The sequence below is a fragment of the Psychrobacter sp. ASPA161_9 genome (assembly GCF_051970275.1).
GTDB lineage: Bacteria > Pseudomonadota > Gammaproteobacteria > Pseudomonadales > Moraxellaceae > Psychrobacter.
The window spans coordinates 57,672-173,014 of record NZ_JBEFNI010000003.1; the positions used below are offsets into that span (position 1 = coordinate 57,672).

Annotated in this window: 94 protein-coding genes, 2 tRNA genes and 1 pseudogene (2 of these 97 cut by a window edge); 44 read left to right on the top strand and 53 right to left on the bottom strand. The window is 42.0% G+C overall.

The features are described 5' to 3' along the window. The 3 genes in view from ACTQ9S_RS04840 to ACTQ9S_RS04850 are tightly spaced (at most 50 nt apart) and all read left to right on the top strand, a layout consistent with a single transcriptional unit that may run on beyond the window. Positions 1 to 86 carry the 3' end of an ATP-binding cassette domain-containing protein gene (locus ACTQ9S_RS04840; RefSeq protein WP_440454100.1) on the top strand. It extends 559 nt beyond the left edge of the window, so only the last 86 of its 645 coding nucleotides appear in the window; its start codon lies off the left edge, out of view; its stop codon occupies positions 84 to 86. 50 nt (positions 87 to 136) lie between these two features. Continuing rightward, complete coding sequence (locus ACTQ9S_RS04845) at positions 137 to 778, top strand: CDP-alcohol phosphatidyltransferase family protein (RefSeq protein ID WP_440454102.1); 642 nt, start codon at positions 137 to 139, stop codon at positions 776 to 778. 50 nt (positions 779 to 828) lie between these two features. Continuing rightward, positions 829 to 1,620: a sterol desaturase family protein gene (locus ACTQ9S_RS04850; RefSeq protein WP_440454104.1), complete on the top strand. Its 792-nt coding sequence runs from the start codon at positions 829 to 831 to the stop codon at positions 1,618 to 1,620. 7 nt (positions 1,621 to 1,627) lie between these two features. Here the strand turns inward: ACTQ9S_RS04850 and ACTQ9S_RS04855 are convergent, their stop codons facing one another. The 3 genes from ACTQ9S_RS04855 to cobT are packed head-to-tail and all read right to left on the bottom strand — an operon-like array spanning position 1,628 to position 4,185. Then, the gene (locus ACTQ9S_RS04855; RefSeq protein WP_440454106.1) at positions 1,628 to 2,188 is read right to left on the bottom strand and encodes a histidine phosphatase family protein; all 561 of its coding nucleotides are present in this window, start codon (positions 2,186 to 2,188) and stop codon (positions 1,628 to 1,630) included. 45 nt (positions 2,189 to 2,233) lie between these two features. Continuing rightward, positions 2,234 to 3,133 carry an adenosylcobinamide-GDP ribazoletransferase gene (cobS, locus tag ACTQ9S_RS04860; RefSeq protein WP_440454108.1) on the bottom strand — a complete coding sequence of 300 codons (900 nt, stop codon included), beginning with the start codon at positions 3,131 to 3,133 and terminating at the stop codon, positions 2,234 to 2,236. After that, a complete protein-coding gene (gene cobT / locus ACTQ9S_RS04865) occupies positions 3,133 to 4,185 on the bottom strand; it encodes a nicotinate-nucleotide--dimethylbenzimidazole phosphoribosyltransferase (protein WP_440454110.1) in 1,053 nt (350 codons plus the stop codon). Before cobT ends, cobS begins: the two co-directional genes overlap by 1 nt. 110 nt (positions 4,186 to 4,295) lie before the next feature. On the opposite strand from cobT, the gene ACTQ9S_RS04870 reads away from it, so the two are divergent. After that, entirely contained in the window at positions 4,296 to 5,432 is a 1,137-nt protein-coding gene (locus tag ACTQ9S_RS04870; protein WP_440454112.1) for a glycerate kinase, read from the top strand. A 13-nt stretch (positions 5,433 to 5,445) separates the two neighbouring features. On the opposite strand, the gene ACTQ9S_RS04875 is transcribed toward ACTQ9S_RS04870, so the two are convergent. Continuing rightward, entirely contained in the window at positions 5,446 to 6,363 is a 918-nt protein-coding gene (locus tag ACTQ9S_RS04875; RefSeq protein ID WP_440454113.1) for a LysR family transcriptional regulator, read from the bottom strand. A 241-nt stretch (positions 6,364 to 6,604) separates the two neighbouring features. Between ACTQ9S_RS04875 and ACTQ9S_RS04880 the strand changes: the two genes are divergently transcribed. The 14 genes from ACTQ9S_RS04880 to ACTQ9S_RS04945 all read left to right on the top strand — a co-directional run bounded on the left by ACTQ9S_RS04880 (position 6,605) and on the right by ACTQ9S_RS04945 (position 21,901). Continuing rightward, the gene (locus ACTQ9S_RS04880) at positions 6,605 to 7,765 is read left to right on the top strand and encodes a muconate/chloromuconate family cycloisomerase (RefSeq protein ID WP_350655767.1); all 1,161 of its coding nucleotides are present in this window, start codon (positions 6,605 to 6,607) and stop codon (positions 7,763 to 7,765) included. A gap of 33 nt (positions 7,766 to 7,798) precedes the next feature. Then, positions 7,799 to 8,089 (top strand): muconolactone Delta-isomerase, encoded by a 291-nt coding sequence (gene catC, locus ACTQ9S_RS04885; RefSeq protein WP_068035072.1) that lies wholly within the window; start codon positions 7,799 to 7,801, stop codon positions 8,087 to 8,089. Between the two features lie 125 nt (positions 8,090 to 8,214). Continuing rightward, complete coding sequence (gene catA / locus ACTQ9S_RS04890) at positions 8,215 to 9,138, top strand: catechol 1,2-dioxygenase (protein WP_068326855.1); 924 nt, start codon at positions 8,215 to 8,217, stop codon at positions 9,136 to 9,138. A gap of 131 nt (positions 9,139 to 9,269) precedes the next feature. Further along, positions 9,270 to 10,649, top strand: a complete 1,380-nt coding sequence (benA, locus tag ACTQ9S_RS04895; RefSeq protein ID WP_068035069.1) for a benzoate 1,2-dioxygenase large subunit — start codon at positions 9,270 to 9,272, stop codon at positions 10,647 to 10,649. Between the two features lie 110 nt (positions 10,650 to 10,759). Further along, positions 10,760 to 11,257: a benzoate 1,2-dioxygenase small subunit gene (benB, locus tag ACTQ9S_RS04900; protein WP_440454115.1), complete on the top strand. Its 498-nt coding sequence runs from the start codon at positions 10,760 to 10,762 to the stop codon at positions 11,255 to 11,257. 177 nt (positions 11,258 to 11,434) lie between these two features. Beyond that, positions 11,435 to 12,451 (top strand): benzoate 1,2-dioxygenase electron transfer component BenC, encoded by a 1,017-nt coding sequence (gene benC, locus ACTQ9S_RS04905; protein ID WP_440454117.1) that lies wholly within the window; start codon positions 11,435 to 11,437, stop codon positions 12,449 to 12,451. A 218-nt stretch (positions 12,452 to 12,669) separates the two neighbouring features. Beyond that, positions 12,670 to 13,449, top strand: a complete 780-nt coding sequence (locus ACTQ9S_RS04910; RefSeq protein WP_068326848.1) for a 1,6-dihydroxycyclohexa-2,4-diene-1-carboxylate dehydrogenase — start codon at positions 12,670 to 12,672, stop codon at positions 13,447 to 13,449. A 217-nt stretch (positions 13,450 to 13,666) separates the two neighbouring features. Next, positions 13,667 to 14,860 (top strand): benzoate/H(+) symporter BenE, encoded by a 1,194-nt coding sequence (benE, locus tag ACTQ9S_RS04915; protein WP_440454119.1) that lies wholly within the window; start codon positions 13,667 to 13,669, stop codon positions 14,858 to 14,860. 149 nt (positions 14,861 to 15,009) lie between these two features. Then, positions 15,010 to 15,732 (top strand): 3-oxoacid CoA-transferase subunit A, encoded by a 723-nt coding sequence (locus ACTQ9S_RS04920; RefSeq protein ID WP_068326843.1) that lies wholly within the window; start codon positions 15,010 to 15,012, stop codon positions 15,730 to 15,732. 26 nt (positions 15,733 to 15,758) lie between these two features. Next, positions 15,759 to 16,418 (top strand): 3-oxoacid CoA-transferase subunit B, encoded by a 660-nt coding sequence (locus tag ACTQ9S_RS04925; RefSeq protein WP_068035062.1) that lies wholly within the window; start codon positions 15,759 to 15,761, stop codon positions 16,416 to 16,418. A 50-nt stretch (positions 16,419 to 16,468) separates the two neighbouring features. Further along, entirely contained in the window at positions 16,469 to 17,701 is a 1,233-nt protein-coding gene (pcaF, locus tag ACTQ9S_RS04930; protein WP_440454121.1) for a 3-oxoadipyl-CoA thiolase, read from the top strand. A 186-nt stretch (positions 17,702 to 17,887) separates the two neighbouring features. Next, the gene (pcaD, locus tag ACTQ9S_RS04935) at positions 17,888 to 18,670 is read left to right on the top strand and encodes a 3-oxoadipate enol-lactonase (protein ID WP_440454123.1); all 783 of its coding nucleotides are present in this window, start codon (positions 17,888 to 17,890) and stop codon (positions 18,668 to 18,670) included. 91 nt (positions 18,671 to 18,761) lie between these two features. Then, entirely contained in the window at positions 18,762 to 20,057 is a 1,296-nt protein-coding gene (locus tag ACTQ9S_RS04940; protein ID WP_068326831.1) for a M20 family metallopeptidase, read from the top strand. A 479-nt stretch (positions 20,058 to 20,536) separates the two neighbouring features. Next, the gene (locus ACTQ9S_RS04945; RefSeq protein ID WP_440454124.1) at positions 20,537 to 21,901 is read left to right on the top strand and encodes an aromatic acid/H+ symport family MFS transporter; all 1,365 of its coding nucleotides are present in this window, start codon (positions 20,537 to 20,539) and stop codon (positions 21,899 to 21,901) included. A 294-nt stretch (positions 21,902 to 22,195) separates the two neighbouring features. On the opposite strand, the gene ACTQ9S_RS04950 is transcribed toward ACTQ9S_RS04945, so the two are convergent. Then, entirely contained in the window at positions 22,196 to 23,065 is an 870-nt protein-coding gene (locus ACTQ9S_RS04950) for a LysR family transcriptional regulator (RefSeq protein WP_440454126.1), read from the bottom strand. Positions 23,066 to 23,158: 93 nt separating this feature from the next. Between ACTQ9S_RS04950 and ACTQ9S_RS04955 the strand changes: the two genes are divergently transcribed. Further along, entirely contained in the window at positions 23,159 to 23,659 is a 501-nt protein-coding gene (locus ACTQ9S_RS04955; protein ID WP_440454128.1) for a lactoylglutathione lyase family protein, read from the top strand. Positions 23,660 to 23,913: 254 nt separating this feature from the next. After that, positions 23,914 to 24,738 carry an enoyl-CoA hydratase gene (locus ACTQ9S_RS04960; RefSeq protein WP_440454130.1) on the top strand — a complete coding sequence of 275 codons (825 nt, stop codon included), beginning with the start codon at positions 23,914 to 23,916 and terminating at the stop codon, positions 24,736 to 24,738. Between the two features lie 59 nt (positions 24,739 to 24,797). Here the strand turns inward: ACTQ9S_RS04960 and ACTQ9S_RS04965 are convergent, their stop codons facing one another. From ACTQ9S_RS04965 to ACTQ9S_RS04980, 4 genes are all read right to left on the bottom strand, one after another. Next, entirely contained in the window at positions 24,798 to 25,958 is a 1,161-nt protein-coding gene (locus ACTQ9S_RS04965; protein WP_440454132.1) for a flavin monoamine oxidase family protein, read from the bottom strand. 76 nt (positions 25,959 to 26,034) lie between these two features. After that, entirely contained in the window at positions 26,035 to 26,739 is a 705-nt protein-coding gene (locus tag ACTQ9S_RS04970; protein ID WP_440454134.1) for a cupin domain-containing protein, read from the bottom strand. Positions 26,740 to 26,775: 36 nt separating this feature from the next. After that, positions 26,776 to 27,189, bottom strand: a complete 414-nt coding sequence (arfB, locus tag ACTQ9S_RS04975; protein WP_440454136.1) for an alternative ribosome rescue aminoacyl-tRNA hydrolase ArfB — start codon at positions 27,187 to 27,189, stop codon at positions 26,776 to 26,778. Positions 27,190 to 27,388: 199 nt separating this feature from the next. Further along, the gene (locus ACTQ9S_RS04980; protein ID WP_068035044.1) at positions 27,389 to 27,631 is read right to left on the bottom strand and encodes a hypothetical protein; all 243 of its coding nucleotides are present in this window, start codon (positions 27,629 to 27,631) and stop codon (positions 27,389 to 27,391) included. 241 nt (positions 27,632 to 27,872) lie between these two features. Here ACTQ9S_RS04980 and ACTQ9S_RS04985 point away from each other — a divergent pair, with 241 nt between their 5' ends. Beyond that, positions 27,873 to 28,814 carry an acyltransferase gene (locus tag ACTQ9S_RS04985; RefSeq protein ID WP_068035042.1) on the top strand — a complete coding sequence of 314 codons (942 nt, stop codon included), beginning with the start codon at positions 27,873 to 27,875 and terminating at the stop codon, positions 28,812 to 28,814. Between the two features lie 379 nt (positions 28,815 to 29,193). On the opposite strand, the gene ACTQ9S_RS04990 is transcribed toward ACTQ9S_RS04985, so the two are convergent. The 8 genes from ACTQ9S_RS04990 to ACTQ9S_RS05025 all read right to left on the bottom strand — a co-directional run bounded on the left by ACTQ9S_RS04990 (position 29,194) and on the right by ACTQ9S_RS05025 (position 40,877). Continuing rightward, on the bottom strand, positions 29,194 to 30,738 hold the full coding sequence (locus tag ACTQ9S_RS04990) for an acetyl-CoA hydrolase/transferase family protein (RefSeq protein ID WP_068035040.1): 1,545 nt from the start codon (positions 30,736 to 30,738) through the stop codon (positions 29,194 to 29,196). 215 nt (positions 30,739 to 30,953) lie between these two features. Then, positions 30,954 to 31,376: a Replicative DNA helicase gene (locus tag ACTQ9S_RS04995; RefSeq protein WP_068035038.1), complete on the bottom strand. Its 423-nt coding sequence runs from the start codon at positions 31,374 to 31,376 to the stop codon at positions 30,954 to 30,956. A 230-nt stretch (positions 31,377 to 31,606) separates the two neighbouring features. Beyond that, positions 31,607 to 32,644, bottom strand: a complete 1,038-nt coding sequence (locus ACTQ9S_RS05000; protein ID WP_068035036.1) for a histone deacetylase family protein — start codon at positions 32,642 to 32,644, stop codon at positions 31,607 to 31,609. 244 nt (positions 32,645 to 32,888) lie between these two features. After that, complete coding sequence (locus ACTQ9S_RS05005; protein ID WP_440454138.1) at positions 32,889 to 34,313, bottom strand: aldehyde dehydrogenase family protein; 1,425 nt, start codon at positions 34,311 to 34,313, stop codon at positions 32,889 to 32,891. Between the two features lie 163 nt (positions 34,314 to 34,476). Then, positions 34,477 to 36,816 (bottom strand): primary-amine oxidase, encoded by a 2,340-nt coding sequence (tynA, locus tag ACTQ9S_RS05010; protein WP_082787171.1) that lies wholly within the window; start codon positions 36,814 to 36,816, stop codon positions 34,477 to 34,479. 449 nt (positions 36,817 to 37,265) lie between these two features. Beyond that, the gene (locus ACTQ9S_RS05015; protein ID WP_228138917.1) at positions 37,266 to 38,030 is read right to left on the bottom strand and encodes an SDR family oxidoreductase; all 765 of its coding nucleotides are present in this window, start codon (positions 38,028 to 38,030) and stop codon (positions 37,266 to 37,268) included. 168 nt (positions 38,031 to 38,198) lie between these two features. Further along, positions 38,199 to 38,981 (bottom strand): SDR family NAD(P)-dependent oxidoreductase, encoded by a 783-nt coding sequence (locus ACTQ9S_RS05020; protein WP_440454140.1) that lies wholly within the window; start codon positions 38,979 to 38,981, stop codon positions 38,199 to 38,201. Between the two features lie 75 nt (positions 38,982 to 39,056). Beyond that, positions 39,057 to 40,877 (bottom strand): acyl-CoA dehydrogenase, encoded by a 1,821-nt coding sequence (locus ACTQ9S_RS05025; RefSeq protein WP_440454142.1) that lies wholly within the window; start codon positions 40,875 to 40,877, stop codon positions 39,057 to 39,059. Positions 40,878 to 41,166: 289 nt separating this feature from the next. Here ACTQ9S_RS05025 and ACTQ9S_RS05030 point away from each other — a divergent pair, with 289 nt between their 5' ends. Then, positions 41,167 to 42,189 (top strand): GlxA family transcriptional regulator, encoded by a 1,023-nt coding sequence (locus ACTQ9S_RS05030; RefSeq protein WP_440454144.1) that lies wholly within the window; start codon positions 41,167 to 41,169, stop codon positions 42,187 to 42,189. A 252-nt stretch (positions 42,190 to 42,441) separates the two neighbouring features. Here the strand turns inward: ACTQ9S_RS05030 and ACTQ9S_RS05035 are convergent, their stop codons facing one another. The 4 genes from ACTQ9S_RS05035 to speB all read right to left on the bottom strand — a co-directional run bounded on the left by ACTQ9S_RS05035 (position 42,442) and on the right by speB (position 48,474). Continuing rightward, positions 42,442 to 43,848: a YjiH family protein gene (locus ACTQ9S_RS05035; RefSeq protein ID WP_068035027.1), complete on the bottom strand. Its 1,407-nt coding sequence runs from the start codon at positions 43,846 to 43,848 to the stop codon at positions 42,442 to 42,444. Then, on the bottom strand, positions 43,838 to 45,607 hold the full coding sequence (gene dld / locus ACTQ9S_RS05040) for a D-lactate dehydrogenase (protein ID WP_440454145.1): 1,770 nt from the start codon (positions 45,605 to 45,607) through the stop codon (positions 43,838 to 43,840). Before dld ends, ACTQ9S_RS05035 begins: the two co-directional genes overlap by 11 nt. Positions 45,608 to 45,657: 50 nt before the next feature. Next, complete coding sequence (locus ACTQ9S_RS05045) at positions 45,658 to 47,391, bottom strand: 5-guanidino-2-oxopentanoate decarboxylase (RefSeq protein ID WP_440454147.1); 1,734 nt, start codon at positions 47,389 to 47,391, stop codon at positions 45,658 to 45,660. A 114-nt stretch (positions 47,392 to 47,505) separates the two neighbouring features. Next, positions 47,506 to 48,474, bottom strand: a complete 969-nt coding sequence (speB, locus tag ACTQ9S_RS05050) for an agmatinase (protein ID WP_068035022.1) — start codon at positions 48,472 to 48,474, stop codon at positions 47,506 to 47,508. A gap of 329 nt (positions 48,475 to 48,803) precedes the next feature. Between speB and ACTQ9S_RS05055 the strand changes: the two genes are divergently transcribed. Then, the gene (locus ACTQ9S_RS05055) at positions 48,804 to 49,718 is read left to right on the top strand and encodes a LysR family transcriptional regulator (RefSeq protein ID WP_440454149.1); all 915 of its coding nucleotides are present in this window, start codon (positions 48,804 to 48,806) and stop codon (positions 49,716 to 49,718) included. Positions 49,719 to 49,857: 139 nt separating this feature from the next. On the opposite strand, the gene ACTQ9S_RS05060 is transcribed toward ACTQ9S_RS05055, so the two are convergent. From ACTQ9S_RS05060 to ACTQ9S_RS05085, 6 genes are all read right to left on the bottom strand, one after another. After that, the gene (locus ACTQ9S_RS05060) at positions 49,858 to 50,196 is read right to left on the bottom strand and encodes a RidA family protein (protein WP_440454151.1); all 339 of its coding nucleotides are present in this window, start codon (positions 50,194 to 50,196) and stop codon (positions 49,858 to 49,860) included. A gap of 64 nt (positions 50,197 to 50,260) precedes the next feature. Next, a complete protein-coding gene (locus ACTQ9S_RS05065) occupies positions 50,261 to 51,508 on the bottom strand; it encodes an NAD(P)/FAD-dependent oxidoreductase (protein WP_440454153.1) in 1,248 nt (415 codons plus the stop codon). Positions 51,509 to 51,847: 339 nt separating this feature from the next. Next, positions 51,848 to 52,006 (bottom strand): hypothetical protein, encoded by a 159-nt coding sequence (locus ACTQ9S_RS05070; protein ID WP_440454155.1) that lies wholly within the window; start codon positions 52,004 to 52,006, stop codon positions 51,848 to 51,850. A gap of 203 nt (positions 52,007 to 52,209) precedes the next feature. Then, entirely contained in the window at positions 52,210 to 53,649 is a 1,440-nt protein-coding gene (locus ACTQ9S_RS05075) for a GW dipeptide domain-containing protein (RefSeq protein WP_068035014.1), read from the bottom strand. Positions 53,650 to 53,682: 33 nt separating this feature from the next. Next, the gene (locus ACTQ9S_RS05080; RefSeq protein ID WP_440454157.1) at positions 53,683 to 55,893 is read right to left on the bottom strand and encodes a LysM peptidoglycan-binding domain-containing protein; all 2,211 of its coding nucleotides are present in this window, start codon (positions 55,891 to 55,893) and stop codon (positions 53,683 to 53,685) included. 190 nt (positions 55,894 to 56,083) lie between these two features. Continuing rightward, entirely contained in the window at positions 56,084 to 58,909 is a 2,826-nt protein-coding gene (locus ACTQ9S_RS05085; RefSeq protein ID WP_440454390.1) for a contractile injection system protein, VgrG/Pvc8 family, read from the bottom strand. Between the two features lie 389 nt (positions 58,910 to 59,298). Between ACTQ9S_RS05085 and ACTQ9S_RS05090 the strand changes: the two genes are divergently transcribed. After that, a complete protein-coding gene (locus ACTQ9S_RS05090) occupies positions 59,299 to 63,963 on the top strand; it encodes an AAA domain-containing protein (RefSeq protein ID WP_440454159.1) in 4,665 nt (1,554 codons plus the stop codon). A gap of 53 nt (positions 63,964 to 64,016) precedes the next feature. Here ACTQ9S_RS05090 and ACTQ9S_RS05095 read toward each other — a convergent pair whose 3' ends face one another. From ACTQ9S_RS05095 to surE, 3 genes are all read right to left on the bottom strand, one after another. Next, positions 64,017 to 66,203, bottom strand: a complete 2,187-nt coding sequence (locus ACTQ9S_RS05095) for an ATP-dependent helicase (protein ID WP_440454161.1) — start codon at positions 66,201 to 66,203, stop codon at positions 64,017 to 64,019. 240 nt (positions 66,204 to 66,443) lie between these two features. Next, complete coding sequence (locus tag ACTQ9S_RS05100; protein ID WP_440454163.1) at positions 66,444 to 67,241, bottom strand: LysM peptidoglycan-binding domain-containing M23 family metallopeptidase; 798 nt, start codon at positions 67,239 to 67,241, stop codon at positions 66,444 to 66,446. 166 nt (positions 67,242 to 67,407) lie between these two features. Then, the gene (gene surE / locus ACTQ9S_RS05105; protein WP_440454165.1) at positions 67,408 to 68,313 is read right to left on the bottom strand and encodes a 5'/3'-nucleotidase SurE; all 906 of its coding nucleotides are present in this window, start codon (positions 68,311 to 68,313) and stop codon (positions 67,408 to 67,410) included. An 856-nt stretch (positions 68,314 to 69,169) separates the two neighbouring features. On the opposite strand from surE, the gene ACTQ9S_RS05110 reads away from it, so the two are divergent. Next, positions 69,170 to 69,514, top strand: a complete 345-nt coding sequence (locus ACTQ9S_RS05110) for an MCR_0457 family protein (RefSeq protein WP_227514120.1) — start codon at positions 69,170 to 69,172, stop codon at positions 69,512 to 69,514. 514 nt (positions 69,515 to 70,028) lie between these two features. Beyond that, the gene (locus ACTQ9S_RS05115) at positions 70,029 to 71,195 is read left to right on the top strand and encodes a D-alanyl-D-alanine carboxypeptidase family protein (RefSeq protein ID WP_068035003.1); all 1,167 of its coding nucleotides are present in this window, start codon (positions 70,029 to 70,031) and stop codon (positions 71,193 to 71,195) included. 135 nt (positions 71,196 to 71,330) lie between these two features. Here ACTQ9S_RS05115 and ACTQ9S_RS05120 read toward each other — a convergent pair whose 3' ends face one another. The 12 genes from ACTQ9S_RS05120 to ACTQ9S_RS05175 form a co-directional block, all read right to left on the bottom strand. Then, positions 71,331 to 73,277, bottom strand: coding sequence for a sensor histidine kinase (locus ACTQ9S_RS05120; protein WP_440454167.1), 1,947 nt, complete (start codon positions 73,275 to 73,277; stop codon positions 71,331 to 71,333). Positions 73,278 to 73,441: 164 nt separating this feature from the next. Beyond that, entirely contained in the window at positions 73,442 to 74,872 is a 1,431-nt protein-coding gene (der, locus tag ACTQ9S_RS05125; protein WP_068326750.1) for a ribosome biogenesis GTPase Der, read from the bottom strand. A gap of 345 nt (positions 74,873 to 75,217) precedes the next feature. Beyond that, positions 75,218 to 76,366: an outer membrane protein assembly factor BamB gene (gene bamB, locus ACTQ9S_RS05130; RefSeq protein ID WP_440454169.1), complete on the bottom strand. Its 1,149-nt coding sequence runs from the start codon at positions 76,364 to 76,366 to the stop codon at positions 75,218 to 75,220. 178 nt (positions 76,367 to 76,544) lie between these two features. Further along, on the bottom strand, positions 76,545 to 77,363 hold the full coding sequence (locus ACTQ9S_RS05135; protein WP_082787168.1) for a YfgM family protein: 819 nt from the start codon (positions 77,361 to 77,363) through the stop codon (positions 76,545 to 76,547). A 93-nt stretch (positions 77,364 to 77,456) separates the two neighbouring features. Beyond that, on the bottom strand, positions 77,457 to 78,758 hold the full coding sequence (gene hisS / locus ACTQ9S_RS05140) for a histidine--tRNA ligase (RefSeq protein WP_068034999.1): 1,302 nt from the start codon (positions 78,756 to 78,758) through the stop codon (positions 77,457 to 77,459). Positions 78,759 to 78,859: 101 nt separating this feature from the next. Beyond that, positions 78,860 to 79,975 (bottom strand): flavodoxin-dependent (E)-4-hydroxy-3-methylbut-2-enyl-diphosphate synthase, encoded by a 1,116-nt coding sequence (gene ispG, locus ACTQ9S_RS05145; protein WP_068034998.1) that lies wholly within the window; start codon positions 79,973 to 79,975, stop codon positions 78,860 to 78,862. Between the two features lie 112 nt (positions 79,976 to 80,087). After that, entirely contained in the window at positions 80,088 to 80,924 is an 837-nt protein-coding gene (locus ACTQ9S_RS05150) for a RodZ domain-containing protein (protein WP_440454171.1), read from the bottom strand. After that, entirely contained in the window at positions 80,915 to 81,871 is a 957-nt protein-coding gene (pilW, locus tag ACTQ9S_RS05155) for a type IV pilus biogenesis/stability protein PilW (protein ID WP_440454173.1), read from the bottom strand. The genes ACTQ9S_RS05150 and pilW overlap by 10 nt, the downstream gene beginning before the upstream one ends. Positions 81,872 to 82,087: 216 nt before the next feature. Then, on the bottom strand, positions 82,088 to 83,332 hold the full coding sequence (gene rlmN, locus ACTQ9S_RS05160) for a 23S rRNA (adenine(2503)-C(2))-methyltransferase RlmN (protein ID WP_440454175.1): 1,245 nt from the start codon (positions 83,330 to 83,332) through the stop codon (positions 82,088 to 82,090). A gap of 484 nt (positions 83,333 to 83,816) precedes the next feature. Beyond that, positions 83,817 to 84,248, bottom strand: a complete 432-nt coding sequence (ndk, locus tag ACTQ9S_RS05165) for a nucleoside-diphosphate kinase (protein WP_440454176.1) — start codon at positions 84,246 to 84,248, stop codon at positions 83,817 to 83,819. A 339-nt stretch (positions 84,249 to 84,587) separates the two neighbouring features. Then, positions 84,588 to 85,877 carry an adenylosuccinate synthase gene (locus tag ACTQ9S_RS05170; protein WP_440454178.1) on the bottom strand — a complete coding sequence of 430 codons (1,290 nt, stop codon included), beginning with the start codon at positions 85,875 to 85,877 and terminating at the stop codon, positions 84,588 to 84,590. A 147-nt stretch (positions 85,878 to 86,024) separates the two neighbouring features. Beyond that, a complete protein-coding gene (locus ACTQ9S_RS05175; RefSeq protein WP_440454180.1) occupies positions 86,025 to 87,332 on the bottom strand; it encodes an ATP phosphoribosyltransferase regulatory subunit in 1,308 nt (435 codons plus the stop codon). Positions 87,333 to 88,044: 712 nt separating this feature from the next. Between ACTQ9S_RS05175 and ACTQ9S_RS05180 the strand changes: the two genes are divergently transcribed. After that, positions 88,045 to 88,434: a DUF2237 family protein gene (locus ACTQ9S_RS05180; RefSeq protein ID WP_068034991.1), complete on the top strand. Its 390-nt coding sequence runs from the start codon at positions 88,045 to 88,047 to the stop codon at positions 88,432 to 88,434. A gap of 182 nt (positions 88,435 to 88,616) precedes the next feature. Beyond that, positions 88,617 to 89,831 (top strand): magnesium/cobalt transporter CorA, encoded by a 1,215-nt coding sequence (gene corA, locus ACTQ9S_RS05185; protein ID WP_440454182.1) that lies wholly within the window; start codon positions 88,617 to 88,619, stop codon positions 89,829 to 89,831. Positions 89,832 to 89,960: 129 nt separating this feature from the next. Here the strand turns inward: corA and ACTQ9S_RS05190 are convergent, their stop codons facing one another. Next, a complete protein-coding gene (locus tag ACTQ9S_RS05190; RefSeq protein WP_440454184.1) occupies positions 89,961 to 90,515 on the bottom strand; it encodes a phosphate-starvation-inducible protein PsiE in 555 nt (184 codons plus the stop codon). Then, entirely contained in the window at positions 90,508 to 91,422 is a 915-nt protein-coding gene (folD, locus tag ACTQ9S_RS05195) for a bifunctional methylenetetrahydrofolate dehydrogenase/methenyltetrahydrofolate cyclohydrolase FolD (protein ID WP_440454185.1), read from the bottom strand. Before folD ends, ACTQ9S_RS05190 begins: the two co-directional genes overlap by 8 nt. A gap of 845 nt (positions 91,423 to 92,267) precedes the next feature. On the opposite strand from folD, the gene ACTQ9S_RS05200 reads away from it, so the two are divergent. The 4 genes from ACTQ9S_RS05200 to ACTQ9S_RS05215 all read left to right on the top strand — a co-directional run bounded on the left by ACTQ9S_RS05200 (position 92,268) and on the right by ACTQ9S_RS05215 (position 94,654). Beyond that, a complete protein-coding gene (locus tag ACTQ9S_RS05200) occupies positions 92,268 to 93,917 on the top strand; it encodes a sodium:solute symporter family transporter (protein ID WP_203226594.1) in 1,650 nt (549 codons plus the stop codon). Between the two features lie 34 nt (positions 93,918 to 93,951). Next, entirely contained in the window at positions 93,952 to 94,086 is a 135-nt protein-coding gene (locus tag ACTQ9S_RS05205; protein WP_227514116.1) for a putative transporter small subunit, read from the top strand. Between the two features lie 296 nt (positions 94,087 to 94,382). Beyond that, a tRNA-Cys gene (locus ACTQ9S_RS05210) sits at positions 94,383 to 94,456 on the top strand. Between the two features lie 111 nt (positions 94,457 to 94,567). Beyond that, positions 94,568 to 94,654, top strand: a tRNA-Leu gene (locus ACTQ9S_RS05215). On the opposite strand, the gene ACTQ9S_RS05220 is transcribed toward ACTQ9S_RS05215, so the two are convergent. Then, positions 94,633 to 94,839 (bottom strand): SDR family NAD(P)-dependent oxidoreductase, encoded by a 207-nt coding sequence (locus ACTQ9S_RS05220; RefSeq protein WP_440454187.1) that lies wholly within the window; start codon positions 94,837 to 94,839, stop codon positions 94,633 to 94,635. The two genes, ACTQ9S_RS05215 and ACTQ9S_RS05220, sit on opposite strands and share 22 nt — an antisense overlap. Positions 94,840 to 94,904: 65 nt before the next feature. Next, complete coding sequence (locus ACTQ9S_RS05225) at positions 94,905 to 96,533, bottom strand: long-chain-fatty-acid--CoA ligase (RefSeq protein WP_440454189.1); 1,629 nt, start codon at positions 96,531 to 96,533, stop codon at positions 94,905 to 94,907. 312 nt (positions 96,534 to 96,845) lie between these two features. Here ACTQ9S_RS05225 and ACTQ9S_RS05230 point away from each other — a divergent pair, with 312 nt between their 5' ends. After that, on the top strand, positions 96,846 to 96,989 hold the full coding sequence (locus ACTQ9S_RS05230; protein ID WP_440454191.1) for an SDR family NAD(P)-dependent oxidoreductase: 144 nt from the start codon (positions 96,846 to 96,848) through the stop codon (positions 96,987 to 96,989). A 314-nt stretch (positions 96,990 to 97,303) separates the two neighbouring features. On the opposite strand, the gene ACTQ9S_RS05235 is transcribed toward ACTQ9S_RS05230, so the two are convergent. From ACTQ9S_RS05235 to ACTQ9S_RS05250, 4 genes are all read right to left on the bottom strand, one after another. Then, complete coding sequence (locus ACTQ9S_RS05235) at positions 97,304 to 98,032, bottom strand: glycoside hydrolase family 19 protein (protein ID WP_440454193.1); 729 nt, start codon at positions 98,030 to 98,032, stop codon at positions 97,304 to 97,306. A gap of 134 nt (positions 98,033 to 98,166) precedes the next feature. Continuing rightward, positions 98,167 to 99,336, bottom strand: a complete 1,170-nt coding sequence (locus ACTQ9S_RS05240) for a patatin-like phospholipase family protein (protein ID WP_440454195.1) — start codon at positions 99,334 to 99,336, stop codon at positions 98,167 to 98,169. Positions 99,337 to 99,605: 269 nt separating this feature from the next. Continuing rightward, a complete protein-coding gene (locus tag ACTQ9S_RS05245; RefSeq protein WP_440454197.1) occupies positions 99,606 to 100,715 on the bottom strand; it encodes a hypothetical protein in 1,110 nt (369 codons plus the stop codon). A gap of 911 nt (positions 100,716 to 101,626) precedes the next feature. After that, on the bottom strand, positions 101,627 to 102,886 hold the full coding sequence (locus ACTQ9S_RS05250) for an LD-carboxypeptidase (protein WP_440454198.1): 1,260 nt from the start codon (positions 102,884 to 102,886) through the stop codon (positions 101,627 to 101,629). Positions 102,887 to 103,146: 260 nt separating this feature from the next. Between ACTQ9S_RS05250 and ACTQ9S_RS05255 the strand changes: the two genes are divergently transcribed. Beyond that, a complete protein-coding gene (locus tag ACTQ9S_RS05255; RefSeq protein WP_440454200.1) occupies positions 103,147 to 103,599 on the top strand; it encodes a YkvA family protein in 453 nt (150 codons plus the stop codon). 118 nt (positions 103,600 to 103,717) lie between these two features. Here the strand turns inward: ACTQ9S_RS05255 and ACTQ9S_RS05260 are convergent, their stop codons facing one another. Together ACTQ9S_RS05260 and ACTQ9S_RS05265 are read right to left on the bottom strand one after the other, a co-directional pair. Further along, positions 103,718 to 104,023, bottom strand: a complete 306-nt coding sequence (locus ACTQ9S_RS05260; protein WP_068034966.1) for a hypothetical protein — start codon at positions 104,021 to 104,023, stop codon at positions 103,718 to 103,720. Positions 104,024 to 104,099: 76 nt separating this feature from the next. Continuing rightward, positions 104,100 to 104,699, bottom strand: a complete 600-nt coding sequence (locus tag ACTQ9S_RS05265) for a hypothetical protein (RefSeq protein WP_440454202.1) — start codon at positions 104,697 to 104,699, stop codon at positions 104,100 to 104,102. 299 nt (positions 104,700 to 104,998) lie between these two features. Here ACTQ9S_RS05265 and dnaQ point away from each other — a divergent pair, with 299 nt between their 5' ends. The 10 genes and pseudogenes from dnaQ (at position 104,999) to ACTQ9S_RS05315 (ending at position 114,348) form a co-directional block, all read left to right on the top strand. Beyond that, positions 104,999 to 106,660 carry a DNA polymerase III subunit epsilon gene (dnaQ, locus tag ACTQ9S_RS05270; protein WP_440454204.1) on the top strand — a complete coding sequence of 554 codons (1,662 nt, stop codon included), beginning with the start codon at positions 104,999 to 105,001 and terminating at the stop codon, positions 106,658 to 106,660. A gap of 145 nt (positions 106,661 to 106,805) precedes the next feature. Beyond that, positions 106,806 to 108,488, top strand: coding sequence for a hypothetical protein (locus ACTQ9S_RS05275; protein ID WP_440454205.1), 1,683 nt, complete (start codon positions 106,806 to 106,808; stop codon positions 108,486 to 108,488). A gap of 57 nt (positions 108,489 to 108,545) precedes the next feature. Further along, entirely contained in the window at positions 108,546 to 109,013 is a 468-nt protein-coding gene (locus ACTQ9S_RS05280; protein ID WP_440454207.1) for a hypothetical protein, read from the top strand. Between the two features lie 18 nt (positions 109,014 to 109,031). Then, positions 109,032 to 109,544 (top strand): annotated as a pseudogene (gene nudC / locus ACTQ9S_RS05285) (NAD(+) diphosphatase); the annotation flags it as partial. 111 nt (positions 109,545 to 109,655) lie between these two features. Next, positions 109,656 to 110,546: an RnfABCDGE type electron transport complex subunit B gene (locus ACTQ9S_RS05290; protein ID WP_440454208.1), complete on the top strand. Its 891-nt coding sequence runs from the start codon at positions 109,656 to 109,658 to the stop codon at positions 110,544 to 110,546. Positions 110,547 to 110,633: 87 nt separating this feature from the next. Then, positions 110,634 to 111,329, top strand: a complete 696-nt coding sequence (nth, locus tag ACTQ9S_RS05295; protein WP_351119175.1) for an endonuclease III — start codon at positions 110,634 to 110,636, stop codon at positions 111,327 to 111,329. A gap of 81 nt (positions 111,330 to 111,410) precedes the next feature. Further along, positions 111,411 to 112,007 carry a DJ-1/PfpI family protein gene (locus ACTQ9S_RS05300; protein WP_351119173.1) on the top strand — a complete coding sequence of 199 codons (597 nt, stop codon included), beginning with the start codon at positions 111,411 to 111,413 and terminating at the stop codon, positions 112,005 to 112,007. Positions 112,008 to 112,151: 144 nt separating this feature from the next. Further along, a complete protein-coding gene (gene metK, locus ACTQ9S_RS05305) occupies positions 112,152 to 113,318 on the top strand; it encodes a methionine adenosyltransferase (RefSeq protein WP_068034959.1) in 1,167 nt (388 codons plus the stop codon). 34 nt (positions 113,319 to 113,352) lie between these two features. Next, entirely contained in the window at positions 113,353 to 113,730 is a 378-nt protein-coding gene (locus ACTQ9S_RS05310; protein ID WP_068326646.1) for a DUF3144 domain-containing protein, read from the top strand. Between the two features lie 276 nt (positions 113,731 to 114,006). Continuing rightward, positions 114,007 to 114,348 (top strand): hypothetical protein, encoded by a 342-nt coding sequence (locus ACTQ9S_RS05315; protein ID WP_440454210.1) that lies wholly within the window; start codon positions 114,007 to 114,009, stop codon positions 114,346 to 114,348. A gap of 125 nt (positions 114,349 to 114,473) precedes the next feature. Here the strand turns inward: ACTQ9S_RS05315 and ACTQ9S_RS05320 are convergent, their stop codons facing one another. Continuing rightward, positions 114,474 to 115,343, bottom strand: the 3' portion of a protein-coding gene (locus ACTQ9S_RS05320) for a BCCT family transporter (protein WP_068034956.1). It continues 789 nt past the right edge of the window; the window shows 870 of its 1,659 coding nt (coding positions 790-1,659); its start codon lies beyond the right edge, outside the window; it ends in the stop codon at positions 114,474 to 114,476.

The following is a 115,343-nucleotide window of genomic DNA, read 5'->3' on the forward strand; positions in this document are numbered from 1 at the left end:
CTCATAAACTCCCCGCTATCATGGTCACGCATGATCATAGCGATGCTGAGGCCGCAAAGGGTAAAGTCATTCATTTAGACTTGTAGTTCTAGACCTCTAATCTTAAACACCAAAGCGAAATATAAAAAGCAAGCGCATGCTAGACAAGTTTCTTACGCCCATGATTAAGCCGATACTAGCCCCTGTGGTCGTTGTATTACATAAACGCGGCATCACGGCTGATCAACTCACGGTAGCGGGGTTTGTAATCGGCATGTTAGCCTTACCATTACTGGCGTTTGAGCTTTGGTATGGCGCACTTGCAGCGATTGTGTTGAATCGCATTTTTGATGGTCTTGATGGCGCGCTAGCTCGTTATGCACAGCAAAGCTCAAGCGCAGGCGGCTACTTAGACATTACTCTCGACTTTTTATTTTATGCAGCAGTGCCGCTGGGATTTATCTTGGCTAATCCTGCACAAAACGCCATTGCAGGCGCTTTATTGCTCGCCACCTTTATCGGCACAGGCTCAAGCTTTTTAGCGTTTGCCATCGCGGCGGAAAAGTTTAAACTGGATAAACCACAGTTTAAGTATAAGAGCTTCTATTATTTAAACGGTTTGACGGAAGGCACCGAAACCATCGCGCTATTTGTTGCCTTTTGCATTTGGCCACAGCACTTTGTATTACTTGCTAGCATTTTTGCAACGGCCTGCGCGATTACGATTTTTACCCGTATCCATGGCGGCTATCATACCCTCAAGCAGCTAGAGGCTGATGCCATAGTCGGTTCAAAATAAAAGAAAATGGTCACAATATCCTGCCGTTTTAAACCCTCAAGAGGTAAGCAATGACTAACGAAGTATGGTGGCGGCTTGGGTTCTTTTTGAGCATTTTAGTGATTATGATGCTGATTGAATGGCGCATGCCTGCACATAAAGCGCCCATCAAAAGCAGCAAACGCTGGTTCGCTAACTTTGGCTTAGTGTTCGCGTCATCCGTTATTGCTCGCCTAGCGGTGCCTATCGGTCTAACGGCTGTAGCACTTTATAATCAGCAGCATGGAATTGGTCTATTTAATATTATCAGTTTGCCAAGCATCGTCGTCATCATATTAAGCTTAATATTGCTCGACATTATTATCTACTGGCAGCACCGATTATTCCATCGCGTGCCTATCCTATGGCGTTTGCATAAAGTCCATCATGCTGATGCGCATGTTGATGCCAGCACAGGACTTAGGTTTCATCCTATTGAAATTGTCTTAAGCATTTTAGTGAAGCTCGTTGCCGTCAGCTTATTGGGCGTCCCTGCCATTGCAGTACTGATTTTTGAGATTGCTCTAAATGGCTTAGCGATGTTTAACCATGCCAATATTCGTCTGCCACCCGCAGTTGAAAAACCTGCGCGCTTAATACTGATGACGCAGATTTTGCACCGTATTCACCACAGCCAACGCGTTAGTGAGACCAACTCAAACTATGGTTTTAGCGTCATTTGGTGGGATTGGATTTTTGGTAGTTATAAAGGCGCTGCGCAGAAGCCTGATAATGAGCTAGATATTGGCTTAAAAGAATATCCATCACCCAAACAGAACGCCTCATTATGGGGATTATTGGTGATGCCGTTTAGAAATAAATGAGCGATAGCTAGATTCCTGAAAGCTCCAAACAACTACACTCCCTATAAGCAACTGAAGATGGCCAATCAGCCGCTATCTGCGGTACATTTTGCCCAGCATCAATCATCTTGGCAGCATTAATCCAGCCAGCATGACCAATTGCTAGTATTGGTATACTTTCTTGTTCAGCCAAAACCTTATTCAACCAACCCTCAACACGGTCAAATAGCTGCTGTAAACTTTCCCCATTATTGGGTGCAAAGTGCGCAAAGTTATCACACCAGTCATCAATCTCTTGCTTAGCGATTTGCTCCCAAGGGCGACTATCCCATTCGCCAAAATCAATCTCAGCAAGCTCAGGTGCGACTCGACATTGAAAGCCACGGTGCGCCAGTATCTGTCCGACTTTCAATGAGCGTTGTAATGGACTTACACAAATGACTTTAGGCAATTGGTACAGACGCACAAAGCGCTCGATCTGATTGGCAAGACGTTTTAACTTACGTCTATCTACTCCTATGTCCGTCTGACCGATACAGATACCCTCAGCAGCAATGGGTTTAGGATGACGCCAGACATAAAGAGTCATTAATAATAGTTTCCCATGTTTGTCTTCCTATTTTATTTCCACGCCTTAGATAAAAGGTATAGCCGCTGCCAAACCTGCATAAATGGCAACTTCACTCAGCTGTTGTGTCGCCCCTAAACCATCGCCAGTATAGCCATCCAGACGCCTACGTAATAAGCGTCGCATATATTCAGTAGCAACTAAAGCCAATACCAAGGCTAATAACCACTGACCGATGCTAATCTGCTGTATGGCATTAGGAAATATGACCATTACTAAAACTCCTGCCACTAGCAACCAACCACTACTGAACAAACCTTGTAACGATGTCAGCTGTTGCGCCATGGGTTTGGCCTTGGCATGTTCTATCTCACCGCCATAAGGCAGCAGAGCAAGTAGGCTAATACATAGCAAACGCGAAGCAGTATGGCCAATAATCAGCGCGACGATAGCCACCGATAACGGCATGGCGGCTAATAAGGAAATCTTGAGCAATAGCGCAGAGACCAACCCTAACACGCCGTATGTTCCTAAGCGTGAATCTTTCATGATAGTGAGCGTGCGCTCACGTGTCAGACCACCGCCCAAACCATCGCAGCTATCCGCAAGACCATCTTCGTGAAAAGCACCCGTGAGCTTTATCCCAAAAGCCGTACTCAGCACTGCAGCAACTAAGGGCGTAAATAAGACACTGCCTAACCAAAACACGCCAGCGCAAAGTAACCCAACGAGCAAACCGACTGCGGGGAAATGACGGCTGCTCTGGTGTAGCCACTGCGGATTATAATTTTTGAATGGCGGTACTGGCAATCGGGTCAAAAACTGAACAGCGACCAGTAACAATATCCATTCATGCTTTATAAATTGCCCAACACTTAGTTTAGGCGATGACTGCTGTGACGGCTCTGGCTGATTTAATGACTGTTTTGATAATTGCTTTGATGGCTTTTTTGATAACTGTGACATTAGCTGTTTTGCTCACTAATACCCGCGTCACTAAAGCTTGCCATCTCATTGATAATGGCACAAGCTGACTGCAATAGCGGGTAAGCAAGCGCCGCGCCGCTACCCTCGCCCAAGCGCATACCCATATTGAGTAATGGCTCAGCATTTAATAGTTTTAATAAATGCGCGTGCCCCGGCTCAACTGAATGATGGGCGAATATAGCGTATTGAGCGACACCTGGCGTTAATCGCTCCGCAACCAGTAAAGCACTGCTGGCAATAAAGCCATCGATTAATAAAATACGGCGTTCACTAGCGGCCTGAATCAGCGCACCTGCCATCATGGCTATCTCAAGCCCGCCTAATGCAGCAAGCACGTCCAGTGGAGACTGTGCCTCACTATGACGCTGCAATACTTGCGTTAAAATATCCGTCTTATGCTGTAGCCCTGCATCATCAAGCCCCGTACCACGACCAATACAATCAGCAATCGGCACATCACCTAATCTCGCTAGCAAAAGACTCGCCGCTGAAGTGTTGCCGATGCCCATCTCACCGACGATAAGCAAATTACCCGTTAAGTTCTCAACCACTTTCATACCGTTCTTTAGCGCTGCCAAGCATTCCGCTTCGGTCATGGAAGGTTCTGTTAGCGCGTCTCGGCTACCATGACGAACTTTATAATTGAGCAATTGCGGGTGAGGTTCGAAATCTGTATCTACCCCAGCGTCGACTACTTTTAGCTCGATATTGTGCTGACGCGCCAAGACATTGATAGCAGCGCCGCCCTGCAAGAAGTTATAAACCATTTGCGCGGTGACGGCACTCGGATAGGCTGAGGTTCCATGCTGAGTTAAACCATGGTCAGCAGCAAACACTCGAATCTGTGGCTGATGAATATGCGGTGTGAGCGTCCCTTGAATCATGCCCAATTGCAGCGCCAGCGTTTCTAAGCGCCCAAGTGCGCCAAGTGGTTTGGTCTTTAGATCTATAATCTGTTGCAGCTGCTGACGTAGATCATTATTTTCTATATTGGCAATGGTTGGCGGTGTAAATGTGGTCAAGGGAAGCATCCTAAAGGTTATAAATGAAACAGGAGACTATGGTAGCAGATTATCCAATTTATAATGATATGATTAGCCTAATTGCACGACCCAAACCTGCATAATTATAAGAGAGCTTCATGAAAATATTAATCGCCCCTGACTCGTTTAAAGAAAGCTTAGAAGCGCTAGAGGTTTGTCGCGCAATCCAATCTGGGCTTAGTCAGGTTTTTCCTGATGCAGACTATACATTATTGCCCATGGCAGATGGCGGCGAAGGCACATCAGCCGTATTATCTTATGTGCTAGGCGGACGCTGGAAAAACGCGATTGTAAATGATCCATTGATGCGACCAATTAATGCCAAGTATCTGCTACTAGAAAATGAGACGGCCGTGATTGAAATCGCTCAAGCCTGCGGTCTGCATTTATTGACGAGTGAAGAAAGAAACCCGTTAATTACGAGTAGCTACGGTGTCGGAGAGCTTATTGCAGATGCTTTGGACGAAGGCGTTAAACGTATCATTATCGGTCTGGGCGGTAGTGCCACTAACGATGCTGGTCTTGGTATGTTGACGGCCTTAGGAATGATTTTTTATGACGATGAAGGCAAGCCTTTAGCTCAAGGCGGAAGTGAGCTTGCCAACTTAAAACAGATAGAAGGCGCAAAGCTTCATCCAAAGCTGCGAGACACAGTCTTTGAAGTGGCGTGTGATGTGACCAATCCATTATGCGGATCATCAGGAGCTAGTGCTATCTATGGACCACAAAAAGGTGCCAGTCCCGAGCAAGTGGCGCTGTTAAATAAAGCCTTGAATCACTTTGCGATGGTATCTGGGCAGCACGGCTATCAGGATTACCAAAATATTGCAGGCGCAGGGGCAGCAGGCGGTCTTGGCTTTGCATTGACGACCTTTTGTGCTGCTAATCTTAAATCAGGCTTTGATACCGTCGCTGAGGCTGTCAGTCTAGAAGAGCACATTGCTAGCGCTGACTTGGTGATTACTGGTGAAGGCAAGCTTGATGCACAAACCTTAATGGGTAAAGTCGCTGGCGGTATCAGTCAACTTGCCAAAGCCAGTCACAAGCCCGTGATCGCTATTTGCGGTAGCGTTGACGGCTTAAATCCTGCTCAGACCACTCAATTTGACGTCGTCATGCCTAGTATCCAAAAGCTGGACACCCTTGATAACGTATTAAGCAATGCTTATAAAAATATTGAGACTACCGCGGTCAATATTGCTGCTGCCATTCGGCTAGGGCAAAGCATGAAATAACTATTCTTAACTCTTATATCTCTTCACGTTTATAATTGAAGCCTTCAGCATCATAGATTTGGTAAGTCACTGCTAATAAGGTTTTTAATAGCTCTGATTTATCAAAGTGCCTCACACTCATCACAATCGGTGAGGTTAACAGCCCATCTTCAAATGGGATATAAGTTACCTCCTGACTACGCAGATGCTCAAGCGTCTTTGGTACGATCGTCAGCCCTTCTCCTGCCGCTACTAGACCTAAAGCGATATGTAACTCACGGACTTCGGTGAAATAATTCGCCTTTAAATTACGCGCTTCAAACAACTCCAGCACATAATCAATAAAACTAGGACGCGGCGCGGTTGGATATAGTAATAAATTTTCGTTTGTTAAATCCATTAGGCGAACGCTAGCTTGTCGTTCTTGTGCCAAACGATGGCCAGAAGGAACGGCGACGACCAAGCTTTCTTCTCTTAGTAACAACCGCCTAATAGAGGCATCTTCAAATAAAAGCCGACCAAAACCCACATCTATTTTGCCATCTGTCAGCGCTTGTGTTTGCTGCCAAGAGTTCAGCTCATATAACTTAATATTTATATTTGGGTAAATCTCGCGAAAGCGTGCAATCACTCTTGGCAATATGCCGTACAGTATTGACGATACAAAACCTATAGATAACGAGCTATCAAAATTGCCTTTACGCATTGTCATAGCACGCAGATTGTCTGATTTTGTCAATATCTGAATGGCATGATCATAAAAAAACTCCCCCGCTTCAGTAAGCTTTAAAGGGCGATTTTCTCTATCAATGAGCGTCACTCCTATCTCTTCTTCCAATTGCTTTATCTGCCGGCTAAGTGGAGGTTGTGAAATAAATAAACGTTCGGCAGCCTTATTGAAACTTTTTTCTTCTGCTACTGCCACAAAGTAGCGTAAATGCCTAAGTTCCATTTTTTCTCTTCCTTGATTGGGCGACAAATATGTTTCAAATAAACATTTTAGAAGTTAATGATAGAGGATGAGCTTTATATCTAATCTTTATACCTATGGGAACATAACATGATAAAGGTTAAACAACAAAATACCTAAAAGGTATTAAAAATGAACTTAATAGGTCTTAGACATGTCTTTATTTAGCATCTATAGTTCTTATTAAGCATAAGGAAGTACGACTGATAAATTAAGGATAGCTATGATTCGCTCAATTAACACCTTGCTAGTACCGATACCGACTATTCGAGAGCATAAGCTCGCTTGTACGGTCATGAGAGAGCAAGTATTAGTCTTAGTGCATATTCAAACAGAAGATGGCTATGAAGGCTGGGGCGAAGCAACCACTATCGGTGGTCTAAGCTACGCTGAAGAAAGCCCTCACAGTATCAAGACTAATATCGACACCTACTTTACTCCCCTCCTATTAAAAGAGCAGCCAGCGAGCACGGCAAAAGCCATGCAACTGCTCAGCCTGCACATCAGTGGCAACCGCTTTGCAAAATGTGCCATTGAAACCGCCCTACTCGACATTGAAGGCAAGCGCCTAAACCTACCAGTTAGCGAGCTCATCGGTGGACGTGTACGTGATCGCATTGAAGTGGCTTGGACATTGGCCAGTGGTAATACCGCAACTGATATCAGCGAGGCCAAGCAAATGGTCGAGCAAAAGAAACACCGCATCTTTAAATTAAAAATCGGTAGCAATGCTATCCTTGATGATGTTGCGCATGTATTGGCTATTAAGAAAGCCCTACCTAATTGCCGTATTACCGTCGATGTCAATCAGGCATGGACGGAGCTTGACGCGATGCAAGGTATTAGCCTACTGCAAGCAGGCGGTGTTGATTTGATAGAACAACCTATCTCTATGCGCAATCAAGCGGGTTTAAAACGTTTAAAAGAGCGCTTTGATGTGGCTATTATGGCAGATGAAATTGTCCATGATCCACAGAACGCTTTTCATTTAGCAGCCAATCATTGTGCTGATGTCTTTGCCGTAAAGATCAATCAAGCAGGCGGACTCAAAGCAGCTTGTCTTATCGGTCAAATGGCACATCTAGCCGGTATTGAGCTGTATGGTGGTACGATGTTAGAAGGTCCTATCGGTACCGCTGCATCGGCGCATGTGTTTTCGACTTATCCTAGCTTAAATTTTGATACAGAACTCTTTGGCCCACTCTTACTGACGGATGATGTGCTAGCGCAGCCACTGGATTATCAAAACTTTGGCTTAACTGTTCCGACAGGCCCTGGACTTGGTATCGAAGTAGATAAAGACAAGGTTTATCACTATGCTGAACAGGGTGGCATCGCCTTACCCAAGCTTTCAGAGTCAAAGAAATATACTGCTGAATCTTAAATACAGCCCCTAACAATTAATAAGGAAATAGCAATGTTATATCACGTGAGAATGGATGTTTTAATACCCACAGATATGGATGCTGATAAGGTTAACGAACTAAAAGCCACTGAAAAAGCCCTCTCGCAAAAGCTACAAGAGCAAGGCAAATGGCGTCATATTTGGCGTTTGGCTGGAGAGTATTCCAACTTTAGTATCTTTGATGTGGACAGCAACGAAGAGCTACACGATATCATGATGTCGCTACCCCTTTATCCGTATATGAAGGTTGAGGTCACGCCATTGTTGCGTCATCCCTCTTCTGTGCGTAGTGATGATAGTTAAGAAGTAATAATATCTAAACCCGTAAGACTACTTTTTAAATGTACCAACATATTGAGCAAGGTTGCTTGATACCATCTTAATTATCTACATAGTTATCTAAATAATTCCTCAACTAGGAGAGAGACATGGAACGTACTCAAATTGAAGCGCTAGCCAACCAGTTCATCAAAGGCAAGATTGACTTTCCAGATCAAGTCAATCCACGCGTACAAGAAATTGTCCTACGCATCGTGACCGACCTGATGCAAACCATTAATGATTTAAAAATCAGCGCAGATGAATATTGGGCGGGGGTTGAATATATCGGCGATCTAGGCAAAGAAGCCGGTCTACTATCACCGGGTCTAGGTTTTGATCACTTTATGGATTTAATGATTGAAGAAGACTTAAAAGCAGCTGGTCTTGACGGTGGCACTGTACGTACCATCGAAGGTCCACTCTATGTCGCTGGTGCGCCAGAAGAAAAAGGCTTTGCGCGTCTAGATGATGGCACTGATCTTGACAATGGCACCGTGCTATTCATGCAAGGGACCGTTTATGGCGAAGATGACAAGCCATTGCCAAATGCCAAGGTTGAAGTATGGCATGCCAATAGCTTAGGCAATTACTCTTTCTTTGATGAGTCGCAGTCGCACTTTAACTTGCGTCGTAGCATTATCACTGATGAAAACGGCCATTATGCTTTTCGCAGTATCGTCCCATTAGGTTACTCAGTGCCGCCAGAAGGTATGACCCAAAAAATATTGGGCGCGCTAGGACGTCATGGTCATCGCCCAGCTCACATTCACTTCTTCGCGAGTGCTGACGGTCATCGCAAATTGACCACGCAGATTAACATCGATGGTGATGAGTATCTGTGGGATGACTTTGCCTTTGCTAGCCGTGAAGGCTTGGTACCAGAAGTGACGATGGTTGAAGATGCTGACAAGCTACAAGAAAAAGGGCTGGACGCGCCGTATGCCAGTATCGATTTTGACTTTCATTTAGTGAAAGACATTGATAAGCCAGTACAAGGCAGTGAAGTTGAACGTCGCCGTGCTCAAGCTTAATTATTGAGTATCGCTAGCTACTGTTAGCAACCACTAAATATTATAGATTTTCGCTTGATATGCACTCAGTTGTCGTATCAAGCGTCATACCCTAACATCGTTTAACACCGTTATTTACAAGGAAGACAGCCATGAGCGAGCGCATTAATCTAGTACCTGAAGGATCAGATATCGCCATTGACGATTTTTTAGAAGAGAATGCAGAAAAAGGGATTTATCGCCTACATCGCAGTGCCTTTACCAACGAAGAGCTGTTTGAGCTTGAGATGAAGCATATCTTTGAAGGCAACTGGGTTTATCTGGCTCATGAGACTCAAATCCCTGATAACAACGACTACTATACAACATACATCGGCCGTCAGCCGGTCATCGTTGCCCGTAATAAAGAAGGTGAGCTGCATTGTATGATTAATGCCTGTTCTCATCGCGGCGCCCAGTTGTGCCGTCATAAAAAAGGCAACAAAGCCACTTATACTTGCCCCTTCCATGGTTGGACTTATAACAACTCAGGCAAGCTGCTCAAAGTTAAAGACCCACGCGGGGCTGGTTACCCTGACGCCTTTAATAAAGATGGCTCGCATGACTTAAAGCAAGTCAAACTTGCCAATTATAAAGGCTTCTTATTTGCTAGCCTTAATGATGATGTCGAACCAATTGAAGACTGGCTTGGTGGCTCAACCAAAATCCTTGACATGATTGTCAACCAATCACCAGAAGGCCTAGAAGTATTACGCGGCACCTCAACCTATACCTTTGATGGTAACTGGAAGCTGCAAGCTGAAAATGGCGCTGATGGCTACCATGTCTCAGCCGTACATTGGAACTATGCTGCTACGACGGCACGCCGTAAAGAGCAAGAAGCCGTGAAAGAAGACAATATTAAAGCCATGAACGCTGGTAAATGGGGTCGTCAAGGTGGCGGATTCTATTCCTTTGAAAATGGTCACCTACTGCTGTGGACCCAATGGGAAAATCCGCAAGATCGTCCTAACTTTGCCTATCGCGATGATTATGTTGCCCAATATGGTGAAGCAATGGCCGACTGGATGATTGGACGCTCGCGCAACTTATGCCTCTATCCAAACGTCTATATCATGGATCAATTCAGCTCACAGATTCGCATGTTACGTCCCCTAGCCGTTGATAAAACCGAAGTCACCATCTGGTGTATCGCTCCGAAGGGCGAAAGCGATGAAGCACGTACTCGCCGTATCCGCCAGTACGAAGACTTCTTTAACGTGACCGGCATGGCAACGCCAGATGACTTAGAAGAATTTCGCTCGTGCCAGCAAGGTTATAACGGTATCAAGCTTGAATGGAACGATATGTGCCGCGGTTCTGAGCATTGGATAGAAGGCGCTGACGAAGGTGCAAAAGCCATTGACCTTAAACCGTTATTAAGTGGGGTCAAGACCGAAGATGAAGGCTTGTACACCGTACAGCATCGCTACTGGCATGAAGAGATGAAAAAAGCCCTAGAGCAAGAGCAGCAACTACATGGCGCAGGCTAATATTAGCTAAGTATTTAGGGCAATTATTCAATTTAAATATTGCCCCTAAATACTGAAGCCCTTCACTTGCTGGTTATTGCAGGACTAACAAATATAAAAGGATATCGCTAATGAAAAATGCAACGGTTAACATCGAAGATGTGCGGCAGTTTCTGTACCGTGAAGCACGACTGCTTGATGAAAAAAGATGGGAAGAATGGTTGGCTTGTTATGACGAAGACTGTCCGTTTTGGATGCCCAGCTGGGATGATGATGGCGAGCTGATCAGCGACCCGCAACGAGAAATCTCACTTATCTATTACCCTGATCGTCGTGGCCTTGAAGACCGCATTTTCCGTGTCGAGACTGAACGTTCTTCTGCGACCATTCCTGATACCCGTACCACGCACAATTTATCTAATATTGAGTTGCTTGAAGATAACAACGGCATCGTCAGCGTCCGCTTTAACTGGATTAATAAATCCTATCGTTATCAGGAGACCAATACTTATTGGGGATTCTCCAAGTACAAAATAGACATGACTCAAGACAGCCCAAAGATTTTGGATAAATATGTCGTGTTAAAAGATGATTATGTGCATCAAATTATGGATGTATATCACGTCTAGATTTTGCATGTGCTTAGTAATACTTACCAGCCAATATGCACAGTTAAATTTCTACAACGGACCCATTGATAGCCCAGCCTTTATCAAACAGCTTTTATGAATCAGCCGTTATCAATGAGTTGATTAAAAATACAGCTAGATTAGTTGGTAACCATATGTTGAAAAGGGATATTTCTCATGGAATATAACATTGCTCTACAGTTCGAAGACGGTGTCACAGGATTCATCAAATGTGAAGCAGACGAAACCGTCGCCGAAGCAGCCTATCGCCAAAAATATAACATTCCTGTTGACTGTCTCGATGGTGCTTGCGGTACTTGCCGCTGTCATTGTGAATCAGGCAGCTACGATATGCACCCTGACATGTATATCGAAGAAGCGCTGACTGAAGCTGAGGCCAAAGAAGGCTACGTTTTGACCTGTCAGATGATTCCTGAAAGCGACTGCGTTATCAAAGTACCAACCTCCTCTGAAGCCTGCAAAGTTAGCAAGTCTGTGTTCAAAGGCAAGCTACAACAGTTAAATGTGCTTTCGGAGTCTACCATTCACTTTGGCGTCGAAGTCGACAATCCAGATGCATTGGTATTTTTGCCAGGACAGTATGTCAATATCAGCATTCCTGACTCTGACGAGACACGCTCCTACTCGTTTAGCTCTATACCTAGTGCTAAGCAGGCCGAATTCGTCGTCCGCAATATTCCTAATGGCAAAATGAGCACCTTTTTATCCGATATTGCGCAGATAGGTCAAGATATTGATTTTGAAGGGCCATTTGGTAGTTTTTATTTACGCCCTGTTGTACGCCCCACATTGTTTTTGGCTGGTGGTACAGGTATCGCACCTTTCTTATCGATGCTAAAAAGTTTAGAAGTATCGGGTGCTCATCATCCTGTCAAGATGGTCTACGGTGTTACTAATGACGCTGATTTGATAGAGATTGAAAAGCTGGAAGAGGTGAAGAAAAACCACGCATGGTTTGACTATTATACCTGTGTAGCAAGCGAGGAAAGTGGCCACGAGCGCAAAGGCTATGTGACCAGCCATGTCGAAGCTGATTGGTTAAATAATGGTGATGTTGATGTTTATCTGTGTGGCCCTTTAGCAATGGTCGATGCCGTTAGTAACTGGTTAGATACAAGCAGCCTAAAACCTAGCAATTTTTATTATGAAAAATTCACCCCTAGTGAGCAGTAATAGATTATTAGCCAATACTAGTAGAAATTGATAGTACTGCCAATTCGTATTGAAACCGACAAAGCGTTACTGGCAACAAATTTTTGCAGCCTCTGTCTGCGTAGGCACAGCAAGCAAGAAAATTTTTACCAGTAACACCTGCTAATTAGTATATTTAATTTGAATTAAATACATACAGATATGCTCTAGAAATACAGTTTCGTTTTTAAGGAATAGCAATGAGTAAGCGCTTTGATAATAAAGTATGTATCGTAACTGGTGCCGCACAAGGTATCGGTCGCGGGGTCGCATTACGCTTAGCAAGTGAAGGCGGCAAGATAGTGATGGCAGATTTCTCACCTTTGGTAGAAGATGTGTTAGCAGAAATCATTGCAAATGGCGGGCACGCGACGACTATCCAAGCTGATCTTGAGACCTATCAAGGTGCACAAGAGGCTATTAATAAAGCGCTTGATACTTATGAGCGTATTGATGTGCTGGTCAATAATGTTGGCGGCGCGATATGGATGAAGCCTTTTGTCAATTTCTCAGAAGAAGAGATTAATAAAGAAGTCAGTCGCTCATTATTTCCGACATTGTGGTGTTGCCATGCGGTATTACCAACGATGATTGAGCAGCAGTCTGGTACTATCGTCAATGTATCTTCTATCGCCACACGCGGTATCAACCGCATACCCTACTCGACAGCGAAAGGCGGCGTCAATGCCATGACCGCATCGCTCGCTTTTGAGTACGCAAACGATGGTATCCGAGTAAATGCAGTAGCGACTGGTGGCACTGAAGCTCCGCCTAGAAAGATTCCACGTAATGCAAAGCCTTTAACTGATGATGAAAAATCATGGATGAATGCAGTCGTTGACCAGACCATTGACCGCACCTTTATGAAACGCTACGGTACGATAGATGAGCAAGTCAATGCCATTGCATTTTTAGCATCAGATGAATCGTCATATATCACTGGGAGTACCATTCCTGTGGGCGGCGGTGACGAAGGCTAACCATATCAATTGAGCTTTTAAGTTAGGCAACACAGCGTTTAAGCTACTATAGTTAATTAAATTTAAGAAGAGCAAAAAGCTGCTGGGATGAATTTTACGAAGCCTCTGTCTGGCAAAGCGCACAGCAAGCGAGGAAAATTTATACCAGCAGTAAACGTATCTCTTTTTTTTGAACAGACTATGTTATCTGACTAGTGCTGATTTGCAAGGAAGCAATATGGCAACTGTAATTCAAACCTTGAAAGAAGACTGGTCGCTCTCCGCGTCCGTTGCAGGGTTTCTAGCCGTCCTTATCTCTTATGCTGGGCCTTTGATTATCTTTTTTCAGGCAGCACAAGCGGCGCAAGTTTCAGATGCGATGATGGCCTCTTGGATTTGGGGCGTCTCAATTGGCGCGGCCGTATCTGGCATCTTCCTATCTATTAAATACAAAACCCCTATTATTACCGCTTGGTCAGCACCCGGCACGGCTCTACTGGTGACCGTGTTTCCAGAGATGAGTATCAATGAGGCGATATCCGCTTATATTATCTCAGCGGTTGTGATATTTTTGGTCGGTGCAACCGGCTCATTTGACAAGATTTTAAAATGGATTCCGAACGGCATTGCTGCTGGCATGATGGCTGGCATTTTGTTTCAATTTGGCTTAGAGTTATTCGTCGCCACTGATACCATGCCATTTATCGTCTTTAGTATGCTTGGTTGCTACTTATTAGCCAAACGCTTTTCGCCGCGTTATACCATGATTTGGGTACTGTTCTGCGGGGTCATTTTAAGTGTTATCTTCGGCAAGATGAACCCCGTCGACATGAATTTGGCCATCACCATACCTACGCTTATTTGGCCTGAATGGTCATGGAACGCCACCTTTAACCTTGCTATCCCTCTTATCCTTGTCAGCTTAACCGGACAATTTTTACCCGGTATGGCTATCTTAAATCTCAGCGGTTATGACACGCCAGCCAAGCCTATTGTGAGTGTCGCAAGCCTCGCCTCATTAGCAGTCGCATGTGTTGGTGGTATTACCATTGTGCTAGCAGCCATCACCGCTGCCCTATGTACGGGCAAAGATGCGCACGAGCTGAAGGAAAAGCGCTATATCGCCGGAGTAGCCAATGGTATTTTTTATCTATTAGGTGGCTTGTTTGCTGGTAGTATTGTGATGGTGTTCAGCTTACTACCAAAGGAATTGGTCGCCGCCTTAGCTGGACTCGCACTTATCGGGGCTATTTCTGCCAATATCACCATTGCTATGAAAAACGATGAGCAAAGAGACGCCGCATTAATTACCTTTTTGGCGACGGCATCCGGCATGAGCTTTTTGGGTCTTAGCTCTGTATTCTGGGGTATTCTTATCGGCATGATTGCTCATTATGTTTTAAATAAAAAACGTTTATTGTCATTTGCCTAATAAGCCTGATTGTAAAGTCTTTATGGTTTAAAATAATTACCCACAAGCAATCTAAACTATTTCAATTTCTAAAGCATTTCAACCATTAAAGCACTAATAAATATCACAGCAGAAACGATCTCTAATATTACTTTTCATAGGATATGAATATGATTAATAAAGCGGATAAAAGTATAACTGACGTACTCAGCCAAATTAAAGACGGAGCCACCATCATGATTGGTGGCTTCGGTACCGCAGGGCAACCAGCTGAACTCATTGATGGGCTGATTAATTTGGGCGTAAAGGATTTGGTCATCATTAATAATAATGCTGGTAACGGCGACCATGGCCTTGCCAAGCTCTTAAAAACGGGTGCTGTGCGTAAGATAATTTGCTCTTTCCCGCGTCAATCGGACTCTTGGGTATTTGATGAGCTTTATCATGCTGGCAAGATTGAGCTGGAGCTAGTACCACAAGGTAATTTGGCTTGCCGTATTCAAGCAGCAGGTATGGGACTCGGTGCAGTATATACGCCAACAGGATTCGGCACTTTACTTGCAGAAGGCAAAGAGACTCGTAATATCGATGGCAAAGACTATGTCTTAGAATATCCGCTCAAGGCTGATTTTGCCTTAATTAAAGCTTCTAAAGGCGATCGCTGGGGCAACCTAGTCTATCGCAAGTCTGCACGTAACTTTGGTCCAATCATGGCAATGGCAGCTGACGTGACTATCGCTCAAGTCTCTGAAACGGTGGATCTTGGCGAGCTTGATCCTGAGCACGTTATTACACCGGGTATTTTTGTGCAGCATGTGGTGCAAATCCAGCCTCCTAATAATGAATCTGCTAGCGCTGAACTTTCTAGTACAGCAACTAAAGCCACCGCTTAATACTGCCAATTATAAGGAGCGTCATCATGAGCCATACTTCCTACACTGTTTTGACCCGCGATCAAATCGCCGAGCGCGCTGCACAAGATATTCCAGATGGTGCCTATGTCAATTTAGGCATCGGACTACCGACCAAAATTGCCCAATACTTACCGGATGATAAAGATGTATTTTTGCATTCAGAAAACGGCTTACTAGCTTTTGGACCACCACCTGTTAAAGGCGAGGAGGATCCCGAGCTGATTAATGCTGGAAAAGAGTACGTCACCATGCTCGATGGCGGTAGCTTTTTTCATCATGGCGACTCTTTTGCGATGATGCGCGGTGGTCATATCGATATTTGCGTATTGGGCGCATTTCAAGTGGCTGCCAATGGCGACTTAGCCAACTGGAGTACCGGTGCAGAGGATGCAATACCTGCTGTTGGCGGCGCTATGGACTTAGCCGTCGGTGCCAAAAAAGTCTTTGTGATGACCAATCACACGACTAAGACTGGCGACCCTAAAATCGTCAGCGAGCTTACCTACCCTGTGACTGGCAAAAACTGCGTTGATCGAATTTATACTGATCTATGTGTCATCGATGTCACTGATAAAGGCTTAGCCGTCACTGAAATGGTCGATGGCATGAGCTTTGCGGACTTGCAAGCATTGACTGGCGCAACGTTAATTGACGCTACTAAATAAAAAACCCTCTTAATCAGAATTTAAGATAATCAAAACTCAGGATAATCGCCATGACTGATTCAATCACTCGTTTAAATAACGCTTATATTATTGATGCCATTCGCACTCCTTTTGGTCGCTACGGCGGCAGTCTAGCACCAGTACGTGCAGACGACTTAGGTGCTATCCCTATCAAGGCGTTAATGGAACGTAATGCTAATGTCGATTGGGTAAAAGTAGATGACGTCATCTACGGCTGTGCCAACCAAAGCGGTGAAGATAATCGCAACGTCGGTCGCATGTCATCATTGCTAGCTGGCCTACCTTATCAAGTGCCTGCAACCACTGTTAACCGCTTGTGCGGCTCGTCAATGGATGCGTTAGCGATAGCGGCGCGTGCGATTAAAGCTGGTGAAGCCAATTTAATTATCGCAGGTGGTGTTGAGAGCATGAGCCGTGCGCCATTGGTAATGGGTAAGTCAAATCAGGCGTTTGGTCGTAGTCAAAAGCTGGAAGATACCACTATGGGTTGGCGCTTTATCAATCCAAAGCTTGATGAGCTATATGGCACAGAGACCATGCCGCAAACCGCTGAAAATGTCGCAGAGCAATTCAATGTTAATCGAGCTGACCAAGATGCATTTGCGCTACGTAGCCAACAACGTACCGCAGCGGCGCAAGCGTCAGGATTTTTCAAAGATGAGATTACTCCTGTCATTATCCCACAACGTAAAAGCGAGCCTGTCACCGTCGATACTGATGAGCATCCTCGTGCTGACACCACCCTCGAGAAGTTGACTAAACTGCGTCCTATCGTCACCGCAGATGGTACGGTGACTGCTGGTAATGCCTCTGGAATTAATGATGGTGCAGCAGCCTTCCTAGTAGCGTCAGAGCAAGCGGTTAGAGAATTTAATCTAAAGCCGCGTGCGCGTATTGTGGCCTCAACTACGGTAGGCGTTGAGCCACGTATTATGGGTTTCGCCCCAGCACCAGCGATGAAAAAGCTGCTTAAGCATACGGGACTAACGCTTGATGAGATAGATGTCATTGAATTAAACGAAGCCTTTGCCGCACAAGCTCTAGCTTGTACGCGTGACTTAGGATTATCCGATGATAGCGAACGCGTCAATCCTAACGGCGGTGCGATTGCCCTTGGTCATCCACTCGGCGCATCAGGCGCACGTTTGATCTTAACTGCCCTCAATCAACTTGAAAAAACAGGTAAGCGTTATGCTATATGCTCGATGTGTATTGGCGTTGGACAAGGTATCGCGATGATTATTGAACGTGTTGAGAGTTGATTGATAATTCAAAATAAAATAGATGCACTTATTCTCATGTGAGGCTGCAAAAATTTCTACCAAACTTACTGGTTCGACTTAAAACGAACCAGCTATAGTTAATACTAGCCTTCAGTAATAGTTAATAATTAATAAGCAAAAACCAATACCTTACTCACATGATAATCACAAACAAGGACGTTCATCATGCCTGTATTTGAAAATAAAGACGTAACGCTAAACTATGCCACTTTTGGCGATAGCAGCAACCTTGCTCTACTATTCTCCAACTCTTTGGGTACCAGCTATCATATGTGGCAGCCGCAAATCGATGTCTTGCAAACTGATTACTTTATTATCTGCTCAGATACCCGTGGTCATGGTAAATCCTCCGCACCAACAGGTCTTTATCGTTTGGATCAGCTTGGGCAAGATGTGATTGATTTGCTCAATCATCTAAGTATCGATAAAGCGTTTTTTTGTGGCATCTCTATGGGCGGCATGACGGGTCAATGGTTAGCTATCCATCACCCTGACCGTTTTCATCACTTGATGCTATGCAATACCGCCGCGAAGATTGGTAATGAGGCGGCATGGAGAGATCGCGCGCAATTGGTACGTGAGCAAGGTCTAGCTCCTATCGCGGCCACCGCTGCTCCGCGTTGGTTCACAGCGGGTTTTATCAATGATTATCCTGATGTAGTCGCGGCATTATCCAGTGCTCTCGCGGCTGGCAGTAGCGAGGGTTATGCCAGCTGCTGCGAGGCATTGGCTACTGCTGACACTCGCGAGCAATTAAAAGATATTCGCGTACCCGTCACAGTGGTGGCAGGTATCGAGGATCCAGTGACGACGGTTGCCGATGGTCAATATATGGTCGATCATATACCTAACGCTAAGCTCGCTACTATCGATGCCTCACATATCTCGAATATTGAACAGCCTGAAGCATTCAATAAACTCGTGCGACAATATTTAAATATTCAATAGCTCTATTGGTCACTAAAACTCTCATATGAAACGTGAGATGTGAGAATAGGAAAGTAATAACAAGGAAGAAACATCAAACAAGGACGAAAGTATGAAACGATCATTATTATCATTAGTTGTCGGTATTGTTGCCTGTAGCACCTTTAGTGCTCATGCCAACATCAACATCGATAAAGAAGTGAAAAGTGTTGAAAAGAAGGTGATTGAATGGCGTCGGGATATTCACAAACATCCGGAATTAAGCAATAGAGAAACTCGTACTGCCGCTATTGTTGCCAAGCATCTAAAATCACTAGGTATGCAGGTCGAAACTGATATAGCGCATACAGGTGTTGTTGGTTTTTTGAAGGGTGCTAAACCCGGGCCTACGGTGATGCTACGCGCAGACATGGATGCATTACCCGTTACCGAAAAAGCAGATGTACCTTTTAAATCAACCATTGTCACTAAGTACATGGGTGAAGACGTTGGTGTCATGCATGCCTGCGGACACGATACTCATGTTGCTATGCTAATGGGCACGGCAGAAGTATTAGCCGCTGTTAAAAATGAATTGCACGGTAATATTATGTTCGTATTTCAGCCTGCCGAAGAAGGTGCCCCTGAAGGTGAAGAAGGCGGTGCAGAGCTCATGCTTAAGCAAGGCATCTTTAAAAAGTATAAGCCCGAGGTTGCGTTTGGGCTACATGTTATGTCGAGCTTAAATAGTGGTCAAATTGGCTACCGAAGTGGCCCTATTATGGCTAGTGCTGATACCTTTGACATAACAGTAAACGGTAAGCAAACTCATGGCTCAGCACCTTGGAATGGGGTCGATCCTATCTCAGCTGCGGCGCAAATCGTTACCGGAGTTAATCATATAGTGAGCCGTCAAATTGATATCACTAAAGAGCCTGCCATTGTCTCCTTTGGTAAAATAGACGGCGGTGTACGCGATAACATTATTCCAGATAGTGTCAATATGATTGGCACTATCCGTAACTTTGATATGAATAATCGCGACCAAATTTTTAGTAATATAAAGACGACAGCGACTCATATAGCAATGGCATCAGGTGCGAAAGCTGACGTCAAAATTAATAAAGGTTATCCAGTTACGATTAACAACCCAGCGCTCACCGCGCAAATGTTACCGACGCTTAAGAACGTAGCAGGTAAAGACAATGTACTTGAGGTGCCTAAGCTAACGGCATCTGAAGATTTCTCGTTTTATGCCCAAGAAGTACCTAGTTTATTTTTCTTTTTAGGCGGTACACCCGTAGGGCAAGACGCAAGTAAGGCACCCTATAACCACTCTCCCTACTTCTCTGTAGACGAAGCATCATTTAAGGTGGGTACTAAAGCGCTTAGCCAGCTAGCAATAGATTATTTAGCTATGAAAAAATAACTCTCTAAGCGAACGGTACCTGTTGGTATAAGTAATGGCTTAAATTCGTACTTAAAGATAAGTGTTTAGAAATAAATACTTAAAGATAAATGCTCCACAATTTTCGCCGTTAATTAATATTTTATAGCCGACATATTTTGATAAAAATCAAAACAGCTCATATATTTAAAAGATATATGAGCTATTTTTTTATCCGTCTTTTAAGAAATAATATCTATTATTAATAAGCACATAACTTTCTTCAAAAAAATAAATATCATGGATATTCATAGTCTTACGAGTTGTTTAGATATCATTTTAGAAAACCTCCACTGGTTTTACTTAAGTTATCTACACGCACTTATACTTTTTCATACTCTATAAAATCAAAACCCATACTTTATAGGTATATCTTTATACTTAGATAGTTTTTGACTTGATCATCAGAAAACAATAACTTGTTAGATACTTATAAGGATATTACCCATGGAGAAACACGAATGGAATCACCAACCTTAAACATCAATAAAGTTATTGATGAAGCCAAGTTTGCGCCCTTTCATTGGAAGGTGCTGTTTTGGTGTTTACTGATCATTATTTTTGATGGTTATGATCTCATCATTTATGGCGTGGCGCTACCGTTACTCATGGAAGAGTGGTCATTGACCGCGGTACAAGCAGGCTTTCTTGCCAGCGCAGCACTTTTTGGCATGATGTTTGGTGCCATGATCTTTGGTACTTTGTCTGACAAGATCGGCCGAAAAAAGACCATCATGATCTGTGTCGGCTTATTCAGTAGCTTTACCTTTTTTGGCGCTTTTGCTAATGGTCCGATGCAGTTTGCTGCTTTACGCTTTATTGCTGGTCTTGGTATCGGTGGCGTAATGCCCATCTGTGTGGCGCTGACCTCTGAATACGCCCCAAAACGTATGCGTAGTACTCTAGTCGCCATTATGTTTAGTGGTTACGCGATAGGCGGAATGGCATCTGCATTGCTGGGATCATTTTTGGTGGTAGATTATGGTTGGGAGATTATGTTTTATATCGCAGGCATTCCTACCTTGCTATTACCCATCATTTGGAAAATGCTGCCTGAGTCTTTGATGTATTTGGTCAAAGAAAAAAGACATGACGAAGCCAAAAAAATCGTTCGCAAACTTGCACCACAAGAGACTATCACAGCCTCTACTGACTTAATCTTAGATGAACCAACCAAAGGCGATGACGCCCCTATCAAAGCGTTATTCCTAAAAAATCGTGGCTTTACTACTATTATGTTTTGGGTAGCCTTCTTTATGTGCTTGTTGATGGTATATGCTCTCGCCAGCTGGTTGCCGAAGCTTATGATTCAAGCAGGCTACTCGCTAGGCGCTAGTATGCTGTTTTTATTTGCTCTTAATATTGGCGGGATGATTGGTGCTATTGGTGGCGGTGTGCTGGCTGATAGATTCCATCTAAAACCAGTATTAACCATAATGTTTGTCGCTGGTGCTGCTGCATTGATATTACTTGGCTACAACAGCCCTCAAGTAGTGCTCTATACCCTTATCGCAATTGCAGGTGCGACTACTATTGGCTCACAGATACTGCTCTACACCTTTGTCGCTCAGTATTATCCGACTGCTGTACGTACGACCGCTATGGGCTGGGCATCGGGTATCGGTCGCATTGGTGCTATCGTAGGTCCTATCTTGACTGGGGCGCTACTCACGCTTGAGCTAAGCCACCAAACGAACTTCTTGTTTATCGCCATACCTGGTATTATCGCCGCCGTCGCTATCTTCTTAGTGAACCTAAGCGCCGCAGTTGATGGTAAAAAAAGTAATGTAGCACCAGTGACTTTAGATGCACCAGTATCAACTTAATAGCCGTTATAGCGGTTAAATAGTGATTTGGCTGGTATTGATTAACAGGCTGGCATTGTTTAATAGATTGATATTGATTAACAGGTTGATAAATAAAAATAGCGCTCTCATATTATGAATGCGCTATTTTTGTATGTGCAATTTTTAAGTGTGTAACTTCAAATCCTTTTCGAAACTGGTTACTTTATATATTCGATCCACTATAAAATAAATATAGCGCTACTGAGATAAATTTTGCGCAGCCTCTGTCTGCGTAGGCACAGCAAGCAAGTAAAAATTATCTCAGTAGCGCGCTTACAACCAATTTTTTACCTCGTTAATGACAGTGTGCACTCTATTAGGTAGGGCTTGCTGCCGCCTTACGGCAAGATATAGCGTTTCACTCACTGGCGTTGGCAAACGATGACTGCTAATAAGCTCAGGGTTTGCGTACGCTGCAACCGCGTGTGCTGGTAATACGGTAAAGCCTAGCCCCCTACTGACAGGCTCTAAAATCAAGCCAATTTGATTAGAAAAGCCCTTTTTCTTAAAGTCATTGATATGTTGGAACTCGCTATAATTGGCGCTCAGCAGCATACTGGCATGATGGGCACCGTCAGGATGATCGATAAACCCAAGCGCTATGAGTGTCTCCCAGCTTGGTTCATTAGTAGTCGCAGGCGTCACCAGTATTAACGCTTCTTGAGCTATTGACTGGCAACTTATTCCCTCATCATCTGAGATATCAGTCATAAATCCAATATCAATCTCATGCTTTACAAGCGCCCGCTCTATATCAGAATTTGGCGCAAAGCGATAATCAATCACTAGTTGCGGGTACTGTTTTTGTAAGGTCAAAAGCTGCGGATACAATTTTAAGCCCACGCTGCCAGGAGACATGAGTCGCACTAGTCCTGCATAAGCGGGATCCTCACCGATACGCTGTTCTAGATTTGATAAGCGCTGCAAGATATCATCCGCTTCTCTATACAGCTCCTCGCCTGCATCCGTCAATGAAAACTGTTTACCTGGGCGGATGAGCAAGTCGACATCTAACTGACTTTCAAGCTTACGTATGTGTTGACTTACGCCTGACTGGGTCATATGTAGGCGCTCGGCAGTGCGAGTAAAATGCCCCACTTCAACAAGGGTACAGAATGTACGTAGCCACGTGATATTTATCATTACAATACATACTTAACTTTATAATAGATGATAATTTTACGTAATAGACTTAACTTTGTAAACTACTCCCATATCAAAACAGGAGTACGAATTATGAATAACGTTTATCCAAGAAGCTTTTCGCACATTGGTCTTTCCGTTCCTGACTTAGAAGCAGCAGTAAAATTCTATACTGAAGTGATGGGTTGGTACACCATCATGGAGCCGACCGAAATCGTTGAAGATGACAGCCCTATCGGTGAGATGTGTACTGAAGTCTTTGGCTCAGGCTGGGGCAGTTTCCGTATCGCTCATCTCTCTACTGGTGACCGTATCGGGGTTGAAATCTTTGAATTCAAAAATCAAGAAAATCCTGAAAACAACTTTGAATACTGGAAAACAGGTATTTTTCACTTCTGTGTTCAAGATCCAAATGTTGAAGAACTCGCTGAGCGCATCGTCGCAGCTGGCGGCAAAAAGCGTATGGAAAAACCGCGTTATTACTATCCTGGCGAAAAACCTTACCGTATGATTTATATGGAAGACCCGTTCGGCAATATCGTTGAAATATACAGCCATAGCTATGAGCTGATTTATAGCGAAGGCGCATATTAGATTGTAGCGCTTGTGAATAGAACAACGATTTATGATAAAAGTTAAAAAAATAGAACTTATCTCTACATTTCCACTTATTCTTACTGAAGAAACCAATAGCGCACTCATATTACGAGTGCGCTATTTTTATGTGTACAATTTCAATAACAGCACTCTATTGTATAACTTATAAGTCATGCTACTATTTAGAGTATTATTCAAATGCTTTTTTAGATCTTTCCTTACGTTTATATACTAATTATCAAGGATGATAAATGAATACTATAAATACAGACGCCCCTACTACAGACACTAACGAGCCATTAGTTATCAGAGAAGACAGCAAAGATTCAAGCGGCGTCGTTACCCTCACACTAAATCGTCCCAAACAATTCAACGCGCTATCAGTAGATATGTTATCCGCCATGCAAACAGAGCTGGACAGCATCGCTCAAGATAACAATATCCGCTTGGTCGTCATTGCCGCGAATGGCAAGGCATTTTGTGCAGGTCACAACCTAAAAGAGATGCGCGCAAACTCAGACGAGGCATTCCACAGCGCATTATTCAAACAATGTAGTCAAATGATGCTAACCATCAATCAAATGCCGCAAGTAGTGATCGCTAAGGTACAAGGCATTGCTACCGCCGCAGGCTGTCAGCTGGTCTCGGCCTGCGACTTAGCAGTGGCCTCTGATGACGCTAAGTTTGCGACTTCTGGGATAAATGTCGGGCTGTTTTGTTCTACGCCTGCCGTTGCAGTCAGCCGCAACTTATCTCGCAAGCAAGCATTTGAGATGCTTATCACGGGTGAGTTTATCGATGCAAATATGGCCCTACAACAAGGACTGATTAATCGTGTCGCGCCAGCGGATCAGTTAGATGCAACGTTGCAGTCTTTAATCGATGTCATTACCGCTAAATCTTCTGTCGCGGTTAAAACGGGCAAAGATATGTTCTATAAACAGTTGGACATGGACTTAGCGGATGCTTATGAATATGCTGGTAAAGTGATGACCTGCAATATGATGGCAGACGATGTCAGCGAGGGCATTGACGCCTTTATCGAAAAGCGCCATGCAGTATGGACGGGGCGTTAATAGCTCCACTATTTAGAAGAACACTACTTAAAAACAATACTATTAATTAAATTAAAAAACTACATATTTTCAGGCAAGCTTTTTACCGCAAGGCTTGCCGCTTCAATAGCACCAGCAATATAACCAGAAAACTGTGGCGACCACTCACTGCCTATCCCCATTAGGCAATCACTCCATACGCCTGATGTTGCCTTAGAGACAGGTGCCACCGCGTGCTGACCATCACTACTTGCGTCGGCAGTCGTTGCGGTGAACTTATCTTGTGACCAGTCTTTCAGGTACTCAGCTTTGGGCGTGTCTGCCTGCTCACCAAATAGACGTACCAATTGTGCACGGCAATGTGCTTTTAACACTCCGTCAGAGACGCTTTGGCGTACTGAGGCAGGTACTCCTATAAAGCCAAACAACGCACCCCTGGCACCCATGCTAGAGGCATCATGAATCTCAACCATTGGCCCTTGCGAGCTACGCGCGGCTCCTGAGAGACCTTGCTCGCGCCAAAAAGGCGTATCGTAAACTGCAAAATACTTGGCATGAGGCGCCATCCAAGTCGCTGTGTTGCGCCATTGGGTTATCATATCGGACGGCAAAGTCGGCTCAAACGTTATACTGTCTTCCACCAACCGAGGCGGTAGCGCCAGCAATACATGCTGCGCTCGCCAAGTGGTGAATTGCCCAGACGTGTCTTCGCTGGTTATCTCTATGTGCTCATCTACTTTATGCAAGCGATGAACAATTTGACTGTTAAAAACACGTGAGGAATCAAGACGACGATATAAAGCATCAATTAATGCAGCCATACCACCGACTAGACGCATCGAAGGTGGCGAGCTTTTATAGCCTTGCATACGCACAGCAGGCTCGTTAGGAACGCGCTCAACCATCATATCGCCCTCTTCAAACTGTGCAAAAGTCTCTAGCTGCAATTCATTGACCAGATCGCCCAACTGCGGCTGATAATCAGGCCAAAACCAAGAAGGTCCTAAATCAAAGCTATCTACCTCTTGTACACTATCAGAGCCAAGATGTTGTGAAATCGGTTGCTCTAATGCTGAATCTTTTGAAAAATTACTAGCGAGAATGCGACCGCCCAAACTATCACGCGCTTCTAGCAATATATAATCAATGCCTTTTTGCTCTAATAAATAAGCCGCATACAGACCGCTTAAACCACCACCGATAATTGCTACGGGTACACTTGTTATATCTACTTTTTGCATAGGATTTTTCTTTTTATGGTGCGTTGAAAGCGCTTAACATCTTAATCTTAAATTATGGATAACTGCGCCTAGCTAATTAAACGTCTAGAGCTTCAACATCCGCGCCAATGATTTGAGCAAGATGTCCGGTCTTAAGGTAGACGGTAGCGCCTTCCTCGCCTGATTTTAACTGTGGCTGCGCACCTACGGGCAAGCGTAGCCAGCTACCTTGTTTATAGGTTTGATCGCCTTCTATCAGAGTGCCTTCTACTACTAACAGCTCTGCGCCACCTGCCACTGTTTGAGTCATAAGATCTTCTGTGAATAATGCATCACCTGCGCTCAGACGCTGTAAGCTTACCTGTTCGCTATCGTCCGAAAACAAAGCACAAACCTCACGGTTGCCGACTAGTTGCCAGTTTGCGCTATCGTGCGTATCGATAGCGACATGACGCTCTTCGGACGGTGACATCTGTCGCAGCTTAACAAAGATAACCACACCTTCATCGCTATAAGGCGTATGGCCTGATGCTGGCGGGTTGCGTAAATACCAGCCAGCTGGATAATGCTTATCATCAGCAGAAAAAATACCCGACAATACCAAAATCTCCTCGCCACCCGGATGCTGATGATGCGGAAAATGCGAGTTAGGCGCATAGCGCACAAGGCTAGTCGCCCGCGCCTTCTCTGCGCCCACGCGATCAAGCATGACGCGCTCGACACCATTCTGCGGTGATTTAATCCATTGATGTTGCTCAGCCGTTAGCTCAGCACGACGTGAAAAATCTGCATTAATTAGCATGGGATATTGTCCAAATTCGGTTTGAGAGTAGCCAGCTTAATAATCAACCTTACCACGCAATGCCTTTGTTTTGCCACGCTGCGTCTTTTGATCGACACGTTTACGCTTAGCATTTCTGCTAGGATTAGTGGGTCTTCGAGCTTTAGCCACTTGTGTAGATTGCAAGATAAATGCTTTAAGACGTTCGAAAGCGTCAATCTTGTTGCGCTCTTGGGTGCGAAATTGCTGAGCTTTGAGGATGAATATCCCCTCTTTAGTGATACGGCTGTCTTTGCTGTCTAATAAACGCCGCTTTTGTACATCACTCAGACTTGAGGCATTTATATCAAAGCGTAGATGGATAGCAGAGGAGACTTTATTGACGTTTTGCCCGCCTGCCCCTTGCGCACGGATGGCGCTAATCTCTACCTCACTATCGCTTAGGCTAATATTATTACTTATAAAAATCATAGTTGTCTTTTATTTCTTTTAAATAATTGGCTTTTAAATGGTTCTCTTCTATATGGGGCGTGGTTAAGCATTTATAAATAGAGAGTTATAGGCTTAGGGTGAATTCTACGCATCCTATTATCTACAAAACTACTTTCTACAAAACTACTTCGTATTTTAAACTATGCAGTGTTTTAGAAGCAAACTATCACCTAACAACTTATTGCATTGAACCAAGCATAGCGCCTATCAATAAAAACGGAATTGACATCAGTATTTTAAAAACGGAATCTCTGCATTTTTCCCAGCGCGTAATAATAAAATATAAGTTGGCAAATGGAAGAAACAAATATAACAGACCCCAAAGTATGGATTCTTGAAAGGCAATAATAATCAGCTTAATCCCATAGATAAAAGAGATGATGACACCGATAATAAATAAAATAATTCCTATAATTTCCAAGTAACGCTCCTAAAATAGTATTTCACTCAAAATAGTTTTTTACTTCATACAGTAATTCTAACACTTGATTATGATAACAGTTGAAATGCATCTATAACGCGTCCCAATTCACCTTCTACTGATATATTCGTTATATGTAATGACCAGTCACACCACTATTGGTGCACAAATATTTATATCTGCTAAAATTATGCCATAACGCTAATAACAATTAATAATAGACAAACGGAAGGGATTTAACATGCGCTTGGCATCAGTTTTTCAAAAAATGCACGACCGTAAGCCCAAACTTGCCAAAGCAGTATCACTAGCAACGGCTACGGGCGTCATTGTAGGAAATAGCTTTGCTGGTAGCATCCCTGTGTGGCTTATGGGTGCGACCAAAATGATTACTGGCGCAGCTATCGCTGACAAGGCTGTGATTAAAATCGCCAATCATTGGATTAATAGTAATAACGCTGTGATTGACATGGTCTTACCGCAAAAGGACTGGCGAATTAGCCTACCTGATGACGTGTATACAGACGGCAAATATCTACTGATTAGCAATCATCAATCATGGGTTGACACCAGTATTGTCCAGTATATTAGCCAAGATCGCTTGCCTTTGACGCGCTTTTTTACCAAGTTTGAATTGATATACATTCCTATCGTGGGTCAAACCTTTTACTTTTTAGACTTTCCTATGATGCGTCGGCATTCTAGAGCTGATATTGCCAAAAACCCTGCCTTAAAGGGTCAAGATCTTAAAGAAGCACAACGGGCCTGCGCACTGCTCAAAGACAAGCCTTTCACCTTGCTCAATTATCTAGAAGGAACGCGTTTTACACCTGTCAAACGCGACAAGCAGCAGTCGCCCTACACGCATCTGCTCAAGCCACGAGCAGGCGGTTTGGCGCTGGCTATCAACGCCTTGGGTGCAGAGGTAGACGGCATATTGGATATGACGATTGTCTATCCTGATGGCGTACCGAGCTATAGTGACTTGTGGAAAGGCAATATCAAGCGCTTAGGCGTCGATGTCCGCTATATTGACATACCGGATGGTTTGTCTGTGGCTGTTCAAAATGGCGGTTATGAAGATGATGCTGCCGTCAAAGCGAGAATGTTCGACTGGGTTGAGCAGATATGGCGACAAAAAGATGAGCGCATCACCAAGATGTTAGCTGATTTTGAAGAATAGGAGCCTGAAAGCTAATTTTGAACATAAGAAAAAGCCTCTTATCTGATGACAGCTTTTCAAGCACCACTGACATAAATACCAGTGCGTAGAACGTATCATATAGTAGGTTCAATTCAAAAATAGCATAGGGCTGCTGGGATAAATTTTTCGAAGCCTCTGGGGTGCAAAGCGTACAGCAAGCGAGGAAAGTTTATACCAGCAGAACGCTGTTTTGAACGTATCTCTTTTATTGTGAACTGACTATAGCAGTTTGAAGACTAGCAGTTTAGAAGCTATTTTTAGATATAAAAAAACGCCTCTTACCTGATGACAGATAAGAGGCGTTAATACTGTTTTATGACTAATGTATTACTGGTTTTGTGTTACTGCTACGAGTCGCCTATACAGCTATACGCATCTTATTTATGCGCATATCTCCCGTCTCAACAAAACGCTGATGCCATGACAATGCTTCATTTAAGAGATGCGGCGTTTGTAGGCCACTGGCCTTAGCAGCACGGTCATAGTAATCTTGCAGCATTGGGCGATAGTCTGGGTGCGCACAGTTATCGATGATAAGCTTGGCGCGTTGACGCGGCGACTTACCACGCAAATCTGCAAATCCTTGCTCAGTCACCAAGAACATCACATCATGCTCAGAGTGGTCGTGATGCGATACCATCGGCACGATAGTAGAGATAGCCCCACCTTTCGCTGTTGATGGGCTGACAAAGAACGAGAAATGTGAGTTACGAGTGAAGTCGCCTGAACCACCAATACCGTTCATCATTTTGGTACCCATAATATGGGTTGAGTTGACGTTACCGTAAATATCGGCTTCGATCATCGCATTCATAGCGATAATACCAAGACGACGGATAACCTCTGGATGGTTGGTGAATTCTTGCGGGCGTAGGACGAGTTTGTCACTCAAAAACTCGATATTATCATTGAAACGCTGTAGCGCATCTGGGCTAAACGATAATGCCGTTGCCGACGCTGACTTCATTTTGCCGCTAAGCACAAGATCAAGCATACCGTCTTGGAGTACTTCGGTGTACCCCATCAAATCATCAAACGGGCTGTCTTGTAGACCCATCAATACTGCGTTTGCAACGTTACCCACACCAGACTGTAGTGGTAATAGGTTTTTTGGCAAACGGCCTTTTTTGACCTCATGATCTAAGAATTCAATAATCTGTGAAGCAATCGTTTTAGAGTTATCATCTGGATCAGCAAATTTGCTATTACGATCTGGCGCATCGGTCATTACGATACCGATAATCTTATCGAGATCACACTCTAGGTATGGTGTACCGATGCGATCATCTGGTTTGACAATAGGAATAGGCTGACGGAACGGCGGCTCACCGAGGTCTGCTGGAATATCATGCATGCCCTCTAACATCATACTTTGACGCGAGTTGACTTCGATGATGACTTTTTTGGCAGTTTTGAGCCACTGGTTATTGGTACCAATACCCATTGAAGGAATGATTTTACCTTCTGGCGTGATGCCAGTCGCTTCAATCAATGCAATATCCATATCGCCATAGAAGCCAAAACGAACTTGCTGCTCAAAGTGTGATAAGTGCATATCAACGTAGTGAGTGTTACCAGCATTGATGTGGTTACGCATGGCAGGATCAGATTGGAATGGCGCACGGAAATTAATACAGTTGGCTTCTGCCAACACACCATCACAATCATGAGCGGTTGACGCACCCGTTAACATACCGATGCCGAATTTTTCGCCACGAGCGTGAGCATCTTTAGCACGATTAGCGATAGCCGTTGGTACGAATTTTGGGTAGCCTGCACCCGTAAACCCTGCAACACCAAGCGTCATTCCGTTTTGTACAAATGAAGCTGCTTGTTCAGCAGACATGATTTTTTCACGCAAGCCTTCATGTTGAACGCGCTCTTCGTGGTTAATTGAACCCATAACATTCTTCCTATTAACTTCCCTATTAAAATCAGACCTCAATACAATGAATACTAAAACGAACACTACAATGAGGTAAACTTGCAACGAATCCGTTAATACGATTTCGTTGCAGCATTTTGGACAATTTTTCTACAAAAGGCAAGTAGATGAGCCTAAGTATATTCAATTTGATAGAACCAATGCAGCTTATAATGAATCAATGCTTGTTAAATTTATTCTGCCAATAATGTGGCAAGTAGTTCGTCTATCTCGACTTTAAACTCTTTATCTTCAATTTTATTAGCGCTGATTTTGGCATTCTGTAGATTGTTGATAGCAGCGTCTTTTTGACCCAATTCAATTTGCAATACTGCCATAGAAAAGGCAATCGATGACATGTGATCTTTTGAATTAATTGCCGTGGCTTTTTTGAGCGCTTTCTCATAAATGACTAGCGCTGCATCCAAATCCTCAGTGAAGTCAGCAAGTGTCTCCCACTGTTCTGGGTGGTCTTTATCACTCTTTTCATTTTCAATGCAAAGATCTTTTAGCTGCCCATAAAGCAAATCAAATGTTTTTTGATCGTTTTTACTATCAGCTTCTAATAGCTTTTCAGCTAAAACATAAATGGATTTATATATTTTGGTATTAATCATTACTCGTGGCCTTTTTATGCGACTGAATTGGAAAATTGCTGATGATTATAGCTTAAATTGGCGTACTGGATAAGAGTTATGACGGGTGCTTAGCATTTGTATCGTAGAAAGTATAACTAGTGTGTAGGTTACAGCTTAAATAGTACATTAAAGGACACGATAACTGATATCGTGTCCTTTTCATTTTTAAGTCAATTTTTCGATTAAATAACTATCTATCAAATACCTATTTAACTATCTTCTTCTATCAATCCCGATAAAAACGCCTGCAAGTTATCATTGAGTTTTTGGATGTAATAGCCACCCTCTACTAGCACAATCAAAGGTTTATTTAACGCCTTCATCTTTTGCGCTAATACCTTAAAGCCTTCTGTGCTGACTTTACATCTTGCTTCTGGATCATCTTGATAGACATCGAAACCTAAGACATGGACGATGACATCAGCATCAAATGTCTTCATGGTCTCGATTGATTGGTCGACGTAATCAAAAAACCCTTCTTCATCAGTCCCATGCGGCATTGGGAAGTTGACGTTATAGCCATAACCTTCGCCCTCACCTTTCTCAAATTTATGACCGGTAACAGCAGGATAAAAATTAACAGGGTCACCGTGTACCGAGGTATAAAGGACATCTTTACGGTCGTAGAATATCTCTTGAATACCTTGACCATGATGCATATCCGTATCTATGATCGCTATTTTTGCGTATTTTTTCCTTAAATGTTCAGCGATGATGGCAGCATTGTTTAGATAACAAAAACCACCTGCGGCGCTCTTGCGTGCATGATGACCAGGAGGTCGTGAAAAGCAGAGTTGTACATTGCTGTCGCCACTGTCATCGTTGAGTAGGGCTTCAGCAGCATTAAGCGCCGTTTGCGCTGACCAATAGATTGATGTCCACGAATGCTCACTGATTGGCGCGCTATCATCCGCCTGATATTTTGCCGCTTTTGCCATGATGCCCAGTCCAGGATTGTCATACGGCACAAAAATCCCCGTCTGTACTTGCGCTCCTAGGTCCTCATCTACCGCCATCCATTCGTCATAGCCATGCTTTAAAAACTCAACATAACCAAAGTCGTGTACCGCTAAGATAGGCCCGATTCCGATTTCTTTAGCATTCGTAACCTTTAGCCCTAATGCCGCTGGTGCTTTTAGCATCTCAACCATACGCTCCGGTATCTCTAACGGCTCATGCATCTTTCCATAAGAAAAGTAAGGCAGTGGTCTATGCAGACTTAGGTTTTCATGACTATATATTTTCACTCTGTACACTCCATTGGTTGTGGCGCATTCCATTTTCTATAATGCAACTATTGCAGCTTTGAATACGGCTCAAAACCATAGTCAAACGTACAATACTTGCTGATAGCAACCATTGAATATATGCCAGTGCCTAGTCAGAGTCAAATGATATAACCAGTTATCAGATGTGAATAAAGAGTCTGCGTTGCAGTCTTTCTTGCATCACAGACTCTTTAATAAATCTTTCTATAAATAACAGCAGGTATTAAGACTTAAAAATTTGTACGGTTTGAATAAAGGTGAATTCTTTTAGGCCCGCTTCTCCAAACTCCACCCCAAACCCTGAATCTTTCACACCGCCAAATGGGGCATCAGGCTGAACCATAGCATGGTTATTTATCCAGACCGTACCGCACTCTAAACGAGAAGCAATACTTTGCGCCTCTTTAATATCTTGCGACCAGACCGAACCACCTAGTCCAACTTGCAAACGATTTGCGCTAGCAATTGCTTCTTCCACATCGCTAAATTTAATAATAGGTAAAATAGGCCCAAACTGCTCTTCATCGACTAACCTTGCGCCATCGTTAATGTTGCTCACAAGCGTAATAGGGTAAAAATAACCACTCTCATCAGTGACTTCGCCACCGCATAAGAAATTCGCACCCCGATCTTTCGCATCTTCGGCAAGTGCTTTGACGATATCTAGCTGTTTTTGATTCTGTAGTGGTCCAAAGTCTGTATCTTCATCGAAGCCATTGCCGGTTTTCATGCTTTTGGCCATGTTAGTTAGTGCTTCACAAAGCTCGTCATGCACCGACTCATGGACATAAAGCCGTTTTAACGCAGCACAAGTTTGTCCATTATTAATAAAAGAGGTTGCAAATATCTTTGGCGCACAAGCTGCAATATCGGCATCCGCTAAGACAATACCAGCATCATTACCACCAAGCTCTAACGTTAAGCGGGTTAGATTGTCAGCTGCACTTTTCATAATGGCTTTGCCAGTGGGCGTTGAGCCTGTAAATACGATTTTTTGAATATCTTTGTGTGAGGTCATCGCCGCACCAATATCACCTTCACCAGTTACTACATTCAAGACACCATCTGGCAAAATAGCTTTGGCGATTTCACCAAAACGCAATACGGTCAATGGAGTCATCTCGGAGGGTTTCATGACGACCGTATTACCTGTCAATAGAGCAGGAATAATGTGCCAAATACCTATCAATAAGGGGTAATTCCACGGAGTAATCGAACCTACGACCCCAAGCGGCTTGCGATGCAGTTCTATACGCGCTATATCATTATCCTGAATAGTTTCTGGTTCTAAATCCATGCTGGCTGTAGCACGTATCCAAGCCAATGTACCGCCAAACTCAAACCCTGCGCCTAGATCAGCAAAACCTTTAGTAGGCTTACCTTGCTCTTTGGTCAGTAGCGTCATCAGCTCCTCACCATGGTCTTCGACGGCATCAGCAAGCTGCATCAAATGATCTCGGCGCTGCTCATAAGTCAGCGCTGACCAAGCAGGGAATGCTGTTTTAGCAGCAGCTACCGCGTCATTCAACTGCTCGACACTCGCTTTTGGACAGCGAGCAATGATAGATTTGTCAGCTGGATTGATAACGTCAAAATAGTCAGCAGTGCCAACGCTATTGCCGTTGATAATTAAATTAAATTCTCTCATTTTCTTAACTCTTATTATTAGGATTATTACCTATAGGATTAAATGAAAATACTGAAACCGAGCCATAAAATCAAATCAGCTAGAGCGTCAGTCTGATTAGCAATAATTGATATTAATGCGACAATACAATTGCCACATTAATAATCTCATATTTTACAGATGCTTATTTGCTCTCGCTTTCACTCTGATTCATGTTTAACGAAGGTGTCTCGTCAAAGAAATTCCATGGCTTCAATAGGACATTTACCCATTCTGTCGGCATGATAGGCCATTCCTCAGCTCGTGCAATATGGGTTGTGCCTGTCGTTAGCCACACTACCAAATCTTTATTGTGGATGTTTTCATTGTTTTTCGTAAACTGCCCTAAGCCTGTATCTTTGTCAGAGCGATTAGGGTATTTGCCTTCTGGATATAACTCATTTGCATCATAATTGGTCACCCAAATCTGCTTATCCATAAAATTAAGACGATTGTATATCCACTCATCATCTGCAAAGTTGGCTCCTTTTGCAATAGGATGAGTGCCGCCTGCAAACGGAATCATTTGATAAGATACTGGATTTCCCATACGGTTCTCTTTGCTAGCATTACTGATTAGACGCACAGATGCGGGATCAAAGTTTTCTTTGGCGGCCATCTCTGTCACTACTGTAGTTTCGCGAGTCTCCATGGTACTGGTACGCGGGCCGCCTCGTGTATTGTCAGCTACAACTGGATCTATGCGTTTAATATGATTAGTTTCGCCATCGACATCCATATCCAAGCGGAAATTATAGATATGCTGATGAGTTGTGCCGACGATATTATGATCAATCAACGTACCAAAGCGAGTGTCTTCTTTAGCCGTCGGATCATGCATGGTTTTTGCAAGGACACCTTTGACGGCCTCGATACCAGTGGCTCCAGCGTCAATACCAATCGTTCCGTTTGGCTGAAATACCCAGTCAAAAATATAATCATAGTTGCCTATTGTACTTATCCAGCGTACTACCAGCTCACGGCGCTCAGTACTGACGTTCTTTTGTCCCATTTCTTGATGCTTAAACTCAGGGCCTGCATAACGCTCAAATACTGCGATAGCATTCGGAATGGTATAAGGTTTGCCTTGATAATCTGGAAGAACAGCGTCAAGGAGTACAGCATTTTCTGGTGCGTCGATATTTTTTTCTAGCGGAGAAGTTAAAGTTCCCATGCCGTATTCACCAGCATCTAGATAAGATTTAAAGTACCAACCCATATCAGGATCACCATAAGGAACAACCATACCGCCTAAATTGCCTTGATACATGATTTTGCGATCAACACCTTTATCGTTAAAGGTAACGGTACTGAGTTGCAAGCCAGTACGACTATCTAAACCAATATGGAACTTCCAATTGTTCCACTCAACGTCTCGGCCAGTGATGGTATAATTCTTTCCTTCTGGTTCAATAATATTCAACGGCTTGCTATTGACGACTTTTTTATCACGACCATCAATCGGGCGCGGAGTCATCGGTACCGGAATAACACTGCCCTCTTCAATTTTAATAATTTTTTGCTTATCTAGATCAACAACTGCTACCAAATTTTCGATGGGATGTGCCCAATAATTGCCATCGCCTACGTCTAGATAAGAGACGATTTTGAGGACTCGCAGCTGCTGATCTAAATTGTCCTGATCACCAAAATAGCCAACCGTTAATGGTGTGCCTACGACTTTAGTCACATCATCGATACCATGCTTTTTTAACGCTACTTTATATTCTGGGCTGTTTTGAATGATGTCCTGTATGGCAAAAAAATCATCTACCAGCACCATACCAAAGGTATTTTCTATCGCATCCCAACTGGTCAAGGAATTTTTATTTAAATTTGCCTCGCCTTCAATGACCGTATTGCCTTTCAAAATACTAAAAGTTGCTACACGATCACCTTTATAAGGCTTGTTTTCAGTGACATTACGCCATACTGCATCTTTATCAGGTTGTTTTAAGCGTATATCAGAAAACCGTAAATTAGTCTCGGTAGGTTTGGCTTTCTTAATAATAGCCAACGTTTGCTCAATCTCCTTACTACTTAAAACATTGAGTGGATGCGGGCTTTGCTCTATCTTAAAAGTCTGATCTAAACCTGATTGCAAAATCTCATTTGCTAACGAATCAGGCACTAAAGCTTGACCATCTTTCATGACTAGGGGACTCGTAATTGCAAGAGACTTCCCGTTAACCATGGCTGTTTTGCTATTGGGTTTGATTTGTACCCGTGTGGAATTCTTGGTAATGGTATACATATTAGCGTAGCTATCGTATTTGACATCTGCCCCTGCTGTGGTCATCGCTTCTTCTATCGGAACCATATTTACTTTGCCGCCATGAGCAAATGTCTGCGCGCTATATACAAGCGTTAGACTAGCCACTAAGGCGGTAAGAGTTGACTTCAGTATCCTACTAGTAGTGGACTTTTGGTTAATTTTATTATTGGATTTTTGCTTATTATAAATAGTGATATGAGAATGTATCATAGACGATTTCCTTATCGTATTGAGGCGTAGAGATAGCGTATGCTAACTATGTGATGAATTCCATTTCGTGCTTGGTTGTGACAGATAGATAGTAAAAAACGTAGTACATACTCTATAGACGATTCAATTTAAAAGAGGATCAAGGAAACCGAGTGCAGATGTATATGTAATACTTCAAGCAAGGTTAACGCTGTAGTTCTTTTATAAAAGATTGACTATATATCACTTTTGATACAACCATCATTTACTATCACAATAGTTATATTACACGACAACGACCCTTCTATTTTTTTATTTTTATTAAATATACTTCAAAGTGAATTTATTTTTTAGTGTAGATAATATGAGCTTATAGCAGAAAGCAAATACAAAAAAACCGCATGATATTAGCATCACACGGTTTCTCTACTTTAATTACTGCCTGTATTTTTAAAAACAATCATTCATTACTAAGCAAGCATACCGCCATCGACAACGACCGTCGCGCCTGTCGTATAGCTTGACGCATCAGACACTAGGTACAATACCGTACCTGCCATCTCGTCAGGGTCAGCTACGCGCCCTAGTGGAATCGCATGTAGTGCCATCTTTAAAACTTTATCATTGGTGGTCAATGCTGAGGCAAACTTAGTATCGGTCAGACCCGGCAATAATGCATTGACACGAATGTTTAATGGGCCACATTCTTTGGCAAAGGCTTTGGTCATGCTAATAACTGCAGCTTTGGTGATTGAATAGATGCCTTGCTTGTCACCCGCGACCAAGCCATTAACCGACGCAGTATTTAAAATCACCCCGCCGCCCTGCTCGCGCATCATTTTTCCCGCCGCTGTCGACATAAAGAAATAACCGCGAATATTGACCTCTACGGTTTTATCAAAAGCTGCCAAATCTGTATCTAAGATATGCCCATAGTAAGGGTTTGCTGCGGCGTTATTCACTAAGATATCAATTTGACCAAATTCGCTTTTGATATGCTCAAAGATCGCATCAATCTGCTCCATCTCGCCCACATGACAGGCAAAGGCACTGGCTTTGTGACCATCAGCGACGATGCTATCGGCTACCGCTTGACAAGCATCAATCTTACGGCTAGAGACAATCACATGTGCGCCTCTAGATGCCAATAGACGAGCGATAGACTCACCAATACCGCGGCTGGCACCAGTAACTAAAGCAATCTTACCGGTTAAATCAAATAAATCTTTCATCATTATTCCTTATATTTTAAATATATTATTTTTAAATTTTTATCATCTCTGCGAAACTCAATACCATCTCCAAAAATTTGAGCAGCAAGGAAGACGAGTGCAAATACTACAATTAGTAGACTAAGCGAGTTTGACACCGCTAATCATATTTTTGGGATTGGTATAAAACCATTAAGCTAACATGCCACCATCAAGGGTAAAAGCATGGCCATTCATAAAGCTGCTTTCATCACTAGCCAGCCATGCAATCGCACCAGACACTTCATCGACGTCACCTAAACGGCGCATTGGGCTGGCTTTGATGGTTGCTTGTTGGGCACGCTCGTCCATGTTTGCCATGGTATTACGCACCATCGGCGTATCGATAAAGCTCGGACATACCGCGTTAAAACGAATATTAACGCGCGCATACTCGTGAGCAGCAGATTTAGTCAATCCCATTACCCCATGCTTAGCAGCGCTATAAGCTGATAATAGCGGCGCAGAACGCAGGCCTGCGATAGACGCGACATTAATCACATGACCGCCACCATCGGGTGCCATACAAGTAACAGCGGCCCTCATACAATGCCAAACGCCTTTTAGGTTGACGGCGATATTACGATCGAAATCTTCATCGCTCAGCTCATGCATGGGTGCTGGATTGTGATCGATGCCGGCATTATTTATTACCACATCAAGACCACCAAGCGTCTCCATGGCAAAAGCAAATAGCGCACGTACATCATCACCGCTGGTGACATCGACCTTTTTAAAGACGATACTATTGCCAGCGTCTTGTGCTTGCTTAGCAACGGCTGCGCCCATCTCTTCTGCCAAATCGCCAATCACTACTTTGGCCCCGCGACTGGCTAGCAATAACGCACTTGCGGCTCCAATACCAGACGCCCCGCCAGTGATTAAAATGCGTTTACCAGTTACGTCTGATGCAACTCCATTTGTGTTTAACGTCATACTTTATTCCTTTAAAAGAGTTTTATTTTATATGGTGCAAGTTTTTTCAACACGATGCGACTAACTTCTCATTGGTTAGAACCATTCTGCTTGCATATCGGTACATACAGCATTGTCGTTATTTAACAGCTCGATATCACGATTGATTAAGGGCAATTCCCAATCGATAAAATATTTTGCTGCTTGCAGTTTACCGTGATAGAAGTTTTGTTTTTCCGTATCTTGTGAATTACTGTCCATGGTCTCACTTAATAATTGCTCAGCTTTGCTGGCTTGGCGAATCCAAATCCAACTGACCACGATAGAGGCAAAGATATTCATCAATGCTTGTGCATTACCAGTCAACGTGATGGCTTTTTCCGTTTGCAGGATTTTGCTTAAATGCACCAACACTTCATGCAAATGACCCATATAAGGCATCAATTTACCCGCAAGTTTGGCGGTTTCTGGTGTATTGATATTCTCTAAATCTTTGGTGATTTCACGTTTTAGAATTTGAATACCAAGCCCTTTATTTTGCCATAACTTTCGGAATGACAAATCTAACGCTTGCACGCCATTTGTGCCTTCATGAATGGGATTGAGACGGTTGTCACGCCAAAACTGCTCGGCTTGATATTCACGCGTATATCCTGCTCCGCCCAATACTTGAATACCCAAGTCATTGGCTTTCGGCCCATATTCAGACGGCCATGCTTTTAACACTGGCGTGAGTAAATCTAGCAACTCTGTCAGCTCATTTTTTAGCGTATCATCTTCACAAGTATTGATATGGTCGATTAGGTTTGAGCCATACAAGCACAGTGAAATACCGCCCTCGCTATAAGCTTTTTGCGCAAGGAGCATACGCTTGACATCACCATGCTGAATAATCGCCGTTGCCGCATCTTCAGGTTTATTCTTCGGTGCAATTCTGCCCTGAGTTCTATCTTTAGCATAATCGAGCGAATACTGATAACCGCGATAGCCAATCATTGCCGCGCCAAAGCCAACAGCGATGCGCGCCTCATTCATCATTTTAAACATATAACGCAGACCAAAATGCTCTTCACCGATAATGTAGCCATAGCACTCGCCTGCATCACCGAAACTTAACGCCGTAGAAGTCGCGCCTCTATAACCGAGTTTATGAATGAGTCCAGTTAAATGCACATCATTACGCTCGCCAACCGATAAATCGTCATTGAGTCGATACTTGGGCACGGCAAATAACGAGATGCCTTTGACGCCGCTAGGTCCGCCAGGGACTTTTGCCAATACCAAATGTACGATATTGTCGGACAACTCATGATCGCCCGCTGAGATATAAATCTTGCTACCTTTGACACGATAGCTGCCGTCGTCCTGCTTTACTGCCGTGGTTTTGATATCAGCAAGCGACGAACCTGCATGTGGCTCAGTTAATGCCATCGTTCCTGTAAACTCACCCGTTAGCATGCGCGGCATAAAGGCATTTTTAATCTCATCACTAGCGAAATGTGAGATAACATTAATCGCCGCCGTCGTCAGAAATGGATAAGCCGTGGTTGAGGGATTGGCTGCCATAAAATAGCCTGCCACCGCCGTCATAACCGTTTCAGGTAATTGCATCCCGCCATCGTCAAAGCTATAACGACCCGCTATAAAGCCTGATTCACGAAACGCATCAAAGGCGACTTTGACATCGTCTATCATGCTGACTTTTTTGCCGTCAAACTGCGGCTCTTTTTTATCTGCTAAATGGTTGTGCGGTAAGAATAACTGAGTCGCGATTTTATTGGCGGTGTCTAATACTGCGTCAAAGGTTTCGCGGCTGTGCTCTGCAAATTTTGGATGTTTGGTTAAATTTTCAGTTCCCAATACATCATATAATTGGAATGGTAATTCAAAGTCGTTGATAAGCGTATCTGCTGCCATAGTATTCTCGTTAACTCATTAAATTTGGTAATCAATTGATATTAATCTAATTTAACGTCTTGCCGTATTGTCATTTATGACATAATTATGGTCAAACAAGACATTTCCTCTAACCTATGCTGAGTGAACTTCAAATTACGCATAGTGCAGCTGGTGTAGATTTTTGCAGCCTCTGTCTGGCGAAGCGCACAGCACGCAAGAAAATCTTTACCAGCTGCACGCAAATATTAGCGAATGCTTTTATTTATTATCAGCTATAAATTCGCATACACTTAAAGGGAGCTAAATTTTGCCCTACTCTAAACCCTTTAAAGTGATTATCCTTGGTTTCGATGGTGTGCTCGGTAGCGTGCTCGCTGGGGCGCTAGATTTGTTTTCGTTTACTGGTGTTAGTTGGCAACGCTTTTTGGATGAGACGGTAGAGCCAAGGTTTAATGTACAGATTGCGAGCTTAGGCGGTGCGGATATCAGATGTAGCAATCGCTTAATCATGCAAGCGCATTGCGATATTCAAGATGTGATTGAGTGCGACCTGTTATTGATTCCAACGATTGGCGATTCAATCGATAAAGTATTGAGTCAAAACAGTGAGTTAATTCCGCATTTGCAGCGACTGGCAAATACCAAAGCGGATATTGCCAGTAACTGTAGCGGGGCTTTCTTTTTAGCAAAGGCTGGCTTGCTCGATGGCAAAGTAGCGACAACCCATTGGGGCTATGCCAGTAAGTTTAAGGCGGATTTCCCTTTGGTTGATTTGCAAGAGAATCAATTTGTTACTCACTCAAAAAGCCAGTCAAAAGACCAATCAGGCAATATATTTTGTGCGGCAGGTGGTAGCGCCTTTTATGACTTAGGGTTGTTATTAATTGAGCGTTATTGTGGACGTGAGATTTCTACCCAAGTGGCAAAAACCCAAATTATTGATAGTAAACGTGGCAATCAGAACAGCTATACCAACGTGACTTTGCATAAGCCGCATTCAGACCAGCTAGTTAAGCAAGTACAAGAATTTATCGAGGAGAATTTTAAGCAGCCTATTCATATCAGCCGTTTGGCAGCCATGGTCAATGTTACCCCGCGCACCTTAAACAGACGTTTTCAGTCATGCGTCTCGATGCGCCCAATTGAGTATATTCAGGCAGTCAGAATTGAACAAGCAAAGCGTTTGTTGGAATCAGGAGATGTGACGATAAAATCGCTGGCTGAGCAAGTCGGCTATGAGGATATCTCCTCATTCACACGCTTGTTTAAGCGTGCCACTGAGCTGACACCGAAAGAATATCAAGATAAGTTTTCGCGGTTGGCGATTTAATGCTGTTTCTTAATCGTACTTTTGTATAGTCGATCTACTAGAAAATAAATACAGCACTACTGGGATAAATTTTGCGCAGCCTCTGTCTGCGCAGGCACAGCAAGCAAGAAAAAACTTATCCCAGTAGCGCGTTATAGTGTTTGCACTTCTTTTGTTTATGAACGGCTCTATGAGGCCTTAACAAAGAGCAGAAAACAAAAAGCCGATCTGATTTTAAATCAAATCGGCTTTATTGATGCTATAAGTAGACTGCTAATACAGCAAATGTGCTACTGAAGTGATAACCACTAAGCTAATAAGTGTACGAATAATGAAGATCATAAATAGCTCTAAAACGTTGAGCTTAATATTTGACTTCAAAATTAGCGCACCAACTTCGGACATATAAATAATCTGGGTAATAGATGCAGCACCGACAATAAAGCGTGTCATCTCACTTTCAATACTCTTACCGACCAACGCTGGTAGATACATATCAGCAAAGCCCATAATCATAGCAGGAGCAGCCTTTGCGGCTTCTGGAATCTGTAATAACTCAAGCACTGGCACCAGTGGGGTTGCAAGCCAATCAAATACTGGCGTGTACTCTGCTAAGCCAAGACCAATGGTGCCGATAGCAAAAATAACCGGAATGAGTCCAAGATAGATATCAAATAAATTCTTGACGCTATGCTTAAACACGCTACCCAAGCTCGGCATAGAATGCGCACGAGTCACAGCACGGTTCAGTGCCCACTGCGGCATACTATATTGAGCAGGAATTTCTTCATCTAACATACATTTGCCAGAATGGTAAGTATCAGGCTTCAATGACAACGGTGGTATACGCGGCATAATAATAGCAGCTATAAAACCCGTCAGAGCGATGGTCAGATAAAAGAAAACAAAATTGTTGTCTACGCCAATAGTCTTGGCGACGACGTAAGTAAAAGCGATTGAAGTTACCGAAAAGGTTGTGGCAATAATCGCTGCTTCACGCTGACTATAATAACTTTTATCGTACTCTTGCATAGTGACTAGCAGGCCAATGGAAGCCGCACCAAACCAAGAGGACATGGCATCTACTGCCGAGCGTCCTGGGAGTTTGAATAGTTTGATAAATACTTTACTGGCTAACGTTCCCAAAAATTCCATCAAGCCAAAATCAGTCAAAAATGGTAAGGACAAGATGGCAAAGAAAAACAAAGGAATCAGAATTGGGATAAGATCTTCAAAAATAACGCCGCCAGTATTACGGTTGATAATAAACTCAGGGCCTATCTGTAAAAAAATCATCCAAATGAACAAGGCGCCTAAAAAACGTGCAGCGAGCCAAAACCAATCGACATCGAATAGTTTTCTTAATAAAGAGTCTGCATGCAAGTCAGGTCGCAACACTTTTACTGCCAGTGCCCCGATAAAAGAGGTCGTAACTATCGCCAGTGTAATATAAGCGACGTAACCACCTAAAATAGCTTGCAAAGCATCGGTTAATACGCCAAGTAAAATGGTAACTTTACCATCCCATTGAAATGGAATGATGAATAGCGCAATACCAAGCGCTGAAAATAATAAAAATTTCCACAATGACGCGCGCCATTGCTCTCCTTGCGGCGTTTTTGGATCGACAGCATTGTTGCCTAGAACAGGCTGCTGCGACTTATTTATATTAACCGTCATTTAATTCCTCCATGATGGGCGACAATCGCCAATTTTTCCATTTCGCTGTCTGACCAATTCCCGGATTTAGCGAATTAGTCGGGTCTAGTTTTTTATAAAACGAATGTAATTCAGACTTAGCGGTATAAACATGACCCACATTGTGTTCAGCGGGATATTCAATATGACGCTGATCATAAAATGCCAACAATTCATCCTTGAACGTTTTTGAGTCAATAGTAGGATTTAGTAAGTAGTCTTGATGCATGACATAACAAAAAAAATGTCCCAAATAAAAGGTTTTGCTTACTTGTCTTTGCAAGTTAAGAGGTAGCGATTCATCCCAATCTACAGCGTTCCTTGGCAAGGCGATATCTGTAGATACTAGCTCGCCAAATTCACTATGATTTAGATTGTGATAACGAAACATAGCAGCCGTTGCCGCACTGCGAAATACTAATAATGCCTGTGCTTCTTCTTCTGTGCATGTATGTAGTACACCTTGATGCTGCTGCATATGAGACTGCAAAAATTCTTGAGCAGATGCGATATGACTGTCACTTGCACAAACATTCGCTACTTTTATAACTAAATGATAACGGTATGATACTGCTTGCTCGGCTAAAACTTTCGGTAATGATGCTGGCATAAAGGTAGATGCTATCTGTAGCACGCGATCTGGCAAAGTTTTTGGTAATCTCCATTTATCCAGATAATAACCAATCTTTGCTTGTAGTCGATACAACGCTCCTATCTTACTAGCAGGCAGCTTGCGCATACTCAAACAAGTATCACGGCCATAGCGTAGCGTGATGTCATTATAATCTTTATGCATATACTCTGCCAAAATAGGCAGATGTAATTCACTTTTAAGCCAATGCTGTCTCAGCATGGTCAAGGTATCAGCATCATCGGTCGAGATATAAAACGCTTGCTCTTGCTTAGGTTTAGGATAAGTCGCTACTCTTACAGCAAATACAATTACTTTACCTGCTGAACCTGACGCTTCATATAATCCGTTAGGATCATTGTTGAATCTAGCTGGCGTCTTAGCCTCGCAATCGCGTACTTTGGTTTGATACTGATGGTTTGCGCACGCTTTATTAGGGCTAGCCAAATCTTTATCGAACGTGCCAGCTTGTAAATTATTAAGCATCTCTTCTGGATGCGTGCCTAAATCAACTCCTAAGTGATTGATTAACTCAAACTCACCTAAGGCATTGCGTCTGGCAAACAGTGCCATCTCAGTATAAGCAGGGCCACGCTGCACCAACATCCCACCAGAACTATTACAAATACCGCCGATGACCGAAGCACCAACACAGCTAGAGCCTAATACTGAATGTGGTTCACGCCCTAACGGTGCAAGATTAGACTCCAGTTGTTGAAGGGTCGCAGCTGGTAAGGCAATAACCTCCGTCGCATCATTGAGTAGATAAATACCACTGAGCGACTGCATCGAAATCACTACCACAGGCCGATCATACTCACCGTATGGCGTTGATCCTCCGGTCAGTCCGGTATTGGCAGCTTGAGCAATAATAATGACATCTGCCGCCGCGCAAAGGTTAATGACACGCCATAGTGCGATTAAAGAATCCGGTGTCACTACTGCTACTGTAGTAGAAGCAACAGACTTAATCGCTCCGTGCACGTAGGCTTGCTGCTGGCTGGGCTTGGTCAGTACATTAGTCGCCCCAACAACAGCTGTCAAATCAGCTAATAAGCCATCTAACAGCTCAGACAACTTACTAGACGAGCGATTAGAATTTAACACCATAGACGTTCTTCCTTGAGCGACCAGACTTTTGCATAACTAGCATCAGCTCATTAACTAAAGCAGGTGAAGGTCTTACCCATTTCAAAAAGAAAATCATCAGCCTCATCAATCTCATAAATGACAGGTTGTTTACCTTTGATGTCTTCTTGAAATGCGTCTAGCAGTTGCTGTTTGTCTGTAATTCTACGATAACCAGCACCAAACCCTGCTGCTAGCGGCTCAAAGTTAGGTGTCTTAATATTAACCCCAATCAATGGTAATCCACCTTCTTCCATATATCGGCGAATCTCCCCATAACCTTGGTTGTTCCATAATAAGACAATCAACGGTAGCTCAAGCTCAGCCGCGCAGATGAGTTCTGCAATGGTAAATTGAATACCACCATCGCCGATTAGGCTAATGACAGGAAGCTTCGATCCAATCATTGCGCCAATCGCGGCAGGCAAGCCATAACCTAACGTGCCAAACCCAGTCGATGAGTTAAACCACTTACGGGTCGCCAGCGCCTCAAAGCCAAGATTGCCACTATAGACCGGTTGGGTCGAATCACCAACGAAGATGACGTCTTTTACTTCATCTCTAATTAGTTGAAGCAGTGCATTTTGTCCAGCAAAGTCTGGCGTCATAGCTTCTATTAACGCCTGCTTTGCCTCGATTACTCGTGACGCTGCTTGATGATTAAGCTGATGACTTTCTAAACGTGTACAGAGGCCGCTAATAGCCATCTGTGCATCAGATAGTACAGCGATATCCGCTCTAAAAGGACGTTGCAGCTGCTGAGCATCGCAGTCAATACGAATGAGTGTGCCGTTGATTTGGAACTCGCCATTAAAGAAGACGTCGTAATCGGTCTCACCAAGCTCAGTACCAATCGCCAATACCAAGTCCGCCTCGCTAATAACGGCGCGACCGGCGTCTAATGACTGATTGCTACCCAAACTCAAAGGATGACCAGGTGGCAATAAACCTTTGGCATTAATGGTCAAAAATGTCGGTGCATCGATAAGCTCTGCCAATTTTTGCGCCTCATGATCAACATCAACGCAGCCGCCACCGTACAATACAACTGGATTTTTTGCACTTTTTAACTGCTCAACAATCAAATCCAATTGTGCAGGATTAGGCAGCGGTCTCATGACTTGTGGTCGTGTTAAACCTTGAGAATCAGCTTGGCTTTTTGCAGAGCCATTTAAATAAGGTGTTAAATCAGATGGCTTAGCGACATGACTAGCATCTGCGGTAATCACATCGATAGGCAGCTGGATATGGACCGGTCCTGGACGCGCCCCATTAAATAACGCAAAAGCTTCAGCGATGACCTTAGGTAATGACTCAGGTTGCCAGATAGTTTTACTCATGAGCGCAACCTTGCTAACCATGCCTTGTTGGTCGTGCAATTCATGCAAGTGCCCTTCACCGCTACCCGTATCTTTAACTTTATTGACACTAGATATCACTAGCATCGGTATAGAATCTGCTAACGCTTGCGCCATAGCAGTCATGATGTTGGTCATACCAGGGCCGGTAATAATAAAGCACACCCCGACTTTACCAGAGGCACGGTAATAGCCGTCGGCCATAAAACCTGCACCTTGCTCGTGACGCGGTGTCACGTGGCGAATATTAGTATTAGGCAGACCACGATATAACTCTACCGTGTGTACACCTGGAATACCAAATACGGTCTCAACTCCATAATACTCTAGCCATTGCACCAGTAGCTCACCGCAGGTCAGAGGCGAAGTGATTGGCAATGAAGAAGGCGCTTGCGTTGATTGCGTCATGAGTAGATCATCCTAAAAAAGTTCAATAGCAGTTAAATAATTCGTTCAGCGGCATAGCAAAAATCCCCTTTATTCTCATAAAGGGTGATTTATTATCTATATCTTGAGTTGCGATTAGTAGACTGCTTTGACTTTGTCGTCATAACGTACGCCTGGCAAGATACATAACATTTCGAATAACAAGTTCGCTGCTAGCACAGAGGTGTTACCAAACGGGTCATATGGCGGTGACACTTCTACTAAATCCCCACCAACCACGTCAAGGCCACGCATACCACGAATAATCTCGATACCTTGAGTTGACGTCAAGCCCCCAATTTCAGCAGTGCCCGTACCAGGCGCAAATGCTGGATCAATACCATCAATATCGAAACTCAAATAAACAGGACCGTCACCTAACTTTTCACGCACCTCTGCCATCAATGGCGTCAGCGACTTATACCAGCATTCTTCAGCAGGCACAACACGAAAGCCTTGTTGGGTTGACCAGTCGAACTCTTCGGCACTATAGCCAGTACCGCGCAAGCCAATCTGTACCACACGGTTGCCATCGATTAAGTTTTCCTCAACAGCACGGCGGAACGGTGTACCATGAGCAATTTTTTCGCCAAACATATCATCATTGATATCAGCATGAGCATCGATATGCACCATACCGACAGGGCCATGTTTTTTGGCAAGCGCACGTAAAATAGGCAGTGCAATCGTATGATCGCCGCCCAAGGTTAATGGAATAGCGCCATGATTCACCACTTTTTCTGTATAGAACTTTTCGATAATATCGACGCTTTTTAGCAGGTTAAAGGTGTTGATAGGCACATCGCCAATGTCAGCGACTTGCAAAGATTCAAAAGGAGCAGCGCGAGTGGCAACATTATAAGGGCGAATCATGCGTGATTCATCACGAATTTGTCTAGGACCTAATCTTGCACCGCTGCGGTTTGATGCGCCAATGTCTAAAGGCACCCCAACAAAAGCCACATCCAGCCCTTCAGCATCAGCTTGAGTCGGCAGGCGCATCATAGAAGCAAAGCCGCCAAATCTTGGCATATCATTGCCACTTAGTGGTTGATTGAATTTCATAAATCACATCCTTGTTTCAGTTTGTTTAGAATAGGCAATTTTTTATATGCTTCGACAATACCTAAATATATCAGCGTAGACCATGGTAAAATTCAGAAGTAAACTTCTAAAATTTCGTAGTAAAGAAGATTTAACCGTTATTATTAGAAGTTTGGTGAATATAAAATTACTTTTAAAAACGATGATAAAATCTAAACATTTGATAAGAATACCATTTATTCGTTAATGTGCAGTGAGCAACAGTAATATGTAATAGGTGTTCTAAAACTACCTGACCTTTAAAATACTCCCATTCCTATACACTTAATTTTTATATAGCGTGAATATAAATGCTCGATGAACTTATAAAAATAGACATAAAAACCCTACGTAGCTTTATGGCTATCGTAGAGTGTCAGGGTGTGACGGCCGCTCAATCACGGTTAAACGTTACCCCCTCTGTTATTAGCGGTCACTTGGCACATCTAGAAGACAGACTGGAGATGAAACTCTGTCATCGTGGCCGTGCTGGATTTAAGCTTACAGAAGATGGTATTGCCGTCTACGAGGCGTGCTTGAGCTTTACTGAGGCAGTTGCCAGCTTCCAACATCAATTGCATTATATTCGTCAATTAGATTCTGTTCGTGGTGGCCATATTCGCTTATGTTTGATAGATCAGATGCCAACGATTTTTTATGACGCCTTACGCCAGTGTCTCGCTGCTAGCTATCGTGATAATCCATTGATACATTTCTCTATCGATGTGCAGAGCCCTGAGAGTATGCTCGACAAGCTTTTGAGTAATGAAAGTGATATTGGCGTGGGCTATTTTGGCAGTTTTCCGCCTTTATTAACTTTTAAACATGCCTTTATTGAAGAGCAAGTAGTCTGCTGTGGACGCGAGCATATATTATTTCATGAATCAGAGGGCCTGACTTTCAAGTCTTTAGAACAAAACTACCCATGGATTAAAAGAGGATATATTACCGATGTCAGTATCAATCATATTCGCCCAAAAATATTAAGCGCTACTACCTATCAAATGGAAGCGACTGCGCAGCTTATCCTTGCAGGTCATCATGTTGGCTACTTGCCTCGTGATCTAGCAATGCGCTATGAAGAGATGGGACTGATGAGAATATTACTGCCCGATGAAGCAAGTTACGAAGTTAAGCATCACTGGGCCTATCGAGAAAACCTGCATAAACACGTGGCTGATTTTCTGGAACGAATGCTTAGGCTATTAACTGAGCAAACATATTAGTTTAGTGAGCTCGCTTTCGTTAAAACTCCTTCGATAAACCTATCGTTTTATAAAAACTTGACGCATAAAAGCCCATAAAAAAGGAGACGATTTTAGTATCATCTCCTTTTTATTTTATGCAAATATCATGTAAAGTTAATTACTCAGCAGCGATAGCTATCATCTCAACCAATAGCTCTGGACGTGCCAATGCTGACTCACCACAAGCACGAGCTGGTGGCTGTATGCCTTCAAACCATTTATCCCATACTTCATTCATCGCAGCAAAGTCTGACATTTCTTTTATCCAGACCGTCACTGATAGTAGCTTTGACTTATCACTGCCCACCTCTTCTAACAGTGTTTGTATTTTCTCTAAACAAGTCAGTGTTTGCGCTTTGATATCATCTTCCGCATTGCCCACTTGACCACATAAATAAACGGTCTGGTTATGGACAACAATTTTACTCATACGTTGATTGCTATGTAGCTTTTTCATCGTATTTCATCCTTAATTTATTAAAATATTTGAATCAGTGATGACTCAGTTAAAAAACAATAGCTTAGTTAGAAAAACGCTGGGCGCTAAACGGCTCAACATCAACCACGACAGGTTTGTTATGTATCAGCTCTTCAACGATACGCCCCGTCATAGGCCCTAGGGTGAAGCCTTGATGACTGTGACCAAATGCAAACCATAGTTTTTCATGTTTATGTGCAGGCCCAATGACCGGCTTCATATCAGGCATACAAGGACGTGATCCTGCCCACGCTTCACTCTCTACCGCATCTTCTAATGGTAGAATTTTTCTAGCAAATTTTAGTACTGTTTTTAATTGTCCAAAATTCTTTGGCGCATCCATCGTCGTCATCTCAGCACCAGTGGTAATACGGATACCTTGCTGCATTGGCCCCATGACAAAGCCTTTATCCATATCAAACATACTGTGATTGATATTATTTTTATCAGTCACTTTAAAGTGCTGATGATAGCCACGCATCGGGAACAACGGCAAATTATAGCCAAGTGGTCTGATCAAATCATTAGACCAAGGTCCGGCAGCGATGACTAACTTATCACTATAATAAGTATCGTTATCCGTGATGACTTTCCAGCCTTCTCCATCTTGCACGATTTCTTTTACATCGCTCTCTTTGATCGTACCCTGCATATCTTGGAAGTTTTTTGCATATGCTTTTACCAAGGCGCTTGGGTTTGATACTTGCCATGAATTCAACCAATGAATCGCACCGACAAAACCATCAAAATTAGCGCTAGGCTCCATCACTTTTAATTCTTCAACGTTCAATACGTTATGCTCAACCCCTTTCTCACGCGCAGCGATGGCTGAAGCAATGGCCTCTTTAAAGGTGTCTTCAGAACGATGCAGCTGTAACCAACCATCACGGGTGATAAGTTCATCAGCGCCAGACGCCGTAATCATGGTCTGATGCTCGCTGGTACAATGCGCAATCAGCGTCTGCCACTCTGCTTCGATCTGCTTAACAGTCGCAGGCGCAGAGTACTTCCAATACTGCAATAACGCTTGATGATAACGCAAAATTGCTGGTATACGATAGCGAATATCAGTACCTTGATTAGGCAATACTCTAATCATTTCAGTAATTTGGCGCGGGAAAGGATGCGTATGAATTGCTTCGCGCTGGATCAAGCCAGCATTACCATATGAGGTCTCTGACCCTGGTAGTTTTTTATCTAACAACAACACCTGCGAACCGTTATTTTGTAGATGCCACGCAATCGATGTGCCAACCATACCAGCACCAATAACAATAACCTCATAGCGCATAGAATATCCTTTCCTGATAGGTAGTAGAGTCTTGCTTAATAGGGGGTGATAATAACGCGAACCTGACAATTAATAAACCCATATCTGACGGATTTTTTCGTTATCAGATACTTTTGGTTATAGGCATCTAATAAGAGGTAAATTGGTAGGAATAATAGGGTCGTTAAATGAACATTTAATGCGGAATTAGACTTTCAAACTATGAAATTAGTTAACTAATTGCGCCTTTCTTATTACTTCCTCGGTATCAGAGGTCATTCCATATTGAGTGACACCAGAGATCCAGCCACTGTGAATGTCATTTGCGTTGATTTGAGAGTGTCCCAGACCGCCGCCATGTCATCTTGACGATGATCCCCCTTGTAGGTTATGTCTGTTGGATAGTCCTGCGTCACGGGCAGTGATGTCGTTATCATCAGTGTCGCCCATACCGATACCGTCATAGAGGCTGCGGCTGATCACCGGACTGTCTTTGTCGCCATACCAATGGTTAAGCAAGACATAATCTATATATAGTCAGCTGGAAATAAAACTGTTATATGTATTTCAACGTGCTACTGGTATAAATTTTCCTTGCTGGCTGCTTGTGTATACTTCACAGAGCTTACGCAAAATTTATCCTTGCAGCACTCTACCGTTTTAGAGTGCCTCGACTATAGCCAAGCCAGAAGCGCGGATATAGACATTCTTAGAATAGAAAATTAGTTTAAAACTGGACTCAAATTACGCTTATCGATCCAACCAAATTTAGTGCCGTTTTTATAAGAGACTTTTACCCAGTCTTCATTTTGATCAAAAGCTTCGATCGAATCACCTTTGATATAATAGTTTGGTGGAGACATTGATTTAAAGCTCTTGGACAGTATTTCAGCTCTGTCTGTTTTAACGTGATATTTTATTGGTAACGGAGGACACTTCTCTTTAAACTGTGCTTGAGAGTAGTTTGATGACTTGCCATATTTAAATTCAGATAGAGCAAGTTTATTATTCTCGACACAGTAGTAATCTTCTCCTGTGATAAGTGTACCGTCAGAGACATATTTTGAGATTATCCATTTATTGTCTATACGGTTAAAATAGTATGATCGATTAGCGTTTCCACGGTTAGAGAAATAATTCTTTAATATAAATCCAGAACGGTTGGTACGAGGATATATATCATAAAAAAACCAACCTCCATCGTCGGTATAGTTTGATGTATTCAGACTTAACTTATATTTACCATTTTTATCTCCAATCAGAACGAAAAGTTCATCACCTTGATGTAGGTTTAAATCATTGCTAGCATCATTAATACGACTAATGATCAAGTCGTCCATACCATCTGCATTAACATCGAAAGTAAATATTTCAAACTGATCTTCTGCCAAGCCCTTTTTGATTTCCTGTAAAGATAGCGATCCATTAAAGGTGAATTCTTCAATTGTGCCATCTATATTCCACGATTTAGAAATACCAATTTTTTTACCGTTCTTATATGTAATATCATAGATATAAATATTAGGATGTAACGAATATTTAACATAACAACGACCATTTTCGACGCCGTGGCTATAAGTGCATTCGCCTGTCAGATCACCCTGCTCATTCCAACTCTTAGTTATACCGTGCAAAACTCCATTAGAATAAGGATCTTCGCTTCTTTTCTGTCCATTTTCAAAATACTCCATCCAAATCCCTATCGGCATATTATCTTTATAGTGTGATTCTATTTTTTTATTGCCAGACTCAAACCATACGGTTCTCGCCCCCTCTCTTGGATAATAATTATCAGGATGAGCGACGTCCTCGTTATCGGTATACTCAAGATGGCCATCTGTCAAAATGTACGGATCAGTAAATTTGACTCCTGAGATAAAAAAGTCTTGCACTAAATAACTGTCATTCGGTAGCTCTTTAATGAGAACTCGATAATAGTACGCATCAGACTTAGAAGATTTTTCAAGACCCCATAGATCGTGAACACCCATATACAAGATGATCTTTTTTTTGCCGTTGCTGTTATTATTAATACTATGTACATCAGCCGTATTTATAGTTTCTTCATTACTTTGTTGAGATTCTGGAGAGAATGATTGTGCATTACAACTAACCATAAAAATCGGTACTATTAATAAAAAACACTTTATAAGACGGCTCATAAGTTGATACTCTAAAAAATAAATGATGTTTAACTATCTAGTTGATCCTTGTGCCCATCCATGCCAAGTGATCCCTAGTGCTTCCATATTAGCCTCACTTTTCTGAGGTGCGTTTTTTTGAGTGTTTGCAATAGGTGAATATGCTGTTGGAACATAGAATTCATATTGACTGATTGGACGAACATCAATACTTAGATGATTGCTCTGATTACCACCAAGCCTATAAAAATGGGTTCCATTGGGATGAGTTGCAATGACCAAAGCCACATGACTTGAATGATTTGATCTACTCATATAACAAGCGATAGCTCCATATATAGGTTTATCAATTTCTGTAAAGTTTACTGTATCTCTTCTAAACCCATCTGCTCTTACAACATCATATGAATCGCCCGTGCCACTAACCTTTGTAAAATTCGTTTCTTGCAAACAGTAATTAATAAATACAGCACACCAAGCTTGGCTACTTGTGTTCATTGTATTATAGCCAGAGGGTGTAAAATTAATAAGTTTAAAATAATTATCTGTGTCATCAATTCTATGTTCAGGTGTATCAATCCACTGCTTTCCTTCACGAATAGCTATTTCCATCCATGGAGCAATTTCAATATTCGTTTGTTCTACCTCTGGCCTGTGTACTCCAGTACTTACGCATTTAGAAGGATAGTTAAATAACTCTTTTAGAAGTCTAACATTTGTTCTTCGATGTTCTATACCATTTTCCCAACCATTGATTAGATATGTCAGCAAATTAACTTTATCATTATCTGCTACAAGATTCATATCTACAGTTCCATATGTAACGCTACCTTCTATGGTTTCAGTTTTTGGGTAGTCTATATCCTCGTCCTCTATACTTGCAGGCCTTCCACCTGACGGTCCTGTCCATCTTGAAGAGTTACTTAATACTTTGCCTTGTTTCCAAAACCAGCCTGAAACATCACACGACACTTCTAAAGATTCGTCAACGAGACTAGGATCAGATATCACATCTAAACCAGAATAACTTTTATATAGCTTATAGTTGTTCTTCCAAGTCAATTGTATTAGTCCACGACCTTTATATTTTGGACCATCACCCATTATAGTATTGCCGTTTTTAATCGCATCTTTATGTTTGCCAGGGTTATATTTGGTTCCATCTGAAAACTCTGTTGTTGTTGTAAAATAAGCTGATTCATGATGTGCTTGTGCTAAGAAATGAATGCGTCTTATACATGTATTAATATCATACTTTTCCAATATCTGGTTTAAATATAAAGTAAAACTTTCAAAGTTTCGTTCAGCTGGATTCAACACACATTTACTATGCGCAAATAACGCTGTATTATTTTGTCCATGTAGCGCCTGGAATATGTCTTCTAATTCACTAAGAGTTAGCTCTCTATTACAACTACAATCACCTAGTTTAGTAGTTACCTCTTTTGGCGATCCATCATCTCCTGCATTTGATTTTTGTTCTGTATCAACACGGTTTTTATTTCTACTTGCTTCAGAAGATTCACTTGCAGACAAATCATTATTATTTGAACTATCACTAGTTTTAGGCGTTTGCTCAGTAGCCTCATGATCTCTACGTACAGCATCATTTAAATCTTCAAACCCTTCTCTAGCTACTTCATTGATCCAATCAATGGTACTTTTTGCAGCATCTTCTACAGTATCAACAGCATCCATCACTGTATCTTGGAATCTATCAAATAGTCTTTCATCATCCTCAAGCGGCGGGGTTACCGTGGGTCTAGATGTAGGTTGCACTGTCTGTGAATCACTACCCCGTAGCCTAATCGTTTGTCCTATCTGTAACTTAGTAGGATCAGTAATACCATTTATACGTTGTAGCTCTTCGACCGATACGCCACTTCTTTGTGATATGCCTGAGAGCGTTTCACCTCTTTTTACCGTATAGTCGGTTTGAGATTTTAAAGAGTCAGGCTCGTCATTGGTACGTCCACGTAAACCGCTGTTTTCTGGTGGAATTTTTATCCATTGATCAGGGAGTATCTCGTCGGCGTTATCTATTTTGTCTTTATTTAAATTAAGCAGTATTTGCCATGTCGTATCGTACTGCTTAGCAATACTATATAGCGTCTCACCGGGCAACACTTTATGAGGTTTTCTGGTATATGAACCACCAGTTTCTGCAAGTTCTCGAAGTTTAATCGTTTGAATAGAAAAGGGCGCTTGAATTCTGATATTACCTTTTCGAGTAGGTACAGGAATAGAACGTTGAATATCAACCATCTCATTAGTCAGCGGATGACGGATACTGATATTTAGTACCGTACCAGACGATCAGCTTATCCAAGTACCAAGACCATCACTATCAGAGCGAGCACTACTAATAAGCTGTCTTAGCTCTCTAATTTCATGGTACAGATTAGATAAAGGTCTATTCATTAAATCAACAAAGCGGAGTTGAAATAGAATGCTTTTAGGTTGACTCATCATTATTCTCCTGATAAGCGTTTTGATTTAGAAGATAGTCTGATCCGTTGTTATCGTCTTTATTGGGCTCTTCTATTCCATCCTCTTCATCAGGTTCAAATTTAACTCCCCACTCTGCATCTTTAAAGCCGATTAAAACCTTAACCTCTTCTTCTTTATCGCTAATTACAGGAGCAGTACGTCCATGCGCGTCTAACACTCCTTCTATCAATTGCCCATCAGGACGTAGCATTTGAAACTCAATGTCCTTAAAGTTGTGCTGATAAAACAAATCATAAACATCCAGCTTGTTACTAAACAGCGGAACGGTCTCCGGCATCATAGGTACAGAGTAATTAGCCCTTGCTCCAGAGACGAGCGCCTTCTTCACCGCCTGAATCTTAATCGTCCCAGGACACACCAGCTTAATACCACTCTCATCAATGGTCAGTGACGCTCCTGCAGAGGTCTGAAACTTAATGCGCTTAGGACTTGAGATATTTACCTGACCTGACTCACTACCAATCGTCATCGACTGCTGACTGTGCAATTGCAACTCACCACCTTGTGCCTGTATTGCCACAGGCCCCGTATTGGCACTGATATGTAAACCCGATAGTTGAGCTTGACCACCAACTCCTGCTAATGACTCGATACTGTCTGCGCTCAGATTATAGTTACCTGCCACCACATCCGACTGCGTGCTGCCTGATTGCCGTATGATCGTCTTTGCTGTCCATAGGGTATTGCTTGCGGAGGCAAGGATGCTGTCTTTACTGACCAGCATCACATCGGGCGCACCAATTACTTCGGTTTGTAGCGTGTCATCGATGACTTGTGCTGCTGTTTTAAAAGCGTCTATCGATTGATTAGCGGTCTTCATAGCTTTCGTCGACTGCAGATGCACGTGCTTAGCCTCTGCTAGGGTCTCGGTTAGCTCAGATCCCAGTTTCAGCTGTCGTTGCCCCACGTCATTAACCCAAGCCGACTCGTGCTCAGACTGTGTGTGCCGGATACCAAAGGTGGAAAGTAGAACCCCTTCGTCTGCTGTTGCTTGCAAACCATGATCACTGGCAAGGTTAATACCCTGTCCGCTGGTTGTCGATTGATGGTTGCTATAGCGATGACGCAATACGCCTAATTCAAGCACATGCTCATCAGGAGCAAAGGTGGCTTTGTCTGTTGTCGTTGGGGTTTGCGCATTGGCACGACTAGCGGTATTGACCGCCCACTGCATGCCGATTTGGTTTGGGGTGTCATCAAAAAGAAGTGCAACCTCAGAGTCAGAAGTCAGTCCGTATTGGGCGATGCCTGATATCCAGCCTTGATGACTATCGTCGTCATTAACTTGCGAGTGACCCATCCCGCCACCATGCCATCTTGGCGATGATCCGCCTTGTAGGTTATATCTGTTGGATAGTCCGGCATCACGGGCAGTGACATCTTTGTTATCGACATCGCCCATGCCGATACCGTCAAACAGAGCGCGGCTGATCACAGGGCTGTCGATATCACCATACCAATGGTTTAAAAGGACGGATTGTCCAAGCCTTGGGACAAACTGCCAGCCGTGAGTTGCGCCTGAGGACAACTGCAGGCTGCGCAGTGGCGGCGTCGTTCCATCATCATGCGGGCTGATACCTGCCCAGACCGGGGTGGTGATGGTTTGTTGTAGACCGTCATCTGTGACACTAGAGTCGTAACTTGGCGAGGATGAAGTACTGGTATCGCCTGTACGAGCTTGGGTCAGACCTGTGTAGCTACTGCTGACAAAGGACTGCTGGCTTGGATAAGGAGCGTAGGTAATGGAGGATTCTAGCAAGACGGCTTTCACCCAAATACCTGTGTCACGAGCGATGTCGTAGCCATGCTCGGGTATGGCGCTAAATGCTGTTTGCGCTGCTTGCTTAGTGGTACGCGTAAGCCAGTCTTTTATCAGCGCTTGGTTGTGGTAAGAGACGCTATCACTGTTAGGTTCGATACCGACGATAGTCATGCTGGTACAGTATGTAGATAAACGACCGATAGAAGGTAGGTTATTGATGCTAACCCGGCTACCGATACTTAGGCCACGCATGGCACCTGTGGCGCTATAGTATTCTCTATTGCAACCATTGGCGCGTACCCATTGCTCAGCTAAGCGGCTGGCAGATTCGTCGCTATATACTCGAGATGGTGCCCCTAATAAGACAGCAGTATCATCTAGTGCCAGCTGAGAGTCGTCATCTGCCACGCCTTCATAGATAGTATCAGTGGCGAGTCCATCGGCACGTACCACCACTGTGCGAGTGCCTAATTGCTTGGCGATCATCTGTAGCTCGTCAACAGAGTCTGTACCAGACTGTACTGAAGATTTCTCGTAGCTATAGTCAAGTGGTGATAACTCATTCTCGTCTAGCGCACTGACTAAAGACCAATAGCCCAACTCATCCACAGAGTCACCTGATACCCATAATGTAGAGACCCCGATGTCGGCAAGCAAGCCGGTAATAAAGTCATAATCGCTGACATCAGACTGCATACGCATAGCAAGCTGTGTGGTTAATTGCTCTAATGAGAGTAGTTGCTCTGAGAGCTGCCTGTCAAAGTCGTAATCGCTAAGGATGCTGGTGAGGATATCCAAGGTAGATTGACGGGTAAAGCTGCGGGTATGAATGGACTGGGTCAATTGCCAGTCAGGGGTGACGATATCAAGGGTGTAAAATTGCATGGCCCCATCAGAATGCTGATAACGAATTGCCTGAATGACGCCTGTCCGACAAGTAGGCATCCGATCTACAGATAGCGTGGTTAAGCAGACAGGTGTGCTGATTAAAGATAAACATGCGTCGATATCTAAAAAATTATACTGAACACTAGTATGTGACTAAAGGAGCTTTGATTGAGGTTACTTGTCCAGAAAAAGGCACTTGGATAAAGGAAAGTAGTTGCTAAAATGTCACTGCCAATACTGAGTTGGTGGAGACGACCAGTTTGTGAGGGCATAAAAGAGATTCTCATCATTGCGACATTAAGAGCAAAACTGATAGATTACCAACAAAAGTCACTAAACTATCCTATGAGAAAAGTATAGGGTTTATTGAAATATTGTCAAGTATTAGTAACTATGGACACACTTATTAGGACATAAAAGTTTGATTTTAATTTCTGTGCTATAGTTTGGTCTTTGTATTTTCAGTGAAGTAATCGCTAATATTTTTGATGATTTGGAAGATTTAATAAATGATTATTTACGCACAAAGACTGGCCTCTCAAATTGAATTCATTAAACAGTGTGCTTTAATGAAAAAAGCGCCTACTCAAGATTTTGCTAAACACAGTGATTTCACTTGTACTGAAGAACAAACGATAGGCTTGCCAGGTATCAGTCTGAACATCACCGACGATACCTCCGAGGACGTTTGGCTTCGTTTAGAGCGATTGCGTGAAAACTCAGCACCTAAACCCAACAGCTCACTATTAGCACATTGGTTAACATTTCCAATCAAATTTAGCGATCAGCCTTTATTGAAAGAAAAAATCAATGTACAAAATTTAATAGATGATGGTGTTATCGCTTATGAAGAAGCATTCACCCCGTTTGAAGTCGAGGATAGCCATCAGGATAAGACATTAGAAGTAGAAGAAAAATTATCAGAAAAAGAAGTTTATCTAAAAGATTTTCCTGAAAGAGAATCTTTAAAAAATGAATTTAATGATTATCTCAAAAATATTTGGAAGCCTTGGCTAGTGCAAGAGAAGCTTGTACGCCAAAGTATTGCTTTATATGCAAAGTTATTTAAGCTCAATCAAATGCTACAAGGCAACCTAGCTGATGAATCGCTTGAGCTGGTTTGGGGTGTCGGTGTTGCTGTAAGACAAAACGCTAATAATGAGCAGAATAGCGGGCAAATAAAGTATCCATTATTAACACAATCTGTTGAAATCGACTTAGATCAAAAGACAATGGCTCTACTTATAAAGCCCAACCCCTCTCCTTCTACGCTTGAGACTGAACCTTTTTCTATTGATGAGAACCAAGGTTTGGCCAATCTATTAAAAAACAGTAAACAATTTTATGAATCAGAGGATGTTTTACTAAATCCGTTTTTGCCAAGTAGCTATGAGCCTATTTTAAAATCAGCAGTGACCTTGCTTGATGCTTCTGGCGTTTATTGGCCTGACCATACCATTGCAGATGAGCGAAAAATACCTAAGGCGCAAAATCATCTTATCGTCACCGATACATGGGTCATTATGGCGCGCCCTAGAAGCAATAATATATTTTTGCAAGATTTAGATAAATTCGCCATTCAGCTTGAAAATAGCGATGACCTTCCTTTACCAAATGCTCTTATAGCAATGTTGACTGAGCCTGCTACAGAAGATAAAGAAATCATACTACCCCCTTATCGTGGTCTATCTATGGTCAGCGGCAGTGAAAATTATACAGGCACGCCAGCTGAGCTATATTTTCCTAAAGCATTCAATGATGAACAAGTACAAATCGTACAGCAACTAAATGTCCATGACGGCGTTGTCGTTCAAGGTCCTCCTGGTACAGGAAAAACTCATACCATTGCCAACGTTATTTGTCATTACTTAGCGCTGGGTAAACGCGTGTTAGTCACGTCGATGAAAGATCCTGCATTAAAGGTGCTGCAAGAAAAACTGCCTGAATCCATTCGCCCGCTAGCGGTTAGTCTACTGACCAGTGAAAATGAGGGTTTAAAACAGTTCGAATATACGATTAAAAAAATATCAAGTGAAGTTGCGAGTATCAATCGAGATGCCTACAAAAAAGAAATCGTCATGCTTGATAATCAAATCGATACCATTCATGCGCAACTGGCTAATACTGACAATAAGATTACGGCTTGGGCGCGCTTAAATCTTGATGATATCGTTATGGATAGCGAAACCATCAAGCCCATAGATGCAGCGACTGAGGTTGCTCAAAACAGGCAGCTTATCGAAAGCTTTTCAGATACATTAGGCATAGAAGAGACGTTTAGGCCTCGATTTACTCATGCCGATATGACTGAACTAAGAAAAATGAGAATAAAGCTCGGAAGCGATTTAGATTCTCTTGATAAAGAAATACCTGCTGTTGCAGACTTCCCTTCTATCAATACCGTAAAACAACTGCACAAAGATTTGAGTTATCTCAATGAGTCGCAAGCAGCTGAAAAGCAAGGAGCGCTACCAAGCTTAGTAAATGACAGTGCTAGCACAATAAATATTGCTCAGGAAATCACTGCTAATACATCTCGTTTAATTGATCTTCTTCAAAAGATTGCAGCGGCTGGGCAGGATTGGACGACTCATATTCAGCAGAGCTTAGCTGATGAGACTAAGCAAGACATCATCGCTCATCTAACTGTACTCAACGATGAGATTAAGTCGCTTTTTAATGAGAGAACCATTTATTTAACTAAACCTATCACGATGGCTGATGGTTTTGATAAAAATCCAGAGCTTGTTGACGCGGTCAAAAACTTATCCGAAGGCAAGAAACCATTTGGTATCGCTGGGATTTTTGGTAAGTCTGCTGAGAAGAAAAGCCTTGAAGCTATCACGATTGTCTCTTCGCAACCCTCAACTGTAGAGGACTGGCAATATATATCCAGCTTTATAGCGTTTAGAAGAAAATCTCAGGCACTCATTATTCGTTGGAATGCATTATCGAATGACCTACCCCTACCAATATTCGATGTAGCACCTGATAACTTGTCTAATTTAAATTCAGCCGTTCATTTATATAGAGACATTGTCGATAGCAACAACCTACAACACATTATTAGACAAGCGTTACATGCTATTTTCTTGGACTGGGATATTATTTCTACCGCACCTTATAATAAGGATATTTTAGTTAAAATTGAAGGTATTCTTAAACAACATTTGAAGAGACATGGTTTAGCAGAAAGTCTCACGCTAAAAGAAAATTTACTTAATAAGCTTGCTGACTGTAATGGCGTCATTAGTGAACAAATAACGCTCTTTTTAAATCAGAAAATCGGTAATTTGTCGTTGTCAGATGAGGCATTAAGTACGGAGTGGGAAGAGCTACTCAATGAGCTACAGCGAGTAAATAATCTTGCAACAGACTTACAGACGGTCACTGCCGTTACTCAGCTTATCGACGACAGTGGCGCACTACTCTGGGCAAATCAATTGCGCCATGAGCCTTGTCTTAATTCTCAAGATACGTTGTCATTTGATACACTGTCATCTGATGACTTGCTGCCTGATAACTGGCAGCAGATTTGGCGTCTTAGCCGATTGATGGGCTTTATAGACAGTATAGATGGTCGCAAAGAGTTGGTTGATTTAACCAAAACTCGTAGCCACTTAGAGTCAGATTTGGCAAGACTCTATCAAGAAGCAATCACCAAAAGAGCATGGCTAAAAGTCGCTGAGAATGCGACGCCAAACGTTAGAGCGTCTTTAGAGAAATACCGCTCTGCCATTATGCGTATTGGTAAAGGGACAGGCAAAGGCGCACATTATTATCGCCGTGAAGCGCGTGAGGCCTCTGCGGGAGCAAGTGCGGCTATCCCTTGTTGGATTATGCCGCATTATCGTATTTCTGAATCCTTGCCAGCAGAGTTTGGTAGTTTTGACTTGGTTATCATCGACGAAGCGTCCCAATCTGATTTAACAGCGTTACCAGCCATCATGAGAGCGAAGAAAGTTCTAATCGTTGGTGACGATAAGCAAGTGTCACCAGAAGGCGTTGGTCTCGATATCGAAAAAATTCGTAATTTGATGGCACAGTATCTCAGCAATCAAGTGCCTGTTTACCGCTCACAGATGTCACCTGATCGTTCAATATATGATTTATTCAAAGTCGTTTTTGCCGATAGCAGCGTCATGTTAAAAGAGCACTTTCGTAGTGTTGCGCCTATTATTGAGTTCTCAAAACGTGAATTTTATAATCATGAGCTGATACCGTTACGTAAAGCCAAACCTTCAGAGCGCTTAGATCCACCACTGATTGATGTATACGTTACCGACGGCTATCGCATTGAAGGCTCTAATATCAACCCTTCAGAAGTCAGGTTTATTGTCGATGAAATCAAAACCATCGTTTCTGACCCAGCTTACAAAGGTAAAACCATCGGCGTCGTCTCATTATTAGGCAATAAGCAAGCGCATAGTATTATGGAGATACTCAATAAAGAATTGGATGAGACTCTCATGACCACTTTTGATATTGCCTGCGGTGATGCGAGAACCTTTCAGGGTAAAGAGCGCGATATCATGTTTTTGTCGTTGGTAGTGGCACCCGGAGCTGCCCATGCACAAACGAGAGACACTTTTGCCCAGCGGATGAATGTTGCTGCATCGAGGGCGCGCGATAGAATGTATTTGGTACGCAGTATTGAGTTGGATGAGCTTAGCCAAGCTGATCATTATCGAGCAGAACTCATCAAACACTTTCAAGCACCATTTATGCAACATGAAGAAGAAGTCATTGATTTGCGCGATAAGTGTGAGTCGCCTTTTGAAACAGAAGTCTTTGACCTTCTGGTTGAAAGAGGCTATCGAGTGGTTCCTCAGGTTAAAGCAGGTGCTTACCGAATTGATATGGTTGTCGAAGGCGAAAACGACAACAGCCTAGCCATTGAATGTGATGGCGATAGATATCATGGACCTGACAAATGGAACAGCGATATGCAACGTCAGCGTATTTTAGAGCGTGCGGGCTGGAAATTCTGGCGCTGCTTTGCGTCCACCTTCGTCACTCGTAAAAGTGAAGTCATCCAATATTTATTGGCAGAACTAGAGCGTTTAGAGATTTACCCAATCACTACCGACACAGCATATAGTAGCTCATATGTTGAATCTAGAGTCGTCACTACTGTTGAAGAACCAATCATTGATATCGAAGCTGATGCTTAAGCATATAATGCTTAGTTAAAATATTAAAAATGGTGGCTGTATAACCTTAACGGTCACCACCACACCGGATCATCACTCGCCAGCATCTCTAAGGACTTCCTAGAACGCTTAACCTCAACTTCATCTGCAGACAACTCAGCGATAAATCGTGAGGGCTTGTCAAAATACCCTGAATAACTGGCAAAATAATCTGGCGCGGTTAGATACAGTCTGCTCTTAGCACGGCTACAGGCCACATAGAATAATTTTCGCTCCTCTTCTAACTCCTCAAAGTCATCTAAAGAGCGATGATGCGGCGTGATACCATCGACTAATGAATTGACAAACACCACTGGCCACTCTAGCCCTTTAGCACTATGAATGGTCGAGATAGTGACTTTGTCTTTATCGTTTTCCTCAGGCTGACTGGTCGTTGCCACTGAGTCATTGGGCGGATCTAATGCCAAATTTTCCAAGAAATTATCAAGACTACTATGCTCTGTTGCCAAGTTTTTGAGAACGCGAAAGTCCTCGCTACGCTCACGCCAGTTCTCTTCAATCATTTTTAAGACAGGAATATAAAACTCTAAAATATGCTCAATAATAGTCTCGACTGATTCTGCCTGACTTGCCTTAGTCAGAGTATGATACAAAGGCTCAAGTTGCCCACTTTTTTTGGCAAACTTTGCCGTCAGCAATGGCTTAAAAGAATTATTATCAGCATTAATCGCTTGAGTCAAACGCGTCGCAGTCACTGCCCCTACTCCTTGAAACAAGGTCAAGATTCGATGCCAAGCAATCGTATCATTGGGGTTATAAATAATTTTGATAAAAGCTAAGACATCTTTGACATGACGGCGCTCAACGAACTTAATTCCGCCTACCACGATAAATGGAATATGACGTTCCATGAACTCTAGCTGGACGTAGTTAGACTGAAAAGACGTGCGGCACAGTACCGCAAAATCGTTGTAATCCTGATCTGGCTTTAACTCTATGATCTTATCAGCGATATATTTCGCTTCTTTCGTTTCATCGCTGGCGCGGCTAAAGATGGGCTTGTTGCCCACTATGGTAGCGTTTGAATAGAGCTGTTTTTGATACCCCAAAGTAATTTGTGCTGACAAAGCATTGATATAATTTAAAACAGCAGGCGTACTACGATAGTTTTGCTCAAGCTTGATGAGCTTAGCGTCAGGATAAGTTTCGCCGAACAATAGAATATTTTCGTAATTAGCACCGCGAAAAGCATAAATACTTTGGTTGTCATCCCCGACCACCATCAACGATACCGATTCAGGCTCGCAAATCAAATCTATCAGCTGCTTTTGCGGGATATTAGTATCTTGATATTCATCGACCATGATGTAGCGATATTGGTTTTGTAGTAATTGTCTAAATGTGTCATTGGTCTTTAAATGGCGCACGACTTGGCTAATGATGTCATCAAAATCATAGAGATGATTGGCACGCTTATACTCATGAAAATCGACTGCTAATTGCTCGATAATGGGAATATGTACGGCGATATCAGGATAATTACTTTCGATTAAATCGCGGATATGAATGCGTCTATTTCTAGAGGTGGAGATGATATTTTGCAAGGTCTTTTTACGAGGAAAGGCTTGGCTTTTGGTTTGCGCAGGATACTTTTTTTCTTTATGAATTAAATCGATCGCATCCTCGCTATCGCCTGTATCCAAGATAGTAAATCGCGGATTAATACCAAGCAGCCCTGAATACTGGCGCAATAGCATATTGCAGAATGAGTGAAAGGTTCCACTGGTGATATCATTTAACGCTTTACTGGTTGGTAGTATATCTTCTGATAATTCATCATCAGACAAAGTATTATTTAGCAGCGTCTTAGCGCGACTCTTAATCTCATTCGCCGCTTTACGAGTAAAGGTTAGTAGCAAAATGCTTTTGGGTGTCACCCCATTTTCTAACAAATAGCTGGTGCGATAAGTCAACGTTTTGGTCTTACCAGAGCCAGCACCTGCGATGACCAATACCTTGCCATCGATAGTAGTGGCTGCTAACAATTGGTCAGGATTTAGCTCACTGGCATAGTCTACTTTTAACCCTAATTCACCATTCAATCTTTGATTAAGCAGCTCGATATTTGCATCGTCATCAGCGTCGATTAGATTGGCCTCGAGCTTTTTTATCGCCTTTTCAAGACGCGTAAGCTTAGGCTTAATCTCCATAAAGTTCTGCGGATAGTTATAGCTTTGCGTGTCAAAAATCGTGGTAGTCATTGCAGGATATTGCCTTTAATTTTGAGTAAAAACTGTCTATTTAAAATTATTGAATTAAAAATGGTACTTCGTTAATAGGTTGTATATTAAGTCACTTTTAATGACCTATAAAAAAACCTGTCACTATTTTTCATAAGGCTTTGCAACGATATGAAAAGTAGTGACAGGTTATAGATATGCAATAGGCTTTGAGCTCCTATTACTCAGCTTAGACTAAATGACACCTAAGTTAAGCAATATTTAACGACCTAAGACTGCACGCGGATCGATAGGATTACCATTCAAGCGCACTTGGAATTGCAGTGCTACTTGGTTGGTCTGGCCGCTGCTACCCATACTGGCAATACGTTGACCGAGCTGTACTGCTTCGCCTTCTTTGACGAGTAGCTGGCTGTTGTGCGCATAAGCGGTAATGTAATTGCCACTATGACGAATCATAATAAGATTGCCATATTCTGTTAGCCCATCGCCAGAATACAGTACCGTTCCACTTTGGCTAGCAAGTACTGGATCACCTTCTTTACCAGCAAACCACATGCCCATGTTGCCAGATGAGGCATCAAAATTGCGGATTACTTGGTTACGGCTAGGATACTCGTACCCTGCTGTCGAGTTAGCAGTTACCTCATAAGCAGGAGTTGAGCCAGTCGTAGGCGGTGGTGTGTATTGCGGCTGCGGAGTCGATGGTGTAGCAGCAACGTCATAGTTGTTGTTACTAGTAGGACGTACAGGCGCGCTTTGCTCACCGTGCCAAAGCTTGAGCCATTGACCACTATAGATAGTATATTTACTATCGAGACCGTTAAGTGCACCGATTTGACGATAATTTAAGCGATAACGTGAAGCAATTTGACTGACAGTATCGCCACGTCTGACAAGATGATAGTTAGGTACACCTTGGCTATTGGTGATGATTTTAGGACCTGATTGTGCAGAATTTTGATAAGTAGGCTTAGTCGCACAGCCTGTCATCGCAATCGCTAGAGTTCCGACTAAAGCAGCAGTCGCCAGCTGCGACTTAGAAATAAGCTTTTTCATACAAGGTTTCCTATTCTTTATATTACTCACGATTATCGTGTTGTTATCTTTACAGTTTATAGAGTTATACCGCCGCTATTATAACCATAATATGGCTCTATTTATAGAATTTGACTCTATTTATAAAAACAGTACTTCTAATATTAAATATCAATATATGAGCGCCTTACAAGGCTAAGGTCGAGAGTCGATCAAGCGCATAAGTCGGCGTATGATGCAGACGAACAGGTGATAAGCTAATGTAGCCTGCTGCGACGGCTTGAGCATCAGTATAGACAACTACGCTATCGTTATTATCTGTTATCGATTGATTTTTAAGCTCAAGGCTGTTTATACCTAGAGGCTTATATCCATTTATAGAATCATCATTAAACGTATCGATAGAAGCGCCGCTATACTCTTCGGTTTGCGGATTTTGGCAGTTTTTTAAACACAACCAATAGGCATCACGGCCACGTGGATCCACTATCTGATGTACAGGGTTTGCCAGTAGACTATGTTCTAGAGTCGTGACCTTACGTCCCTTAATAGCCTCAGCCGTGTCTACATTAGGAATATTGACGTTTAGTACATGATAGGGCAAACGCGTGATTTCTTCCAATATAGGGGTTTCAGTCAATAGTTTAACGATTTCTTCTGCTGCCATTTGATAATGACTGATTTTATCCTCTCCGTTACCCTTGATTTTACCGCCTACTAACGAGGTTGCAATCGCTGGTACGCCAAAGAGTTGGGCAGTCAACGCCGCACCAAAAGTACCTGAAAAAAATACCTTTTGCCCTAAATTGTCTCCAGAATTAATACCTGTAATCACACAGTCAAACTGAACATCTGAATAAAGCTGATGTAACGCAAGATAAACACAATCTGCAGGTGAGCCATTAACGGCAATAAACCCTGATGGCAGCTCGTGGGTATATAATGGCTGTGAGATATGGAGCGAGCTTGCGCTACCGCTCTCTTCTGCATTTGGTGCAACGACCATTACCTCTCCTACTTTAGAGAGTGCTTGATATAACGCTAATAATCCTGGCGCATGTATCCCATCATCATTACTAATTAAAAACTTCATATCAGCTCAATATAATCATATCTTATTTTCTAGCTGCTTATTATTTTCTAGCCGCTTACTCGCTTACTATAGTTTCATTGCTACTGTTCATATGACTTATCAATATAGACAGCACAATGTAGCAATGCTTTGATGTAAAAGATAGTTTTGGTGAGCTAAAGCGCAGCAGATAAATATAGATATAGATATAGATATAGATATAAAAAAGTAAAAAATAAAAACGTTGTATAAATACAATGTCATTTGAAATACAGTTATCAGCGTAATAATAGTTATATTTAATGAATACCTATTCATAGATAAGTAAGTCAATAGCTAGTCTATGTGTATAGAATCACTTGATATATAGAATCACTATATAACCTTGAAAGCGATTATAACTTAATAGTGGACATTCATAAACTAACACTTAACTTCTTACCTTAAAGTCAAGTATAATCAATCAGTTGCAATTGCACCTACAAATGCTTGATGACTCCTTTAACATTACAAAATCCACCTTTGTGGATGTATATACTGATACTGATTGGTCACCATTTAGCGTATTTTTTCGTTACAATAGGCAACAACGAATAACAATAGACAATTATCTATTAAGGCTAATGTAACTTATGGGCAGATGCTACTGATATGTTGCTACGAATCGCCATCAGGTCACAAGACATCTACACATAAGCCAATATTTTATGTGACTTTTATTTTTTTTCCGATTACCATAACACCATTAAATAACGCAAAGCGAGTGTGATACCGAATGAAGAATCAATCGATATTAGCTATGATTTCTATAACGACAAAAACAGTTTCGAAAATAGCCTCAAAAGTTGGCCTTGTTGGATTGATAGCCTCTGTTACCATGTTAGCACAAACGTCTAATGCAGCTAATGGTAATGTCTCTACCATTCCTCTTGATATGTCTGGTGTTAGTATTACTAAACATGAGATTGCTGTTATGCAGGTACTGTCTGAGATTTGCCCACCGATGCTAAACAAAAGACAAAAACAACGGTTTTACAAATCTTATAATACACAGCTACATGAACTTATGCCTTCTTTAGAAGACCCTAAAGCGGCTATACAGTATTTGTCAACGCAGCAAGATTATCGTCAAATTCTACAAAGCATTCGTAGTTGGACTCTTGGATTCTCTAAACAAGACAACAAAGCGCTTTGTGAAGACTTAGCGAACGCAGAGTACTAATGACTGGCATACTGCCAACCTAGTAAAAACAAGTTTTAATGGTAATTTAGCTATAAGTAAGCTACTAATAAAACAATTATAAGAGCTTTTTTATACATAATAACTCACTGCATAATCGCTTTAACCCAAACTGAGCTTGCTACCCCTCACTCTGAAAGCTAAGAGTAAAGGGTAGCAAGCTTTTTTGTATTAAACCTTTATAAGACATTTGTACAAGTTTAAAACCTCTATATAACCTGCGTATAGTAAAGCCATCACTATCCTAAATAGTTTCTCGCATCTTTTAACAAATTAAATCTAAATGATAGTCATCATAGCTGTTGCTGTAGACTGTTTTTTAGACTATTCTTGCCCACATTGTCGACGTCTTATTTTATCGTATTTATTGTTTCCCCATCGGGTAGCATTTTGCTAAGATAAGGCCTTAATTTTATGTCCACCGTCAGCTTCAAATGCTTGTATCAGTATAGTTGGCGGTAGACGCATTGGGTTTCATGATGTGGTGTAACAATCTATGACAGTAAAGCTTGTAAAACAACAGCTCGTACAGCTGGTAGTTGGTGTTAGCTTATCTTTAAGTGCAGTAATGGCAAATGCCGCCATTCAACCACCGGAGATGGATAATACCGCCTATGTATTGATGGACTATAATACTGGTGAAATACTAGCGCAAAAAAACGCTAACCAGCCTCTACCACCAGCCTCATTAACCAAAATGATGACCAGTTATATCATCGAGCAGCGTTTAAGCTCAGGCGACTTGACCGAAGATGAGCAAGTACTGATGAGCAAAAACGCGTGGTGTCGCGGTAGCAGTAGCCAGTCTTGTATGTATGTGCCAGTGAACAAAACCGCCAGTGTCATCGATATGCTACGCGGTATCATCATTCAGTCAGGTAATGACGCATCAAAAGCAATGGCTGAGCATATTGCAGGTAGCGAAGCGTCATTTGCAATATTAATGAATGAACAAGCCAAAAAGCTTGGAATGGATAATACGCACTTTGTGAATGCAACGGGCATGCCTGATGAAGGTCACCAAGCATCAGCACTTGATTTAGCAAAGCTTGCGCGCGCTATCATTAAAAATAGCGGTGAGTACTATGACATCTATGCTGAAAAAGAATTCACCTACAATGGTATCACTCAAGGCAATCGTAATGCTTTACTTGCCACCGATCCTACCGTAGATGGTTTAAAAACGGGTCATACTGATGCAGCAGGCTACTGTCTGGTTGCCTCAAGTAACCGTGATGATATGCGTCTGATTTCTGTCATTATGGGTACAGAAAGCCAGCAAGCGCGTGCTGATCAGTCGCGAGAGCTGCTTAACTGGGGTTTTGGACACTTTACTACCGTGACTAAAGCACCGTCTGGTCAGTTTGTTAGCAAGCTACCAGTATGGTTTGGAGAAGCAGATGAGGTAGAGTTGGCAACAGGCGATACTCTACAAATTCTAACCAGCAAAACTCAGAAAAACAAAATCACTACTGTTGTTGATATCCCTGACAGCATAGAAGCACCTATCAAAAAGGGTCAACAAATCGGTAAAATGTTGGCAGTAATTGATGGTAAAGCAGTAGCTTCAGTGCCTATCGTAGCGACCAATGATGTCGAACAATCAGGCTTTATGAGCCGGATGTGGCAGCATGTGGTACGCTGGGCACAGAACTTGTTCTAAGTTTATTAGAATAATAGCCAGTCAATTATTTTTGATAAGCTTATAAACATAAAAAAGACGCTTCTAATCAAGCGTCTTTTTTTATTCCAGATATAAAGCTTGTTACTGCAAAACTTGATAGTTAATAGTTAAAAACTAGGCTAACCATTTTTTCAATAAAATAGTTAATACTTTAGGATCTTGTACCGTACTATGACAGTAATCTACCCCTGCGGCTTTTAAATCGTATTCAAAAATTTCTACATAATGCTCTTTATGTGGCGGATACCAATAAATTAATAGTGAGCGACAAGTAGTTTCCCGTTCACGAATACACTTGGCTAATTGAGCGACCTGTTCGGGTAATACCTCTTCTGCAAACATGATCGTATTTACTTTTGCTTTCAAAATATAATCCATCATCGATTGTCCGTTACGCTGGGATTTGACGTTAGCCCCAAGCTGCTTCAACGTTTGTACCGTAAAGCCCGCTTCATCGTGATGGTAGTAAACAATATCCATTCCTTTTAAGAGATTCTGGTGTTGAGTCTGACTTCTATAACGCAGGGGCATTGTAACAATGAACTTACTACCTGTACCAAGCTCACTATCAACTTCAATTTCTGCACCAAGTAATTGGATAATTTGTTTAATAACTGACAGTCCTATTCCTACCCCTTCATGCTCACGAGTATCTGACGAGTCAACTTGGAAAAATGGAGTGAAAATATCTTCTAAGTAGGTTTTATCAATACCAATACCTGTATCAATAACTTTAATTTGCCAGCGAATACTCTCATTAAAATGTGTTAGCTGAGAATCAATAACAACTTGGCCTGTATAAGTAAATTTAATCGCATTGTCTATCAAAGTAGTTAAGATTTGCTGAATCTTAGTCACGTCCCCTTCAAGGGTATATTCTACGTGATGAATACGGCTAATTAACTCTAGATCTTTTTGTCTAGCTGTGGGCTCGAATTTTTCTATCAAGTCGGCAATCATTTGTAATGGATTAAATTCACTTAAACTGACGATCATCTGGCCTTTTTCTATCCTATTTAGCTGAATAATCTGTTCAAGCGTTAATTCTAAATGATGACTTCCTTTATGAATGATGGCTAAGGTGTCTTTTTGTTCATCGTTGAGATATTGATTGTCCAATAACTGCAAACCACCTGTAATAGCATTGAGTGAAGTCTTTAGCTCATGAGTAATCATGTTTTGAAAATTGGAGCGCTGCATATCAAGAGACAAATCCTTGTTATGTAGCTGCTGCTCAAAATCTGCAAGGTCACGATAGTCTTGCTGTGCGGCTCTTAGTCGATCAAATAAAATAATAAAGGCTTTTTTTATGCGTATCAGCTCTTCAAATCCGAAACGCTGTTGAATAGTTGGTAGTTGTTCAAGCTCAGGGTTGTTGGCTGCCGTTTCGCATACTTTTGCAAGCTCAATAATATCTTTGGTCGGCCAATTAAGTTTACGCAAGACAAACCAAACAATAGAGATAGCCAGAACAATGGTCGCAAACCACGATAACAGATTAATGCGTATCCAGTACCAACGCAGCTTATTGATATCTAAGGTAATATTGATATAGCCAACTAAGGTATTACGAGCTGCCAGTTGAGTCGTTGACATAGTCGTATCTTCAGCTTCAACAGATAATATACTAGGAAGTTGTTGACTGGAGTTAGCACGCTGAATACTATTGCCACTAAGGTAGCGACTAGTAACTGGATAGTTAAAGCTGACCGTATCAGCAATCAAAGCGTTATACCAATTGTTGCTCACGCTATCGATATCATCTTGACCCAAGGAATCAATAGGATCATCAGTCGAATAAAACAGAATACTTTGTAGAGTCGGGTCACTATCTAACAATGTACTTACTTGTCTGGCAACAAGATTAGCACCATCAGGGATTGAAGCACTATTTGCAAGCATCTCACCCAATTGCTGAACATGGAGACGTTTTTGTTGATAGCTATAAACAAAGGCATAGACGAAAGACAATAAGAAGCCTGCCAAAACTGCCACAATGATAGCTTGCAATACGGAACGACGTATAATCGTGGGTATGTTTGTAGGAAGACTTGTACTCATGTTAATCAATCAACTCATGGCGGCTATTACTTATAGTACCTCATAAGTGTATGGATCGTTTGTTTTAGGATGCGTGGTAAGGATAGAAAGTACTTATACTAGTACCATCTTCTCAATTTATTTGGCCTAAAGACCTCTATTGCAGAGGTCTCTAAACATATTTCTTATCGTTTTTTATCAGTGCTTTTATTATTCTTTGAATACTTTTGCTTGCGATTACGCTGGCGCTGAAGCAATTGTTGTGCTTTAGCCTTGGTTGGCGTATCACTCTTATTAGCATATGGATTTTCGTTGAGCTTAAAGACCACGTTAAGCGGTGTACCTTCAAGTTTAAACACTTCACGGAATTGGTTTTCAAGGTAGCGCTGATAACTCTTAGGTAATGAGCCAGTTTGATTACCATGAATAACAATTACCGGTGGATTATGGCCACCAATATGAGCATAACGCAGTTTAATACGGCGGCCTGCAACGGTTGGTGGCGGGTTCGCAGTAACAGCATCTTCTAAAATCTGCGTCAAACGATTGGTAGACACTTCAAACATAGAAGACTGATAAGCACGTAAAATGGATGGATAAAGATTACCCACACCCGTACCATGCAATGCTGATATCAAATGCACTTTTACATACGGTATGAAATTAAAACGACGATCCATCTCAATTTTTATATAGTCTCTTTGATCATGAGTTAAACCATCCCACTTATTAATGGCGACTACTAATGCTCGGCCTGCATCAAGTGCATAACCAATCATATGCAGATCTTGATCCACTATACCTTCTTGCGCATCGATAACGATGACAGTAACGTTAGAGTCTTCGATAGCTTGTAAGGTTTTAATAACAGAGAATTTTTCTACTTTTTCATCAATACGGCCACGGCGACGTACACCTGCAGTATCAATCAATACATAGTTTTTACCATCGCGCTTATAAGGAATATAGATACTATCTCGCGTGGTACCAGGCATATCGAACACAACAACCCGATCCTCACCTAATAGACGATTCACAAGCGTAGATTTACCTACATTTGGACGACCAATAATAGCGAGCTTTAGACCATCTGGCTCTCCAGCATCTACGTCTTCAGGCATATCAGCAGTAATTACTTCTAAAAGATTGCCGACACCGCGACCATGGCTGGCAGCCATTGGATAAGGTTCACCCAATCCTAGTGCATAAAATTCTGCAGGCGCAGCATCATGAGCGCCATCGACTTTATTGGCGACAACATATACAGGCTTGCCTAAGCTATGCAAGAACTTACCGATTTCTGCATCGGCACCAATCATGCCTACGCGCGCATCAACTACAAAGACAATAATGTCAGCTTCATGGATCGCGGTATGTGACTGCTCAGACATATAGTCATCAATATCACCTCTTCCATCGTCTGCTTCACCGATACCACCAGTGTCCACAACGATAAATGACTTGCCTTCATAGGCAGCATCACCATACTGGCGATCACGAGTCAGACCTGATAGGTCGGCAACCAAAGCCTGACGACTCTTGGTAAATTGATTAAATAAAGTAGATTTACCTACATTGGGACGGCCAATTAGGGCGACCACGGGCTTGATACTCATGCGTTACTCTCAATGACGGACAATAATGACAACAAATACGTGTCATATTACCGCAAACTTAAATGAATGATAAAGATAAAAAATAATAATAAGGGATAACAGTCTGTGATTGGATAGATAATGCATTAATCGTATGAGACAGTCCGCTAGTTATAAATAACTGCACCTATATAAGGGCGCATAGATTACGCGAAACGTACTGTCTATACAAGGCATTAAACGCTGACAAGGCAGCGTTTAAATTATATAAAGCTATTATTAGATACTCTTACTAAGAAAAATAACCGAGTAACGCAATCTAATAAGTTACAAACAATAAGTTAAAACAACAATAGATTTAAGTATTTAACGTGCTAACTGCCATATTGCTACTTGACCAGAGACACTTTGAGTCATTAAACGACTACCCTGTACTTGCAAGTTAGTTAACGCACCTTTAGTCTGTACTCGGCTAATAATATCGCCAGTTGCAGGATTAAATAAATGCACTACCCCTTCAAGGTCACCAACAGCGATATAGTTTCCAATCATGACAGGGTTGGTCAAATCGCGATAAGCAAGTGCTTCACTTTCCCACAATACGTTACCATTAATACGATCGTATGCAACGACCTTACCTTCTAAGCTGGTTGCAATGACTTGTTTGTTATTCACAGCAAGTGCTTTTAGACTAGCAAGTTCGTTAACAAACATGACCTGACGTGACGTTAAATCAATCCCAAGCAACTGACCACTATAGCTAATTGCATATAACTGATTATTATCAACGATAGGCATGCCATCGACATCGCTCATACGTTCAACTTCACTACTACCAGTACCTACACCAACACGTCTTGACCACTGTGGTAAACCACTATCGGTCGTGATAGCGTGCAGGCGGCCATCAGCAGTAGCCAGTAATGCCGTTTTGTCATCTAATAAGGTTGGCGCTGCGCTACCGCGGACACTAATAGCTGGGACTTGAGTCGCAAACTGCCATATCGATTGACCAGTCTGTAAAGATAAGCCATGTAAAAATCCATCATTAGCAGATAATACCACACGGTTATTACTAATCAGTGCAGGCGTGAGCACGGAACCCGATAGTTGATGCTCCCAGTGCTTAGCACCCGTAGCGCTATCGAACGCCATTACTAAACCATTACGTGTACTAACAATAGCAGTTTGACTTAATGGATCTAGTGCCACACCGCCCGTGATTTGATTGCCAACATTCATTGACCATAAACGCTGACCAGTACTATCAAAACCTGTCACCTCACCACCACGTGATGCCGTGACAATCTGTGCATTGCTATAGCCAACTTGTAGAGCAAGAGGGTCTTTTTTACTGGCTTTTTTATTACCAACATCAACGCTAAATACAGGCTGAAGCACACTAACAGGTTGTGCAATTTGCACCAGTTTGACTGGATCATGTACCACTGGCTTGATACCACGGTTACACCCAACGACAGCGGTCGTCATCAGCGCCAAGACTGCCACATTCATGACAGTCGACTTTATGGTCTTATTTTTTATCGTTTTGCTGAAGCGAATAGATCGGGTCATTGTATGTTCTCACTACGAATAAATTAACTATCGATAAACGGGCTATAAATTGAGAAGCTGCGAATAAATAGCACCATAATTGTCTGTAATATACATTACTATTTATTATACTGCTGATTTACTGCGCTGCTTGGTCAGAAACGTTACTATTGTTAACGCTATCATTAACGTTAACATTAGGATTTTGTGTTGCTGTCTCAGGTATAGCAGCTGCTTGAATAAGGCTAGCTGGCTCGCTAATTGGTTCAGGAACAATACCAAGACTCTCCATCTTTAATGCCAATACTGCTCGAGTTTCTTGACGTTTACTGATGAGATTCCAAGCATTAGTATAAGCTTTGATAGCAGCATCTTCATCATTTTTTGCTAAGTAAATATCACCTAGCAACTCTTGTTGGCTGGCCTCAAAGGAGCTTGGCATATCATTATTAGCTTCTGCTAAAGCTGCATCTGCATCACCTGCAGATAATAGCGTCTCTGCATAACGTAAGCGCGTAATAGCACTTAAGCCTGCATCACCCAAATCTATTGCTAGAGCTTTTTTCAAAGTTTCGGTAGCACCAGTAAAATCATCGCTATCGACCTGCTGACGAGCTTTAATCATTAATGCTTGCCAAGCATAGACTGAGTCCCCATGCGTGCTAACTAGTGCATCGATATCTTTATTGAGCTGGGTACGACTAGCAGCAAGTGCAGTCAATGCCTCAGCCTCTAAATCTGGGTTTTGTGCTGCTAGACTAACTTCTTCATTGAGCCTTTGAATATCCGCATAATGATCAGCGGCAACGGTATCTACCCGTGCATGGTTATCTTGCCAGTATGTCCAGCCAAAATAGCCTGCTAATGCTAATAATATAGCTGTGAAGATATAGCTACCATATTGCTTAAGCGCTTGCATCGAGTTGTCTGTATTTGGCGACTGGGTATTCTGAGCCATGGTTATTTACCTGATAAAATCTAGTTGCTAAAATCTAATTGCATAACAGCAAGTGGTTGTCTATTACATCGCTGCACTTTATTATTGAAACTATTACAGACGCGTAAAATTCTCTGTTATTGCCAGCCAATCCTGTGCCACTGATTGCTGATCACCGGTCTGCATATTTTTAATGCTAATCGTATTATCGTCAAGCTCCTGCTGCGCAATAATAACAGTCAATGCTGCACCTGACTTATCAGCCTTTTTCATTTGTGCTTTCATACTGGTCGCACTCGCCATCTTAACTCGTAAATCTGGACGGCTATGGCGTAAGTCTTGTGCATAACTGAGACCCGAGCTATATACTTCTGGATGGGCAACGACAAAAACATCGCATGCTGATGTAGGTGGCATAGGGTTAACAGCATCAATGAGTAGCAATAAGCGCTCAAGCCCCATCGCAAAACCAACAGCAGGTTCAGATTTAACAGGTTTTTTATTATCCTTGTCATCACGAGCATCTATTGATTTTAGCTGACCGACTAAGCCGTCATAACGTCCACCTGCACAGACAGTCGCTTGACTACCAAGCTTATCAGTCACCCATTCAAAAACTGTTTTGTTATAGTAATCGAGACCGCGTACTAAATGCGGATTGATTTCATAATCTATACCTAGCGTCGTCAAATAAGCTTGAACCTGCTCAAAGTGCGCTTTACTCTCAGCTCCCAAAAAATCGGCAAGTTTGGGTGCGTCAGTGAGCAGCGCCTGTGTGCTTGCTTCTTTACTATCTAAAATTCGTAGCGGATTGGTGGTCAAGCGGCGCTTACTATCATCATCAAGCTGATCTTGCTTGTCTGTTAAATAAGCAACCAGAGCATCGCGATAAGCGTGACGCTCATCAATCTCACCCAAACTATTTAGCTGCAAGCGCATCTCATCTTTAAGACCCAGCTCTTGCCACATCAGCTGCGTCATCGCAATCAGCTCAGCATCAGCATCTGGTAACGCACTGCCAAAGCTCTCGACCCCTATCTGATGAAACTGACGGTAGCGACCTTTTTGCGGGCGCTCATAGCGAAACATAGGACCGATATACCAAAGCTTTGGTGTATCACCGCGCAGCAAATTGTGTTCAATGACTGCACGTACTGCTCCCGCTGTACCTTCTGGGCGCAAGGTCAAAGGTGTTGGCGGCTCAGACTTATCAGCGAAGCTATACATCTCTTTTTCGACGATATCCGTAGCACCGCCAATAGCACGAGCAAATAAATCAGTCTGTTCAACGATTGGCAAACGAATATTCTCGTAACCGTATCTAGCCAATACGTTTGCCAACACTGCTTCTAGTTGAAGCCACTTTGCTGCCTGTTCCGGCAGAATATCATTAAAACCTTTAATAGCTTTGATCATGATTCGGTTATATCCTTAAATATTACAACAATTGTCTTTATTGTTATTCTTGTCGTTACTATTTACCGCCATTTACAATAGTAAGTATTTTACGCTTCGCCTTACTTTACTCTAATAATCTCATTCTCACGCGATTTCTCAAGCTCTCTTGCATGAGCGCGTACCATGCTTTCTATTTCATCAACGAGATTGTCGGTGTCGATAAGATGGCTCTTTTGACCCATGCGGTATACCAATGACTTTGGTGATGCGCCGACGATACCAATATCAGACTCTTTTGCCTCTCCTGGACCATTCACTTTACAGCCAATTACTGACAAATTCATCGGCTCGCGTACATCTTCTAAACGCGCTTCTAAAGCAGTCATTACTCTAATCACATCAAACTCTTGACGTGAGCAGCTTGGACAAGCAATAAAGTTTACGCCATTAGAACGAATATTAAGCGACTTTAAGATATCAAAGCCGATTTTAATCTCTTCTTCTGGCTCTGCTGCCAAGGAAATACGAATAGTATCGCCAATGCCGTCTAATAATAAACCACCAAGGGCAATAGCAGATTTGACTGCGCCAGTACGGTATACACCAGCTTCAGTCACACCCAAATGTAGCGGATTATCAATCTGTGCTGATATTAAGCGATAGGCATCTAAAGTTAAAAACACATTGCTCGCTTTGACTGATACTTTATATTGGTCGAAGTTTAAACGCTCCAATATGTCAATATGACGCATGGCAGATTCAAGCATCGCCGCACCAGTTGGTTCAGTATATTTACGCTGAATATCTTTCTCTAAAGAACCTGCATTGACCCCAATACGAATAGGAATATTATGATGCTTAGCACAAGCTACGACTTCGCGTACTTTAGCATCACTACCGATGTTGCCCGGATTGATACGTAGACAATCTGCGCCAGCTTCAGCAACCGCAAGTGCAATCTTATGATCAAAATGCACATCAGCGACCAATGGTACGCTAACCAGCTTGCGAATCTTACCGAACGCTTCGACCGTCTCCATCGTTGGCGTAGATACCCGCATAAAATCTGCGCCTGCCTCAACACAGCGCTCAATCTGTGCGACTGTCGCTGCTACATCACAAGTGTCAGTATTGGTCATGCTTTGCACACTAATCGGTGCATCGCCGCCAATCGCGACATCACCGACATAAATCTTTTTGGTAGGACGGCGAGTAATAGGCGATGACGTTGACATATAAAATCCTTCAATCAGAGCAAAAGATAAGAGAATATTAGCAGTCTAAACTTTTAATAAACTTGTTATAAAAAACTAATAATAGCGCTAAAAACTGATAGTAAGTCACCTATTAAGGCGACAGTGCAAAACTTGCTTGCTTATTAGTGGCATATTCATTTAACGCAACAGATTCTTGATTAAGTAATAAGCTTACATTATCAGTGTTATCAATTTGAATATTGAATGGCGGTGTACCTAGCAGCTTATAATTGCCACGAGCTTGGCTACCTGTCATGAGACTGTTCCCAGACGCATCAGTAATGGTTACATTAGCATCATCTGTGATGTCAACGTCTAATGAAACTTTACTCATATCATTAGCACTATCTAAATTAAGTGCTGAACCTGACGCCCCGACATCATCTAAACCAGTACTATCGAACTGGCTATTAACCGCTGCCCCTTGCGCTTGTTCCGATGCAGATAAGTCCTCAACTTCCGTCACAGGCGTGCGGTTATCTTGGCTGGCATTGGTCACCATGCGGAATAAAAATACCGCTAAGATAATAAGACCTATTACTGCAAGAATAAGTAATGGGTTAAAGCGAATACGGCTACGACTATCACGCTGCAACGTTCCCATTGGGCGCAATGGAGTATCAATATTATTTACCGATCGGGCTTTAAGGTCGTTTGGATAAGAAGCATCAAAACTTGTCGCAATTTTTGTAGGGTCTAGATCTAAAAATTTTGCATAGTTGATTGCAAAACCACGTGCAAAAGTCACCTGTGGTAAAGCGGCAAAGTTTTCGTCTTCTAGCGCTTGCAGATGACGCTCTAAGATGAACAACTCACTTGCTACTTCTTTTAAACTAATTTGCTTAGCTTTACGGGCTTGCTGCAACATGGCACCAAATGATCCCTGAGCGTTAGATTGATGATTTGATGATGGGTTGTTCATTTCCATGGTGCCTCTGGATTGTTAAGCCAAGTCTTAAGTTGTTTTGCTTCATCACTTAATGGATAAGCGGATAGCAGCTGCTGTGCCAATTGTTGGCGCGTGGTTCTGTCATTTTGAGCGGCAGCAAGTTTGATGCCTTGCAATAACAAACGCGGGCTAATACCTTGGCCTTGCACAAGCAATAAAGTCTCATCATAGAGTCTTTGTGCTTGCTGCACACGTTGCTGCTCAAGCAATAAGTCAACCAGCTCAATATGAGCAATCAAGCTATTACGATTACCATCTAAGGCACGTAAAAATGCTTTGGCTGCGGCTGGATTATTATTAAGCTGTAAGTAAGTACGTCCTAGGTTCTCAAGTGCGCCAATACGCCCTTCATAACCAAGTGCTGCACCTGCAATTTCAAACTGTTCTGCGGCCTCAGTATAACGCTTCATCTGTGATAGATATACGCCATAGTTATTACGCACTTGATCAAAATCTTTATCAAGCGCAATCGCTTTTTTGAAGTATTGATCGGCTTTTTCAAGGTTAAGGCGGCTGCCTTCTTGCTGCAACAAAACGCCCATCATATCATAGGCTGGCGCATATCGGCTATCAGCAGCAAAAGCTTTTTCAAGTTGACGCTGAGCAGTATCAAGCTCATTTTTACGAATGTATTGTGCGGCAAGTGAAGTACGCACGCGAGCAATCTCTTGCTTATCAAGGTTGCGGTTATCACTTGGCTGCGTTGAAGTTTGATAACGGGTACTGCCACTCAAACCATCTGTTGGCGTACTTTGGCAACCTGTTAGCAATAACGCCATAATGGCACTAGCAACTAGCAGACATTTTGGTCTGCTAAGCGCAGTATGAAGTGTTTCTTGATACGTGATCACTGTTGCGGACTCATTCATTGATAAAGGAATTTTGCGCTGAGTCTTGAGTTGACAAGAGTATTTAGAAATCATCATAGCCGCCATCATAAAACTAAGTTTCAGTACTGTGAGTTTAGCACTAGGGTTTCAAACAGCCATTAGTTTAATGGATTTAGACCCCTTAAGTACAATTTAGTTACTATGACTACATTTTTATTGTTATGAAGGCTATCTAATACGATCTATAAAATGAAAAGAAAGCTTAGCCTTTATCTGCGGTTAAGCCTTCATTCGCCATATATCTGCTATTTATCAAACAGTTGCATCGTCTTTAATACCGCGATTTTTAATACTTTGCTGCCATGCTGCCGAGCGTCTGGTTCGATCTGCCACTTGTCCCACTAACTGACCACAGGCCGCATCAATATCATCACCACGCGTCTGGCGAATAGTACAGACAAAACCCGCTTCGCTAAGAATATTACTAAAAGCGTGAATGCGGTTGTTACTTGATTTATCGTAAGGCGCATGCGGGAACGGATTGAACGGAATAAGGTTAATCTTACTTGGCAAGCCTTCTAATAGCTTAACCATTTGTTCAGCGTGCTCATTGCTATCGTTAACACCATCTAACATGACGTATTCGATGGTCACGTGTTTTTTATGACGCGGATTAACATCATAAACATAGTTTTTTGCAGCAGCGATTAGCTCACTCAAAGGATACTTTTTATTGATTGGCACAAGCTCATTACGCAGCTCATCATTTGGCGCATGTAACGAGATAGCCAGTGCTACGTCAATATCTTGTGCTAATTGGTACATTTTAGGTACCACGCCTGAGGTTGACAAAGTCACTCGACGTTTTGATAAACCATAAGCGTGGTCGCTGAGCATTAGCTCCATTGAGCTAACCACTGGTTTATAATTTAATAATGGCTCACCCATGCCCATCATGACTACATTGGTCACGTTGTTTTCCCACAAGCTATGGTCAACATTTTCTAAACTATCATTGTCATCAGTCATATAAGAAGCATTGGCCACCCATAGCTGTCCGATAATCTCAGCAGCGCTTAAATCACGCTCAAAGCCCTGTTTACCGGTACTACAAAAGCTACAGTCAAGTGCGCAGCCCACTTGTGAAGATACACATAAAGTCTTGCGCCCATTTACCTTGCTATCATCCGCTGGAATTAGCACCGTCTCAACCAATGAGCCACCTGTCACTTCAAAGACCCATTTACGCGTACCATCCTCACTATATTGACGATGAATAACTTTTGGTGGGGTCACACAGGCATGCATAGACAGCTTATCGCGCAATGATTTACTCAGATTAGTCATCTGCTCAAAGTCAGTAACACCTTGCTGATATATCCACTTAACCACTTGAGTGGCACGGAAAGGCTTTTCACCGATGCTCTTAAAATAATCAGCAAGTTGGGCTTGCGTCATTCCCAATAAATTGGTTCTTGCCTGCGCTTCATCTACTAGCTTGATGCTACCAGTAAGCTTGTTGGGCACGTGCTTAGTGGGTGTTTGAATCGTTGACATAATAGGTAACCTTTTAGCATAAGCCATGAGCGTAGTTGTACAATTAGATGATGCATTGAGCAATCCGTTATGAACGCAATACTTGTCCTATACAGAGTACGAATAGTAATCTACAGCGACAATGTGCTGATAAGGGATTGATAACGCTAATTAAATGATTAAAAATTAATAATGAGGCACATAGCGATAAATTTCAACAAAAACAACCGATAAGCATTAATAATGCTTCGATAAATAACAGCGCTGTTGATAAAATATCTAAATTATCGATAATAGATGAAACGGCCTATACCCTATTGAGTATAAGCCGTTTTGCTACACTACTAATTAATACTGAGCGTTGTTAATGCTTAGGCTTACAGCTTAACAATCACAGCTATAGTGAATCAAATATAAGACTGACACTAGAAAGACGAGAGAAAATCGTACATTTAGTACATTAAGCGAGTCTGACAACGTAGCAGTTTATAGTTGGTTTACTATATTAACGCGTACGTGCACAAACTTCATCATCATTGAAAAAATAGCTAATTTCACGCTTAGCTGATTCGGCTGAATCTGAACCATGAACCGCATTTTCATCAATGCTGCTAGCAAAATCAGCACGGATAGTGCCTTTGTCTGCATCTTTTGGGTTAGTTGCACCCATGATTTCACGATGTTTAGCGATAGCATTTTCGCCTTCTAGTACTGATACCAATACTGGACCTGACATCATGAAAGATTTTAGATCATTGTAAAATGGACGCTCAGCATGCTCAGCGTAGAAACCACCTGCTTTTTCATCATCAAGTTGCATCATTTTAGCAGCAACAATTTTTAGACCAGCTTGTTCAAAACGGTCATAGATAGCGCCGATGTGGTTGCCAGCAACAGCGTCAGGTTTGATGATAGATAAAGTACGTTCGTTAGCCATGAAAAGCTCCTAATAAATGATAAGTTAAATAAAAATGAAATCGCAATTAATTTATTCTTTGATCACAACGTTGACTTGGTCTGACTTAGATTACTCATGGTTTATCAATACAAAAACACAAGCGTCAACACAGGATTGCTGACTATTATAATGATTGACGCTATAAATGATAGGGGCAATTTATAAATGCAGCTTACTTAAACGTAAACTTAGCATTCATTAAACGTTAACACTTGCATGGTGTGCCAAAAATTTACCTATACCTTTAATGTCTTATAAATAAAAAACCCCAACACTTATGCATCAGGGTTTTATCGTTCAATAATTCAGTCTATTTACTTACGCATCATACGGGTCACGTAATACGATAGTCTCTTCGCGGTCAGGACCGGTTGAGATGATATCGATAGGACAATCAATCAATGCTTCGATACGCTTGATGTATTTTTTAGCGTTCTCTGGTAAGTCGTCATAGTTAGTAATACCAACAGTTGACTCGCTCCAACCTTGTAGGGTCTCATACTTTGGTGTCACTGACTCATAAAACTCAGCATCATGCGCGCCTGCACATTCAGTCTCAGGTAAGTTATAACCCACACCAATTAATAGCTCTTCTAAACCGTCTAATACGTCAAGCTTGGTCAAGCAAATACCTGACATAGAGTTCAGTACGACAGCACGGCGTAGCGCTTCGGCATCGAACCAACCACAGCGACGTGCACGTCCTGTCGTCGCACCAAATTCATGACCGACTCGCGCTAAGTGGGCACCAACATCATCAAACAATTCTGTTGGGAACGGACCGCTACCAACACGTGTAGTGTAGGCTTTAGTGATACCAAGCACATAATCTAAATATAATGGCCCAATACCAGTACCGGTAGATACGCCGCCTGCCGTGACGCTTGAGCTGGTCACGAACGGATAAGTACCATGGTCGATATCAAGTAACGTACCTTGTGCACCTTCAAACATTAAGTTTTTTCCAGCCAGACGCAATTGATTAAGGTCTTCGGTCACATCAGTAACCATACCTCTAATCTCTTCTTTCCACTCTTGGCAAAGCTTGAACGTCTCATCAAAATCAATCGCATCAACTTTATAATACTGAGTCAATTGGAAGTTATGATATTCGATTAAGTTACGTAGTTTCTCTTCTAGGTCATCACGGAATAAGTCCGCAAGCTTAATAGCACGGCGCGCCACTTTGTCTTCGTAAGCAGGACCGATACCACGACCTGTCGTACCGATTTTACCTGTACCGCGCTTGGCTTCACGAGCTTGATCTAGTGCCACATGGTAAGGCATGATGAGTGGGCAATTCGGTGAGATACGCAGACGCTCACGTACTGGTACGTTGTTGTCTTCTAGCTCTTTCATCTCTTTTAACAATGCGTCAGGTGCTAACACCACACCGTTACCGATGAAGCAGGTGACGCCTTCGCGTAGGATACCTGATGGAATCAAGTGCAAGATAGTGGTTTTGCCATCGACAACCAAGGTATGACCTGCATTGTGGCCACCTTGAAAACGCGCTACTGCTGAGGCTTTTTCAGTAAGTAAATCAACGATTTTACCCTTACCTTCATCGCCCCATTGGCTACCTAAAACTACGACATTCTGACCCATGATTAATCCTTACAATGATTTATTAGATGCATAGCCTGTCTATTATCGAACAGCTATACGGTAACAATTTAAAAAACTAAGCGAAAAGTAGTGCTTTTTTTGACAACATTATCTTTTGATAAAATTATTTTTTGACGAACAGCTTAATTAAATAGCGGTTAATTGCCATTGGTTATTAACGATGCTTAAGCGATGCGTGATACCCTGAGGACAATCGTGCGCATCTAGCGGTACAGTCACGCGATAACCCTGCTGGCGCAAGCTATCAACTTGCTGTTGTAATGTCTGTTTTTGTGCGCTGTCCGTATTACTGACGGTATCATAATCAACGATAACGACCATCGGAGCGTCTAGTTGAACATGTGCTAATAAGCGGCTGACATCCATACTAAAGCCAGTGGCTTCGCGCAGCTGGCTACCTGTTAAGTGATCACCGCTCTGCATACCATCAAAACGCCCACCGCGTACTAATGGTTGGGTTTCACTATTGATGTAGCCGTTGAATACGATACCTGTATGATAATGATAGCCTGAAAGTTCAGTGACATCGATACTGACATCGCAATTCCATTGCTCTTGCAGATGCGTTTTTAAGCGTTGAAGCTCATCGACCGCCGTAGCAATATCAACATCTTGTTGAGCGGTATCTGAAAGCTTAGCCAATAGCTGTGTCATATCATGACCAAAGCGCGCTAATGCATAAAAGTCACTACCCATTGGCAGTGCTTGGCAGACGCGCTTGAGCTCTGGCAAATTCTTATTTGCATATAGGTGCATCAGCTGCTTGGTATCATTCTCTGGCAGATCTGCTAATACGGCTAAACGTTTAAATATGGCTACATGACCTAAATCAATATGCAAGGCTGCACTCATGTTTAAATCATTAATCATCGTAAACAGAACGTCTATCAGCTCAAAATCTGCACTGAGTGAGGCACAACCAAAGATCTCAGCACCCAATTGTAATGGCGTACGCGACCCAAACAGTCCTGATGGCAATGTATGAATGACATCGCCTGCATAACAATAACGCGCAATACCGTTGCCACCATGATGCGCATCAATACGCAAAATCTGCGGCGTGATATCCGCACGTACTCCCATCAAACGACCTGTGAGCTGGTCGATAATCTTAAACGTCTGGCGCTTCAGATCTTCTGATGCATCACTAAGTAGTGACTCAGTGAACTCAATCATCGGCGGACATACGAGCTGATAGCCATGAGTGATGAGCTGCTGGGTTAGTTGATGGCGAAGCACTTCTTGCTTTTGTGCATCCTCAAATAACACATCAACCACACCGTCAGGTAGCAGCCAACTATTGGCGACTTCTGCAGTAAAATTACTTAGATAAGGTAGATGATTGGGTACGCTACTGTTATCAGCATGCTGAGTAGTGGCATTATTTTCAGGGCGTGATTGGACGGGTACAGCTGAATCAGAACTGGCAGACACAATAAATCCTTGTTTGGCGTATCGCTTACCAAAAAACGCGGCATGATAAGGTTATATTTACGAACATATCAACGATGAATACTGTAAATTTTTGACAGTTTTTTAACGCGCAACATCATTGACCCAATTATTTATAAACAAACTAGGTAACCGCAAAAAGGGTGAGTAATAAGTATTAGTTAGGATGATAAGACGAGTATCTTTGTGCGCTAATAAAATATGATAAATCATCAGGGCACTTTATGTTTTAGTTTATCATAGCAGCTAGGGTTCGCCTAGTCACAATTCAAATCAATGTGTTCTGAATGGTCATAAATATCTGGTAGTCTCGATGCCATTTACTCTAAGCTATAGTCGTCATTTTTTATGGTTTCCGCTACTGATAAATAGTAAGCGAAAGTTATCATCTATGCTCTACACGTCACTATACGGGTTATTTGAGTAGGATATTTGATTGACGTCTTCTTGATAGACTCATGTTACACTAGCGCATGTTCGATGCTGTCAGTAAGCATTGTAATACTACAGTTTATTCATGAATAACAGCCACTGATAGCATTACTACGATTTGGCAATACGCTATATATAATTGGTTATCAATAAAAGGCCACTTTATAAAGTATTTTTGCAATAAATAACCAACTGCACAAGCCACTCATTGCAAAAAAGCAATTTACCAACCCCTATAAAACCACTTAATTTCGGAGACCTTATGTCATCTGACTACCATCCTAACCCTGCTATTAATCAAACCAATGTATTAGGTACTGCCCTCGCCAGCTGCTGCTTTGACCCTATTACTGGCTACTATCGTAATGGATTTTGTCATACTGGCAATCATGATGTCGGTCAGCATACTGTTTGTGCCAAGATGACCAGTGAATTTCTTAACTTTTCCTCGAGTCGGGGCAATGACTTGATTACGCCTCTACCAGAGTATAATTTTCCTGGCCTAAAACCTGGTGATTACTGGTGTATCTGTGCGCTACGTTGGGTTGAGGCATTAGATTTTGATATCGCGCCAAAATTAAAACTAGAAGGCTGTCATGAAAGTCTATTGACCCTAGTCGATATTGAAACCTTAAAACGCTACGCACTATAAATTCAACATTATCTATTGAGACTGATTAAGTTTGTTTAGGCTGACTAATTTACGTCGTTACGTCATATTCTAGACATTCTTTAATCAAGATATTGTTATGAAAATTTTATAAGCGTTTTATAAACATAGTCTTTATTGTTAATTTTCTACTGGGTTCTTATGACGATATTAAGGGAGGGTGTATGAACCGCAATGACGATCTACTAGTCAGGACGAATACTCGTATCACACCTGACTCTAATGTCAGCCGTATTTATTCTGATGTCAACGACGAGCATCCTTATCTAAATAGTTATGACAGCTATATCTACGGTGATGTCGATGCGACTGCCGAAGATACTATTGAAACGATGACTGTTTACGATCCTGACTCTGAACGCTATGAGGATATAGATTTATCTAGTGCTGACGAGGTAGTCAATTGCTATGCCTATTCTCGTAAAACGGGCGAGCAGCTTGATCAGGTAGCACTTAATGATGTCAATAAATCCCTGAGTAACAGTGGTCAGTTTATTTGGCTTGGTCTTTATGATCCAAGCTTAGAAACCATGGTAAAAGTCCAAAATGCCTTTGACTTGCATGAGTTGGCGATTGAAGATGCCTTTGCAGACCATCAGCGCGCCAAAGTCGAAAACTACGATAACGATATGATCTTTGTAGTGCTACGTACGGCTAAACTTGAAAACAATATTATTCGCTACGGCACTACAGCAATATTCATGGGCAAAAACTATCTGATTACCATTCGTAACGGCCCTTCTAACTCTTATGCGCCGGTACGTGAACACTGTAACCGTCGGCCTGAAAAGCTACGGATGGGACCCATATTTGTACTCCATGCTGTCCTCGATTTTATCGTTGATAACTATATGCCGGTCACTGATCGCTTAGGCAGTTATTTGCGTGAGCAAGAACGCTATGTATTTACCTATGAATTTAATAAAAGCACCCTAAAAAACCTATATGAGCTTAAGTCGCAACTGGTCCATATGCGTGCAGTTATTTTGCCAGTACAAGATATCTGTAGCTTCTTTATTAATCATAAAAAAAGCGATTTAGTTTCAGCATTTTCTCAAGCGGCTAAACCCTATTTCCGCGACGTTAATGACCATTTATTACACTCTTTAGATGCTATCAACGGTCTGAACGAGATGCTCAATGTAGTGATGAACACCTATTTAGCTATGGTCAATATGGGGCAGAACGAGGTCGTACGTAAGCTTGCTGCATGGGCAGGTATCTTGGCAGTACCAACGGCAATCGCTGGTATATATGGGATGAACTTTGACTTTATGCCTGAGCTACACTGGCAGTACTCTTATTTAATAATTATGCTATTTATCCTGTCATTATGTAGTTATCTATACTATAACTTTAAAAGATTAAAATGGTTATAGCTTGCACTGCCAAGTACACGAATGGCAGGCACAAGAATTTTAAGCATAAAAATACCCCATAAGTTGTGTCCAACTTATGGGGGTCGGTTCAGGTTATCCCTTTTTTATTGATAAATCATCTATCAATGACTATTTATGACGATTTTTTGCACTCTCAACACTAGGCAAGTGATGCTCGGTACTGGTGCTCTGATGATCATCTAAATAATCTTCAGGACGACCAAACATTTTTGCCGTCCAAGTAAGGATAACAACAGAGGCACTTAAAACCATGATAGCGACAGAAATAGTCGCCAATAACCATAGATGAAAATAGTCTGATACCGCCTGTACATCAACGACCAAATGTCGTGACAGCGCGGTAATGGCAATAAATATCAAAAACTGTACTGGCAGACGATGAGTCTTAAAATAAATACCAATCATCGCCAGTAGTTCAAGATAGATAAACAGCATCAAGATATCTTTTAAATCTGCTGAGCCTTTTTGCACAATCACCAAGAACTCTTTACCAGCCGTCCAAACTACCACCACACTGATTAAAAATAAGATAATGTAGTGGCAAATATCAACAAACTCTCTACCGATATATTGCAGACGCTCATGAATATCTACATTCGTCTTCGCCATTTTAGGTTCAGGATCTTTATTTAATGACGGTTGTGGCTCGGAAGATTCACGCATCAGCTGATGCTAAACCGGCTGACTTTTCAGCAGCATCGACCGTTTGACGGATGAGCGTATTGATAGTCATCGGACCAACACCACCCGGTACTGGCGTATAAGCACTGGCGATATTCTCGACGCCGTGCATCTCGATATCCCCTACGCCGCCATTGTCAGTGGGATGAAAGCCTGCATCGATTACGACAGCACCCTTCTTTATCCATTCCGCTTTGATCAGCTCCGGCACGCCTACCGCGCCAACGACAATATCAGCACGATTGATATGAGCAGCTAGATTTTCTGTCTTTGAATGGCAAATAGTCACCGTACAGTTGGCATTCAATAGCATCATCGCCATCGGCTTACCCAAGATAGCACTACGCCCTACTACCACCGCTTCTTTGCCTGCAAGCTCAATATCATAATGGCTTAACAAGTGCATAATACCTTGCGGTGTACATGAGCCATAGGCTGACTCTTGCATACTCATACGTCCAAAGCCAAGACAGGTCACCCCATCCACATCCTTCGCAAGATCTATCTGCTCAAAACATGCACGCTCATCAATATGGCTAGGTACAGGATGTTGCAGTAAGATGCCATGTACATCTGGGTTGCTATTGAGCTCGTCTATCTTAGCCATAAGCTGAGCTGTCGTAGTCACACTTGGCATCTCTACTCGGATAGAGTCCATACCGACACGCTTACAGGCATTGCCTTTCATACGCACGTAAGTGGCAGAAGCAGGATCATCACCGACCAATATCGTCGCTAAGCTTGGTGTACGTCCAGTCTTATCTTTAATAGCATCGACACGAGTACGCAGTTCTTGCTCTATTTGTTTAGCAAGTGCTTTGCCGTCTAATAATATGGCAGACTCGTGATCAGACGTCATCGTCGTTTCAGTTGGCGAGGCATTTGACATAGTAACTCCAATAGATAAAGCGATAAGGAAAATGATAGCAGCGTCGGCCACTATTTTGCTTGGTAACCGTAGATTAGCGCTCGCAAACTGTAAGCATATGTGTCTCACGCATTATACAATATTGAGGTGATAATCATGCTGATAAACATATCAAAAAATAGCGACTGTATTAAGCTGGGCATTGTACCTATTTTGCGACCAAAAGCCCAGCCACCAACATAACTTAGGTCAAAATTAATGCAAAATCTAAAGATTTTTTTATAAAAAAACTAATGTAAACCCTATTAATATTAGCGATTGAAAACAGTTAATTATCGACTTTTAATTGTTAAATCTCTCGAAAATTTGGGATTTAATACTCAATAGTGTTACTCTGTTGACACGCAAATGTTACTTATCCTTAACTTAGATGTAGTTTTATTTATCAATACTAAGATGCATATGCATGTAAAACGTACGTTACGCTAAATAACAACTCTACTATTTTCTATGTATCACATGCAATTGGTTAGTATTTCTATGCTACCAACTTGCCTATCACAAATAATAAGTGCTTATCTAATAAATACTTATTCGTAGTAACTACTAAGAAATGCAAGTTTATACGCTATTAGAGTGATTCCATTATCAGACGCAAGTCATGAGTCACGCCTCTACTCTTCGTATATAACGCTTTCGTAGTATGTTCTGCTGACCGACTGTTAATAAAGCAACGGCCCTGTGTATCAATAGCACGAATGTTGTTGGGCTGCTTATTAAATTCATCATAGTTGGGACTATAAATTATAGTACCAGCTTTTTTTTATCTAAAACAATTGCGAGGTATGAATTTGAAAACTGAGTCATTGTTCCAATTTTCGGCACTTACCATCATTTTATTATTGGTGGCGTTTTATGGTGGTACGTATCTGCTGTCTTTGTTGATTAAGAAAGACAAAGAATCTACCACAGGATTTATGGTTGCAGGCCACGGTGTTGGCTTCGGGATGGGCGCGGCAAGTATGACCGCCACGTGGATTTGGGCGGCATCGTTTTATGCCGCTGCTACATCCGGCTATAAATATGGCGTATCAGGACCGCTACATTATGGCTTTTGGGGCGCATTAATGATTTTGTTCATCTACCCCTTTGGTATGCGCTTTCGTGAGCTGGCACCCAATGGACACACTTTAGGCGAGCTTATTAATGCCCGTCATGGCGCATCAAGCCAATTAATTTTAGCCATATCTAACCTTATGGGCAGCTTAATTAGCTTGATGGTCAACTTTACGGCAGCCGGTGCATTAGTATCAGTATTGTCACCACTGTCCTTTCAGACAGGTGTAATGATCGCTGGTGTTGGTGTCCTAAGCTACACTTTAACCTCAGGGTTTCGAGCATCGGTCTTTACTGATTTTGCCCAATTAATCGCGTTAATGGCGATTGGTGTCGTTATTATTCCTGCGATACTATTTTCAATGGGTGGGCCCGAGGCAATGGTCAGCGGATTATCAAACCTGACTTTACAGCAGCAAGATATATTTTCATCTGAAGCGTTTTTTCAGCAAGGTGCGCCTTATTTTGTAGCAGTGTTAGCTTATGCCATTGGTAATCAAACGATTACTCAGCGGCTATTTGCAATTGATAAGACTAAGATTAAAGCGACCTTTATTACTGCCACTGTTGGTTATGCCGGTATTGTCATTGGTCTGGGTATGATTGGACTTATGGCGCTAACCGTTGGTGTTGAGCCATTAGATGGCAACATGAATAACTTAATTCCGCAGATGGTTAGTATGTATCTGCATCCAGTATTTATTGCACTGTTCTTCATTTTGGTTATTGGCGCATTGTCCTCGACTGCCGATTCTGATTTGTCAGCGTTATCGACTATTATGATGGCCGATATTTATGCAAAGAATATCGCCAAAGGTCGCGTAAAGCCAAAAACAATGATGCTTGTTGGTCGTTCGACGATGATTGTTGCCACGGCAGCAGGACTTATCTTTGCCAGCTTTAAGCTTGATATCCTCGTGATGCTCGTCTTCGTTGGGGCGCTATGGGGTGCGATAGTATTCCCTGTGATTGCCAGTGTGTTCTGGAATCGCGTGACTAATGTTGCCTTCACCACTTCTGTCATTGCCGCGCTTATTTTCTTCTGTATTGCGCGCTTTGAGCTAATACCGATTACTGGCGTGACTGCGCTCTTCTTTGAAGTGATGGCAAGTGTCGGGGGTGCAGTGGTGATCGGTCTTATGGTCTTTGGTTTCTTAGGCCGTAAGATGGGTATGGGTGCTGCCGTTATTACGCTCATATTGATGCTTATATATGCAACAGGCTTCCTGCGTCAATATATGATATTGGTCGCTTCGTTAACGGCTTACGGTGTGAGTACTGTGGTCTGTATAGCGATTAGCTTGATGGGCAATGAACACTTTGACTTTGATTTAATCAAACAACGAGTCGGTGATTATGACAAGCCTAAAGTAAACGTAAAACCGGTAACAGACGCTTAAATACACAACTTAATAATTACTTTAAGGAGCTATCATGGACAATACATTTATTTACGGCTTATATATTTTAATTTGGCCCGTGATTACCCTTGCAGTGCTCGTACTGATCTGTACTGCAACTTATCGCGATCTGAAAAAATCACGCCGTAATAACAAAGATATCGTCTAAACTTAACGTTTAGCTATCTAATTTTAAATAATTGTCATCATTAAGCTTAGTCTTGATAGTGATATCATCAACGAAAGGCCACACTCAGTACGAACGGTGTGGCTTTTTTATAGTCATCAAATAAGATCAGCAATAACTTTATAGGTCAGGCGTAATAATAGGTGGGGCTTAATGATTTTACGCCTACATACTCAGCCAAATCTTGTAAAATACTATCATTAAATGAATTAAAATCAGTTTGGTTAAAAAATGTCTTGTAATTTAAAATATTTTTGCTAATATAGTCCTCCTTGATTGGCTGGATGGCAGAGTGGTCATGCAGCGGACTGCAACTCCGTTAACGCCGGTTCGATTCCGACTCCAGCCTCCAATTATTTATTAACTTTATGTTAATTTTGGCTTGCATTATTAGCATAACCGTTTATAATGCGACCACTTATCTAAGAAGTAGAAAGCTTACTGAATAGATATTACAAGTTTTGCCCGGGTGGTGAAATTGGTAGACACAAGGGATTTAAAATCCCTCGCTAGCAATAGCGTGCCGGTTCAAGTCCGGCTCCGGGTACCATTATAGTAGTACGAAAAACCGCAAATCATTATGATCTGCGGTTTTTTTATGTCTGATATTCTATACTGTCCTGTTCTATCTATCCTAAGTACATCTGATAAGCCAATAACACCAAACTTGGAAGCACAGTATCCTGCATATTCATAGCACCCCATTAATCCAGTCATGGAAGATATCAGTACCAATTTAGGATGCTATTTGTTTCTAGCTTCCTTTAAGTAAGGTGTGGTACTCATTTTCAAATATAATATCAGGCACTCAGCAGCACATCGCTATATTCATCACGTAAATCCTTTTTCACCATTTTCCCCGCCCCATTTAACAAGATACTTTCTACAAAAATAACTTTATCAGGTATTTGCCAACTGGCAATTTTCTCTTCGTAAAATGCAAGCACTTGTGCCTCAGTCAGTTCTGAATCTTGCTCTTTAACCACAATCAACACTGGGCGTTCGCCCCAATTTTTATGGGCTGCAGCAATGGCAGCTGCCATTTTTATCTGTGGATGCGCGGCGGCAATATTCTCAAGCTCCACTGAAGATATCCATTCGCCGCCAGATTTAATTAAGTCTTTTGAGCGATCACGAATATTCATATAACCATCTGAATCGATGGTGGCGATATCACCAGTATCAAACCAACCGTCTTCAGTAATGGCATCAGGAATATGGTTGTAATAGTCGTTAATAATCCAGTGACCCCGAATTTGTAGACGTCCTTGGGAGACTCCATCCTCTTCAACTGGCTCAAGTGGCTGATCCGTGTCCATAAGCCGTATCTCAACGCCATAAGGCGGACGACCTTGAGATTTGCGCAATTCGTTAATCTCATCTTTGCTAAGCGATTTGTGCTTGGCCTTGATCTGATTCATCGTGCCAAGCGGACTGGTCTCCGTCATACCCCAACCGTGTATCGCATCGCAATCAAAATCCTCTCTAAAGGTTTTGATCACCGATGGCGGACAAGCAGCGCCACCGACAATGGTTCGAGTCATGCTCTCAAGTTTGCTGCCACGAGCTTTGGCAGCCGTTAGTAGGCTTTGCCAAATCGTAGGAACACCTAAAGCAACAGTGACCTTATAATCATCAATCAAAGACACTAAGCTGTCACCATCAAGATTAGGGCCAGGTAATATCAAAGAGCAACCTGTCAGGGCAGCAGCATAGGGCGTACCCCATGCATTGACATGGAACATAGGCACTACCGGTAGCAAAACGTCTTTTGCGGATAGTGCTGAGATGTCAGGCATGGATAATGCAATGGCATGAAGCACAGAGGAACGATGAGTGTATAAGATTCCTTTGGGGTTGCCAGTCGTGCCCGAGGTATAGCATAAGGAGCTGGCCGTCGTTTCATCAAATTGAGGCCACTCAAAGTCAGTAGAATGATCTGCTAGTAATTCATCAAAGAACAAAACCTCAGGCAGTTGTTCTAATACTTTATCTTCTCGAGCGCCCAAACAGATGAAATGCTTAATATTATCGATCTGATCTTTAATCGCCATAATCAGTGGTAGGAAGGTCACATCAAAAAATAATACTCGATCATCAGCATCATTAATAATGTAGCTAAGCTGTTCAGGAAACAGACGCGGATTGATGGTATGGCAAATCATGCCACTGCCTGAAATAGCGTACCAAGCTTCTAAGTGGCGACGGTTATTCCAAGCCAATGTAGCTATACGCTCTGATGACTTTAAACCTAGAGACGCTAACGCATTTGCTAAACGTTTTGAATTGTTAGAGATGGTAAGCCAGTCACTATGGGTGATTTGTCCATCGACTTCTTTAGACAACACAGCGGTGTCGCCATGATAGCGAGCAGCATGCTCGATGAGGCTACTAATCAGCAATGGCTGATACATCATTTTTCCTAACATAATACATTCCCTGTATTTATTTAAAAGTAAGATTATTCTTATTTAAAGTATCATTGAATGCCATACGCCTGCTTCAGGATTTAGGTAGCAAGGTGTAACATAGACGCTAGGTAAGGCGTTTTTTTTATTTCGCCCTCTTTATGAATATTGAGCGTTGATAAGTAATTTTGAGCGTGATCATTGTTAAACATAATACAATTCCTTTTGTGGAATAGTCTAATGAGTGTCACGGCTTATTGTCTTAAATTGATAAAGCTATGAACAAATACTCATCACTTTTAAAACATATTCAATTACGAAGGACGACAACGTATGGATATGGATACTCAAGCATCGAACACATTTGCCAATGATTTATTTGCCAACAAGGTAGCCGTCGTTACTGGCGCTACCTCAGGTATTGGGCGAGCCATGGCCATCGCCTTTGCACAAAAAGGCGTAAAGTATGAGCATTAGGTTTAAATAGTTAAGAGCCAACATAAACTGAAGGGTTAGACATCGAATTTTTGGAAATAGATGTAACAGAACAAGGTAAGATAGAAGGCTTTTTTAAAAACTTAGATCAGCTTGACTTGCTATTTAATGGCACTAGTATGGGATCGATATCAGAACATGAGCTACCGACTCTTAAGAAGATGATTGACGTTAATTTAACTACTAAGCAATTTGAATGTTTAGGTGACTTCTTATAAAAGGGATAAGTATATGGATAACAGCCTCTTTAGGCTGACTTCCTAATTAAGGTCTAGATAAAGTAGTCTACTAATTATTTATAACTTTTTTAATACTAGACACTGTAGGAATTTCTCTGCATATGTAGCAATATCTGAGTTTTTATCTGTACCATTAACTACCTTTCTAGCTGATATAAATTCCGATCTATTTCCAAGCTTGATATAATCACTAAGCTTTCTAGAAGTGAATGAGCCCTTTAAACACCCTATCGTCAAAATATTAGCACTGATAACTGGATCTAAAGCTAAATCAGGATTGTTAATCAAATCCATATTTAGAAGCTTTGAGAACTTAGCATAGTTACTCTTGCCCGTTATCATTACATGTCCTCTACCAGCATATTTTTGTCCATCTCCATCAGCTTGAGGTGTATTACCTAAGTTATATGCTAAACGCCCTGTATCGTATTTAGAAAGGTATTTATAACCTCCAGCTTCTCTAATGGCTGTCATTTTATAACCAGTTTCATGCCAAGCCGTAGCCAACATGTAAGCAACATTAAGAGGGTTAGTACCATCAATGTCATTAAACTTGTTAAAAGCTTTAAACAAGTTATTGATAGAATCTACAAAACTCTGATCAATAGTTTTTCGTTCAAAAACCTTCTTGAACATTATAAAGTCAAAATATATCTCATACCTCTTGTCATTTATACATCTTCTTAGCGCTTCTTGTGATTTGGCACAGAAGATGCCATTTAACGATTGTTTATAATACCCTTCTGCTTGCAATTGTGTCTGAATAGCTCTTATTGAATTTATCATTTCTTATTATCCTTATATTTTTTATAAAAAAATAATATTATTAGATAATAGTAGTTATAAAATTAATTTAGTTTTCGTTAACTAATCTTAAGTAACTTCTATAACAAACAGCTATTTGAAGCAATAAATAATTTTCATATTCTATTAACAGGCTCTGGGTCGGCATCTGGATTTTCAAACCAGCTGAAGTATTTTTCAGCACCATCAACTCCTTGCTTAACTAATGTTTTTTTCATCTCAACATCCATATCAAAATCAGTAGTTTTAACTTCTAATATGTCAATGTACATAGTACGGTGCCAATCATCTGAATGCAGATGCTGGCTCTCCTGAACACTTGTGGCGGCAGAAATTAAAGATTTTAGATATCTAGTAAATGTATTAATCTTATCTAACTTTTTTTCTTTCTTAAGAAAAGAAGTCAAAGAAGCCAAAGCTGCTCCTAATTTACCTCTATCCTCCTCTTCTTTTTTCTTTGCCTTTTCTAGAGCTATCTGTCTCTCTAGAGCTATCTGTTTTTCTAGAGTTGTCTGTTTTCTTTTGTGTCTAAATACTGCAATCTCCTTTTCAGTATCAAGACGCAATCCTAATGTTTGCCGATTATAGACATATGGACTTTTCTCACGATCATCTTTCGAATTATCTTCGTTCTCTACATCATAATAATCTATTCGTCTCGCAGCATCTGCCTCTTTATCCATATCAATATATCTTTGCCTATCGAAGAGTTTTACTGGATAGTTTAGAATTACTCCGCCATCAACATAGCAATCTTTGTTTGGACCGAATCTTACTGCAGTAAAATACACTGGTATGGCCATACTGATCCGCAATGCCTCACATATTGGCATGTTAGCGTCACGTTCAGCTGAAAAATACTCAACATATCCAGTTGTAAGGTTGGTTCCTGTCACATAAAGGGCTGGTTTTTTAGCATCAATTAAATCTTGAAAGGTTGCTCTCTTTTTCCCTAACTTATCTTCTATTATCTCATCAATCCAGTTTAAGAAATCATCACCTTTATTCCAACCGAAGTTAGATATTAGACGGTATAAATCTGTCCCTATAAATAATGAGTCATCCATAAACTCTTTAAAATCTTTAGTTCTCATGATTTCACGCTGCTCATCTATTGAATAGCCTAATGCAAAGATGAGTGCATTAATCGCCCCTGCACTTGTTCCACCAACTCTTTTTATATCTGAAAGGTGTCCTTTCTCTTCTAACACCCTCATAGCACCGATATAAGCGAGGCCTTTTATCCCGCCACCTTCAAAAACCAAGTTTCTAAATTGAGTAGTCATATCGTCACTCCTTCAAAAATAGTTCTAAACTAAATCTGAAAATCCCGACAATAATGTCTTTACAGTATAGATACTAAAGACTAACTATTTAGTTTCCTTATAGAAACAATATTATATGGGTTAATTCAAGTCTACATACATTCGTTAAATCGGGTATATAATTCGTAAACGTAACTCATCGAAGAAATTAATTCATATATATTTAATTTGAAATAAGAAAGCCCACTTTAAAGTGGGCTTTCTTGTTGATTTTAGTATATCTTCATCTTTTATTTTTCATAGCCAAAAGTATGACGAGCGTCTGCAACTAATTTTTGGCAACCTGGTGAGTTAAGGAATACACCTAATCCAATAAATATAACGGCGGGCCCAGTAGCGCTTGTAACAAGTGTTCCACCAATAATTTCACCTGCACACATAGTTGATGGGACTAGAATGTTCATATGATCCAATATTGCTTCATTGTGAATTTTATACAAGGCAGGATCTTCTGCAAGCATAACAGCAATGCCTACTGTTGGATCGATTTTCTTCCCATGCTTATAAACCTTCTCTATGAGTTCATTCCAGTTTGATGCCAAGGTTCTTAATGCTTTAGGACTTAGCTCACCAAGACTTAGAAACATAGAGGCATACGGACTGGTAGGGCTTTCATATAAAGCTAGGTAAGGGGACTTACCTATTCTATTATCTCCAAGAATAAAGGTTAACTCTTCTATTGAGCTATCATAATCATAATTATTACCAACAAATGTCTTGCAATCTGCCGAAGTTTTTGGAAGATTATTCTTATTCCTACCTACTGCAGGCATATAAGTGACGACATGGTTTTTTCTATCAGCTTCCAGAACATTTCCTGTATTTTTACCTTGTCTTTCCAGTTCTTCAACAGTTGTCAAGGTCATAAAACCTTTACAAATATCTATATTCTTTCTTCGTACATATGGATTAGAATCCTTGATATCGTTTAGACTAAGGTCACTAATTGTCCAGCCACTACTAGGACGTATTCTGTCCTCCAATAAAATCACAGCTCTTGGCTGCGTATCACCAGTTGGTTTGATCGAGAAAATCTTTTTACTTCCTTTCACATCAATACCTTGGAAATTATTATTGGAGTCCATAATGAAATCACGTGACATAGGAAGATTCAGAAGATGCGAACCATCGGAACGAGATTTCTGGCGGTACTTTGTAACGGAGGCAGGTCTTCTACTTATCAAAGGATCAGAATTTATAGCCGAGTCTTTAGAGATAACAGGAGCGCTAGAGGAAGATCCCATACCAGATTCGTTAGAGTAAGGTATCATATTAGTTGTTGCACATCCGTAGAGGACAGCAGGTAAAGTTACTAAGAAAATAGCTAATTTAATGTTCATAAAACAATCCTTGTTCAATGTATCATTATATTACTAACCTCGTATAATTGAGATATATCAAAGCGTGTCTAATATATCTCGAGATTAGACCATCAACTCTTAAACTATCTAAAACATAAAATGGAATAATTCATTTACCAAATATTAGTAACCCTTAAAGTTGTTTAGCTATAAATAAAGCTAATCCAGATTACGTATCTTAAGTATTTAATTAAAAAAACACTTGTTTATTAATCCCTTACAATCTTAGATAATGTTTGTAATTCATATACCAAAAACAACTATTAATCTAGTAGGGTTTCACTTAACTATATCAAAAGAAAGACAAAATTACCTTAAAAAAATATCTTTTATTCTTGGTAAGAAGTAAAAGTAAAGAATGCGCATAAATCAATGGAACCAGTTTGATATACTTGCACAGGTATTTATAGGCTAATCAAAATAGACCTTTTCAATGCAACCACTTATATTAGCTCATCTATGGTTATATTAATTAAAGCTTACGTTTAACCTAGAAAACCTTAAAATTTACAAAAAAAATAAACCGCCTGACTCTTAGAGTTGAGGCGGTTTAATAATTTTAGATTGAGCGCTTTGCAATCTTAATGTTAATCCATTCTGCGATCTCACTCGCTACCTATTACGCATTAAACTTAATTACACTGACAGCATTTTGAGCACATGTCACATTTTTTACAAGTGGAAGGACTTGTGCATCCACATTTCTTGCAGCTGCAGCTAGAATTACAATGAATAGAAGGTAATGATAATTTCGTTTTTTTAGAGGTCAACATCATAATAAATCCTTATTCATGATAGAACGATTAAGAATCAATCTTGGCAGATATTAATTATATCTTCCGTAATTTAATTGTTAATTCAATAGCTTAAAGCATTTTAATTAACCTACATTATGCCTGCCAAAACCCTTCCACATTAATCTTATTTGCCTCAATAGTTGGGTAATCAGTAAAGCTCAATTGATAACTGTCTGCTGCATTAGTGGCTGGTGTAATCTGACAGGTCGCGCCCAGTGGAAAGCTATGTTTTTTACTGATATGCCCAAAGCTCATGCCATTATAGATAGGTAGTCCTGTCAGCTTATGCAGCTGGCGAATGACCATCGCTACATCGTAACGCTTATCATAGCTATCTTCACCCGTACCAGATAATGAGCCAAACACAATCGCTTGTTGATGCTTGAACACCCCCGCCAAATACAAATCATAAAGCATGCGCTCAATGCGATAAGCCTGCTCACCTACGTCTTCTAAAAATACAATGCCACCATCAATACGTGGCAGATACTCGCTACCTGCCAGCGCTGATACCACGCTCAGATTACCGCCCCAAATCGTTCCAGTGAGTATTTGAGTTTTATCAGTAGCCAAAATCGCTGGTAATTGCTTACTGGTCAAATCTGCATTTTGAACATTAATGCTTAAATTGGGATTGGTGAGCGCTTCTGCAAACTGCCTACAACTAATCTCATCAGGGGTCGTTTTACCAAATTCGCTATAGAGCATGGGGCCAGCGAGCGAGCTCATTTGCCCTTTTGCTAGCAGCGCACATTGAATGGCAGTAACGTCACTAAAGCCTGTCAATATCGTGCCGCGCTCTTTCATAATGCGTCCCAGCGTTTGCCAATCAATCAGCGGCAGCAGACGCATTGCGCCGTAGCCACCGCGTACACCCATGAGCAGTTTGGGTGCAGCAATCGCCCCAGTCGCGATATTTTGTAGATCACTCGCCCGCTGCGTGTCCGTACCTGCAAAGCGCAAGTATTGTCGCTCGGTGATAGCAGGATTGTGCACTTCAAAACCTGCGCAAGCCATACGCTCTAATGCCAATTGGTTACGCTCGTTACTACCGCCAACGTTGGAACTGGCGAATAGACGCGTCTCAATAGTAGGATTGATACAACGTGATTTGAACGCTATTGACTGATTAACATCTGGCAGCGCAGTTGGCAGATCATCTTTGGTCAACTGCATGCTGGCATTTTTATCGTTCGTTTTGACCATCAAGCTTTGAGCGATACCTTGAGTTGCAAGTAGTCCAGCACCTGTACTCACCCCTAGTCGACGTAAGAATTGGCGACGATTGAGTTCCTTATTAGTCGCGGTGGTTATATCAGCTTGTTGTAAAAGAGTCGGATTTTTTGTAAGCATACTGAACTATTACCTCAAAACTTATTTTAGAATAATGATTTAATTATCAACGTTTTTAACATTAACTTTATACAAGCATCGTAGTTTGATAGAGACATCACAGTGTTTCGCCTTCTATTACGATAATGGTTGCATAACCCTATAACTCTTGTTTGTTACAACTATAACAAATTGTTAAACAACCACGTTTGGTACTTACCATTACTCTTGTTATAGTAAATAGTAATGAATGATTCACTAATAATGAAAGGAACGCTACTATGGCTGATAAAGAAAAAGATGATAAGTCTCTTTTAGAAAGTATCAAACTCATCTTAAGCAAAGAAGACAGAATAAAGGATCAAGTGAACAATGATCGTGGTCTTGAGCGTTACGCTAAAGACTTGATGTTGCTTATGAGTTTGGTAAAAGACTATTACCAAGGCAATTATCGCAATATACCTTACAAAACCATTTCAGCGGCAGTGGTTGGGTTGTTGTACGTACTAAACCCTATTGATATTATTCCAGATTTTATACCTTTTATTGGTCAAATTGATGATGCCTTGGTACTAGGATTTTGCTTAAAACTGATGGAGAAAGACTTAAACAAATATAAAACTTGGAAAAACGAGCAGTCAACGTCTAAAGATGATGCAAAGTCTGAAGATAAAGCTTCTGATACTGAAAGTAAAAATGCAAAGGCTAAGAAAAAATCCCTATTATTGAAATAGTGATTAATGATGTCTTTAATCGCACAAAAACACGGTCAATGAGTTCATCATTGACCGTGTTTTTGTGCGTATTAAGCTCAAAATTAGTAAACCATCATTAGTAAATGATAACTAGCAATCAATCAGGCACATCATAACGCGCTTTTTCTGGGTTCAGACCGAATGAGTAGACAAAGGTCGCAACGACACTGTTAATGATAATAAACGGTAAATCAATAGCCACGTGTCCAAGTAAATAGCGTCCAATCAGCCATGAGATAATGAGCATAATAATGAAAAATGCGCCTAAATATCCTAGGATGGCAGGATGCTTTAAGTTATAAGGTTGCTCTGGTGCAGGTTGCTTGTCGAGCACGTACATACGTATGGCCCAACCAGCTGCATAGGATAATCCGCCTAACACGACATAACTCAAAAAATTCATATTATCTGACTCTATTACTAAATGACTGGCAGAACATATTGCTGTCCAATAAACCTATAATAAATACTGTTTTCTATCAAAGACTTTCAGTACTCGGCCCAACGTTATCAATAATAATATTGGCATGTGGATTGGCCAATATATCAGTATTGACCTCGTCACACTCTACCCGATAAATGGTATTTGCGCCTTTATAAATGTAAGACAAATACTCACTATCGAGTAGTGGATCGATATTGGCGTAAACAGGTTTGACATGCGCCATGACCAGCACTCTATCAGGACGTCCAATAACTGCATCGACATTGTCAGGATCGATAGAGAAAAACTTGGGTATCTCACTGTTATCAAGCACTTCTAATGGCTCAGCAGTATCCCAGACACGCTTGGCACTTGCAGGCTCTTTCATCTGCATGACCCACTTACCTGCCTGCTGACTAACTTTGATCTGCGCAGGCTCGTCATTACTAACCGTATAGCAACCTTCAAATATGGATAAATCCGTCTCGGTCTTCGCCACATCTTCTACCGCGGTCGTGCTGCTATCATCACAACCTGCTAGCAATAGCGCACTACAAGTGATACCGCTAACTGCTAACAAGGTAAGTCTTTTGCAAATAACGTCTGAGCGCTTGAGCATGATAATGTCATCCTGCGTTAAAAGGGACTGAGGCATGTGAAAATCAGCTTCACCTGAAAACCTGTGCTCTCATCAGGCTCATTTTAACAGAAAACAATCCCCTTTCTGTTTTGATATTCAGTTTTACAGTTTTGTACTTAGCAATGGCGCATGTTGCCAATGGATTTGCTATAATCAAGCGCATTAATTTCAGTTAAACTTTCAGTTACACTATAGTCAAGCTCGATGGTATAGATATAAATAAATAGCGCACAGGCTCTCCAGCAATGAGCTTGCAAGCGCAACCATATCTCTCTCTATCGTCAGTTAACTATCTATTAGGCTATTAGATTTTTATGTCAGACAACCCTGCTCTATCGTCCTACACTTCTAGTGCCTCTGTTGGCGCAACTGCAAACGTTTTTAGCGCAAGTCAGCAAAATGCGGCTGATCCGCTAGCAGTGAAAGCAAATACTACCGTCGCTTATACTGATGGTGCTTGTAAAGGTAATCCCGGCGCTGGTGGTTGGGGCGCGCACCTTATCTTTAGTGATGGACGTACGCAAGATTTGTACGGTGGTGATAAAGAAACCACCAATAATCGTATGGAGCTAATGGGCGCAATAAAAGCCCTAGAGTACAGTCCACGCGACTTGAAGCTTGAGATTTGGACTGACTCCAGCTACGTTAAAAACGGCATTACCGAATGGATTGCCAATTGGAAAAAACGTGGCTGGAAAACTGCCAGCAAAAAGCCTGTTGCCAATCAAGACTTATGGCAACAGTTGGATGAGCTTCGTCAAGCACGCGACGTTGATTGGCATTGGGTTAAAGGTCATGCTGGGCACGCAGGCAACGAAAAAGCTGATGAGCTGGCCAATCTAGGCGTGACCTCTAGTAGCGAGCATCTATCTGCATCTAACTCTGTAGATAGTCCTGCCACTATTAACACTGATATTGCTAAAAAAAAAGATAAAATAGCCGCTAATGACTGGCTAAATGACGATCCATTAGGCTTTAACATGATGGATGAAGATTTCGATGAAGAGTCATTGGATGAAGAGTTATTAGATGAAAGCGATTTAGATGAAACGCCAAATAATGATGATTCAATTCCTATTCAAGTCAGCAGCAAACCGAATAATGCTACACATCCTATGAGTACCAATGCCATGATATCAGATGACATGACAGTAAACGAGACGACAGCAGACAGCAATACACTAGATGCATCTGCAGAATTACCAAAATTCGATGGCGATACCAGTCGTGCGAACCCACACTTTCGTCCTTTGTTACCCAAGCCTATCCATCGGCATGAACCTAATCGCCAGCTGATTATGGATACGGAGACTACGGGACTTGATCCACTAAAAGGCGATCGAATCATTGAAGTCGGTATCGTTGAGATGATCGGTCGTAAATTCACCGGTGAAAAGCTGCACGTTTATATCAACCCGCAGCGCGGCATGGATGAAGAAGTCATCCGTATTCACGGTATCTCTGAGGCCTTTTTGACAGATAAACCTACCTTTGATCAGGTTGCTCAGTCGCTATATGAGTTCATGGATGGTGCAGAAATCATCGCTCACAACGCCACGTTTGATATGAACTTTTTAAATATGGAATTTAGCAAAGTTGGTATGACAGACTTTGCGGAACGTGTTCAAGTCACCGACTCATTAGTAATGGCAAAGCAGCAATATCCTGGGCAAAAGAATACCTTGGATGCTTTGGTTCGCCGATTAGATGTCGGTAAACAAGATCGTACTTTTCACGGAGCATTACTAGATTCGGAGATCTTAGCGGAAGTTTATCTGGCAATGACCGGTGGACAGGTAACGCTAGCGATCGAAGAGGACAGCCAAGCAGATGGCGGGCATACCGCTCATGCTAATTTTGCTAATTTGGCATCTTTATTGCTAGAGTCAACCGTAGATAACCAAGCCAATCAAAATTGGTTCGCAGGTTTAGCAGAAGATTATCCTGATTTGAAAACCAGACTATCGCAGTGGTAAAACACATTAAAGTGTATAACTAAGTTGACTTAACTTAGTGTAATACATTGAAAAGTCTAACAATATATTAAAATACCAACTTTTATAAATCAATATCTGCTGTTAGAGTCGACTCTATCAATACTTTATTTATGGAAAAATAACTATGAGCCAATCTGAGCAAACAACGTTAACCACCCCTACCCTTAGTATTACTAACTTTAAACTACCTTCTTTGCATCTGCTTCATAATGAAATCACTGTTATTCTCAAAGATACTGAAAACCATCTGAGTGAATTCAACGACGATAAAGAGCAAGCACCTTTATTATTAGATTCCATCAGCGTCTTGACCCAACTGTCTCGTATTTTTGAGCTAATTGCATTGGCTGGTGGCCAATTATTGAGCGCCGCTATCGCACAAGGCTTACAACAGCTTCATGATGATAGCAATAATAACGATACAGCGCTGATTATGGATTTATCAGAAGCAATCATGACCCTTGATCGCTATATTGAATTTGTACTATTAACTGAGACGGTAGAGCCTACACTGCTACTGCCAATCATTAATAAATTGCATGCTTATAGTCAGCAAGATGCAATCGATGCCAGTTACTTCTCCGATTTTGGTAGCAGCAGCGTGATTATCGCTAATCCTGAACAAAACTTTCAGCCATTAAGTGAGTTAAATCTGGATAGTAAGTTACTGACCAATGCTTACCGTAGTGGTCTGAATGTGGTACTTACCCAACAAAATGCCCCACTGACAGCAGATGATCAGCAGAAGCTTGATGCTATGAGTGCTGCCTGTGCGATGATTGCCGCGCATACTAGTAGCCTATTTTGGCAAGCAGCAACCGCCGCTGTTACAGATATCCAAACTATTTTGCCATTGAGCCTTAGTCAAAAGCATACCCTTATTTACTTAGAACAGCAGTTCCATAGCTACCTTCCAGTGATGGATGCACGTTTTGCTGACTTAGTGAGTTTTGCCTGCCAGCGTGATAACGAACAAGCGCAAAAGCTACGCATCCAATATGCGAGCAATCAGATAGATTCGCCACAACGCGAACAAATGCAACGCTTCTTATTTGGTCCAAACCGCGCCATTACTGATACTCTAAACGATATTATTCAAAATCAAATTAGCACAATTAAAGAAAAAGTCGATAGTTATGCACGTGGTGATACGCTTAGCTCTACTGCTCTGCAAGTGAGCTCAATAGCCGCTGACCTCACAGAACTTAGCTCAGTATTACGGTTATTATGCTTAACGGATGCTGCAGCGTCATTAAAAACTGCAGCAGATGCCGTATTGACTTGGCAGACCCCAACACCTGAAGAATTCGATAGTCTATTATTAGCACTTATGCATGCAGAGAACGCTTCAATTGCGATGGCAAAAATGCATACCCCAGGTGCCATTCATCTATCTGCGCATAGTCAACATATCTCGCTACACCAAATTGATACTGCCTACAACACTTTAGTACAAGAAAGCCGTATGGCGATATCGAGTGCAGAGCAAGCGATTAACGACTATTTAGCAGATGACAAGCGCGACCTACTCAATATTCAGAACATACCTGATATGATGCACCAAGTCGCTGGGGCAGTCCGTTTTTTACAATTACCTACCGCTGCCAATATGCTTAGCCAATTGACTACTAATATGCAAGAGCGCCTTGCAAGTGGTCGAAATATAGATGATCGTACGCTTGCTCATATTGCTGATGTGTTAATGGCAGTAGACTATCGCTTAGAGGGTTTTGAGAATAATCACCCTGTAAGCAAACAGTCACTTGATGCCGGTCAACATAGTCTAAGTCAATTAATTGCCGCTTAAATAAGATTAATATAAACAACTTTTAAGCAAGCTTATTGCTGCTTTGGATAGCCATTTATGACCACCGCGTTTGTACTTGATAATGAAACGATACTCTGCCGCTATACAGCAAAGGGCTGGTGGCCCTTACAAGTCTCCCTTTCAGCTATTGAAAATAATATAGTTGAGCAAGGCGTAGCGGAAGAAGACTTATCAGATGATATGTATCAAGTCGGACGTGTTAAGTTGCTGGCAAGCTTAGCAGCAAGCCATTGGAAGCCTGATGAGTCGCAAGCATTTGCTACCAATCAGGAGCCTACAAACAATGATGATGTACCAGTTAACAATGCTATCACTTATCATTATGCACAAACTCATGGCATTGCTACCCCTGAGTTGACTAAAAACTCTCATGAGTTAGCCACGTTACTTTCATCATCCGAACATACTGAAAACGTTGATTTCATCACTTATCGACAGCTTATAACACAACTTCCTGCTGCCCTCTCCACGCAGCTGAGCCAAGCTATTCAATTGCTGCGCTGACAGGCAGATACTCAGTTTTGTAGTCGTTGCAGTGCATCAGTGACCACTGCTAAATTCGGTGAGCGAGCGATGGTCTGTCCGGTCTGCCGTTTGCGTCAATATCCACGTGTGCAACCTTGTGTCATCACAGCGATCACCCGCCCAAACCCGCAAACAGGTGAGATGCAAATACTATTAGCGCATCACCATCGCTATGGTCAGCCAAGCACGCAGCTACTATATGGACTGATTGCAGGCTTTGTAGAAGTAGGTGAAAGCTTGGAGCATGCGGTAGTGCGTGAAGTAGCTGAGGAAGTCGGTATTCGTTTGACTGATATTCGCTATGTTAGTAGTCAGCCATGGCCATTTCCCTCTAATTTGATGTTAGGATTTCGAGCCTCTTATGCAAGCGGCGAGATTGTCATACAAGAAGAGGAGTTATCACACGCTGACTTTTTTGATATCTCAAACTTACCGAAGATACCTTTTAAAGGCAGTATTGCTTACGATTTAATCGCACAGATTGCTCATGAGCAAGGCATAATACTTTAGCTTTATATGATATGTTAGCGTTTAAAATATAGTTTTCCGCTATATATAACTTTTCACACCGACTATTATTTATCTCCAATTTTTTACGCCAGTTTTAAGGCCATGAATTAAATGCCCAGTAATGTCCATTCCCTGACCCATGCCCGTTTAACGAATCTGCCTATACTATTTGATACGTTAACCTTAGAGACGCAATCCGCTGACATACAACAGCGGATTGCGTATGTCGATTCGTGCCTGCCTCAGACTCAATGCGGACTCTGCGAGCATCCAGATGGTTGCTTACCCTACGCCACTGCTATCGTTGTAGACGGTGAACCGTATAATAAGTGTGTGCCTGGTGGTCAGCCTGTCAGTGATGCGATTGCCCTTATTTTGAGCGCAGATAATGTCACTTTGGACAATGCTTTTTCAGAAAGTATAGCATCCAGTAATGATCATGGAGGGCTGATTGCCGTACCATCAAAGTGGTCTATAGACCCTGTGACCGAACGTCCGCATGAAGTACGTGCTATTATTCGGGAAGATGATTGTATTGGTTGCACAAAATGTATCCCAGCCTGCCCAGTCGATGCCATCGTCGGTACGGGCAAGCATATGCATACGATTTTTACCGACCTATGTACAGGTTGTGAGCTATGCATTGCGCCTTGCCCTGTTGATTGCATTGATCTTGTTCCTATTGAGCGTGAACTGTCAGCCGCTGAGCGCGTTCAAGAGCAAAACGAGCTACGCCAGCGTTATCATACTCACCTTAGACGGGTCACTGAACAGCTAGCAGATAGCAGCAATAGCAGACCTGTCGTGAGTATGGTAGAAGCCAAGCTGAATAATGCCAGCACCCAAACTATTGACATCAATGAGCAACAAGCAAAAGATACTATTGCTGCCGCCAAACTACGTAGTAAAATTAAAAAGCTAGAAAAACAGCTAAGCGTCCGTCCTAATCCAGAAAAAAGTGCTGAATTAGCCACACTACAAGCACAACTGTCTCAGATATAGTTTTAGAGAATGCACCACTATTTAATTCAACCTAACTCAATATCTGCTCTCACTAACATCAACAGCTGAAATGATTACCTGAATACCATGAGTAAAACTGTTAAACATAAAACTGCCAATACGCCACCATCAAGACGCATGCCCAATCGTGACGTGCGACCGTTCTTTGAAAAGCTGGCTGCTACTATTGACGAGCCTGTCACTGAATTAAACTATAGTAGTAACTTTGAGCTGCTTATTGCAGTAATACTCTCGGCACAAGCGACTGATGTGAGCGTCAACATTGCCACTCAGCAGCTGTATCCAGTCGCGAACACCCCTGAGGCTATATTGGCATTGGGTGAAGAAGGGCTGAAATCCTATATCAAAAATATTGGCTTATATAATGCCAAAGCCAAAAATGTAATCAAAACCTGTCGCGACTTAATAGAAAAGTTTGATAGCATCGTACCCGATAACCGTAAAGACTTAGAGTCGCTCGCTGGGGTCGGACGCAAAACCGCTAATGTGGTCTTGAACACTGCCTTTGGACAACCAACAATGGCTGTTGATACGCATATCTTCCGTGTAGGCAATCGCACGGGGCTGGCTACTGGTAAGAACGTATTAATAGTAGAAAAAAATTTAGTCGAGCGTATTCCAGAAGATCTCTTAGTTGACGCTCATCACTATCTAATTTTGCATGGGCGCTATACTTGTCAAGCGCGTACCCCCAAATGCGGTGCCTGTCCAGTCTATGAAGAATGCATGTTTAAAGATAAAGCAGTGTTTGTAGAGATTTAAAAATTCTATACAGTTAGCACGACCTTTTATAGCTACCTTAATAGCTATCTGATTATAGCTGTCTCAACTTGAGGAAAAATAATGCAAACGCTCACTGTCCTAGTATTTGATAATTTTGAGACGCTAGACCTGTTTGGACCAATAGAGATGTTCGGCTGCCTACCTGAGCATTATCGTATCCAATTTGCTTCTATAGCAGGTGGTATTATTCATAATCATCATGGTGTCGCGTTGCAAACTGTTGCAGTAGCAGAGTTAGAGCATCAAACTAATATTTTATTAATTGTCGGCGGTAAAGGTACGCGTCAAGTAATCGAGGACAGCCAGTTTTTGCAGACTCTTACCAAACTCTCTGATAACGCCGACTGGGTGCTCAGCGTCTGTACTGGCAGTGCGTTATTAGCCAAGGCTAATATCTTGGATGGTAAGCGCGCAACTTCTAATAAGCTTGCTTGGCAATGGGTTATTGAGCAATCAGACAAAGTTAATTGGGTACAGCAAGCACGCTGGGTAGTAGACGGCAAGTTCTATACCTCCTCAGGCGTCAGTGCTGGAATGGATATGACGCTTGGTTTTATTGCTGATAGACATGATATTGCTACTGCACGACAAATCGCTACCTATACAGAGTATCGCTGGCAAGAAGATAGCCAGCTTGATGATTTCTACGATTGTTAGCAACAATAGCTGACACTAGAGTTTTAACTCGATTCACGGTAAAATGTGCTAATTTTTTGATTCACTTTTGCCTCTTATTTTCCGTTAACATTCAATTATGACTGATTTTACTAATAACAGTCCTTGCAATTAAGCGATCCAACTATGCGTGAATACAACTTATTTACATCTGAATCCGTAAGCGAAGGCCACCCTGATAAAATGGCTGACCAAATATCAGACGCTATCCTTGATGCCATCTTGCGTGAAGACCTACAAGCACGTGTAGCGTGTGAAACGCTGGTTAAAACTGGTGCAGTCATACTAGCAGGCGAAGTGACAACTACTGCTAACATCGACGTAGAACGCATCGTACGTGATACAGTCAACGGTATCGGCTATCACCATTCAGATCTTGGTTTTGATGGCGAGACTTGCGCGGTTATTAATATGCTTGGCAAACAATCACCTGAGATTGCTCAGGGCGTTGATCGCAGTAGCCCAGAAGAACAAGGCGCTGGTGACCAAGGATTGATGTTTGGCTATGCTAGTAATGAGACAGAAGTCTTAATGCCTGCCCCTATCGAGTTTGCACATCGTCTTATGGAGCGCCAATCTGAGCTGCGCCGTGCAGGCGATCTACCTTGGTTACGTCCAGATGCCAAAGCGCAAGTGACATTAAGATATGATGGCAATCGCCCAACTGCGATTGATGCAGTGGTGCTCTCTACTCAGCATGATCCAAGCATCTCGCAGAAAGATCTGCAAGAAGCGATTATGGAATCTATCATTAAAGAAGTACTGCCAGCCGATCTGTTACATGCTGGTACTCGCTACCACATCAACCCAACTGGCAAGTTTGTCATTGGTGGTCCCGTTGGTGATGCAGGCTTAACCGGACGTAAAATCATTGTCGACACTTACGGTGGTATGGCTCGTCATGGTGGCGGCGCATTCAGTGGTAAAGATCCCTCAAAAGTTGACCGTAGCGCTGCCTATGCGGTACGTTATGTCGCTAAAAACATCGTCGCAGCTGGATTGGCTGAGCGCTGTGAAGTGCAAGTTAGCTACGCAATTGGGGTCGCTGAACCAACCTCTATTTCGGTCAATACTTTTGGTACGAGTAAAATCAGCTCTGAAGAAATCATTCGCCTGATTCGCACTCATTTTGACCTGCGTCCTTATGGCATTACGCAAATGCTAAACTTACTCCAGCCTATGTATCAACGAACGGCGACCTTTGGACACTTTGGTCGCGAAGGTTCTGAAACTGCCTTTACTTGGGAAAAAACAGACAAAGCTGAGATTTTAAAAGCAGATGCAGGTCTATAAATCTATATTCAAATACACTCAATAGGAGTAGCTTATGTCTCAAGACAATATCGATAACAATGTTAACGCTAACGTAAACGACAATGCTGAAGCAATGGCTGAAATCACCCCTGAAATGCAGGCGTTTTATCAGCGTGCCGATGCTATCATTGGTATCGCGAATAGCCAATTAGGTCCTGATGCTCATTCAGGGCAAGTCGGTGCTTCACTACTTTATGCTGCAGCTCGTTATAGCGCTTCGGTTGCCTCTATTGGCTTCATAAAGGGTGATGACTTTGCAAAAGAAAAAGACGATATCGTAGAGTTTTACGTTAAGCAGTACCGTCAGATGCTGAGTGACAATTTAACCGATTATGCACAGAACTTCGATAAATATGTTCAGCTTAATCAAGATGATAAACCGGCTAAATAAGTGCTTTATTATTCAGTCTTAAAACAAAACCTCAGCCTATTCATAGACTGGGGTTTTTTATTGGCTATCTTTTTAGCAGATGACTGACTACAATTAGATTGATATTAAAAGAAATTCAAGCTCTTCGAGCTTAGGCTATCATTAACTTATAAAAGCAGATATAGCAGAAGAGTCTGCTACGCAACCGATTATTAGCTCATCCCCTACAATAGGACGTTATATTTTTCATAAATTGCGACCTTCATAAATCGTGACTCTAATAAATAAGGACATCTTATGTTTAACAATAATTTTTGGACATCTTGGCGTTCATGCTTGTCGTTACTAGGAATATCCGTAGCAATGACGTTAGCAGGCTGTAGTAATATACCGAGTGGTACCGAGCCTGATACCACTCCGATTCACACACCAGCCACTAATCAACCAGCACCCAGTGATAATTTGTTTACTAAGTGCCCACCTCACAACCCAGAGAAAAACATGTGTACTATGCAATATGACCCTGTTTGCGTTACTACTAAAGTTGGTTCGGTAGTGAGTTATCGTACGGCGGGTAATGCCTGCTCAGCCTGTGGCACCACTGCAGCAATAGGTTATGTACCAGGCAAATGTATCTAATCTTTCAATAGCTCGAACCAAAAACATTTAATATCCTAATAATAAAAAACCCCAACTTGATATCAGTTGGGGTTTTTATCAATATTGCTTTTTAAAGATATTCTGTCTATTTACTTACTAGGTTTTTACTTGTTAGGTTTTACAACGATATCAGGCGGACCCTCTAACAGATCCTCATCGCGGAACTCGTTTGCTGAGTTATGCTCTGCTGACTCTTCAGTCGTAAACCATTGCTGCTGACGATAAAGGATCAAGTGATCTCGACTCAAACCCCGTAATAGAGAATACATCATTACTAGTATCACAACAGCGAAGGGAAAACCTGACACGATAGAAGCTGCCTGCAATGCCCCTAACCCGCCTGCTGCTAATAGCACTGCAGCAATGACGCCTTCAGTTCCTGCCCAGAATAGACGCTGAATCTTTGGTGGATCAGTATCGCCACCTGAGGTCAGCATATCAATAACAAAACTAGCAGAATCTGATGAGGTGACGAACCAAAGCACAATCATCAGCACAATCAGCAAGTTGAATACGGTCGTCAGTGGATAAGACTCCATCAGCTTAAAGATAGCACTACCAGTATCTGCCCTAACGGCCTCAACCAGCCCAGGACTTGCCATATTAGGATCAGCCGCAGCCATTAGCTCCATATGTACCGCTGAGCCACCAAAAGCAGTAAACCATAAGAACAAAATCGTAATAGGGATTAATAACACCCCTAACGTGAACTCACGAATGGTACGACCACGAGAGATACGGGCCACGAATACCCCAACGAATGGTGACCAGCTAATCCACCATGCCCAATAGAAAATAGTCCACGATGACTGCCAGTTTTCTTGACCTTCATAAGACTCTGTCCACGTACCTAAAGGAATCACTTGATGTAGATAATTACCAATGTTTTCTACAAAGCTATTAAAAATAAACTGCGTAGGGCCCAAAATAATCACAAAGCTCAATAGCACAATAGTCAGAAAGATATTGATATC

Bases quoted from the DNA above. Each gene is read 5' to 3' on its own strand.
- ACTQ9S_RS04845 (WP_440454102.1), top strand. From the start codon at position 137: ATGCTAGACAAGTTTCTTACGCCCATGATTAAGCCGATACTAGCCCCT.
- ACTQ9S_RS04850 (WP_440454104.1), top strand. From the start codon at position 829: ATGACTAACGAAGTATGGTGGCGGCTTGGGTTCTTTTTGAGCATTTTA.
- ACTQ9S_RS04855 (WP_440454106.1), bottom strand. From the start codon at position 2,188: ATGACTCTTTATGTCTGGCGTCATCCTAAACCCATTGCTGCTGAGGGT.
- cobS (WP_440454108.1), bottom strand. From the start codon at position 3,133: ATGTCACAGTTATCAAAAAAGCCATCAAAGCAATTATCAAAACAGTCA.
- cobT (WP_440454110.1), bottom strand. From the start codon at position 4,185: ATGCTTCCCTTGACCACATTTACACCGCCAACCATTGCCAATATAGAA.
- ACTQ9S_RS04870 (WP_440454112.1), top strand. From the start codon at position 4,296: ATGAAAATATTAATCGCCCCTGACTCGTTTAAAGAAAGCTTAGAAGCG.
- ACTQ9S_RS04875 (WP_440454113.1), bottom strand. From the start codon at position 6,363: ATGGAACTTAGGCATTTACGCTACTTTGTGGCAGTAGCAGAAGAAAAA.
- ACTQ9S_RS04880 (WP_350655767.1), top strand. From the start codon at position 6,605: ATGATTCGCTCAATTAACACCTTGCTAGTACCGATACCGACTATTCGA.
- catC (WP_068035072.1), top strand. From the start codon at position 7,799: ATGTTATATCACGTGAGAATGGATGTTTTAATACCCACAGATATGGAT.
- catA (WP_068326855.1), top strand. From the start codon at position 8,215: ATGGAACGTACTCAAATTGAAGCGCTAGCCAACCAGTTCATCAAAGGC.
- benA (WP_068035069.1), top strand. From the start codon at position 9,270: ATGAGCGAGCGCATTAATCTAGTACCTGAAGGATCAGATATCGCCATT.
- benB (WP_440454115.1), top strand. From the start codon at position 10,760: ATGAAAAATGCAACGGTTAACATCGAAGATGTGCGGCAGTTTCTGTAC.
- benC (WP_440454117.1), top strand. From the start codon at position 11,435: ATGGAATATAACATTGCTCTACAGTTCGAAGACGGTGTCACAGGATTC.
- ACTQ9S_RS04910 (WP_068326848.1), top strand. From the start codon at position 12,670: ATGAGTAAGCGCTTTGATAATAAAGTATGTATCGTAACTGGTGCCGCA.
- benE (WP_440454119.1), top strand. From the start codon at position 13,667: ATGGCAACTGTAATTCAAACCTTGAAAGAAGACTGGTCGCTCTCCGCG.
- ACTQ9S_RS04920 (WP_068326843.1), top strand. From the start codon at position 15,010: ATGATTAATAAAGCGGATAAAAGTATAACTGACGTACTCAGCCAAATT.
- ACTQ9S_RS04925 (WP_068035062.1), top strand. From the start codon at position 15,759: ATGAGCCATACTTCCTACACTGTTTTGACCCGCGATCAAATCGCCGAG.
- pcaF (WP_440454121.1), top strand. From the start codon at position 16,469: ATGACTGATTCAATCACTCGTTTAAATAACGCTTATATTATTGATGCC.
- pcaD (WP_440454123.1), top strand. From the start codon at position 17,888: ATGCCTGTATTTGAAAATAAAGACGTAACGCTAAACTATGCCACTTTT.
- ACTQ9S_RS04940 (WP_068326831.1), top strand. From the start codon at position 18,762: ATGAAACGATCATTATTATCATTAGTTGTCGGTATTGTTGCCTGTAGC.
- ACTQ9S_RS04945 (WP_440454124.1), top strand. From the start codon at position 20,537: ATGGAATCACCAACCTTAAACATCAATAAAGTTATTGATGAAGCCAAG.
- ACTQ9S_RS04950 (WP_440454126.1), bottom strand. From the start codon at position 23,065: ATGATAAATATCACGTGGCTACGTACATTCTGTACCCTTGTTGAAGTG.
- ACTQ9S_RS04955 (WP_440454128.1), top strand. From the start codon at position 23,159: ATGAATAACGTTTATCCAAGAAGCTTTTCGCACATTGGTCTTTCCGTT.
- ACTQ9S_RS04960 (WP_440454130.1), top strand. From the start codon at position 23,914: ATGAATACTATAAATACAGACGCCCCTACTACAGACACTAACGAGCCA.
- ACTQ9S_RS04965 (WP_440454132.1), bottom strand. From the start codon at position 25,958: ATGCAAAAAGTAGATATAACAAGTGTACCCGTAGCAATTATCGGTGGT.
- ACTQ9S_RS04970 (WP_440454134.1), bottom strand. From the start codon at position 26,739: ATGCTAATTAATGCAGATTTTTCACGTCGTGCTGAGCTAACGGCTGAG.
- arfB (WP_440454136.1), bottom strand. From the start codon at position 27,189: ATGATTTTTATAAGTAATAATATTAGCCTAAGCGATAGTGAGGTAGAG.
- ACTQ9S_RS04985 (WP_068035042.1), top strand. From the start codon at position 27,873: ATGCGCTTGGCATCAGTTTTTCAAAAAATGCACGACCGTAAGCCCAAA.
- ACTQ9S_RS04990 (WP_068035040.1), bottom strand. From the start codon at position 30,738: ATGGGTTCAATTAACCACGAAGAGCGCGTTCAACATGAAGGCTTGCGT.
- ACTQ9S_RS04995 (WP_068035038.1), bottom strand. From the start codon at position 31,376: ATGATTAATACCAAAATATATAAATCCATTTATGTTTTAGCTGAAAAG.
- ACTQ9S_RS05005 (WP_440454138.1), bottom strand. From the start codon at position 34,313: ATGAGAGAATTTAATTTAATTATCAACGGCAATAGCGTTGGCACTGCT.
- tynA (WP_082787171.1), bottom strand. From the start codon at position 36,816: ATGATACATTCTCATATCACTATTTATAATAAGCAAAAATCCAATAAT.
- ACTQ9S_RS05015 (WP_228138917.1), bottom strand. From the start codon at position 38,030: ATGATGAAAGATTTATTTGATTTAACCGGTAAGATTGCTTTAGTTACT.
- ACTQ9S_RS05020 (WP_440454140.1), bottom strand. From the start codon at position 38,981: ATGACGTTAAACACAAATGGAGTTGCATCAGACGTAACTGGTAAACGC.
- ACTQ9S_RS05025 (WP_440454142.1), bottom strand. From the start codon at position 40,877: ATGGCAGCAGATACGCTTATCAACGACTTTGAATTACCATTCCAATTA.
- ACTQ9S_RS05035 (WP_068035027.1), bottom strand. From the start codon at position 43,848: ATGACGGTTAATATAAATAAGTCGCAGCAGCCTGTTCTAGGCAACAAT.
- dld (WP_440454145.1), bottom strand. From the start codon at position 45,607: ATGGTGTTAAATTCTAATCGCTCGTCTAGTAAGTTGTCTGAGCTGTTA.
- ACTQ9S_RS05045 (WP_440454147.1), bottom strand. From the start codon at position 47,391: ATGACGCAATCAACGCAAGCGCCTTCTTCATTGCCAATCACTTCGCCT.
- speB (WP_068035022.1), bottom strand. From the start codon at position 48,474: ATGAAATTCAATCAACCACTAAGTGGCAATGATATGCCAAGATTTGGC.
- ACTQ9S_RS05055 (WP_440454149.1), top strand. From the start codon at position 48,804: ATGCTCGATGAACTTATAAAAATAGACATAAAAACCCTACGTAGCTTT.
- ACTQ9S_RS05060 (WP_440454151.1), bottom strand. From the start codon at position 50,196: ATGAAAAAGCTACATAGCAATCAACGTATGAGTAAAATTGTTGTCCAT.
- ACTQ9S_RS05065 (WP_440454153.1), bottom strand. From the start codon at position 51,508: ATGCGCTATGAGGTTATTGTTATTGGTGCTGGTATGGTTGGCACATCG.
- ACTQ9S_RS05075 (WP_068035014.1), bottom strand. From the start codon at position 53,649: ATGAGCCGTCTTATAAAGTGTTTTTTATTAATAGTACCGATTTTTATG.
- ACTQ9S_RS05080 (WP_440454157.1), bottom strand. From the start codon at position 55,893: ATGGTTGATATTCAACGTTCTATTCCTGTACCTACTCGAAAAGGTAAT.
- ACTQ9S_RS05090 (WP_440454159.1), top strand. From the start codon at position 59,299: ATGATTATTTACGCACAAAGACTGGCCTCTCAAATTGAATTCATTAAA.
- ACTQ9S_RS05095 (WP_440454161.1), bottom strand. From the start codon at position 66,203: ATGACTACCACGATTTTTGACACGCAAAGCTATAACTATCCGCAGAAC.
- ACTQ9S_RS05100 (WP_440454163.1), bottom strand. From the start codon at position 67,241: ATGAAAAAGCTTATTTCTAAGTCGCAGCTGGCGACTGCTGCTTTAGTC.
- surE (WP_440454165.1), bottom strand. From the start codon at position 68,313: ATGAAGTTTTTAATTAGTAATGATGATGGGATACATGCGCCAGGATTA.
- ACTQ9S_RS05110 (WP_227514120.1), top strand. From the start codon at position 69,170: ATGTTAGCACAAACGTCTAATGCAGCTAATGGTAATGTCTCTACCATT.
- ACTQ9S_RS05115 (WP_068035003.1), top strand. From the start codon at position 70,029: ATGACAGTAAAGCTTGTAAAACAACAGCTCGTACAGCTGGTAGTTGGT.
- ACTQ9S_RS05120 (WP_440454167.1), bottom strand. From the start codon at position 73,277: ATGAGTACAAGTCTTCCTACAAACATACCCACGATTATACGTCGTTCC.
- der (WP_068326750.1), bottom strand. From the start codon at position 74,872: ATGAGTATCAAGCCCGTGGTCGCCCTAATTGGCCGTCCCAATGTAGGT.
- bamB (WP_440454169.1), bottom strand. From the start codon at position 76,366: ATGAATGTGGCAGTCTTGGCGCTGATGACGACCGCTGTCGTTGGGTGT.
- ACTQ9S_RS05135 (WP_082787168.1), bottom strand. From the start codon at position 77,363: ATGGCTCAGAATACCCAGTCGCCAAATACAGACAACTCGATGCAAGCG.
- hisS (WP_068034999.1), bottom strand. From the start codon at position 78,758: ATGATCAAAGCTATTAAAGGTTTTAATGATATTCTGCCGGAACAGGCA.
- ispG (WP_068034998.1), bottom strand. From the start codon at position 79,975: ATGTCAACGTCATCGCCTATTACTCGCCGTCCTACCAAAAAGATTTAT.
- ACTQ9S_RS05150 (WP_440454171.1), bottom strand. From the start codon at position 80,924: ATGGAAATGAACAACCCATCATCAAATCATCAATCTAACGCTCAGGGA.
- pilW (WP_440454173.1), bottom strand. From the start codon at position 81,871: ATGATGATTTCTAAATACTCTTGTCAACTCAAGACTCAGCGCAAAATT.
- rlmN (WP_440454175.1), bottom strand. From the start codon at position 83,332: ATGTCAACGATTCAAACACCCACTAAGCACGTGCCCAACAAGCTTACT.
- ndk (WP_440454176.1), bottom strand. From the start codon at position 84,248: ATGGCTAACGAACGTACTTTATCTATCATCAAACCTGACGCTGTTGCT.
- ACTQ9S_RS05170 (WP_440454178.1), bottom strand. From the start codon at position 85,877: ATGGGTCAGAATGTCGTAGTTTTAGGTAGCCAATGGGGCGATGAAGGT.
- ACTQ9S_RS05180 (WP_068034991.1), top strand. From the start codon at position 88,045: ATGTCATCTGACTACCATCCTAACCCTGCTATTAATCAAACCAATGTA.
- corA (WP_440454182.1), top strand. From the start codon at position 88,617: ATGAACCGCAATGACGATCTACTAGTCAGGACGAATACTCGTATCACA.
- ACTQ9S_RS05190 (WP_440454184.1), bottom strand. From the start codon at position 90,515: ATGCGTGAATCTTCCGAGCCACAACCGTCATTAAATAAAGATCCTGAA.
- folD (WP_440454185.1), bottom strand. From the start codon at position 91,422: ATGTCAAATGCCTCGCCAACTGAAACGACGATGACGTCTGATCACGAG.
- ACTQ9S_RS05205 (WP_227514116.1), top strand. From the start codon at position 93,952: ATGGACAATACATTTATTTACGGCTTATATATTTTAATTTGGCCCGTG.
- ACTQ9S_RS05225 (WP_440454189.1), bottom strand. From the start codon at position 96,533: ATGTTAGGAAAAATGATGTATCAGCCATTGCTGATTAGTAGCCTCATC.
- ACTQ9S_RS05230 (WP_440454191.1), top strand. From the start codon at position 96,846: ATGGATATGGATACTCAAGCATCGAACACATTTGCCAATGATTTATTT.
- ACTQ9S_RS05235 (WP_440454193.1), bottom strand. From the start codon at position 98,032: ATGATAAATTCAATAAGAGCTATTCAGACACAATTGCAAGCAGAAGGG.
- ACTQ9S_RS05240 (WP_440454195.1), bottom strand. From the start codon at position 99,336: ATGACTACTCAATTTAGAAACTTGGTTTTTGAAGGTGGCGGGATAAAA.
- ACTQ9S_RS05245 (WP_440454197.1), bottom strand. From the start codon at position 100,715: ATGAACATTAAATTAGCTATTTTCTTAGTAACTTTACCTGCTGTCCTC.
- ACTQ9S_RS05250 (WP_440454198.1), bottom strand. From the start codon at position 102,886: ATGCTTACAAAAAATCCGACTCTTTTACAACAAGCTGATATAACCACC.
- ACTQ9S_RS05255 (WP_440454200.1), top strand. From the start codon at position 103,147: ATGGCTGATAAAGAAAAAGATGATAAGTCTCTTTTAGAAAGTATCAAA.
- ACTQ9S_RS05260 (WP_068034966.1), bottom strand. From the start codon at position 104,023: ATGAATTTTTTGAGTTATGTCGTGTTAGGCGGATTATCCTATGCAGCT.
- ACTQ9S_RS05265 (WP_440454202.1), bottom strand. From the start codon at position 104,699: ATGCCTCAGTCCCTTTTAACGCAGGATGACATTATCATGCTCAAGCGC.
- dnaQ (WP_440454204.1), top strand. From the start codon at position 104,999: ATGTCAGACAACCCTGCTCTATCGTCCTACACTTCTAGTGCCTCTGTT.
- ACTQ9S_RS05275 (WP_440454205.1), top strand. From the start codon at position 106,806: ATGAGCCAATCTGAGCAAACAACGTTAACCACCCCTACCCTTAGTATT.
- ACTQ9S_RS05280 (WP_440454207.1), top strand. From the start codon at position 108,546: ATGACCACCGCGTTTGTACTTGATAATGAAACGATACTCTGCCGCTAT.
- ACTQ9S_RS05290 (WP_440454208.1), top strand. From the start codon at position 109,656: ATGCCCAGTAATGTCCATTCCCTGACCCATGCCCGTTTAACGAATCTG.
- nth (WP_351119175.1), top strand. From the start codon at position 110,634: ATGAGTAAAACTGTTAAACATAAAACTGCCAATACGCCACCATCAAGA.
- ACTQ9S_RS05300 (WP_351119173.1), top strand. From the start codon at position 111,411: ATGCAAACGCTCACTGTCCTAGTATTTGATAATTTTGAGACGCTAGAC.
- metK (WP_068034959.1), top strand. From the start codon at position 112,152: ATGCGTGAATACAACTTATTTACATCTGAATCCGTAAGCGAAGGCCAC.
- ACTQ9S_RS05310 (WP_068326646.1), top strand. From the start codon at position 113,353: ATGTCTCAAGACAATATCGATAACAATGTTAACGCTAACGTAAACGAC.
- ACTQ9S_RS05315 (WP_440454210.1), top strand. From the start codon at position 114,007: ATGTTTAACAATAATTTTTGGACATCTTGGCGTTCATGCTTGTCGTTA.